Origin of the sequence: Nostoc sp. (assembly GCF_036917235.1) — a bacterium.
Taxonomy (GTDB): Bacteria; Cyanobacteriota; Cyanobacteriia; order Cyanobacteriales; family Nostocaceae; genus Nostoc.
This window is the reverse complement of sequence record NZ_JBALDU010000034.1, coordinates 1-115,343: the sequence shown is the minus strand read 5'-3', so window position 1 is coordinate 115,343 and position 115,343 is coordinate 1. Positions and strand designations below refer to the sequence as shown.

Here is a 115,343-nt window from a genome sequence, read left to right as displayed (position 1 = left end):
GCCAAACGCACAGGTACAAACCACAAATGGTATTTTACCACTTAACCAGCTTGCTTCCACTGCACGACGTTCTGTTGCACCCAATCCCGCATGATAACTAGCTGTAGCGTAACCCATCTCTGCTAACCATTCAGCTAAATCTTCGCTATCTCTCCGAGTGCGAACATAAACTAATCCCGATTGTTGCGGTCTATTTTGAATAAACTTTAATAATTGTTGTTTCCTACCTCGTGGTGTCCAAGCGATGCGAACGCTGGGATGCAAGTTCGGACGATAAGGATTCAAGCGGAAAATCTCTGGTTGTTGTAATTGTAAAACTGTTTGAATAATTTTTTGGGCTGAGGGGTCAGCAGTAGCAGTAAAAGCGGCGATACTAATTTTTGTTCCTGGTGGTTTTGATTTGAGCAATGCCGGACGCACCGCCCCTAATCTGCGATAAGCTGGACGAAAAGTATCACCCCACTGCACCAAACAATGAGCTTCATCTAAAATTAAGCCATTAATTTGCAATTGCGGGTGGCATAATCTTTCCCACACTGGGACACTTAGCAAAGTTTCTGGTGACAAATAAAGTAATCTTAGTTGTTGGCGTTCTAAAGCTTGCAGCGTTGCACGGCGTTGAGATGAAGATAATTCACTATGCAAAAGTGCTGCTTTTTGCTTGCTTTGTAGTAATTCCTGAACTTGGTTTTCCATCAACGCCACCAAGGGCGAAACTACCAAAGTTAATCCTGTTTGCAGGAGTGCGGGAAGTTGAAAGCAAATCGACTTCCCACCACCTGTGGGCATAATAATCAGCGCATCTTTTTGTGCTAGTAAACTGCTGACAATTTCTCCCTGTGGTGGACGGAAATCTTCATAACCCCAGATTGTTTTGAAAGCTGCACGAACTTCTTGCCAAGATTTTGTTGTAGGCTGATTCATAATCAATAACTATATGCACCCATATCCTTGAATGCTGAATATAGCTTCTGTTATCCAGCTAATGGTTCAGTAATTTCATCATCTGACACTACAAACCACTGACCCCAAGAATGAATTATAATTTTTCAACCTATTAAATAAAAGATGTAGCGAGATGAATGAAGAATTAAAACATCGATTTTACATCAACACCGATAAATCTAAATTAGACATTCAAATGATTCATGATTTTTTACAAACTTCCTATTGGGCTGAAAACATCCCGTTAGCCACTGTAGAAAAGTCAATACAAAATTCTTTATGTTTTGGACTTTATGAAGATAATCAACAAGTTGGCTTTGCAAGAGTCATCACTGATTATGCAACTTCTGCGTTGTTAAAAGATGTTTTTATTCTGGAGCCTTATCGAGGACAGGGTTTAGGAAAATGGTTTGTAGAATATATTTTAGAATATCCAGAATTGCAAGATGTTCAAAGGTGGTTGTTAGGCACAAAAGATGCTCATGGACTTTATCGCCGTTATGGTTTTAAAAATTTGACAGAACCAGAGAAAATTATGATGCGTTTAAATCATAATGCTAATCAAGCTTGAGCAAAGCGGGGGTAAACCAGTGCGTAGGCGTAGCCCGCACTTCGGCTGCGCCCTTCTCTACGAGAGGCTGCGCCAACGGCTACGCTCAGGACAGGCTCAGTGACCATCGTAGACATCGCTAACCCGCATTGACAGTTAGATTACAATCTAGGTATAGTTTCTCTGACTGGAGTTGTTCATCGGGTGATTCAATCCGATTCAATGACAAAGCATACCAGACAAGTATTACTTAGTGCGCTCAAGGTGGTTGTCTTATGCCTGACACTGTTCCTACTATATACAAGCAATAGTTGGGCGCAAATCACTACTGACAGCAAAATTGCTCCCCTGATTGAGAAGCTGATAGATAACGATGCCCACATCAGAAGCCTTGCAGCAGATGCATTAGTTAATATCGGTTCCCCAGCAGTGCCGTCTCTGATTGAAGCTTTGAAAAATCAAGATAGTAATCTTCGCTGGCACGCGGCTTCGGTTTTAGGAGATTTGGGTGCAGAAGCAGCACCAGCCGTTTCTGCCTTAAGTACAGCATTGCAGGATGAGGATGGACAAGTCCGCCTGTACGCCACCTTAGCTTTAGGAAATATTGGTACAGCAGCCAAAGCAGCAGTTCCATCGTTGATGGCGGCATTACAAGACAAGGAGCAATTCGTTCGCATTTATGTTCCTTCTGCACTCAGAAAAATTGGTGTAGATGCGAAAGTAGCTGTCCCAGTATTAACTGCTGCCTTAAAAGATAAAAACCCGACTGTACGTTACAATTCTGCCTATGCTCTGGGTGCAATGGGTACAGAAGCAGTATCTTCTGTCCCGAATTTAATTGCCCTGTTGAATGATAACCAGTTTTACGTGCGTTTAGGTGCTATCAAAGGTTTAGGAGGAATAGCGGCAGGCTTTCAGGATAAAGCAAATGCTTTACCTACCTCCAAGTTGCAGAAAGTCATCTCAGACTTTGAGCAAGTATTAGCAACTATACAAAAATACAAAGATAAATTCACAGAGACGGACATTAAGCTGATACGTCGCCCTCTCAATGCCTTGAAAGCAGAAAAAGAAACTCGCCTCTTTGATAGAGTTCTGGAATCGTTATTTAAGCATAAATTACTTTTGGGAATTGCCGCTTATGTTATCTTATTGCCTTCTATTTGGTTAATTCTCTTGCGGATAGTCCCTTTATGGTTGTTGAAAATTAACAACGCCCTCAAACCCTACACAGATTTTTCTCTCCCATTTATCAGCGTTAATGTACCTCTGCGATATGTGCTATTTGTTGGCTGGTTTCATTACCATCCCAGAGTATTAGATGCATGGGTAGCTAAATATATCAAAGCAGCCCGCGAACAATTTCCCAAAAAGGATACAGTTAGCAGTCGCGCCTGTTACATTCCGATTCCCGTTGTTCTGGATGGTACAACAGTTCCCCAACTGATGAATGAGAATTTGCGCTCAACTTTCGAGAAACAACGTAGCTGCCTAGTAGTTGGTGGGGAAGGTGGTGTAGGTAAAACCAGTTTAGCGTGTCGAATCGCTGGATGGGCAATGGCTGAGGATGAAGACCAACAACTCTGCACACATTTGATGTTACCTGTGCTGTTAGAAGAGGAATTTCGGGTAACTGAAGGTAAGTCGCCGCTTTTAGAAGCCATCAGAGGACAGTTGCAAGCTTTAATTGATGAACCAGAGCCAATTTGTCAAGAGTTACTGTTACGTTTGTTAAGAAAGAAACGCATTCTAGTGATTGTAGACCGGTTCTCTGAAATGAATGCCACTACACGAGAAGCAATTGAACCGGAGTCGCCAGAGTTTCCGGTGAATGCGTTGGTTATTACTTCCCGAATTGAGGAAAAGCTGGGGCGGGTTAATAAGACGATAATTAAACCCTTGCGAATTGAGGCGAATAAACTATCGTCCTTTATGGAAGCTTATCTCATGCAGCGAGGTAAACGCGATCGCTTTACTGACCAGGAATTTTTTGACGCTTGCAACCGCCTGTCTCTGATGGTAGGTCAAAATAATATCACTGTTTTGCTGGCGAAACTGTATGCGGAACAGTTAATCACCAGTAGAGAGGTTGCATCGAATATTTCTGCATTGCCAGAGAATATCCCGAATTTGATGCTGGGTTATATCAATGAACTCAATCGTGATGTTACAGACGAGCAATTTGACGATCGCACTGTTCATCAAAATGCCAAAATTATAGCTTGGGAATGCTTGCAACAAAGTTATCAGCCAGGAACCGCCAAGCGTGCAGATGCTATTGTTGCATTAGCAGATTCGGGTATTGACAATCCCGAAGCACACCTAGATTATCTAGAAAAGCGCCTGCACCTGATTCAAACTATCGGTTCTGCTAAAGATAGAATCCGTTTCTGTCTTGATCCTTTAGCTGAGTATCTTGCAGGGTGGTATTTAATCGAATTGTATGGGAATAACGATGGCAAATGGCGATCGCATTTTTTCAAAAAGGCAGATGATTTAGTCAAAACAGGCAGACAAGATGCCATTAAAGGCTTGTTGTTGGCGGTGCGAGATTGCTACTTATCTGAGGTTCAAGGTAGCAAAGAAACGGACTTTGTACCCCAGAAGTTGGGTAAACTGGCTGGGTTTACATCTTTAGTCACATCAGTTAGTACTGTGCAAGTAATACCATGAGCGATCGCATTGATGTAAGCATAGCTAAATTCCTCTTCCTGGGTAGTGATATACATTCAACTGAAATTTATTGTTTATTCTTTATAGCAATAATTATTTGAATGGATACTGAGTAGGGGCATTGTAAATCCCTGTTAAATTACCGCCACCATCGCGCTACATCCACAATAGCGCGGGCAATTTCTGCCGTTGCTGCTTCACTACCTAATGCAAAGATAACTGGAAACAATACCTTGATATCTTGCAACAAATCAGGGCGAGTGCGAAGAGATAGTTTATGAAGTGTATCTTGCCAAAGGGGAAAAAGTTCGGCAGCTGGCATTTGTGAAAAACCAAAAGCTAAGGCACTCAAGGCATAGGCACGATTCGACTCATCCTGAATCGCCGTGGCAGCAGCAAGGGCTTGTGGCAATAACTCTGGTGGCAGTTTGTCAGCTAAGGCACTCAAGGCATCAGCACGTCTCCACTCATCCTGAATCGCCGTGGCAGCAGCAAGGGCTTGTGGCAATATATCTGGTGGCAGTTTGTCAGCTAAGGCACTCAAGGCTTTGGCACGATTCCACTCATCCTGAATTGCCGTGGCAGCAGCAAGGGCTTGTGGCAATATATCTGGTAGTTTGTCAGCTAAGGCACTCAAGGCTTTGGCACGATTCGACTCATCCTGAATCGCCGTGGTAGCAGCAAGGGCTTGTGGCAATAACTCTGGTGGCAGTTTGTCAGCTAAGGCACTCAAGGCTTTGGCACGATTCCACTCATCCTGAATTGCCGTGGCAGCAGCAAGGGCTTGTGGCAATAACTCTGGTGGCAGTTTGTCAGCTAAAGCACTCAAGACATCAGCACGTCTCCACTCATCCTGAATCGCCGTGGCAGCAGCAAGGGCTTGTGGCAATAACTCTGGTGGCAGTTTGTCAGCTAAGGCACTCAAGGCTTTGGCACGATTCCACTCATCCTGAATCGCCGTGGCAGCAGCAAGGGCTTGTGGCAATAACTCTGGTGGCAGTTTGTCAGCTAAGGCACTCAAGGCTTTGGCACGATTCGACTCATCCTGAATCGCCGTGGCAGCAGCAAGGGCTTTTTGCAGTGCTAATTCTTGAAGATTTGGTGGCAAATAGTTGACTAGTTGTGTCAGCGAGTTGATTTTCTCTTGTGGCTTTGGGTTTTGCAGGGCGTAAGCTAGTCCTCGTTCGGGAGTCAACTTGTTGTTTTTGACCAAGGCAAGAAATAAATTTACTGGTATATTAGCTGCCAAACTATTCAGGGATGCACTAATCAAAGCATAGCGACACTGCAAACCTACAACTTGCGGCAAAATTAATTCATTCCAATTTGCTTCTGCTAATTCCCAAGCACGAGAAATATCTGTGATGTAACCCCCAGCTTGTCCTAATTTTTCTCGCGCTTCAAACCAGCCATTGCTTGTTGTCTGTGACTCCTCCCGCAATAAGGAGTGAATTTCTTCTACCCGTTGAGCCTTTTCTAAATGCCAAACTAAATTTTGATGAATGTAACCATCATTAGGCAGGGTATGCCAAAGGTTTTTTTGAGTCTTTTGCCGATATTGTTCTAGCACTCGGCTGTGAGCGTCGAGTAATTAAACTCAACAAATCTGTCACCAGATCCGTTGGTCTTCAGAACCGGACATGAGACTTTCACCTCATCCGGCTCCTCAATGACTTGACTCAAATTATGAGTACCTCTAACTACTACTGACTACCTTCGTCTTCAGCTAAATTACTTAGCCGTGCGTTTCGATTGTCGTTTGCAGTTTTACTATCATGACAGTGACGATGTAATGCTTGGAGGTTGGCGTATGTATCCAAACCATCTTTTGATTTGGGAATAATATGGTCAACTTCGATTAAATCGTCTTCCCTAAAGTACAATTCGCAGTGAGCGCATTTCCCTTGTTGCTTCTTGAGTAACGTTGCTACTCTTGTTGGTACTAGGGGATTTGAACCCTTTCTAGAACTCCAGTATTTCAGGTTTCCATCGAATGGGGATGCTGTGCCCTTAACTTTTACGTGCCTCACAATCTTTTTGTGTGAGTGCCTTGTTAGGGGCATTGTGACCAAACCATCTCTGGTTACTGAGAATACCCAATTGTCGCCACCTACCGGATGCCAGTATTTACTAGCAATCCATGCATGAGATTTTCCTGGGTGGCGACGTTTTGCCCATCTGGAAAGCTTTTGATACACCATATTGTCAAGCGTTGAGAATGTTTCTTTACTTACAGATGTTGAGTAATAATTCACCCATCCCCTAATTACAGGGTTGAGTCTCATTATTAATGCCTCAATAGGTGCTGATTTGTGAGCATCGATAATCTCAGCGATCGCGTCGTAGTGGATCTTTTTTGCTTTCTTACTGGGCTTGATGAGAGTCTTAAATCCTAGCTTTTCTCCGTGGGCGGTTTTACCAGACTTGTTCCATCCAACTTCGTATTGCCTCACATTGAATCCCAGGAAGTCAAATCCTACCTCCGAAGCGAATTTGGTTTCTGGACTTGTGTGGGTTTTTCCAAGGTTTATATCAAAGGAAAAACGCATAGGCATTTCTCTTTTGTACTTTTCGTTAGGTATTTCTAGAGTGTGGCTGATTCTGGTTTTGCTAGGACTTAATTCCAGACCCATGTTTGCTAACCACGATTTTAGCTTTTCTTGCACTTCAATTATTTGAATTGCCTTTGGTGCTAGGATTACAAAGTCATCCGCATATCTTATTAAAGATATGGCACTTTGATTTTTGCTCTTCTCTCCTGGTAATTGCGTTGCATATTCTTTTACTAGTTCTTCCATCCCATGCAGGGCGATGTTAGCTAGTAGTGGGGATAATACGCCGCCTTGGGGAGTACCAGCATTTGTATCAGATAACTGCCTATTATCCATTACACCTGCTTTCAACCATGCTTTGATTACTCTCCGCATTGTTGGGAATGTATTGATTTTGTTCAGCAGTTTTTCGTGGTTAATCTTATCGAAGCATTTTGAAATATCGGCATCTAAAACCCATTTATTGGATTTGTTGATGCTATTAAATATTGCTTCGACTGCATCATGGGCGCTGCGTCCTGGTCGGAAGCCATAGCTATTTGGCTCAAAATGCGCCTCCCATTCTGGTTCAAGAGCCAGTTTGACAAGTGCTTGAGTCGCTCTGTCGTGCATAGTTGGAATTCCTAATGGGCGCTTATCAACTGTTCCAGGCTTGGGAATCCAGACCCTTCTAGTTGCGCTAACTTTTTGGTTTAGCTTTAAGCTCAGTACCAAGGTCAGCCGAGCCTTGGGAGTTAACGATTTTACGCCGTCAACGCCTGCGGTTTTCTTTCCTTGGTTATCCTGGGTTACTTTGCGGACAGATAAAGCTTTTCCTGACCAAGACCTCATCAAGGTCTTTTGGAGTCTGCGAACTACTTTGGTATCACCACGATTAGAGGCAAGAAATATTCTTTTCTGAAGCTTGAATACATTACGTTCCAGCTTTCGCCAGGGTATTGTATTCCATTCCACCATCTGCAAACGCAGTGTTTTAGACATTTGTACTTCCTATTAAGACCATTTCTGACAAATCATCGTGAGTACGTCGGCATATCTTGACCATTACAGTCAAGCCTTCGCTTCTTACTCAATCTCGCCCGTTAGTGCATCCGGTTAGCACCTACTCAGGTATTCGACCACCTGAGAGCAGATAACGGGTTACTTCGTTCCGAATAACAATACTGATATCTTTAGAGTGACACTATTCACCGGGTTTAGTGGGGGTGCTTATTGGTCAGCGAACTATCTGCCAATCCCTATCCTTTACCTTTTGGTGTAGCGTTTCAGCCTGATTGCGCTACTTATGGCTAACGATGATTCAAACGTGTCTTTAAGCAGTCGCTTTACTCATGGATATCTTGCTTGGCGATTACCGAGTTAGGCTCCCAGTATTTCCGCCTTTTATTCCCGCTTTACCGATTGATGGCTAGTCGCTACAGTAGGGAAAATGCTTTCACCTCAGCACTTGAGGGGTAGGTTTTTCACCTACATTGTTATTCAGTTATCTAGGCTTGAACCTAGCGACTAATCCCCTGGAATCCTTATGGATTCTAGTTTCTAGTCAACGAATCGCACAATTCAAACCCATTCCTGTCGGTGGAGATTTAATTAATCTAGCACGAGCTACATCATGCAATAAGTCATGTATCCTGTAGCCTTTCCACTCAACACCCCCAACAAATACAGGCGAATCAGATTGAAGTAAGGCATCATTCCAAAGTAGCTCTAAACATTTATTAGCTTCATCCTGGGATGCCATATTCCATAATGTCACTGCCATTGGTGCGGCGATTGTTACATCCTCTGGCAAAACTCCCAACCAAATAAAATTTTCCCAAGCTTGTTCGTCATAGTCCCACAAAGCTTTCAGGCTTAAATTAAAAGTTGCTTCTAAAGAGTTTTCTTGACGCGCCCCGTCTAAAACTTTTAAGTTTGCAATCTCTTGTTTCAAAGCTGTTTCCAGCTTCACCCATGTAATTCCCCATTTAACTCTTGCTGCTACCAAATTCAGCGCAATGGGTAAATATCCTACAGTCTCGGCTACTCTCAAAGCCTCTTGTTTTTCTACTTCTTCTATTTCTCGTTCTAAAGACTTAGAAAGTAATTCCAGAGATTCTGCCGGCGTCATCAAATTCAATTGTTGCAAATCAGCATCCATACCAGCCACATCAGCACGCCGAGAAGTGATTAATAATCGGGATTGGGAACTTGCTACCCGAAAGGGTTTAACTTTATCTGGTTCCCAAGCATCATCAACTACCAGTAAAACTGTCTTACCACGTAGTAAAGTTTGTAGATGGGCTGAGGTTGCTTCTATATTAATGGCACGAAATTCGTAGTCTCCCAATGCTTGCACCCAGCTACTCAAGAGCGCGAGAATATCTGGTTGCTGTCCCAAAGTTGCCCAAAGCACACCACCAAAGAAACGTTTTTGGATATCTTCATCATGGGCAAGGGCAGTAACTAAAGTTGTCTTGCCAATGCCACCTAAACCGTGAATTGCACTGATGAACAAAGCACCAGCATTAGATGTATTTGTCAGTAGACGAGCTTTAATTTTTACAGTAACTTGTGGGCGATCTACAAAATTGGCAGGTAAACTCGGTGCTTGAAAAGGTCTGTCAATTGGGCGACGATAATTAATAGTGAGGCTGCCTTCTACCCCACCTATATTAATATTGTTGTTGCCTTTGACGTTTTGAAGAACATTTTCGTTGCCTGAAATTGTTTGTTCAACCTGAGACTGAATATGGGGATCTAAACTGGTTACAGAAGCTTCATTATTTTCTGCGTTACCTAAAATTGGTTGTTCAACCTGAGACGGAATATCTCTATTTAAAGGGGTTTGAGCAACTCGATCTTTAAGTAAATGTCGCCTACGTTTTAATCTCCGACGATTCCCTCTTAAAAAGCCAGCTAACTTAGATAAAAAAAGCATTATCTGCTTCCATAACCTTCTCAGGCTTCTTTTCTGCACAGTTTTAACTTCCTATTATTCTGGTTTTCTGACTAATTGATAGTTGCGTCGCCACTTACTCTACCAATCGCCTTATTACCATCACCCGCAATGTTTTGCACTACGTTGTCATCGCCAGATATTGTTTGATTAAAGGTATTAACAACTTTAGAGATTGCTTCGGAATCTTCTTCCATTAAACGGGCAATCTCAGCATATAAATTTTTATCTTCATCCAGAAATTTCTTGAGTTGCTTCTGGAATGTTTCTTTGGCATCTGCATCATTAGGAGAATTAGCCAATTCTTCTGCTGCACCTTTTGCCATTGGCTTTGCATCTACCTTTGGTTGCAGCTTATTCCACAAAGCCTTGGCTTTTTCCCAGGCATTAGCACCAAACCCTTCACCAAATTTCTTACCAGCTTCTTCAGTTGCTTTCTCTCCGACTTTAAGCAAGTACGGTAAAAAAGGAGTCAAAAAAGTAGTTAAAGTTACTATATCCATTTGCTTACTCTAATTCTGTATTAATACTTAATAATAAGGGGTGAAATACATAGTAATCACTTAATGTAATAATTTTTTATGGCGATCGCTTTTTGTAACGAAAAACATAGGATAAAAAACTCCTCCCACACCGCTAGATAACATATAGGACTCATATTTGATTATTGAAATATACGTAGGGTGCGTTAGGCTACGCCATAACACACCCTACATACTACTTGTTCATCTGTGGTTAATGCGGAAGCTAGGCAGATTTCCTACTTTCATCTGATGCTTCTGCTGCAATACCTTTCAAGCGAGTCAACCTGCTTTTGCGTACACGTTCGCTGTCACGAACGCCACCTGCTACTTCATATTCGCTGCTGTCTGTGCCATACTTGAAACCAACTCCCTTCAGCATCTTATCTGAAAGTTTACTCAACTTTTTTTCCATTTGATCGATTTTAGTTTTAGTAGAGTCAACCACAGCTAAAGCGTTGTTATAAGAATCAAGCATAGTGCGAAACTCATCAATTGATTGAGTCAAATTTTCCAAATCGCAACTATTACCAAAATCCATGTTTGAATCAACTGCTTTGAATCCAGACGTTCTCAATTCAGCTTTCTCTAAAACCCGCGATGTCCGCTTTGTACGAGGCATAGATGTACTCCTTGAAAATATTTATAGAACTAGCTTGCCTCAATGAATCTGTATTTTGTATCAGAAAAACTCGCAAATAATTATATTTTTTATCATAATACTTGTAGGCAATTGCAGTGATTTTGCTGAAGTCTACGACTTAATGCTGATTTTGATAGAGATAATATATTTGAACTTCATACACGCTTCAGTTTATTCACGATCGCTTTCATGTTGGTGACTGATGTCGTAATATTAGTGACTAATATTGTTATGTTACTGACTGATATCGTAATGTTTGATGACTAATGTCGTAATATTACTCACTAATATCGTAATGTTGGTGACTAATATCGTAATGTTGGTGACTAATGTCGTAATGTTTGATGACTAATGTCGTAATGTTGGTGACTAATGTCGTAATCTTTTGGCAGTTGCTTAAGTCAGGTTGACAGTAATAGTCATCTGCCTTGGTAATTAACTCCTAATATTGTTTACCATAACAATGGATGGGTGGACGATCGCTGCGATCGTGAGTTAGGCAAATCAGATTGCTACAACGCGCTGTCAACAATTCAAGGTGCGTTATACCGTTTCACTTTAATTATGATACAAATACGTTGGTAGGGGCACAACATATTGTGCCCCTAAGCGAAATCTATATTTATCAGGGTTTTAGTGAAATGGTATTAGCCTACGGCGTAACGCACACTAGATATACTGATTTTAGGAATGGAAGGGACAACCACCACTGGTTAATTTCTGAAGAAAAACATTATTATCAAAATAATGCTCTAAAGACTCAATCTTCAAATCATCAGTGACGCGAGCAATACTAACTCCGACAATTTCTATTGTTTCACCTGTGGGTACATAGTCCTTATAGGAACCATTAAATGTTCCCCAATGTCGCCACTTAAAGGTAACATTAGGCGGCCCCGAAAGGATCTCTGTTAATTCCCAAAGAAAGCCATTAGGAAAGGCTGTATGAAAAACTTGAAATGAAGATTCAAAGGTTTCTGTTTCAGAGTCATATTGCTCAGTTTTACCCAAAAACAGGTTATAAGTACCTTCATCTGCAACATCCTGAGCAGTGAATTGTTGTCCCCCATTGGTACTCATTTTGAACTTATCAGTAACAATCGAAAGCCACTGTTGAGGATTAGATTTATTAGAAGCTTCCATCTCAAAATTTCGGACTAAATTTTGGGCGATCGCTTCTAAAGAACCTTCTGGATGCTGAAATTTACTCTCTTGATGAAGAAATTCATTGGTGTATGAATAATCCGGGCGTGTTCCTTCTCGCCACTGTACTTCTTCATCATGAGCAATGACTATATCTCTATCTTGTACCCAGAGTGGCAATTCTGTTGTCTTTTCGCTACTCATACAAGCTGACTAATTATAAACATCGTTTCTCAGAATAAAGTTTTATGCATATAAGTAAATATAAAAATCTAAAAAAGTAAAAAATATTCATAATTAACTCAATAAACTTGACTTATAGTACAAATCAGAATAATAGTAACTACATACATCTGAACACTTACAGCTATCCTATTTAACGTAAGTTTGACAAATATCTTCTTACATCAATTTAGGTTGATCGGGCATCACTACAAGGCAACAAATTACTGTCTTTAAATCAAATCTAATTGCATTAAATTTCCTTCAGAAAAACCGAGACGGGAATAAACTGGTTTACCTGATGGTGAAGCATTAAGAACCACTCGCGTACAACCGATCGCTTTTAAATATTCAATTGCTCTATTAGTTAGCAATTTAGCTATGCCTTGTCTGCGGTAAGATTGTTCAACATAAACTCCCCAAATATACCCAAATTTGCGGTATTCATCTTTGAAAACATTCGGGTATAAACCTGCAAACAGTTGACAACTTACAGAACCCACAACTGTATTATCAATCTCTGCAATAAAAGCTTTATAAAACAAATCTCGACGTGCTTCTTCTATGAATTTGAGGGTAATATTTTGCCACTCCACAAGTAGATTACTCTCATCAACACCAATATCTAGCCACATTTGATAAAAGTGTTGTGCAATCACTGAATCTTCTTTGGTAGTAGCTTCTCTGATAGTTATATTTTTTTCTGTCAGCATAATTTCCAACGATTTTTGGAACTCACAAATAACTCCTCCCCAAAGTTGGAGAGGAGTTTGTTAGCATCAGCTAAAAACTGGCAGTTTGACAGATTCCGAACTCAGACTTTCTGTGCAGTTACTTCCTCTGGCTTTTGTTGAGTTTGCAAAGATGCATACAACCTATTCAAGGCATTTACATAAGCTTGTGCGGATGCCACGATGATATCTGTGTTCGCTGCATGACCAGAAAACACTTTAGATTCATAACGTAAACGAATCGTTACTTCGCCAATGGCATCAATACCACCTGTTACTGACTGCACAGAAAACTCAATCAACTGGTTGGGCACATTCACCACACGGTTGATAGCTTTGTAAACTGCATCCACTGGCCCAGTACCGATCGCAGCATCGGTTAATTCTTCACCGTCTGGGGTACGCAGGGTAACTGTAGCAGTAGGACGGGCGTTGCTACCGCAGGAAACTTGTACCAACTCTACCCGGAACAAATCCGGTGCTTGTTGGATTTCATCGTTAACGATCGCTTCCAAATCCCAATCAGAAATTTCTTTCTTTTTATCTGCTACTTCTTTGAATCTGACGAATGCTTTGTTTAATTCAGTATCCGATAGTTCAAAGCCCAATTCTTTCAACCGAGTGCGGAAAGCATTTCTACCCGAATGTTTGCCCAAAACTATTTGATTGTCAGTTAAGCCAATCAATTGGGCATCCATAATTTCGTAAGTTAGCTTGTTCTTTAATACACCATCTTGGTGAATTCCAGACTCATGGGCAAAGGCATTCGCCCCCACAATCGCTTTATTTGGTTGTACTAACATTCCCGTCAAATTAGAAACTAAGCGTGAGGTTTTGTAAATTTGTCGGGTGTCGATATTTGTCAGCGATTCTTGAGAATTTTCTGGTCTGCCGAGATAAGGGTTAAAATATTGCCGCCGCACGTGCAACGCCATTACCAATTCTTCTAGGGAGGCATTTCCGGCGCGTTCGCCAATACCATTGATTGTACATTCTAGTTGCCGTGCGCCATTTTTGACGGCCTCTAAGAAGTTAGCAACTGCCAAGCCTAAATCATTATGACCGTGAACGGAAATAATCGCTTGGTTGATGTTGGGGACATTTTCGATAATGCCCTTAATCATTGCCCCAAATTCGCTAGGGGTTGTGTAACCTACAGTATCGGGAATATTAACTGTTGTTGCACCAGCTGCGATCGCTCGTTCTAAAACTTGATACAGAAATTCTGGATCGGTACGGGCCGCATCCATTGGCGAAAATTCAATATCTGTCATGAAGGACTTGGCATAAGCTACCATTTCTTCGGCGATCGCTAACACTTCTGCCCGTGACTTTCGCAACTGATACTCTAAATGAATATCAGAAGTCGAAATGAATGTGTGAATTCTGGCATTAACTGCTGGTTTTAATGCTTCAGCAGCCGCTTCAATATCTGCTTTAATCGCTCTTGCTAAACTACAAATTACCGGGCCATTTTCTGTCCCAACAATTTGAGCAATTTTCTTGACTGCTTCAAAATCTCCCGGACTGGCAAAGGCAAAGCCTGCTTCAATTACATCTACACCCAGACGCGCTAATTGTTTGGCAATAACTAGCTTTTCGTCTATATTCAAAGTCGCTCCCGGACACTGCTCTCCATCTCGCAATGTTGTATCAAAAATGATGATTCGATCTGTTTTGTTTGTCATTTGCCGTTTGTTGTTTAGTGTTTACTTGTGGCTTAATATATCTTCAACCCTAGTTTTTCTTTTACTCTTATTTTTGTAAATAATTGTTAAAGCTACTAACCTTCAGTTTTTTCTATTTGATCTCTGATATCATTTAAATCTATATATCTATCAGTAGCATTGCGTAGTTCTCTAGCAATCATTCCTTCCGTTGATACTACCGTAATATGTGTATTTTTTGAGCGTAATAGTTCGATTGCTCTTTCAAAATCTCCATCACCACTGAATAATACTACTCGGTCATACTGGTCTACTGTATTAAACATATCTACAACAATTTCAATATCTAAATTCGCTTTTTGCGAGTAACGACCTGACGTATCATCATAATATTCTTTAAGAATCTTAGTTCGTACTGTATATCCTAGACTAATTAGAGCATCTCTGAAACCTCGCTGGTCTTGTGGATCTTTTAAGCCAGTGTACCAGAAGGCATTAATTAATGTTGTTTCTGATTGCTCATGTTTGAAGTATTCTAAGACTCGCCGCGGGTCAAAAAACCAGCCATTTTTTTGTTGAGCATAGAACATATTGTTTCCATCTACAAAAATAGACAGACGATTCATTGGAGAACCCATACAAATTTACACCTAATAATATATATGAATTTAGATGGAACAATAGATTATAGCAATTTTCAAATGCCTTGTTTGCTAATATCTATAACGTAGTTCTTTATCTATAGCTTTTATCCTACCTCTTTCAAGACATAAAAACGCCTGCAATATTGAAGTTGAGATCCTGGGTGTTAACCTGATTCACCTCCAGCACTGCAAGAGCCACTTGGCGATCAAAATCTACCCATAAAATTGACCCAGTAACAGCATTCATCGCTGCATAACACTAAAGTTTACTCCTAAAGAGGTATAACATAGGCTTAAGGTAAGATATAAATGAATGCCTATCTTTTGGTAAAGCTGTCAGTATGAGAACACGCTTTCTGGAGATTACCAACATTGCACCAGAGACAGAAGACATCCTTGGGACTGCTTCTGGTATAGCATCCAGTTAGTAACGTAGTTGTTGGTTAGGTAAGGGAAAAATCTTGCCACAACCAAATTCACAGCTAGAGTATATCCGGCTCCGATCTATGAGACAATCACTACTTGTAACTCATTCAACAGAAAAAGAATAAATTAAGTAGTGGTTGAGTAAGAATTTTTTGGGGGCTGGCTCTGCCAATAAAAGTTTGTTGATGAATAGAAGATACTTTACAAATGTATAAGATTATCATTTAAGTCTTATTTCAATGTGCTTACACTAAAATGCGGTCTGAATAAATAAAAGTGTTGGACTAAAATCAATCAGTAACACGATATGGCAGAAGAACCTACGTCTACCTTAACTAAAAACTATGTCTCTACTGCCAATAGACTGTCAAGTAAACCAACAAAAGTGACTTCGACAGCATCTGCTCGCCACTCCCGGTGGATGGTTCGCTTAGGTCATCTACTGGCAGGTACTTGGGCAATTGGGGGCGCACTATTGAGCGCTTCTGGTGGGGAATTGGTTCAATTGATGGAAAATCAGGTGCTTTCTGGCTTTTTTCAACTGCGCGGTCCGATTGTGCCTCCAGAAGACATTGTAATTTTAGCAATAGACGATCAGTCAATATCGGTTCCCGAACAGTACTATAAAACAGATCCAAAACAGTATGCCTACTTAGAAACACTGAAATCTTATCCTTATAAACGTGCTGCATACTCCCAGGCGATCGCAAAATTAATCGAAGCAGGTGCCCGCGCTGTAGCTTTAGATGTAGTCTTTGATACGCCGAGTAGTTATGGGGTTACAGACGATCGCCAATTACAAGCAGCATTGCAAAAATATGGCAATAAAGTTACCTTAGCAGCCGTCTACGAAAATTCCCAGACGCACCAAGGGTCTTTTACGCAACTGACAGACCCACAACAAATGTTTCGTACAGGTTCAGTATCCATTGGCTCAGTTAATTTTCCTTTAGAAGTAGATGGAAAAGTTCATCGATTAGCGAGTGAGTTTCCCAAGTTATTAGGTGAAGATAATTTATTTACCAAAAAGCGACTCTCTTTTGATGAAGCCGCGCTGAAGGCAGCACAAGTAAATTATCCCCGACCAAAGGGCGATCGCATTTATTTTTGGGGGCCTGCGGGTACATTTGAGCAAAAACCTTTTTGGCACGTACTCGACCCGGAAAACTGGAATACCTATTTGCAGCAAGGAAAGGTATTCAAAGACAAGATCGTGCTGATTGGTGCAACAGATCAGTTACATAATGATTATTATCCAGTTGCTAGTAGTAATAGCACTGAACCAATGTCGGGCGTAGAAATTCACGCCAATGCGATCGCAACTTTGATGACAGGGAAAGCGATCGCCCCAGCAATTAAGAGTCCACCATTGCAGGGTTTGTTTGTGCTAATGCTAGTTGGCAGTTCAGCCTTGATGATTAGCAGACGCAAGCGTAGCATCCATAGATTTTTCTATAGCCTTGCCCTGTCTGGCGCTTGGGGAGGAATTAGTTATGGGTTATTTGTCTATGGTCAGTTAATTTTTCCTACTAGTGTACCAATAATCGCGATCGCAATGACTGGAATTTGCTATTTGGCAACCTCAGTCATCAGAGAAAGCATCAGAAAACGCCAATTAGTAGACATTTTTCAGAAGTACAAAACTTCACCCGTTGTCCAAGAGATTATTAGCCAACAAGATGACTTCCAAGACCTAATCCAGCAACGAGATTTAGCCTTATCAGGGAAAGTCTTGGCTAGACGGTACAAAATTGTCAAAGTTCTCGGTTCTGGTGGATTTAGTGAAACCTACATTGCTGAAGATACCCAACGTCCTGGTAATCCGCGATGTGTTGTCAAACAATTAAAAGCAGCCAACACCAAACCAGAAGGATTGCAACTTGCCAGACGTTTATTTCACTCAGAGGCACAAACACTAGAAAAATTGGGAAGGCACGCTCAAATTCCTCAACTTTTGGCCTATTTTGAAGAAGATGAAGAATTTTATTTAGTCCAAGAACAGATAATTGGTCATCCTTTAAATCAAGAACTTCCAGCAGGTAGAGCAATTGAAGAAATTGCCGCGATCAAAATTATCAGGGACTTATTGCAAACATTAACATTTGTCCATGAAAACCACGTGATTCATCGGGATATTAAACCCAGCAATATCATCCGGCGACACTCAGACGGAAAATTAGTGTTAATTGACTTTGGAGCCGTCAAGGAAGTCGGCATCAAACAACTCGAGCGTCAAGAGTCAACCCCTTTCACTATTGGTATTGGTACTCAGGGTTACGCACCAAGCGAACAATGTTTTGGGCGTCCACACTACAGTAGTGATATCTATGCAGTTGGCATGGTTGGGATTAAAGCCTTAACTGGTGTAGCACCCCGTGAGCTAGATAGAAATGCTGATGGGGAAATCAAATGGAGCGATGCTTACGGCGGTAAACTACGCACTCAGGTAAGTCACTCCCTAGCTAAGATTCTCAGTAAAATGGTGCTAGATGACTTCAAAGAGCGATATCAGTCTGCATCAGAAGCTCTTGAGGATCTTGAAGCTCTTAAAGGTGTTGACAATTTGGTAAATTCCCAACACAAAGACTATATTCCACAAGATGACTTATTAATGAATACTTTAGACGATTTAGGCATTCCCACAAAATCTTACTCAGAATCATCCTCAGAAAATCCTTGAGAAGGAATGCAGGGACAATATTTAGATATCAAAGGAATAGCGATCGCGCCCTCAGAATCAAGTTATATTACATTTTGTTGACAAAAAAGTACCTTGTTTACTTGCAAGAGGTGAAGTTTGCGATCGCTTCCAGCCGAGCTTAGGCGATCGCACTTCTACGCAGCAGCGGCACTGAAGAAAAAATTCAGCCGATTAAGCCATTGATGCCAGACATGAATTAGCCTTGCACGATCAAATTCAAAAATCTCTGCTTCTTCACTTGGCAAGGCTACGACAATGAGAGCATGATTAATTTTGCAGTTAAAGAGGCGATCGCTATAATACCGATTTATCGCACCACCATAAGCAGCTAGTTGTAAAGGCTTGTCATAAAGCTTATCAATTCTCAGTTTTGGTTCCTCGGCTGTAGTCCATTCAATTAAATGGGGAACACCTTGATAACGAGCAACTAAATCAACTTTCCCGGCGTAAAGTTCCTGATAGTTAGGCACAACTTGCTCAACCAGTTGAACATCGCTAAGTTGGTTTAGCACAGATTGAACACTATCCCAGTAAGGCTGAATCAGGCTGCTGTCAGGTTTGGACGAGTAACCTTGAAGGTATTCTTTAATCAACTGATGTAAGGCATTTCCTCGACGACGGCTGTTAGCTGCAATTCGATTTGCTTCTGCATTGCCAACTTTATTACGCCAATAGGAAAGGGCGGCTAAAGACTCTGGTGGCTGTGTCGCTTTTAAAACTGTGGTGACAGCAGGAAGAAGAACGCCACCATTGCCTTGATAGTAACATTGTCTGTTGATGTAGGTAGATTTCATAAACTGTTCATGATTAATTACTACATCAACTTTTGCGTTAGCCTAGTACACAAGTAATACACATGCTGTGAGTCTTTGCGAGTATATCGAGTACACAGATGTGTACCGTGGTTGTGATGGGCTGATAGTTATGAATCAACAACATTTCAATGCAGTGTTTAATCGCTTAACCGAAAGGCGGCGAGAGGTACTGCTGAAACTGCTGGCTAATGAAAAAGATGAAGCGATCGCTAAATCTTTGCAAATTGAAAAAGGAACTGTCAGAAAATATCGTGAGAAAATTTGTAAGTTATTTGGTTTAATTAATGAATTTCCAGACGAACGCCGTTCAAAGTTTCCAGAATTAATTGCTCTATTTGCTAAGTACAAGCCTGAGTTATTAAATCAAAATACTTCCGAGTTACCACAAACTGAAAATTTCAGTGAAGATAAAACGATATCTGAAAATCGTGATTTTGTAGGGCGTGAGGATGCGATCGCACATCTCAACAACCTTGTTAACGAAGGCGCAAAAGTTATTCTAATTCACGCAGAGGGTGGCATAGGTAAAACAACCTTGGCTAGAAAATGGTTTGAGCTTCAAGGTTTAGAATATCTTGAACTGCGTGTAGGAAGCACACCCCAGAACCTGAACTCAGTAGAAGATTGGGTAAGAATCAAGCTCATAAATTACTTTAAAGTAAATCCAGAACAAAATTTTATTACTATGCTGGAGCAATTGAAAATCCAGCTAAAAATTAGAAAAATTGGTGTCTTAATTGATAATCTTGAACCTGCTTTAATAAATGGCGAGTTCATAGAACCATATTATAGCTATTATGTAGAACTATTAACCGTACTAGCTGATAAAAGTGTACAGTCGATAACGCTTATCACAAGCCGTGAGCAAATTTATGAGCATACAGTAAAACGTCTTCAAACTTTTACGAATTATAAGTTGGATGGATTGAAGCAGGAGTCATGGCAACAGTATTTTGAAACTTGCAAAATTAGTATAGATGATTCTGCTCTTAGTGAAATGCACCAAGCCTATGGTGGAAATGCTGAGGCTATGTTTATCCTTAGTCCTGAGATTCTCAAAGAAGCTCAAGGGAAATTAAAAGTTTACTGGCAGGATAACCGTGAAGATATATTAAGACATCCAACTCTTAAACAACTTGTTCAATATCAATTAGATAAGCTTAAAAATAATAATTTACAAGCTCATCAACTAGTTTGCCGTTTAGGGATTTACCCTAATCAAGATATTACTGTTCCAAAAGAATGGCTGTTTTGTTTACTTTGGGACGTACCAGAAAATCGGAGGCAAAGAGTGATTGATGCTTTAATAGAACGTTCTCTTGTAAAGGAAAATAATTATGGTTACTACTTGCATCCAGTTATTCGGACAGCAACAATAGAAAATTTAATTTCAATAAATGGATTGCATGATAAAAATTTATTATTAATTAAACATGAAATTGATAAATCGATTGATATATCATATAATTTGCAGTATTTACTTAATTTAATAAACAAAAAGTTTTATAGAGTATCTCGATACTATACGAAAGCTGGCTTCAGAGCTTTTTATTTGGGCTTTTTTATTGTCTATAATCTTGGTGAATGCTCCAACTTCGTGCAATATAGTGATAGATATTACTGCGAACTTGCTTGTATTCTTGAACACGCTTTTGCAGTTTACTGTAAAACACAATTAAAAGATACTGAAAAACTAGGTGAACTCTTAGCAAACTTGATTGAAGAAAAATACACTGACTTTATAATTGATTATTTCAATAAAAATAAAGAAGAGTTACAAAAATCTCTTATTAGAGAATATAAAATAATTGATCGGCAAGTCATATCATTAAAAATCATTGAAATAATAATTGAACACTTTGGCATTGAATTATCAAATTTTTGCGAAATAAATATAAACAGATTAATCCTATATGATATAGATATAATTGCTAATTTGCTTGGCGAAATAATACTTAATTTGGAAACCATAAAACTAGATAAAACTTTACTTACTAAAAATAATCGAGTTAATACACTCAGAGTTATTAGCTCAGGAATTAGTGAAGCTCTTAGTCAAATCGAGGTTTACACTGATACATATAGGTTAAAAAATATTTTCAAGAAAACATCTGAATACTTAATAAACCCAGATCAAATGCCAGAATATGGGCTTTATTTCTGTATAAGAGAAACAGACAGTAATATTTTAAAATTGCAATTAACTGAAGAAGAGAAAACGCGGTTAAAAAATTATTATAATACTAATAAGTTGTTGATTTATTCTTTAAAGCAGAATATTTATGTATCTCCTGAAGTCCGATCGCACATCGAAGACACCCTACTCTTACCCATCGCTGAAATAGAAAAACGACCATTCAAAAATTAAATCGCCTTCTTCTTTGCGTAAGGAAAAAATCAAACAAAGGCGGGTGCGGGGATTGAACCCACTAATCCCCACAATGGTGGAGATGTAACCGATAATCCTAAATTCTTCGGCCCCGAAAGGCAAGTTGCGAATAAGGATAACCCGCCATGAAGTCTGAAGGATAAATTTTTTCATCCTTTATCCTTCAGCAATATCTACAATTCACCTGTAGCTAGCATCTGGATGATACGAGGTGTACCTGGGTCGAACCCTGCCAAATCCCAAGACAGCGAATCTTCAGGATCTACCAAAGTAATTTGGTAAGGTGTCAAGGTGACATACACCGCTTTGACGTTAGGATTTACCTTTTTGCGGTACTCCTTCAGCGCTTGACTTGGATGCTTATATCCAGCCCAGCTTTCCGAGTCAGTCCAAAAGCAGACTACATCTGCTTTGAACTTATTTTTAATCATCCAGTCATAAGCTACAGATGCATCCGTTCCACCGAAGTTTTGGTTGCTAGCTTTGCGAACCGCAGAACTAAAACTATCTTTGGCAGTTATACTTAATTCACGGAATTCGGTAGCAAAACCGCGAATCATGTAGTTTTTCTCTGCTTTTGCTGTTACCAGTGCCATTGTGGTGGCAATTTCACAACAAGTCAGTCCCATATCTGCAACCATGCTACCCATAGAACCGGAAACGTCTACGGCGTGCATGAATACTTTACCTGTGGGTTGCACAACATCAAAAGATAGTTCAACCGCCTTTTCTAAAATGTCTACAATCCGAGGAACTGGATTCCAAGTTTTCTTACTGCGTCCTAATGTTCCACCAGATTGATATGTTTTGAGTGCTTTCAAAACATCTATTGGATGGATGCGACCTTTACGCAGATGTTCCTTATTGTTGAGAACTGCTTCCACTCGCAGCAAGTTGGCGCTTTCATCGGTTCGCAACACACCCAGTTCAGTTAAAGAACCCAAGTTACGCAACATTGCACCTATTGGCATTTCCTGAAATAGTAGCTGCCAAGCAAGCTTATCCATTTTGCCCACTGGTGCAGCCATTTCGTGGGTTAAGCGTCCTTGGGAAATAGCTTCATGGGTTTGGGTGGGATTTTGCTTGAGCCACTCATACCACCAAATCTGCGCCAACGCTTCTGAGGGGATGTCTGCTGGCAATTCTTCCCAGCCTCTAACTACCCACTCAAATAGTTGACGGTGATTTTCTGTAGGCGGTTTGACATGAAACAACCGCAATACATCTCGGTGGGAGAAGCCTTGACGCTGTTGATATTTCAACAGTTGATAAGCTAAACCCTTAACATCTTCCCTTGAGAGCCAAGTTTTACCAGCTTCCCGCACTACTTTGCCAAATCCCCGCAGAGATTTGGTGTAGTTCAACCATTCATAGAAGTGGCTACCAGTGCGGACAACTTGCGGGAAGATTTCACCGAACGCCTGTTTTGCTTCTGGTGTTTCACCCATAGACAGCAGCACTAAAGCTAATATAGGCGCACTGTTATTGATGGCGCGTCCATCGCTAGCATACAAAATTTCTTCCGCTACACGACCGGGATTTTCGGCAACAGCAAGTCTTACAACTGCCACAAAATCCTCAGTTAATTCCTGTTTACCAGCGTAGTAAGTGCTTTTTGCTGTGCCAACCAACAAACAACGGCGCAGCATTTTCCAAATACCAGCATCAAACATAAAGCCGCCGGAACGTCCCTGAACCATTTCGGCTTCTCGTCCGGGGATAGGTTGATTTTGGGGTGTAGTTGTTTTCTTTTTAGTGAAAAAATTGTAATTCATCGTTTCATCTCCCGGCCCTTGCGGGCAAAAATGAAAGGTGGCAGAGCAGGATTTGAACCTGCGACATCCGGCTTAACAGGCGATAACCCTAATTCGTCGGCCTTTTCAGGCAAGGTGTGAACAAGGATGTTTTTCGGCGCTCTACTAACTGAGCTATCTGCCACATGAAAATTTTAGATTTTAGATTTTATTTTGGATTTTAAATTTAATCCAAAATTAATTGGTGTAGCGGAGCGGGATTTGAACCCACGACCTCTCGAACCCTAATCGATAACCCTAATTCGTCGGCCTTTGCAGGCAAGGGGTGAACAAGGATGTTTAGCGCTCTACCAAACTGAGCTACCCGCCACATGAAAATTTTGGATTTTAGATTTTGGATTGAATTTAAAATCTAAAATTAATTGGTGTAGTGGGGCGGGAATCGAACCCGCGAATGCTGCGATAACCCTCAATTCGTCGGCCTTTGCAGGCAAGGGGTGAATAAGGATATTAAGCGCCTTACCACTTGGCTACCCACCACATGACAATTTAAAACTCAGCACTCAATTTGCTGTAGCGAAGTAGAATTTTTAATTATATGCCATAACCCTCGATACGTCGGCCCTTCCGTGGAAGGTAGGCACTCTGCTATTTGAGCTATCCGCTACTGGTGAAAGCTAAATTGTATTATTAATGTAGTATATGTATTATTTGGTGTCAAGGGTCTGGCAAGCAAATTTAGAATTATTGCTCTGTAAAGAAAAGTCTGAGCGGCACAAGCAAGCCGCAGATCGGAATTTTGCGGGGATATTATCTAAGATGTATTACGATCGCTCTCATCAAAACTCTTTTATTTTCTCTGGTAAAAAACTTTTGCGCGATCGCTAATAAGTAGGAGGTCGATAAAGATATAACACCTACTGAGTAAAGATTTTGCCAGCAAATTTGCCGCAACTTTGCCAAAAGATACAAAAAAGTGACACAATTTTTGCCAAGATAGATAATATTATTTACTAAAATTCACTTGGCAAAAATCGGCATGAGTGAGAAACCCATAGAAGGTAACGGTAAGGCTTTTCTCGTTCTACTTTTGCCCATCTCGTTTTTGATTATTTTCCTAGTTGCCACTTGGAGAATTTTACTGGCGGTAATTGTGCTGGTAATTGCCTTCAAGCTTTGGCAGGAATATCAATGGCAACAGTGGACTGTGCGAGTCAACCCAATTTTTCATCAATTGGTTCGTGAAAATCAGGGCAGACTGACGCCAATGGACTTGGCAATCAAGGGAAATTTTCCTGGAACAACGGCAAAACGCTATTTGGATAGTAAAGCCTCGGAATTTGGTGCCAGTATAGTCAACTCTGAAGATGCAGGGCAGTCTTATTACTTTATAACTGCCAGTATTCTCGGCAATATTCTTGATAGTAGTGAGCCTGTTAAAGAGCTTCCGGCTCAACCAGTTACTAAAACTGCGCGATCGCTCTTAGCACCACCAACCCCACAGGAGGAAGAACTAGAAACCGAATCACTCCCACAGCAAACACATGAGGAAGCGAAACGATCGCTGGAAAAACAGTTAATTTTTGGCTCTCTGATTCAATCTGAACTTGCGAAACGGCTCAATGTCTATTCCAGCACAGTTTATAAACGGCGAAACGATCCAGAGTTTCCTGAGTGGAGTCGTAGCAAAGACCCTGATAATATTGCCTGGTCATACTCGGAAAAAACTAAAGAGTTTTTCCCAGTGGAGGAAGAAGAACAAGGCAAAAGGTAAAAGGAAAAAGAAAGAACTTTAAAGCTTTACTTTTTACTTTTTACTTGTAAACCCACAGCTTCGTTGATGGAATTTAATCCGCTTTGTTCTAGCTTGGAAAGTAAACCAGCTAGAATTCGGCGTACCATCATTGGCCCTTCGTAAATCCAGCCTGTATAAACCTGAATCAAGCTAGCACCAGCAGTAATTTTTTCCCAAGCATCTTCACCAGTAAAGATGCCACCAACCCCAATAATTGGCATTTCTCCTTGGGTTTGCTGCCAAATAAAACGAATTACCTCAGTGGAGCGATCGCGCAATGGTTCACCACTAATTCCGCCGGCTTCTTCTTGGGGTGATTTGCCAGTTTGGTCAATCACTTGGGTTTTTAGTCCATCACGGCGGATGGTGGTGTTAGTGGCGATAATTCCCGCCAGTTGGTAGGTTTTAGCAAGATTTATAATGTCAGCGATCGCTTCCCATGATAAATCTGGCGCTATCTTGACAAAAATTGGTTTATGTGCAGTATTTTCTTGTTGTAATAAATCTAAGATGGCACTGAGCATAGAAGCATCTTGGAGCGATCGTAACCCTGGTGTATTGGGAGAAGAGACATTAACAACAAAATAGTCTCCCAAATCCTTGAGTAAACGAAAACTATCGAGATAATCCTGTGCGGCTGTTTCTAGGGGAGTTATCTTAGATTTACCCAAATTTATCCCTATGGGTATTGCTTGGCTTAACTCATACTTTCCTTGTTCCAAACGTGCCGCCATTACTGCTGCACCACTGTTATTAAAGCCCATCCGATTGAGAGCAGCTTTATCCAACGGCAAGCGAAACAAACGAGGACGGGGATTTCCGGGCTGTGCGTGAAAAGTTACAGTTCCTAGTTCTGCAAAGCCAAAACCCAGGTTAGACCAAATGCCCGCAGCGACTCCATCCTTGTCGAAGCCAGCTGCTAACCCTACCGGATTTGGGAAGTTTAGCCCAAACAAATTTTGTTCTAGGCGGGAATCGTACAGACACAGGGATTTTTGTAGGCGGTGGTTTACCCAACTAGCAGGAGGGCTTATATTTCTTTGCGATAGCCAACTAAAACTACGAATCGTCTGCTGGTGTAACCACTCCGGGTCTGTTTTTATCACATTGAACAAAAGCGGACTAATTGCAAATTTATAAATATCCATTAGCTTTTATTTTCGGAGCTATTGCAGATCATTCCGCTTGGGATTGTCTAATTTTCTCGCGGACTAGTTGCTCAAATTGATCCATTGAAGCGATCTCAATTCCAGGTTCATCTTGTAGTCTGTCCATGTATGCTTGGAATGCAATCTGGTCTTGTGGATGTTTTTTCACGTAGTCTCTCAATTGCTCTCTGCTCATTGTGGCAAGATTTATATCGGTCATAAAAACCTCACTTTTCCGTTTGGGTAAATTAGCACTTCTATGTCATCACCAGCCAAGATATAAATTTGGTTGGTTCTCTCATCTAGTCTGACTATATTAATTGGCTGAAGTACATTACTTAATCTGACGCAAACTAAGAAAAATTCAACGGTTTGTTTTGCTGTAGGTACTTGTGGGTACATAACCGCTTATTAAGCTGTTCAGGTTCAATATTAAACACTTGTGGCAATATTACTCAGGGTGCTTTTCTGGGCATCTTATATATTACAAGTTATGTTAACCAATAAATCAGATGGGGCAGCCACAAAAACCTATAGCCGCCGAACAGCAGATCCTCTCTTTGGGGCGCGTCCTCCAAAGCCTCAGAGAAGAAGATGATGTTGACGTTCTGATTGAAACTACTATTTCTTATCTTAAAGAAGAGTTTGACTACAAACTGATTTGGATTGCTCTTTACGATCGCCTGAATCACATATTATTCGGAAAAGGGGGCATCACACCCGATCGCGACATGAGCTTTTTACGCCAAAGGGTTGTTCTTAGTCCTGGGGATTTATTAGAGCAAGTAGTAATTGAACAGCATCCTTTAGGCGTAGCTGATTTGCAAACTGAAATCCGTGCCACCGAATGGCGAAAAGTTGCCGAAAAATTCCACATCCAAGGAACGATTATTTTACCGATTCGCTACAAAGACCGTTGCTTGGGCTTGGTATTACTGGGTTCAGAACGCTGGGGCTACTTACTGACAGGAGAAACAAAAGCACGTTTGATGATGGTTTTAGGTGAACTGGGGGCAGTGCTTTATCAAAATGAAATGCATAAGCACCAAAAGCAAACCAGGCGAACTGACGAACCATTATTAGAATTGCTAGAAAATTTACGCACCCTCAGCAACCTGAATCAAAGACTTGAAGCAGCGGTGCAAGCAACTCATAGATTTGTCTCCCCCAGCCGGACAAATGTTTACTGGTTTGAGCGGGAAGGGCGCTACTTTTGGTGTCGAATGAGCAATCAGCTGGTCAAAATGGATCGCAATTCTAGCAGTCAGCAAGCAGCAGGAATGACTGTACAGGACTTGAGCGATTTTTATTATGCTTTGGCAGTTAACCAAATTGTCTCCATTGGTGATGCCCGCAGTTCTTTAAAAAGCCATTTTACGGCTAAATTGCTGCAACGGCTGAAGGTGCGATCGCTCCTAGCAGCTCCGATTATCTGGCAAAAGAACTTAGTCGGTTTTCTGGCGGTGGAAAGCAATGAACCTCGCATCTGGACAGACACAGACAAAAATTTCGTTCAGGGTGTTGCTGGTTTAATCTCCCTAGTTACACCGACCGAAAGCATGGAAAGCACTATCAAACAGATTCAAGAGGATGCCCAACTCACTAGCCAAGTTGCTCAAGGTATCTATAGCGAACATGACCTTCAGACAACTTTACATAGTTGTGCTAAAAGAGTTTTAGCTCGATTAGGTGCTACCCGCTTTTTGCTGTTGCAGTATGACCCTGAGCAGAAGAATTATCAATTTACTTACCAAAGTCAGCCCCAAAATCGTCGTCCGTTGACATTTACCCTTCAGACCCTCAAAGAATTAGATGGGCAGCTTTTGCAAGGTTCAACTCAAGCGGTAGAAATTGAGAACTTAGATGAAGATTTACGCTTTTTTAACTGGCGACCCTTGTTGTTAGAGAATAATGTGCGATCGCTACTTGTTTGTAAATGCACTCATGAGCATATCCCAGCAGCACTTTTGGTGATTACTCATGACACCCATCGTTCTTGGACAACTATAGAAAAAGAATTGCTGTGGGCCGTTAGTCAACAGATTGGTGTAATTGTTCGTCAGTGGCAATTACATAACCGCACCACCCAGCAGCAAAAAACTTCCCAGGCATTTGAGCAATGCTTACGCATCTTGACACAATCCCAAAACAGCGTTGAGGTCGAAAAAAAGCATTTAGAATCTACAGCCCTCGAACAAATAGCCTCAATTTTGGGTTGTCCCCTAGCGCTAATGCTATCCTGGGCACCTGGTGAAAGTCGGGCAGAAATTATTCCTGGAGTGATTGACAATAGCCAATTTGGGATTTTTTCTGATGCATCTATTTATATCCAGGCTGAAGCCTTAATTCAGTGGGCACTTGTTACAGAGAATTATCTGACTTTGAAGGTGGATAATTTACCTCCAGAAACCAGGAAATGGTTGAATGTTCCAGACAGAAGTCAAATTTTGGTAATGGCATTACGTACAACTGCTGATTATGAAACCACTGGTGTCGTGTTGCTTGTAGACTATCAAGAGCGTCGTTGGTCAGAACAAAACCTCAGTGCAACAGCAACTCTGATTTCTCAATTAGCCTGGTGGCGTCGTGAAAAGCAAATTACCCGACTTTTAGAATCCACAACCGAAGAATTACGACAACTTAACTGGTACAAACATCGTCGTCTAGAGGAAATTCAAAGAATAACGGCGCACTCCCTGAAACAAATACACGATTTGGGCATTCCTGCCAATGAACTGACTCAGATGCGCTACCAGCTATTGCTGCGGCAGTTAGACCATACAGCTACCTCAATGAGTGGAATGCTAAAACTTGAGAACTGGCAGCTACATATTAGTTGGGAAACTATGCCCATAGCCAGTTTACTGAAGCGATCGCTCGAACGGATCGACAATTTACTTAAACAACAAAAGCTGTGGATTGGGGTACATGGATTGGGACAACCAATTGACGAGCAAGAAGCGCCCAAGAATTCTTCATTAGTTAGAGGCGTTCCTCCCTCCAGCGCTCAATCTGCAATGGCGATCGCTGGTGATATTGTCAAAATTGAATTAGTTATCCATGAATTATTGGTTACTGCCTGTAACCGTTCTCAATCTGGTAGCAGAATTGATATTTGGTGTCGCCGTTTAGATGCGTCAAAACCCTTAGATATAAAATATTCTTCATCTACAACTGGAGCGGCTGAACATCAGACATCCCTAGAATTATCGATCACATATAACGGTGCGATCGAACCACAGCTACTCACGGAACTACATGATAATACACCTAAAGATGTGCTTGCTCCTTCCAAGCTCGACCAACCACCAGCTTTACATCTACTGCTCTGCCAAAACCTCATGCAAGAACTAGGAGGAGAGTTGAATTTCTATCAGTTACCAGATAATCGAGTAGTCAGTCGCTTGTTGTTGCCGTTAGCTGTTCATGATTCTTAGTGCAGCTTTGCGTAAAATCGCGACGAATTAAGGGTTGAAATTTAAATGCAGATGAGCTTCATTTTCCCGTAGTGAAGATTGGTACAGATGTACGATGATTAATTACCTCACTTGTACGGGAACTGCCATAACTCACTTGGTGCAGTCTATATATTTATGGCACTCTCAAGAAAATCGAACACTTTTGGAGATTGTCACCGTCTAAGGACTAAGGGCGATCTTTAGACTATGCACCTTAACCGAACCTTATTGCTACCAATTTTGACTTCGACAATTGGTACAGGCGATCGTTGCTTGATTTTACAGTGAATTGCTTGCTCATCAAAGGATGCTCTGGCACCAACATCACTTATGTGAACTCCTCTCTACTGAATTTGTGAACTTCTCCCTACGGAATCCTTACGTAAATTCCAATTAAAAAACGCTCTTTTTTACTCAAGCTTTACAAGAAACTAGTGGATGCACGACTAGTATGAATATGTAACCAATTGACTGCACCCCAGATTTAATAACTAAATTACTTATACGGTTATTACTTATGAAAAGGTGTAGTACTGGTAAATAAAAATTCGTCCTTAAATAGAAGATTTCTTCTACATAAGACAAACATGGCTTGAAAAGTTCCCAAGCTGACCATCCTGCTTGCCTATAATTTGTTCTTACTCATTAGTAAGGCAGTAGACACGCATGACAAATTTGCAATCTTAACATCGTAAAAGAAAAACAAAAAATTGTATGAAAAAATACACTAAGGTTGTAAAGCGTTTTTTCGCATTGGTTACTCCAGCGATCGCTACTTCGATATTGGCAACCTTACCGAGCCAAGCTGCTACCTTTGCATCTTCTGAGTCAAAATTCAACATCAACAACTTTAGTAGCAGCCCTTTAGATGTTAGGACTTTGACTGATAATGTGACTACAGCAATTAGCACAGGTGGTCAAGTAACTGCTGATTCTAACGCAGAGGCTAAGTTTAATATCGATGCAAACAACTCTGCCTCTAATTTTTCTTTCAGCCAAGCTAAAGGTGAGGGTGATGGCTATACAGGGTCGGCGGAAAGCTTCGCTGGAATTATCGGTTATGATTTTATAGTAGACAAAGAGTTTTCTTTTGATTTCAGTGGCTTATTTAACCTTAAAACATCCATTGATGATGCATCCACTGAACGTGCAAATGCTCGTGGAGAGTTCTTATATGAGTTATACGACAGTGACACTGGTAATCTTTTAGACTCTTTCAAGATTTCTGGAAATTTATCAACTATAGGTAACAATGATGCTTTTGTATTTGAACCGAGTAGTAGCATAACTCTTGATTCAAGTCAGACTTCTATTGATAAATCTTTTGGCGGAACACAGGAATATGCTTTGACTAGCTTTAACGGTAAATATTCCCGTACTTTCGATAAGTCAACTCGTTTATTATTAATAGAATCTAAAAGTAATCAGGTGAGTGTCTATACTATCCCAGAACCCTCAACAATTCTAGGTTCGCTGTTTAGTTGCACTATGTTTGGTGCTGTCTCAATACGCAAGCGTAAAAGAGCTTCTTCGGCTGCGTTGTTGGTTAATCAGGATTTAAGGTCTGTTTAGTATGTTTGCACTAAGAGAAGTTCAGGTCTGGGAAATGGCATTTATGGAAACCCCAAGTCGTTAGGTATGCAGATAATTTTGTGATTTTGCACCCTTAAACGCGGAGTACCCCTTTTACAGTTGTCTTGAAGAAGAATCCAGAATTCAGAATTAAGACGCTCTCTACGTTCGCGCAGCGTGTCGCAGACAGACGCTAAAAGCGTAGCTTGCAACTCTTACAGAGTATGCAGACTCTCTTGCCGCCGGCGCTATCCGCCTAGTCATACAGAAAACATCGCTGTTAGCGGATAGCTAAGGTTTAGCCTATTCTGACTCCTGAATTCTGTTCGATAAAACCAGAAATAGAAGACCATGCTTGTTCTCCACTGGTAAGTCTTGCCATTGAGTTAAGTTCATTAGCAAAAGGAAAGTTAGCGGCAAATACAGCACAATCAATTCAATAATTTATGCAAATCTTTTTTAGCTGTATTTTTAAAATTCATCCATAGCCAAATACAGCCTATTTTGAATGAATTTTTACAGTTAGAATTGCATTATCTACTGCTGTTATCTGGGCTGACTTTTTATAAGCTTTGAACTCAAAAACAAGCATAGTCATTGAGCAACGCCGAAGTGTCGCTTTTGCCTACTGTCTTATACTGCTATATGTGGTATAAGATAGAGGTATAAAAATATTCCTAACAAGCTTTTATGGGCTATATCCATAAAAGCTTTCTACAATCTGGTTATGCCAGCTTTAGGAACCTGCTCCTGCTGATGTAACGACAGATGCAAGAGCCGTATCACCATCAGTAATAGCGGCAGCAAGACCGGCACCAATAGCACCTGAAATATTAGCTGAAATGCCGGAGCTGTTTATTGTATAACTGCTATTTTTAGCAGTAGAATAACCACGTGCGTAAGCAGTTGCAACTCCCCCTTGTACTTGACTAAGATCGTAAACTTCATCTTCACAAAAACTGAGATCGGAAATTCTTAATCGTTCCATAAAAAAGCTCTCTTTGAAAAACGAATGTATTGCTGAAAGTTTTTGAGAACTTTCAGCAATTTGTCTATCTAAAATGCACTGTAGTACACTGTAGGACTAAGGCATATTTAGGCGGCAGAAGAACTAGATGTACCGCGACTAGCAGATGCGCTGAATGTGGTGGCGGAGACAGCAGCGGTTCTAGTGACAATGCTGGTGATAGCGATGGTTCTACCAAGAGCAAATGCTCTTGAATCAGCATCTGCAAAAGCTATTCCACCTTGAACATTCTCATTTTCAAGAACGGTTTCTACATGAGAAAGATCGTTGATAATCATGATTTTCTTTCCTAAGAGTTAGTAAGGTAAACGTGTTTGTTCTCGTGCCACTACAACTTGTTGTGTTAGCAGCATACAAACAATAGCACTATTAGAATTATATGAATAGTAGTTTTACGTAAAATTTTATTTTATTGCTTACAACAACAAAAAACCTCATAGTATCAAGCTATTTAGGTGTTTAGTATTTCGAGATTGTTTGAAAATTGTTTCGATATGACTTTAGGCAGTTTTAAATCCCCCTAACCTCCAGGGCTGCCTCATTCGATCTATTAGCGATATTGTCAGCAGAGCTAAGTAGGTGGGCGTAAATATTTGTAGTTGAGATAAGGCACGAGGCAGGAGACAGAAAGCAAGAGTGAAAAGGGTTGTAGTATTGTTTATATTTGTTAACATAGTTTAGTTTTATTCTGCCTATCTACTTACAAATAATGTGGGATAATTGATTTTTTGCAAGTTACTAAAAGAGAAGTATAGATAAGATTCAAAGCCTCTCTCTTTTTAGAAGAGATATTGCAAATAAGTCTAAGGATATATTGACAATATATTTGTTGGTTGAATTTATCCTGCCTTCATAGCAAACTGGTTACAAGTATCTTCCATCTTCCTCAGAAATTAAATTCTCGTCTACGAAAAAATATTGCAAGTAAGTCTAAGGATAGATTGACAATATATTTGTTCGTCGAATTTATCCTGCCTTTGTAGCAAACTGGTTATAATTATCTTCCATCTCCCTCAGAAATTAAATTCTTATCTACACAGTATTTATATGGGACGTGTTCGTTCTAAATCTGACCTACCCACAAAAATCTGTCCGGTATGTCAACGTCCTTTTACATGGCGTAAAAAGTGGCAAGATTGTTGGGACGATGTGAAATATTGCTCAGAACGTTGTCGTCGTCGCCGTTCTGAAGCTCAAAATGAAACCAACCGCAATACAGACGCAAATAGCGCAAGAGATTAATGGAGTTACAGGTGCAACCTAAATTAATTATTCATGGAGGGGCTGGTAGTTCTCTCCACGGTAAAGGCGGATTAGAGGCGGTGCGCCGATCGCTCCATACAGTAATAGAAGAAGTTTATTCTCTATTATTGTCAGGAGCAACTGCCTCAGAGGCAGTGGTGCAGGGTTGCCTAATGCTCGAAGATAACCCCCGCTTTAATGCTGGTACTGGTTCAGTATTGCAATCTGATGGACAAATTCGTATGAGTGCTTCCCTGATGGATGGTGCGTCAGGGCGGTTTAGTGGTGTGATTAATATCTCGCGGGTGAAAAATCCGATTGATTTAGCGCAATTTTTACAAAGCTCGCCAGACCGAGTGCTATCAGATTTCGGTTCAGCTGAGTTGGCGCGGGAAATGCAAATTCCCAGCTATAACGCTTTAACTGATTTGCGGTTACAAGAGTGGATACAAGAGCGCCAGGATAATTTTCAAAGCACAATGGCTGGTGTGGTAGCAGAACCCGAACTGCTAGAAACCAGCAATGCCGGACGCGGTACCATCGGTGTAGTAGCTTTAGATGTATCTGGTAAGTTAGCTGCTGGCACTTCTACTGGTGGTAAGGGCTTTGAGCGGATTGGCAGGGTAAGTGATTCGGCGATGCCAGCAGGTAATTATGCGACTAGTAATGCTGGTGTTAGCTGTACTGGCATTGGTGAAGATATCATCGATGAGTGTTTAGCCGCACGGATTGTAGTGCGTGTCACTGATGGGATGTCACTGAAGGAGGCGATGCAGCGATCCTTTGGGGAAGCCCACGAGAACAAACGCGATTTGGGAGCGATCGCCTTAGATGCTAGTGGAGCGATCGCTTGGGGGAAAACTAGCGAAATCTTACTCGCCGCCTACCACGATGGCGAAAAAGTTGGTGACACCTTGGAATGGACTGGCAACGAACTGATCGGCTATTGTTGAATCAGTTTCAGGGCTTCGGCTAAAGTTTCTTGCTGGTCAACCATTGCGGCCAATTCTTGGGCTTCATAACGCCCCTCAAAAGCTTCTAGCGCCGCTCTTTTCAGTGCCACTTGATATCCTTGTTCCAGAATATCGATTAATTCTGCTTGATTCAAGTAAAAGCCACCGGATTTGCGGCGCTTGTTTATTTTGTTGATTTCACGCACCGTATTTTCTATCGAAACATCCCAAGAGCGAGTAGAACGTTTTTCGGCCTTTTGTTTAATTAAATGGATGAGCAGAATTACACCATAACTATCAATTTTATTGATTTTGTCGCTGAGGCTCATTTCTTCTAACTCATCCACCAACAGTAGCGCCTCATGGATTTTTCCTTGTTCTAGAAATTGCCTAAGTTCTAGCAGTTCTTCCATGTATGTTATGTGTTGAGATTTTGGCTATATTACTAATCTAGCTAGATTAGACATTTGGCAAAAATCGTGGTTGTATAGTCTCAAACCACAGATCAAACGCGATTAACACCGATAAATTATTTATGTTGATCTGTGGTTTTATTTTCAACATTTTTCCTCCGCCAAGCTGGTTTCACCACCTGACGACTACGGGCAATTACCAGAGAATCATCAGGCACATCTTCTGTCACAGTAGAACCAGCTGCAATGTAGACATCATCTCCCAAAGTGAGCGGAGCCACTAAAACGCTATTGGCGCCAGTCTTCGTCCGATCGCCTATTTTAGTGCGATGTTTCTTCACGCCGTCATAGTTGGCAGTAATTGTACCAGCACCAATATTCACCTGATTGCCGACAACAGTATCACCTATATATGACAAATGTGCTGCATTGGTGCGATCGCCTAATTGCGTATTTTTTAATTCCACAAAATTCCCCACACGGCAACCAGCACCCACCTGTACCTGACCGCGCAAATGAGTATAAGGGCCAATTCGGCTTCCGGCCTGCACAGTGCTATTTATGACTACTGAATATTGCACTGTGACATTTTCACTTAACTGACTATTTTCAATTAAACTCCCCGGTCCAATGCGACTTCCTGTTTGGATTACCGTATTTCCCCGCAGGTGAGTTTGGGGTTCAATAATTACATCCGGCTGTAATTCCACTGTTTCATCAATGGTGATACTTGTAGGGTCGATGAGGGTGACACCCGCCAGCATCCATTTTTCCTTGACTCGTTTTTGCAAAATTTCGGATGCTGTTGCCAGTTGCAAGCGATCGTTGATGCCGAGAATTTCTTGGTAATCTTCCACATCCACTGCCATTACTTGTCCCACCTGAGTCACGGCATCGGTAAGATAGTATTCTTTTTGGGCATTGTTTGCCTGGAGGTGGGGAAGCACCTTTGCCAAATCTGGCCAGCGAAAGCAGTAAACTCCAGCGTTAATCCGCTGATTTTGTCTTTGAGCAGCCGTACAATCCTTGTGTTCGACCATTTGCTGCACAATATTTTCATCGTTACAAAAAACGCGCCCGTAGCCTGTAGGGTCAGGTAGGTGCGAGGTGAGAATAGTGGCAGAATTTTGATTTCGGACGTGAGTTTGTAACATCTGCTTAAGAGTTTCGCTGCGTATTAACGGTAAATCGCCGTTAAGTACCAGCAAATCTCCAGTGTAATTTTCCAAGTGAGGAAGTAATTGCTGTATAGCATGACCTGTCCCCAATTGCACAGTCTGTTCGACAAACTCCAAACTGGGAATTGAATGCATGGCGGCTTGCACTTCCTCGGATTGATATCCCACAATCACGATTCGCCGTGAGGGCGAAAGTGGTTCTACACTTTCGAGAACTCTGTCTACTAGCGATCGCCCACCCAAAGAATGTAAAACCTTGGGTAAGCGTGATTTCATCCGTGTGCCGCGTCCCGCCGCTAGAATTGCTACAACTACCATAATTAGCTATCAGCTATCAGTGAAATTGTGATTAATGCTGTTGGTACTTTAAAATCTCGGCTCAAATCATACCAGCTAATTATAGAAGACTGAAAATATCAAAGGAGTCATAATTCAGGAGTCGGTATAATTTCACTCCTAAAAAGCAGAGATTATCATCATACCAATTAGCGTTCTTGACAGCAGCTACAAATCATTACTCCCTATTCCCCACTCCTCCCTTGTTCCTGACAAGAGCGAATAAACTCTGCAAACTGCTGCATTAATTTGGGGTTACGCCAACCAGAATCAGCTTCTTCTTGCATCACTAAAAGTGCTTCTGTTGAAGTAAAAGCTCTTTTGTAAGGTCGTTCGCTGGTTAGGGCATCGTAAATATCAATTAACTGAAATACTTGCGCTAGGTAAGGAATATCATCCCCCTTGAGTCGATCGGGGTAGCCTGAACCATCCCAACGTTCGTGGTGATGACGAATAATCGGAATTACACCGCGCATACTCCGTAGTGGTTGGCAGATTTTTTCTCCAATCAAAACGTGCTGCTGCATAATTTGCCAATCTTCGGGGGTGAGTTTGTCTTTTTTTAGCAGCACAGCATCGGGAATACCTACCTTTCCGATATCGTGGAGATAACCACTCCACATTAAATCTCGAATTTGATAGCGTGAGAGGTTGAGGTATTCACCAAAAACTTGTCCCAGTTTTACTAGACGTTCGCAATGGTTGCCTGTATTGGGATCGCGGCTTTCAATGGACATGGCAATGGAAAACAGTACTTGTTCGGCATGGTCTAAGTCTTCGTTCAGACGCTTCTGCCGCACCAAGGACTTTACGCGCGCCGCTAGTTCCACCCGATCGAAGGGTTTGGTGAGAAAATCATCTGCCCCAACTTCAATTCCCCGGATGCGTGATCGCCTGTCATTTAACGCTGTAATAAAAATTACTGGGATTAACCTAGTCTGCTCATCCTGTTTAAGCAATTGGCATACTTCAAATCCATCCATTCCTGGCATCATGACATCCAGCAAAATCAAATCTGGTTGTTTTTGAGTTACCAATCCCACGACAATAGAACCACTGTCCGCCTCAATCACTTCGTATCCTTCCATCCCCAAGAGGGCAACAGCAGTCATCCGACTGGCGGCATGATCGTCAACAACTAAAACCTTCGGCGGATCTAAATCAAACCCATTCACTTTAGAACCTTTGGCTTGTAGTGTTCTAGAGACCAATGAATCATCATCACAATTAACATCAGATTTTATCCAAGAAGACATTGCTTGCCTATCTTCAAGCATAAGGTCTCCTTGAGATAAGCCTAAAGAATAACCTTCCGCATTTTGCGATTCCACGGCATGATTTGAACCGATACTCTTCACTGTACTAATGGGGTTTGACCCATTAACAATTTTTTCTGTAAAGCCTGTATGGTTGGATTTCCATTGAATCACAAAGGCACTCCAAGTTTTTGCACAAGTTAGTTAACAGCGTTAGATTTTAAAAACAAATTGAAGATTTGACTGTATCTGAGTCAAAATTTCGATATGGATTATGCATGATGTCAAGCTGCCGATGGAATTTTTCGCAGGCAGTATGTATCTTTTATGTTACGAACAAGGTGTATCTTGTTGTCAAATTTTTTGCTTCTAATCCCAGTATGATAAATTCTCACAAATGTTAAATCAGGTTTTTTACGGAGATTTTTATCCTTATGGCGTCAGAAAGCGTTATAATTTGGTGCTTTATATCGAGATATCGGATTTTGAGTTTCAAGTCTTTATATAGGACTCATCTTTGATTTTTGAACAAAACTCAGTACACCTTTATTCCTTCTTCCCAGTCCCTTACCTCTACGAGTGATTCAGAAATCAAATCGGATTGCTATAGTAATCATTTAGATATAAATGTTTTTACTTAGTTATAGGAATACTCCAGTACTCTTAAAGAAGATGTAATATTGAATACTAACATATAGTTAAGCTATTTGGCTTGTAAAAACTCGTTGAATTGGGCTTGCAGCCCATAGGCGTAGCATATTATTATGATATTGCAATCAAACTACAAACTAGTTCCCATAAAATCCCTGCCTTGTGTTCCTAATAGCCACCTTTTTCGCCAATGAGAGGCAGGTTCTAGACAAGAGGCTTGTTGCTCTTGTTGTCGTCGCTTGACTATGACTTCGGTTGGATCGCTCAATTGAGGATCGCGATAGGGAATAGCAGCACGAGTTAGCAAGTGTTCTTTTTCAACTTCTGAGAGGGTAGTGATTAGGAAGTGATCTTTAAACTCAGCATTTTTAGAATGTGTTGCCACGGTACCAGGCGATCGCCTTCCTATTGGTGGGGTAGAAGATATCACCAAGTCAGCAGACAAAAGTGCTGTGCGTACAGCAGCAGCACAAGAATAGGTGGCTAATAAACCATCTGGATGCAAACACAATGACAGTTGTTTAATAAATTCAACAGTCCATAATTGAGGACACTGTGGTGGTGAAAAGGGATCGAGGAAAATTGCATCTGCCCAGAAACCCGACTGACGTACTAGCGCGATCGTAGTTCTAGCATCGCCAATTAGTAGCTTCGCTTTCAGGCAAGGTGTTTGAACTTGATGCTCAAAAGCTAGCTTTTTCAAAATTTCAATATAGTTACAGTTCCAATTGTCGAATAATTTATGAGCGATCGCCGCTTGTGGAACTGTTGGATTCAGTTCTAAACCGATTATTTCAACACAACAACTAGGATTCACTGCCCAAATTGTTTGCAAAGCAGCAGCTGTGTTATATCCTAGACCATAACAAACATCCAATAGTCGCAAGATCGGTTTTTGCGCTGCTGTAGCCAGTTGAGTAGGTTCCGCAAACTTACAAAAACTTTCCTGCTGCGCTCCATAATGGCTGTGAAAAGATTCACCAAACTCTTGAGAGACAAAGGTGAAAGAACCATCTGCTGTTAACTTAGGTGTAAAATTCTCTAAGTCTGACATCTTACAAAAAAACTAAATAATGACTAATGTTCAATACTTCTCTACGAGAGGCTGCGCCAACGGCTTCGCTCAGTACAAATCCCCAATTTGTTGTTTCGCCAGCTTGGCTGTTTGAACATCTAGAAGATCCACAAGTCGTTATTGTGGATTGTCGCTTTTCTTTAGCCGATCCACAACTAGGACAACAACAGTATCAAACAAGTCATATAGAGGGGTCATATTACTTAGATTTGAATCAGGATCTTTCTACTCCAGTGGGTAAGCATGGCGGGAGACATCCTTTACCTAACCCTAATGATATAGCTAACAAATTGGCAGCGATTGGAGTAAATTACCAAAAAAGTTTAGTTGTAGCTTATGATGATTCGCGCTTTGCCTTTGCAGCTCGTTTATGGTGGCTGTTGCGGTATCTAGGACATGAGCAAATAGCAGTACTGGATGGCGGCTTGGCTGGATGGCAAAAAGCTGGATATTCTGTTACAGATGTTATTCCTTCCCCCCGAATGGGTACGTTTGTCCCTCAAGTACAAACAGAAAAGGTGGTAGATATTACAGCTGTGAAAAGCCGGAAAGATAGCCACGAGGTCGTATTGGTAGATTCAAGAGAGAGCGATCGCTACCGAGGCGAACGAGAGCCAATCGATCGAATTGCTGGGCATATTCCCGGTGCAGTCAACTATCCCTGGCAAGAAGTTACAGACTCTTCCGGCTACCTACTCCCTCCAGAAGAACAACGCCGTCGGTGGGAAAAGCTAGAAACACCTGAAGAAATATTCGTATATTGCGGTTCTGGCGTTACTGCTTGTGTGAATTTGCTTTCTTTAGAACTAGCTGGTATTAGCAAGGGTAAACTTTATGTTGGTAGCTGGAGTGATTGGATTTCCTACTTATAGTAATTAGTCATTGGTCATTAGTTTTTAATAAAGGATAAATCACAAAGGACAAATGACTAATGACAAAGGAAAAGTTTCAAAACTTACCTAATTGCAAACCATAATTAATACTGAAGAACCAGCCATCAAAATCAATGTTTTCGGCGGTTGAACTACCTAAACTTACTCCAGCTTGGACATTCATATAAATGGTATCGGATATTCGGTAATTTAAGTGTCCGAATATCCGATAAAATTCGTCTTCTCGATCGCGCTGTGTAAAGTCTGATAAACTCATTTGGTAGTCAATACCAACCTGGAGAGGCTTTTGTAAGTAGTAGTTCAGAGACACCCAAAAGGAATTAATTATCCGATTACGACTTTGGGGATCGGCAAAATTTACACTCAATTCGTAGAAGCTATCTAGGGTTAATCTTGAAGTTAAGGGATCTCGCCGTCCTAAAGACAGTTGTAGGGAATTTTCATTTAAAAAGCGATCGCCAGCTTTGAAGCTATCGGGGCGATCGCTGCTGTTGGCATAAAATAACTGTTGATTGCTCCAACTAATTTCTCCAAACATTCGTTGGGATAGCTGCTGGTAAAGACTGACATTGAATCTCACCTGATTGTAATGATATTGTGACTGATTTATATAACGAATCAGATTGCCATCAATTGAGCCATTTAAAAAAGTCTTAGATCCCAAAGGGAAATATGTAGAGGCTAGTGTCAGTCCAGAAATAATTAAACCATCTTCTATGGGACTATCATTTGAGGAAAAAATGTTACTCGTCTGGAAGTAGCCGACACGTCCTTGTAAATAGCCGATAGGTTTAAACTGAGGTACGGGTTGTTCTGTCGGTGGTGGTAGCTGTTGTTCTAGGGGTCGTAACCGCACCCGCAACCCCAATTCGCGATCGCTATTAGATTCAAATGGTAGTTTTGGCGATCGTAGCAGTTCTATCAACCTCTCTCGCCTTTGAGAATACTCTCTCTCAGGTAAATTTAATAGTTGCTCCTTTGAGTCTGAAGGAGATATGGGCAAATTATTTGGCTGCGATTCTAGCTGTGGCGGGTCATTTTGCTTTTGAGTATCTATAGGTTCTTCGGTTTGATCTGGGATTTGAGTCGTTTCTGATGTTTGCTGTGCCAGATTTAACGGCATCCGAGAGTCTAAAGTATGTGACTCACTCGACAGCTTGCACAAAGAGTTAATTGCTTTTTGCTCCAACTTATGACATAACTGCTCATGAGTTACCTGTATAGTTGCTAAATGATTAGGATGCAAAACATCTGTAATTGCAGATTCTGCTGCATCTACTTTAATGCAACACCAGCTTCCACCACTGGACGTTAACAAAATACAAAAAAACAAATTTTTCCAGTTCTTGAGTCGCATCTGGTTAGATCGCATTGATTGCGTTTGGCAAATGTAGACCCACAAGCTGTATCGGAAGTTCCGACTACAAAGATACAGTTGATTGCATCTATTTTAGCTTTGTAGGTATATACTGAAACTACAAACTAAACTTGCTTCTTTTCGGATTTTTCCCAGATTTTTTGTAAAACTGAGATGCTCCGATAAAATCACTGCTTAAATTTTAGTGAAATACAGCTAGTGGATAATTTCATAACAAATCTTAGCAAGTTATTGTCCCCCATAATTAAGGATTCTCTGCCTGAAGTGATTATAAAGGATTATATGTAAGGTACTTCTCGTTTAATTTTTTATATCAAATACTAACTTTTCAATTTCCCACAAACTTAATTGCATACAATTTCATTTTCTTAAGTAAAACTTAAATCAACTAAATACATATAGTAATCCAATTTGATTCATGAACTGGCTTGCATAAATAAGGTAAATGTAAACATGAAAAAAGTAATAACTGAGTTTGTTAAAAACTAAAATATGAGTCTTTTGTTTTATTTAATGCATTAAATCTAAATTGAAATTTAAACTAATTTATCTAAAAAACTCTTACAAAAATTAGCATTAGCTTAAACTTTAATTTTTATGATATTAGTTGAAGGTCAAAATTTCTCAAACTATGTTTTATAAATCGTTTCCATTATTGGTGATTGGTTTATGGGGACTTATAGTACTGCCTTTGCCAAATCGGGTAAGTGCTATAACTCCTCTAACGCGAGCAGAGATTCAGAACCTCCGCAACATCGTACAACTTATACCCAAAGATAAATTGAAGAAACGTCCTGCACGCAAATTAGATGCAATGACCCCTGGGGACGGGTTGTCAACTGGTCGAGCTTCTCTAGCAGATTTGCGTTTTAATGATGGCTCTTTGGCACGAGTTGGAGAACAGGCGTTATTTCAATTTTTGCCGAAGACTCGTGACTTTAAACTGACAAATGGGACTGTGTTGTTGCTCATCCCACCAGGAAAGGGGCAAACACGTATACAAACACCAAATGCAGCAGCAGCAATTCGTGGTTCAGCATTATTTGTACGCTACGACCAACAAACAGACACCACGATTGTAGGTGCGCTGACAAATAGTGGCATTGAAGTTTCTAACAAGAAAGCTTCTCAAACTCAGGTGTTGGAAGCAGGGCAAATGGTAATTATAGTTAAAGGAGAATTTCAGAGATTATATGATTTTGATCTAAGAAATTTTTATGAAACGAGCCAGATGGTTCGGGAACTTGATTTGAACAGGCAGAATCCTGTGCCTACGCCCGATCCTGCAATCACCAGTGTTCAAGCCGAAACTGCTGCGGCTTTGAAAGCACAGTCACCTATAAAAGGCGAGGGAGTAATTGAAAACCCCTCTTTTGTGCAGCTAACTCCACCAGTTGGCCAAACTGAGAAATCACCCAACACCCCAACTGCAACTGAGAAATTACCCAACACCCCAACAAATCCAACACCTGTAACCTCAACAGATCCAACACCCGTAACCCCAACAAATCCAACACCTGTAACCTCAACAGATCCAACACCCGTAACCTCAAAAGATCCAACACCTGTAACCCCAACAGATCCAACACCCGTAACCTCAAAAGATCCAACACCTGTAACCCCAACAAATCCAACACCCGTAACCCCAACAAATCCAACACCTGTAACGCCAACAAATCCAACACCCGTAACCCCAACAAATCCAACACCCGTAACCCCAACAAATCCAACACCCGTAACCCCAACAAATCCAACACCCGTAACCTCAACACCCGTAACCTCGATAGATCCAACACCCGTAACCTCAACACCTGTAACCTCGATAGATCCAACACCTGTAACGCCAACAGATCCAACACCCGTAACACCAACACCCGTAACACCCGTAACTCCAACGCCCGTAACACCTGTAACTCCAACACCCGTGACACCCGTAACACCTGTAACTCCAACACCTGTCACTCCAACACCTGTAACTCCAACACCTGTAACTCCAACACCCGTAACACCCGTAACGCCCGTAACTCCAACACCTGTCACTCCAACACCTGTGACACCCGTAACGCCCGTAACTCCAACACCTGTCACTCCAACACCCGTGACACCCGTAACGCCCGTAACTCCAACACCTGTAACTCCAACACCCGTGACACCTGTAACGCCCGTAACTCCAACACCTGTCACTCCAACACCCGTAACCCCAACTGACTCTCCAAGTACATAAAAACTGCTAATGAGAGTAAAAAATGCTATCGAAAGCCGAAGACAGTATGTTTTGTCGTAATTTTACGTAAGTCCTGTGGAATTTAGCTGCTCCAATGCGGTAGCACAGACTTATGCTCGACTAGGGGCAACTATACAACTGTTAACTACTGCCTTTACAAGCCGCCAAAGCAAAAAGTGATATTCCCTACGACCAGATAGCATCTGCTAACGCTAGATTAAATCAAGGACAGGACTTACACAGCCTTCACCGGATATCCTTATATAGTTCAATCACGTTCTGTGTGTAAGTTCCCAGGAACTCACTTGTTGCAAAAGAGAACATAAACTTATGACTTTTGATTACGACCTATTTGTAATTGGTGCGGGTTCTGGAGGTTTGGCGGCTTCCAAACGAGCGGCTAGCTACGGCGCAAAAGTGGCGATCGCTGAATATGATTTAGTTGGTGGCACTTGTGTGATTCGCGGTTGCGTTCCCAAAAAACTCATGGTCTATGGCTCTCACTTTCCCGAACTGTTCAGTGACGCTTCAGGCTATGGCTGGAAAGTAGGTAATGCTGAGTTTGAATGGGAATATTTCATTACATCTATAGATAAGGAAGTTCGGCGGCTGTCGCAGCTACACATCAACTTCTTAGAAAAAGCTGGAGTGGCACTAATTTCTGGTCGCGCCACATTGGTAGATCCCCACACTGTAGAAGTTGATGGACGTAAAATTACAGCAGAAAAAATTTTAATTGCTGTTGGTGGGCGTCCTGTCAAGCCAGATTTACCAGGGATGGAACATGGCATTACCTCTAACGAAATCTTTCATCTAAAAGAACAACCAAAACACATCGTCATTATTGGCGCTGGTTATATCGGTACGGAATTTGCTTGTATTATGCGCGGTTTGGGTTCTGAAGTGACACAAATTACTAGAGGTGAAAAGATTTTAAATGGTTTTGATGAAGATGTCCGTATAGAAATTGAAGAGGGTATGACGAACCACGGAATTCGCTTGATTAAGAATAATGTGGTGAAAGCAATTGAACGTATCCCAGAAGGGTTGAAAGTGACTTTATCAGGGGATGACCAAGCACCACTAATTGCCGACGTGTTTTTAGTAGCGACTGGTCGAACCCCCAATGTAGATGGATTAGGTTTAGAAAACGCTGGGATTGATATTGTGGCCAGTTCTATCGAAGGACCTGGATACCCAACCACAAATGCGATCGCAGTCAATGAATATAGTCAAACTAGTCAACCGAATATTTTTGCTGTTGGCGATGTCACCGACCGAATCAATTTAACTCCTGTGGCCATTGGCGAAGGTCGCGCCTTTGCCGATAGCGAATTTGGGAATAATCGCCGCGAATTCAGTCACGAAACTGTGCCCACAGCCATATTTTCTAGCCCAGAAGCCGCAACAGTCGGCTCGACAGAAGCCGAAGCACGGGAAAAACTCGGTGATGCCGTCAAAATTTTTCGCACTCGCTTCCGCCCCATGTACCACAGTTTGACTGGTAAGCAAGAGAAGACAATGATGAAGTTGGTGGTTGATGGCAACACCGACAAAGTTCTAGGCGCTCACATGGTAGGTGAAAGTGCCGCTGAAATTATCCAAGGTGTAGCGATCGCCATTAAGATGGGCGCAACTAAAAAAGACTTTGATGGCACTGTGGGCATCCATCCCTCATCCGCAGAGGAATTTGTCACAATGCCCTAATAAAACTTAGGAGTGAGGAGTTGTGAGTTATGAATTATAAATGAGTCACAACAAATGATAAATCTTTATTTATCAACACTCAATAATTTTTAACTCCTAACTGTTTACAACTTTGGACTACATATATCTTTACGGGTTTGCTTCTAGCCCTAATTCTGCCAAAGCGCGAGGTATAAGCGATCGCTTTACCCAAATTCACACAAAGCTGAAAATTCCCGATCTCAATGCAGGCGATTTTTCGCAGTTGACAATCACTCGTCAGATCGCTCAAGTTGCCGCAGAGTTCAGCAATCATTCTACACCAGTAACACTCATTGGCTCAAGTTTGGGTGGTTTGACCGCTGCCCACTTGGGACAACAAAATTTACAAGTACAACGCTTAGTTTTGCTAGCTCCAGCTTTTGGATTTTTATCCCATTGGTTGCCTAAGCTAGGAGATGAAGAAGTACAGCGTTGGCAGCAAGAAAAATCTATCATGGTCTACCACTACAGGGAACAGCGATCGCTTTCTTTAAGTTACGATTTCGTTACCGATGCTGCCCAATACCAAGAAAAGCTTCTGCAACGCCCTATCTCCACCCTAATTTTGCATGGCAAAAAGGATGAAGTCATTCCAATTGAAGCTAGTCGTGACTTTGCGCGATCGCGTCCTTGGGTGGAGTTAGTCGAACTCGACAGTGACCACGCCTTGGGTAATGTTATGGAAAAAATTTGGCAGGCAATTCACCTCTTTTGCCAATTACCTTAAAGCTGTAAAATATTAAACTCACACATAACGAATATTCTGAGTCATTTGTCCTTTGTTAGTTACTAATAACCAATGACTAATGACCAATGACTAATGACTAAAACTATGCTTCCCTTCATCCGGTCAGATTTAGCCCAATTCACCGCTTATAAACCTCATCCTAGCAGCGATACAGCCGATTCTGTCGCCACACAGTTCGATCGGCTAGATACAAATGAAAGCCCTTACGATTTACCATCTGAGTTAAAAGAGAAGCTGGCGTGGACTTATCAGCAAGTAATTGAAACAAATCGTTATCCTGATGGCGGACATGAAACACTTAAGGATGCGATCGCCGAGTACGTTAATCAGTCAGCCGCCCTCTCATCATCCTTATTTACTGCTGCCAATATTTCTGTTGGTAATGGTTCAGATGAACTAATCCGCTCTTTATTAATCGCCACGTGTCTAGGAGGAGAAGGGTCAATTTTAGTTGCCAATCCCACTTTCTCGATGTACGGGATTTTGGCGCAAACTTTGGGCATTCCTGTAGTGGCGGTGGGGAGAAATGAAACAAATTTTGAAATTGACATCAGCGCCGCACAGTCTGCGATCGAACAAACTCAAAATCCACCCATTCGCGTAGTTTTCGTAGTACATCCAAATTCGCCGACTGCTAACAGTTTAACTGAGGCAGAGTTGGCATGGTTAAGAAGTTTGCCGCAGGATATTTTGGTAGTAATTGATGAAGCTTACTTTGAATTCAGCCAAACTACCTTAGTAGGTGAATTAGCACAACATCCTAATTGGGTGATATTACGCACTTTTTCTAAAGCTTTCCGATTGGCATCTCTCCGTATTGGTTATTGCGTCGCTCATCCCGAAGCGATCGCCATTTTAGAAAAAGTTCGCTTACCCTACAATCTCCCCAGCTTTTCCCTAGCAGCTGCCTTAGTTGGTTTACAAAATCGTACACTTTTGCTGGAATCAATTCCCCAAACCCTGAGTGAACGAGCCAAACTCATCGAAATTTTATCCCAGCAACCAGAACTACAAATTACTCCAAGTGCTGCCAACTTTATTTACCTACGTCTTAAACCAAATGGTTTTAATTCACAAGAAGCTGCTTTAAAAACTTTCCACCAGAAACTTAGAACACTCGGCACTCTTGTACGGCACATTAGTGGAGGATTACGAATTACTGTCGGAACGATAGAAGAAAACGCCCGCACCGTTAATCGAGTAAAAGCTGCTTTGGCAAATTTGTCATCTTAGCAATTTACTCAGTAATTAAACCTGCTATTTACCTCACTGCCCAAACGGCGTACTACTCCAACTGTTTGTGGCAGCACACCCACTAAAAGAGCAAAGGCAACATCCGGCAAAAGAGCCACTACTTCTGGTGGAAAGTATTGTTCAAATTGATCGAGAATCTTCTGGACTCGCTGCCCAGGCAGCGGATTTTCTGTAATTTGTTTGATCAATCGAATCCACTGTCGCCTAATCAAGTAAGCTTTCTGGCGTTCTTCATTAGATTCAGGACTTAATAAAGAAAGATTACCTATGGGCAGCGCCCTTTGGCAATCACAATCGTAATCCCCACCCACAGCAGCCCCAGGCCCAGCAAACTCTGCATGGTAGCGTTTAAAGAGTATTAATCCATTTCGCCTACGACTATTGACGATGAAAACTTCTCCACTGTGCAAACGTGTAAGGATATCCGAGCCTTGCGATTGCTCAGTTACGTCTGACATGACAACAGAGTCAAGGAAAGTAGTTTCAGGGTAATAAGTTGATACCATAGAGGTCTGATAGCGTCGATGCTGTTCGCTATCCATGTTTTTTAAACTTTTAATGAATGTTGTTGTAGTATGCACTTCAAAACGGAACTAGCTGTTATATCAAATCAAGTTTTTGAATTCTTTTATTATCAAGACCTTTTTGGTCAATCCAACTAAAAATAGCAATATATAGACAGTTGTTTCAGTAATTGAGTGATTATATTTTATGAGATATAACTAGATTTGTCTGTAAACTATACGAGTGTTTTCTTAAAGTTTTTATAAAGATGAATATATTAATTACAAAGTTATTATGAGGAAGTAATGATTTCTTTCAACGCGATTTCGCCTATCTTCCGATTATAGTCTATTTTAATCTATATTGAATGCTTTCAAAAATTTGTTAACCATAAATCCCAAAAGCTAAATTTAACATTTTTTAATATTAAAAATATTTACCAAAAAGATAATTTGTTTATAGGGACGAGGAGATTTTTCGTAAAAAGTTAAAATCAAATATTCTTTTGAGAAAAAATTATCAAAAGCTTTTTACTCACTTCCTAAATTAACAAATATGTTTGAGTTTTGATTTATTAAGACCCCTATTTAATTGTGTGAAAAAACTTAGTATAACTCAGAGATCCTTCTTGATCGTTAGCTATTGCCATGCTAAATCAAGTAAGTCCTGGAAATCAAAGCGGATTTATATGGATATTTAGCTAATGTTGGCTAGATTTCTAATTAAACCCCGTCCATTTAAAAACCTGGAGTTCTTAATAAAAGTATATTATCTAGTCTTGGCTTGAGTTTTGAGCTTTCTCTAAGTCAAAATAACTATGGTTCTCAAGGTAGAGGTGGTTTAGCTTAGTTTGTGTTTGATTGCCGCTATGATTTACAGATTTTATCGAATTAATTGGAACAAAATACAAAACTTGACAATTGCCAAAACAAAACTCAGATAATGGAATCAGCACTCAGGTGCTTGTGCAATAACATCTGGCTTGAGCGTCTTAGAAGAAATGTATTCCAATTAGATTCGACTTTATGCACTCGATATCCCAGCTTGAAATAAAGCTGTCGTGCTTGATGGTTATTTTCTAAAACATGGAGATATAAGTCTTGAAATCCCCACTCGCGAGAGACTTTTTCACAGCTAGTAAGTAATTCTGAAGCCACACCATGTCTACGGTATTTTGGGTGAACCGCTAAATTAGATAAGTAAGGAAAACCTACACCAACTTGGCTCCATGAATCACTACTGTAGCGTACACCCATTTCCACACTTCCTACTAACTTATTAGCCTCACCAGTAGTAGCTTCAAGGGCAACTAAGCAAAGATGACGGGGCGCAGGTGATGCCATTCGATGCCTTAAGTCTTCGTAAATACCCAGACGTAGCAACGGGAAAGCCCATCCCCATATACCCTTGTGGGAGTGAAAGCTTTCAGTAATAATTTGGGCAACATCAATCAAATCAGCAGGTGTAGCTGAACGAATTTGTAATTGGCAGGAAGCTGGATCAATTGGCTGTTGGTGGTATGGGTGAAAAAACCGATATTTCAAGGCTAGTTTAGTATTGATTTTATTCAACAAAAATTTTCTCAAATATCCTAAAACAAGATTAAAACTAAATCAGAACTTTATAGAGTTGCCCAGGAGATTTAACTGAATCAATATTGCTAATTCGCTTTTGCTTGTAGATTAAACAAATTTTTACACTTTAGTTTGGAGTTTTATAACCTACATTTTTGAAAGAGTATTAAGAGTTACAACTTCATAAATCTATAACCTTAAATTCAGTATATTCATTGCATACCTTGTTTTAGGTAGCCAGAATATGAAACTGATTGCCACAAAAACATCTGTAAAGCGATCGAGCTTTGAGCGAGTGGGCAAAGGAATAGCATAACTTGTCTGTAAGCAGCATCTCCAAAATTGTTAAGTAAGTACACTATTGGCAAACTCTGGTTTAAAATCACCCTTGGTTACACTACTGAACTTGTTTTTTACAGTTACCGCTACACTGATACTACTTTGCTACTAAGTCATTCAAATAGGCTGTACAGGTACTGGGACAAGAATCTGTAAGGTTCCCTAATCCCTAATCTCTAACTCCTCAAGCACTACCACTTGTCTTAATGATAGTTCTGATTGCTAAATTAGAAAGAGGTATTTGTCTAATAGTATACTTTGGCTTTAAATCTTATTGTTTTAATTTCACTGACTCTACCATGACTACCATAAATAAAATTTACCTGCAAGTGTTATTACAACAGCTGTGGAGGGAAAACTTAATATGCAGCTTTATCTGGATTTTTCAGCTGGCTATGAGCGCTGTATGTATTATCAGACATTGCTCACAGGAGGTGAAAAAAGATTTGGCAAGCAAGCGTCGACTCTGTAACACTAAAACTGACAATGAAAGCAATTACACTGCACCAACGCAAACGGTAATCGGCACAAGCAATTGAGACGAATTTCTGTGAGCAAACGCTCCTACACTCAGCAGTCATGTAGCCAAATAGCCCTATTGGTCGAAATGCTCTGCTCTTACCTGAGGAAGAAAAATCCTTACCTGATCAGATTATTCTTTATCCGACTGCCGTTGCAGCAGGAAAGCGGTGCATGAAATCCCAAGCAAACAGTAAGCCTAAAATTTTGGTTGTCGATGATGAACCAGACAACCTTGACTTGCTTTACCGCACTTTCTATCGTGATTATAAGGTGCTAAGGGCAACCTCTGGCCCTGCGGCCCTCGATCTGCTGGCTCAAGAAGGAGAGATCGCGGTGATCATCTCCGATCAGCGGATGCCGATGATGAGCGGTACAGAATTTTTGAGCCTAACAGCAACTCAATATCCAGATATTATCCGGATTATTTTAACTGGCTACACCGATGTCGAAGACTTGGTGGAAGCAATTAACGCTGGTAAGGTATTTAAATATGTCACTAAACCGTGGGAAGCGGAGGAACTAAAAGCGGTGGTACGCCAAGCTTTGGATACTCACAATGTCCTCAAAGCTAGAACCCGCGAACTTACCCGCACACTCCGTCAAGAATCGCTACTGAATACCGTTACCAATACGATTCGCAGTGCTTTAGACTACAGACAAATTTTGCAAGCAATTGTAGATACAGTGGGTCACATGTTGGAGGTGGATGTTTGTCTGCTACGTCCCTTCCAAGATGAGCAGTTGGCGGATAAAGGGTTTATCTATCAGAAGCCTCTTTCTGAAGAAGCAGAGGTGCAGGAGATCGGAGCGGAAGTAGCAGTAAGTCTTTCCTCTCTGTCCGCTATATCCTCTGCAACTCCTCTGCCTCTTTTGGCTCAGACAGTGTGGGAAACCCGCGAAGTTCAGGTAATTCACGATGCGATCGATGATGAGCGCATTCACGGTAACACTCCCGAACTGCGTGAGCGTGGGCAAGCTTTTGCTGCTGCTAACATTTGTTCTAGTTTGGTTGTGCCATTGATCTGCCAACAAGAACTGATGGCGGTGCTAGCGCTACACCAGTGTTCTGTTCCTCGCTTCTGGGGCGATGATGAGGTGCAGTTAGTTTTGATGGTAGCGGATCAGGCAGCCTTAGCCTTGTCTCAAGCTTATGCTTACGAACAAGTACGTGCTCTTGCCAAGCGGGAGAGCTTGATTAATACGATTACTAGCGCAATTCGCTCTAGCTTAGATCCTCAAGATATTTTTGCGGCAATTACCCAACAATTGGGACAAGCTTTACAAGTTGATGGCTGCGTCTTATCTTTGTGGACTGAGGAAGATGAGTTTGTTGAGTGTGTGGCCTTGTATGACAGTTTTCAACATCTAGAAAATTTAAGAGCGCCAGCCCCAGACAATAATTCAAGTAGCAATCATCACCTACCAAACCAGAGATTACCCTATTCTCAAGCATCGATTCAGGAAAATCCCATCCTCCAACAAATGCTACAGACACATGAACCTGTGGTGATTGGTAATGTGAGCCATTCTCCCTCAGATGTGCGGGGTTTTGATTTGCCTTTAAAAATGCCAGCGCGATCGCTAATGTTTGTCCCATTATTAGCTGATGGTAAATGCATCGGTAGTATTACCTTGCATGAAGGTAAAAAAGTACGTCAGTGGTTGCTATCTGATATCGATTTGGCGAAAGCAGTAGCAGCGCAAGCCGCGATCGCTGTCCAGCAGTCACATTTGTATCAAAAAACTCGCCAACAAGCTGAACGTTTACTGGAATTAGACAAACAAAAAACTGAATTTTTCCAAAATATCTCCCATGAGTTTCGCACACCGATTACCTTGATTCAAGGGCCTTTAGAGTCGGCTGTGGCGGCTGGTGAGGGATTATCTTACTCCCAATGTGCGATCGCCCTGCGTAACTCCCGCCGCCTGCTGCGACTGGTAAATCAACTACTGGATTTACAACGCCTGAATGCGGGGAGAATGCAGCCTAGCTTCCATCCCTGTGATTTAGTCGAATTTGTCAGCCAAATAGTGGAATCTTTTCGTCCCTACTGCGAGAAAAAGAGACTGCATCTCGTCACCCAGCTAGATGAGTGTTCGACGGTGTACTTAGACATGGAAAAATTTGACAAGGTGGTTTATAACCTCTTGTCAAATGCCATGAAATTTACTCCTGAAGGTGGCACGATCGGTGTCAGACTAAAATCTGAGCGCGACCGCTGCATATTACAAGTTCAAGATACTGGAATTGGTATTGTTAAAGAACAAATTCCCCACCTATTTGAGCGCTTTCGCCAAGCTGAAGGTTCAGCAAACCGTTCCTATGAAGGCAGTGGTTTGGGTTTAGCTTTAGTTAAAGAATTAGTAGAATTACATGGTGGTCAAGTTACCGTGGAATCAGTTTATGGTGAAGGTACTACTTTTAGTTTATGGCTAGTGACTGGAAATGCTCATTTACCTGCACAGCAAGTACTAGAAACGCCTACCGAACTGAATACAAGCCGCGCTAGCGTAGAATTAGCTGATTTAGAACTAGTAGAGTCAACAACAGACAATATTGAAGATATTACAATAAACCTCTCCCCCAGTGTTGATACTCAAGACTTAGCACATAAGACTCAGCACTCAATTTTAGTTGTAGATGACAACCCCGATTTGCGAACCTATGTATCTGAAATTTTCCGCCGTAATGGCTATCATGTACAGACGGCTCGTAACGGTCATGAAGGGCACAGTAGAGCTAAGGAAATTCTACCCAGCTTGATTGTGACTGACTTAATGATGCCGTTGGTGAGCGGACTTGAGATGATTCAGATGATTCGCAATGAGCAGACGTTGAAAGGAACACCAATCATTCTGCTGACAGCGAAAGTAGATGAGGAAACCCGCATCGAAGGTACAGAACATGGCGCGGACGCTTATTTAGCAAAACCATTCAACGATCGGGAACTTTTGGCAGAAGTTCGGAATCTTTTAGCGTTGAAAGAAAATGAACGGCGAATTGTGGAGTTAAACACTTATCTAACAGAATCGGTGCTAAAGCGCTTTTTACCTGCTGTGTTGGTGCAAAAAGCCGCAACCGGAGATTTAACGTTAGATTTGCGCCCAGAACCACGCTTAATAACAGTTTTGTTTAGTGACATTGTGGGTTTTACACAGCTTGCAAATACTCTCAGATCCCGACGAGTCGCAGAGTTGCTAAATGAATATTTAGAAGCCATGACCAAAGTTGTTTTTAGCAATGGCGGCACTGTAGATAAATTTATGGGAGATGCTATTTTAGCTTTATATGGAGCGCCGGAAGAACTAACCCCTAATGAACAAGTGCGTCGTGCTATTAATACAGCAAGAGCAATGCACCGGTCACTGGCTGACTTGAACCAGCGCTGGCGAGAGCAAGGTGTATTCGATAGCGACAAACTTACTAGCGTACAGTTCCGGTGCGGTATTCACCAAGGTACTGCTGTTGTGGGGATGTTTGGTAGCGCTGAACGCGCTGATTATACTGCTATTGGCCCAAGTGTGAATATTGCTGCAAGGTTGCAAGCTGCTGCTGTTCCCGGTACAATCCTGGTTTCTGCTGCCGTAGCAGATTATTTGCAGGAAGGAGAAATTACTAAAGGGAGTCCGCTAGAACTTAAAGGCGTAGATGAAACAGTTTTGACTTTCGCTGTTTCACCAGAGGTAATGGTTAATCGCTAAAATTTAGACTGGTATTTTAAAGCATTACCAATGAGTAAAAGTGCATAATCATATCCAGTTTATATAATATGACACCATCGGTTGCAGACAAAACTCCAATTCCAACCAAGGTCTGGAGACGACACACCGATCCACCAGGTTTGTGGATTTTTGTCGTTGTCAGTTCAGTCTCTCTGCACTTGCTGGTGTTCTGGCTGATGCGCTCATCTAATGCATTTAGTCTGTGGTTTCCGCAGCAAAATCAATCTGCTGTTCCGATCGAATTGATAGAAATTGCTCCTAAATCAAAATCAATAATCAAATCAAAATCAAAAGCCAAAATAGTTTCGTCAAAGCCACTATCCTCAGATCAAAAGTCTGTACCAGCACGTTCATCACAAACAGCACGAACTACGCCTATAAATCAAGATTTTGGCGCAATAAATTCTCCTGAGAATCTCCAGAAAAAGAGCCGAATTTACGCCTCTCAACCTAATAGCGAACCTTCTAGACAACAGATAGTTCCCACGCCAACACCGAAGCCTATAGCTAAAGCTACACCGACACCTACACCTAAAGTCATACCGAAGCCTATAGCTAAAGCCACACCGACATCTACACCTAAAGTCACACCCAAGCCTATAGCTAAAGCCACACCAACACCTACAGTTCCAGTCGGTAATTTACCTTGGAACCGTCGTCAAGAAATTAAATTGGGAAAGGGAACGCAACTACCAACAGGTATTCCATCAAATCGACCAGTTTTAGAACCTGAAAACAGAGAAACTCCAGCGACTTCCACTACGGACACTCCAGCAACTTCGGCTAGGGAAACTCCAGCAACTTCGACTAGAGAAACCCCAGCGACTTCGACTAGAGAAACCCCAGCAACTTCAACTAGACAAACTCCTGCAACTTCAACTAGACAAACTCCTGCAACTTCGACTCGAGGAGCATCGGTAGCAATAGTAGCTCCCTTATCTAGAAATGAAGTGATTAGCTTGATCCAATCAAAAGGATTCCGACAAGATGCTTTACCCGATGTTATCGCTTTATACAGGGGAAGCAACACAAAACAATTAGACCCAAGTTTTCTTGTCTCCAATTCGGAACTTGAGCCAGCACAACTCTTGGCAAGCTTGATAATTGACCAAAATGGCAACTTTCAACAGGCTGTAGTTCTAGAAATAGAACCAGCAAAACTGCAAAGTGAAAAAAGTACATACGAGCAAGTCTTGAGGGAAGTTTTTAAAACAGAAAACTTTCTTGCTGCCCACAATAACGATGGCACAAAACCAGAATTGAGCAATTTGTATGTCAGGATCAAAATGCAACCCGCAAATTCCAACTGAATGCTTGAATTTTTACAGAAACCGTGTTAAATTTATAGGGTTGGAAATTTGCGGGCGTAGTTTAGTGGTAAAACTATAGCCTTCCAAGCTATTAATGCGGGTTCGATTCCCGCCGCCCGCTTAGAAAAACTCTCAAACATAAAGATACTTTTGCAAAAACTAAGTCTGAATCTTGGTAAAATAACTAGTTAAACAGTCATTCATAATTTTGCAGTGTGCATAAATAGCTTGACAGTAAGAGTAGCCAAATTCAAGACGGTATGAGGAATCGCGAAGACTTTAGTTCAACGACATCCACATCCTAGGTATTTAGCTACTTTTTGTTTGATAGTTGGCAGGAATCTGGAAAACGCCCAATAAGTTTTGATTTTTTGAATTTAGAATTGCTGCTAATTGAGATTTTCTAGGCGAATGCGTGGATCGGCTGCTTTGAGCATCAAGTCGGCGATTAAATTGCCAACAATCAGCAGTACTGCGCCCATTATCAAGCTTGCCATTAATAAATATAAATCTTGAGCTTGTAAAGCTTGTAAAGCCAATCTCCCTAAGCCAGGCCAGTTGAAGAAAAATTCGGCGATGAAGGCACCATTTAATAAACCAGCTAATTCAAAACCCAATAAGGTAATTAGGGGATTTATAGCGTTGCGGAGTGCATGAACGTAGATGACGCGGTTTTCTGGCAAACCTTTGGCACGAGCCGTTTGGATGTAGTCTTGACGCAGAACATCCAATAATTCGCCGCGAGTGATGCGTTGCAAACCAGCAAAACTAGTAATTGAGAGTGCGATGGTGGGTAAAATCATGTGCCAGCCGATATCTAAGATTCTGCCAAACCACGACAGTTCTGAGTGATTGATGCTAGTCATGCTACCTACTGGGAACAGCGGCGAGGTGATTTGGGCTAAAACCAACAGCGCTAAGGCAGTGATGAAACTAGGAAAGCCTTGTCCAGCGTAACTAATCACTTGTAAAATCCGGTCTGCTGGCTTATTTTGTTTGACAGCGGCAAAGATCCCTAAAGGGATGGCGATCGCCCATGTGACAATTAAAGATGCGATCGCTAATAGCAAAGTAGCTGGGACTCGTTCCCACAACAGCGATGCAACTGAACGTTGATAAATAAAACTCGTGCCAAAATCCCCTTTGGTCAAGATTCGCCATAGCCACAGCCCAAATTGCTCTGGCCAAGACTTATCCAGACCAAACTGCCGTTTGATTTCCTCAATTCTTTCAGGAGATATTTTCGGATTTTGCCGCAGCGTATCTACATAATCACCGGGAGCGAGTTGAATGATGAAAAACGACAACGCTGAGGCTAACAATAAAGTTAGTAGTGCCTGCAATAGCCGCTTTGCCACATAAACAAAAGTTTCGCTCGTGACTAGCCCGATTAGCCAATCCCGACCTGTCTCCAAGGAAATTTTCGTAGATGTCATTTATATTTTGTCCTTTGTCATTTGTCCTACCCTGCGGGTTCGCCTTTGGCGTTCTCGTAGAGTAGCCGCTGGCGCGTCTATGTCCCTCGTCATTTGTCTTTCGTCATTTGCCAGTTGTTTTGCTATTGACCAATGATTAATGACTAATGACCAATGACTAATGACTAATATTCAATTAAAGAGATAATCGGCACGTCCGGCAAATATGTACGCCCTTGTAAATCCCGTAGCTCGATAATAAACCCAAATCCTACTAGTTCGCAGCCAATTTTCTGCACCAATTTAGCTGTGGCACTCGCAGTTCCACCCGTGGCAATCAAATCGTCCACAATCAAAACTCGGCTACCTTGGTGTAAAGCGTCTTGATGCACTTCTAGGCAATCTGTACCATACTCTAGTTGATATTCAATTGAGTGAACGGCTGCTGGTAACTTTCCTTTTTTGCGGATGGGAATAAAACCAGCTCCTAATTTATAAGCCAGAGGTGCACCAAAAATAAATCCCCTCGACTCCATACCAATGACATAATCAGCTGTTATTTCAGCTTCATTGCATTTTTGTGTTAAAAAGTCAATAGTATAGCGCAGTCCCTCTGGATCGCGCAGTAACGTAGTAATATCCCGAAATAAAATTCCGGGTTTTGGGAAATCTGGAATGTCACGAACGAGAGACTTTAAATCCATAAAATGGGGAATAAAGGAGTAGGGAATGGGGAATGAGGTAGAAAAATTAATAAGCAATGCCTAATAGAACTCTTGAAGAGGCTGCGCCAACGGCAACTCTTGGAGACGCACTTGCGTTCGTGGTTCCTGAGCGTAGTCGTTCGCGTAGCGTCCCGCAGGGAAGGGCAGTACAAGTGCCCAATGTCCAATTTCAGATACCTGAAAAATCGTACACTATAATGTCATACGCTGGGGGTCAATTGGAGGTCGAGGCTAAACCTTCGCCTTTCATTGACGATAATTAGAATCTAAATCAAGCTAGAAAAGGTATTTCACTAATAAATGAGGTGAATTTAGTGATGTTTTAAAATTTTGATTTCAATATAGGGAAAACTTTGAGTAGAAAGAGTTAAGTAATGTATATATCAGGTAGTCATGCTACTGCCACAAGTCTAACGCTCAAGTCTTGGCTACCGATCTTAAATTTGTTTTATCTAGTCTGTTGGAACCGCACAAGGTATTTATAGAATGAATGTTTCAGCAAGTTTAACGCCGTTCAACAGTCCAACCCAAGACTCACTGCCGATGATTCTGGACACTTTACCAGATCCTGCGATCGCTTCCAAAACGTGTCCTCGGAGAACCAGGCTGCAAATTGACCTGATTTTACTGGCAATTGAAGCTTTAGAGCTTGGTGGTTCGGAAGCAATCTTGGCTTTTGCTCAAGAGTTGGATCTGAAAGGAATTGTTAAAGACAGGGTGAATTTATGGCGGATGCGTAGCTCTAACCCGCTACGAAGAGCGCACATGCGCCGTCCCTTAACTATTATGGAAGCAAAAGCTTTGGTGGTCATTGCTTGCTACATAGCACGGCGTTTAACTGTTGTCATCCGCCAGTTATTAATGATATGTCAACAAATGGAAGAAAAACAGATTCCATTAGAACAGAATTTACGGCTATCTAATTATTTAGAGCGGTTTAGAGCGCATTTTAAAAGCCGGATGAATGCTCGACGTTCTGGTGTACTAGCATTAACTTCTGATGAAAAATTAGATGCGCTAGCAATAAATTTGTTAGGACAATTACTATTTTGTACTGGTACTGCTGGAATGCAGCGGTTCTGGATTAGTCTTTTTGACGGTGAAGTGGAATGAATATTCAACGTAAGTACAGTCTACCTAATTGTACTCTTCTTTTAGAAGGGTTAAGTGATGTCACTAGGGCTGCACAGTTCCAGGAAATGCGCCCAGAATTATCAATATTGGTAAATGCAGAATGCTATTTATCTGGTTACAATCAACCCTTAACCGGAGGGCGAGAATTTTTTGAAAGTTTGGTGAGGGCTGTTAGTGGTTACGCCCAAGAATTTCTGAGTAGTGTACCCAATCCGCAAGCACACAACCAGGAATCGGAGCTAGTAGAGTTTCAAAAAATTGACGGCAACCACCACAGGTTAATCATACATTCAGAGAATGCTCCAGAGGGATTTGAGTCTCACTCTAATAATTCTAAACGTCTGCCTATTGAAATAGATTTGAATACGGTACAGTTGTTTGATTTAGTAGAAGCAGTGGATCAGTTTTTTGCTGATACCCAGACTTTACCAGAATTATCTCTAGAACTACAACCAGTTACTAGACGCTATGGCGGTGCTAGTCAGGCTGTAATCAGGCAGGCTATTCCTGCTGCTGTGGGAGTATCAAGTTTAGCAGTAGCGGCGATCGCATTTAACTTGATTCCACCTCCCCAAATTCGTCCACCGCAGCCTAAGCCAGATGAGCAAACTAGCTCTACAACAAAGAGCCTTAATCCTCCAGCATCAGCGGCTGCAACACCCATCGAGGCTGCAACACCTACAGCAACACCCACAGCCAATGAAAAGCCAGTAGTCAAAGATTTAGAAGCACTTTTAAATACAGTTCCAGAAATTACCGATCCATCCCAGCTGCGTGCATTGAATCGTCAAGTGTATAACCAAGTTCATCCAGCTTGGACTAAGCGTTCAGGATTGCAACAGGATTTGATCTATCGTTTGGGTGTAGCTGCGGATGGTGCGATCGTTGGTTATAAAGCGGTGAATAAAGAGGCCAATCAAGGAGTCGGGCAAACTCCTCTACCTAACCTACTTTACAATCCTGCTAACCGCGCTCCCATTTCTAATGAACCGATAGCCCAATTCCGAATAGTGTTTACTACAAATGGTGTGCTGCAAGTTAGCCCTTGGCGAGGATATGCTAAGACACCAGAGGTAGTCGGTGCAAAAATTACTGACTCTAATATCACTAAAGGTTTAAATAAAAAGCTTTATAATACAGTTCGTGAAACCTGGAGTGGCACTCCCACCTTTACGCGAGATTTGAAATATCGGGTAGCAGTCAACAAAGATGGTGTAATTGCTGACTATGAACCACTTAATCAAGTCGCCTTTGATTATTTCCGAGAAACACCTCTTCCTAAGATGTTTAACGCCATCTATGGTTCTAATGTAGCTGCTCCCAATGACAAAGAACCTCTAGCCCACTTCCAAGTTATATTCAAGCCTAACGGCAAGCTGGAAGTCACTCCTTGGAAGGGATATCAGTAATTAGGCATGGGGTATGGGGCAAGAGAATTAAGTTGCTATTCCCTGTGCCCTACTCTGAGCAATAACATACCTCGCTTGCCGCCGACGCTATCCACTTTTTCGTTCAGAATTCAATTCTGTTAGCGGATAGCTAAGGTTTAGCCCATTCTGACTCCTGATATCATGTCGGTTTGATTACTTACTAAACATCCAAGAACCCCACCCCGCCAAAGCTATGCTTTGCTTTGTCTCCCCTCCCCGCCGGCGGGGAGGGGTTGGGGGTGGGGTGCAATGACTGTGGCAATCACAACTAATTACCCGAACATGATATGACTTCTGAATTCTGTTTTGATAAAGGTATTAAATATAGATACACAACCTTATTCCTAACGTATTAAATCAGCGCGGGGTTTAAAGGTTTCAATTTGCCGTAACTTTTCGTAAAGCTCCCGTTCTTCTTGACTAATATTTTTCGGTGTAACTATTTGAATTTCTACTAATTGATCGCCACGTTTACCGTCATCGTTAGGATAACCTTTATTACCTAGTCGAAATTTTTGACCAGACCTAACGCCGGGAGGGGTAGTCATTTTCACAGGGCCATCAAGAGTAGGTGCTTCTACCTGTCCTCCTAAAACTGCCTCGCTGGGAGTAACAGGTACTTGGCAGACGATATTTAAACCTTCTAACTTAAATAATCGATGAGGTTCAACGGTAATTTTTAAGTATAGATCGCCACCACCAACGCCTTGGTTCCGCAAACGAATAGTTTGACCTGTTACCATCCCTGGAGGCATATTAACTTCTAGCGATCGCCCATCTTCTAAACGAATCCGTTCATTGCCACCTTGATAAGCTTTTTCTAGTGGAAGCGTTAATCTGGCTTCTATATCTCGGCGGGTTGTGCGAGGTGGTGGAGTATTAACTGTATAGGCAACTTTTGTTCTGGGGGAACGGAACGGATCGCTATTATTGCCATTACTAGAGTTATTTGCCGCACTCTTATTTTTGACACCAATAACTTGATTAATAAAACTTTCAAAGTCGGAGAATTGGCTGGGATCTAAGTCCTGATTGCCGTTGCGATCGCTAGCGCCACTCTGCCAAGTTTTAGCCTTTGGTGCTTGTTTGTTGCCTGCAAAGTCTTTTTGCTTCCAGTAGCGGCTAAACTGGTCGTATTGCGATCGCTTGGCTGGATCGGAAAGAACTTCATAAGCCTCGCCAATATCCTTAAATTTTTCCTCAGATTCTTTGTTACCCGGATTTAGATCGGGGTGATATTGCCTTGCTAACCGCCGATAAACCTTTTTAATTTCCTCACCAGAGGCATCTTTAGATACTCCTAAAATTTCGTAGTAATCGCGAAAGTTCGGCAAATTTTGCATAGTTCAGTTATTTAAATTTTAGATTTTAGATTTTGGATTAATTAAGAGTTAGCAGAGGAAAGTTATGAGTTATGAGTTAGGAGTTAGGAGTTATGAGTTGAAAGATTTAATTTTTAACTCCTCACTTCTAACTCCTAACTTTTCTCACAACCAATCATTGTCTTCTTCATCATCCCAGTTATCTTGGTAGCTGGGGCGGGATTTGCGTGGAGGACGGCTTTCATAAGAGGAAGAACGATTATCGCGGCTATAATCTCTGTCATAGTCTCTACCGTAATCTTTGCCATAGTCTTTACTGTATGAGTCGCGTTCTCGATATGTATCTCTGGGAGATTCGCGTTCTCGTTCTTTATCACCGCCAGTAAAGATGTCACGGATAGTCCCAAACAAGTCGTCATCTTCATCTTCAGCATAAGTCTGGCGGACTTCCCGATTTAGCTCATAGAGAGCATCTTGCAAGTCGGCGTAGGCTTGATCGATACCGCGATCGCTATTTTCCTGAAGACTCTCCTTTAGTTGTCGGCAAATATTATCAATTCTTTGGCGACGACTGCGACCAAACTGCATACCAAATTCCAGCGCGACTTCTCTAAGTTGTCGTTCTGCTTGGAAAATCAACGCCTCAGAACGAGTTCGCTTTTCTATTCTTTCTTTACGTTCGCGATCGACATCAGCATATTTTTGAGCGTCTTGAATCATCCGATTCACTTCCGACTCGTTCAAGGTGGAAGCGCCTTGAATGGTGATACTCTGCTCTCGTCCAGTGGTTCTATCTAGGGCTGTTACTTGTAAAATCCCATTAGCATCAATATCAAATGACACTTGAACTTGGGGAATTCCTCGTGGTGCTGGTGGGATGCCGTAGAGCTTAAACCTTCCTAATGACTTGTTGCTTGCTGCCATTTCCCGTTCGCCCTGAACTACGTGAATTTCCACAGTGTTTTGGTTATTTTCAGACGTGGAAAAAATATCAGAACGACGTACTGGGATGGTAGTGTTGCGGGGGATAAGTTTTTTCATCACACCGCCGATGGTTTCCAATCCCAGAGAAAGCGGTGTGACATCCAAAAGCAGCACATCTTTGAGTTCGCCGGCAAGAATTCCTGCTTGAATTGCTGCGCCTACGCCCACGACTTCATCGGGATTAACGTTCTCGTTTGGTTCTGTGCCAATTAAGTCCCGCACAAGCTGCTTTACCATTGGCATTCGTGTAGAACCGCCAACTAACACAACTTCTTCAATGTCTCTAGGTGAAAGTCCGGCATCTTTGAGGGCGCGTTTGACTGGTGTCCGCAATCTTCCTACCAAATCACCACACAAACCTTCAAATTGAGAACGAGTTAAACGAGTTTCTAGATGTTTCGGGCCATCTTCCGTGGCAGTGATGAAGGGTAAATTAATGTCGGTGACACTGACAGCAGAAAGCTCAATTTTGGCTTTTTCCGCGGCTTCCATCAGACGTTGCAAAGCTTGGCGATCGCGTCTTAAGTCTACCTCTTCTGTTTCCAGAAATTGCTCTGCTAACCAATCTACTATTATTTTGTCAAAGTCGTTCCCACCAAGTTGCGTATCTCCACTGGTAGCCTTGACTTCAAATATCCCATCGCCTACTTCTAAAATAGATACGTCAAAAGTACCACCACCCAAGTCAAATACTAAGATCGTCTCCGTGTCACCTCGATCCAATCCATAAGCCAAAGATGCCGCAGTCGGTTCATTAAGAATCCGCAACACTTCTAAACCAGCAATTCTGCCAGCATCACGGGTTGCCTGCCGTTGAGAATCATTAAAATATGCGGGTACTGTAATCACTGCCCCAGTGACTGGTTCACCCAAATAGCGACTAGCATCGTCTGCCAATTTCTTCAGCACCATTGCCGAAATTTCTTCTGGGGCGAAATCTTTATTCATACGAGGACAGGCAATTTTAATATTACCTACTTCGTCTTTGCGGATGGTGTAGGGCACACGCTTAGAATCTGCATTAAGTTCGCCATACTTCCGCCCAATGAAACGTTTAACTGCAAAAAAGGTATTTTGGGGATTGAGGACGGTTTGTCGCCGTGCCATTTGCCCAACCACCCTTTCACCTTCTTTGCTGAAGCCAACTACGGAGGGGGTTGTTCGCATTCCTTCTGCATTGGCAATCACCACCGGCTTGCCACCCTCCATAACGGCGACTACTGAGTTGGTTGTACCCAAGTCGATGCCGACTACCTTGCCCATGCGTTACTTTTCTCCTAAAGTGTCTTATATATTTATTATGATTGGGCGGAACTACCTCTAGCTTTGTGCTAAAAGATAAAAATACCTCAATGTATAATACTCATCATTAAGGCAGTAAGCTAAGAAGTGCAGCTAGAGGAGATAGTTGCAAGACTAGGATAGCATTGAGACGGTTGGTGTGCCCAAGCAGCCTCAATTGTTGATATCCGCCTATTTCTGTTTAAGTTATCTGCAAATTGGTAAGTTAACCTTAATAACGCTTGCTCTGCTTTTTTGAGTGCCTGAAAATTCTAATATTATTGCTACTACTTAAAAGATTTGAATTTAACAGAGCGATTACAGACTTCCTTGAGTGAGATAGCGCGAGAACGCGATCCTTACATGGCAACGGCTGGGCACTTTTTTGTCCAAGAATACATCCGCCAGGAATTTTCCCAATGGGGGAGTGTGGAAATCCACACCTTTGAAGTCAGAGGTAAAACTTGCAATAACCTGATATTAAATTTACCATCCCAAGCTAGAGGGCAAAAAAAGGATTTACTGCCGATTTTAATTGGCGCTCATTATGATGGGGTTCCAGGAACAGTTGCGGCTGATGATAATGCTACAGGTGTGGCAGTCTTACTGGAATTGGCGAGAAAGTTTGCTGCCCAAGCTGTCAAATATCCCTTAAGGCTGGTTGCTTTCGATATGGAAGAATACGGCTTACTGGGTAGTGCTGATTATGCAGCCCTGTTACATCAACAAAAGCAACAGCTACGCTTAATGATCTCATTAGAGATGCTGGGCTATAAGGATTCTACACCTGGTTCCCAAAGTTACCCTCCTCTTCTGGAACGCTTCTACCCAGATACAGGTGATTTTATCGCTTTAATTGGCAACTTGCGAACATTACCTGACCTAATTGGGATGAGCCGTAATATTCGCAAAGCTGGCGTATCTAGTCAATGGCTACCCGTGCCGAATCGAGGTTTAATAGTTCCCCAAACCAGACTTAGCGATCATGCACCATTTTGGGATTTGGGTTATCCGGCAATGATGGTGACAGATACGGCATTCTTACGAAATCCACATTATCACAAAGCTAGTGATGCGATCGCTACTTTGGATTTAGATTTTCTTACTCGTGTATGTGAAGGGTTGGAAATTGCGATTCGGCGGTTGTGAAAAGATATTTTATCTTATATCTGATGCGTGAATATTGGATTTTTCACCTCACTTACTTGTTGCAAACTTGTGTATATTTTTTATTAATCAATATCTTCTACTTTTTTCAATTGGTTATGCTATCTTGCTGATGCGATCGCGCATTGGGAGTTAAAGTAATTAAATCGTCAATATTATGCTTCATTGTTTCACAAATTGCGTCTAATGGTAAATCATTAGCGTCATAACCAAAGGGGTTTTCTATCTCTAAGCCAATCGCTTCAATGCCAAACAAAGTGAACCCAACCAAAGCAGAAACTAAACCTGTCCACCAACCAAGACTGTCTACTATTTGAAATGGTAGCAAAAAGCAATATAGGATCAGTAATTGCTTCAAATGAATAGCATAAGCAAGCGGCATAGGCGTTTTTAAAATACGTTCGCAAGCACCTAAATTATCCACAAGACTATTCAATAATTCTTGCAGAGATGTTAGCTGGTAGCTATTAAGACAATTCCGATCGTACTGTTGCTGTAAATAATCTCCTATCCAAAAGGCAACTTCTATAGGAGGATTATTCATAATCTTCAGTTTTATGTACTTAGTAGATGGCATTAAGTCTTCTAACTCGCTATTGACACCTTCTCCTCGCAAATGTAGTTTAGTTGTTACAGCAAACGCTACCAATAAGTTTAATGCCGTAATTTTATTGTCTTTATCTTCTGGTAAAATTTCATCAACTGATACCCAAATTTGCCTTGCTAAATTTCGGGTGTTATTTACTATAGAACCCCAGCATTTTCTTCCTTCCCAAAATCGCTCATAAGCAGTATTTGTCCGAAAGACAAGTAACAAACCTAAAACAATACTAGGAATCACATTTGCTAAGATTGGCTGGGATACAGGTTTTTCAAAATGGTGAAGCAGAGAAATTAAAAATCCGAAAGCTCCACACCATAAAATATGTTTTAAAATTGCTTTCATTACTGAACCTTTAGGTTGTAATGCTGTGCGGAACCATTTGATTTTTTCGTTCATCATGTATTCACCCTAATAAAATATTTATTGAACCGATAAAATTAGCATTTCTTAGCTTAAAAATAACCATTATAAAAATAACATAATTAGCAAAGAGATACTTGAAAATTATTTTTCATAAGAAGATAATATACTGCTATCTATGTATTTTCTTCTAGTTTACGTTAGACAATTTAAAGTCAAGTTAAATATTTATTATTAGGACTGAAGCAAACATTATATAAAATTCAAAAACAATGCTAAGGATGGCTACAACTAAGGGACAATTGTAAAGAGATGTAAATATTTTCTAGTGGCAGCATAAATTCCGCATTTTATCCCGATAAATCTATGAAAGAAAAGGTATATTCCTATCGATAATGTTCATACAGCATTAGTCGGTATCATGTACCCCAGTAAATCAAAAAGTTCTAACCTGTAAAAATCCTGCCCTGTAAATTAAATGTCTAGACATAACTTATTTGGTTATGTCTTTTTTATTGTCGTTAGTCTCAAAACGTTGAATTTCAATCAAATAACCATCAGAATCGCGGAAAAAACAATGGTAAATGTTGTACTTTTCATTTAGTGTCGGTGGCTTTTCAAATTCGACGCCACGTTCTTTGAGATATTCAAACCATTCATCCACCTGCTGTGTTACTAGGGTAAAAATGACACTTGATTGCTTATCGGTTGGAGGACTTAATTTTTCGCTTGCTTGACAAAATCCTAAGTATCCAGAACCACTAATAGTATAAATTCGGCAGGTTCCTTGGTCAAGCCATAACTCCAAGCCTAGCTTTTGTTCGTAGAATTCTGTAGATGCATTGAGATTATGGGTAGAAAGGAAGGTAATTTGCTGGTCTATTTGCGGATGAGTAGACATAAAACACATTTGAGTATATACCCTAACGACATCGGGCGATCGCAGATGTAAAAATTGATTGATGTTAGAAACCTGTTACTGCTCCAGACTGCCTTAAGTGCATCTGGAGTTTCTTTTTGGAAAAAGCCATAAAAATTTTCCCAATCATCCTGATATGCCAAAACATGGCTGAATAAGGATGCATACTGAATTATCTATATTTAACACGGGCATCACTTATTGATGTACCCCTCCTGCCAAGCAACTCTCGCAAAACAGCCTCAGCTTATCTGGGGCTGTTTTGCGTTATTTCCCACAGGGAAGGAGTGCAAACGAGAATCCTCAAACACTTTTATCTACATTTGAGTGTATACCCGGATGACGTAGGATTTTCTCAGGGTGAAAATTTGGTATAGGTAAATGCGTATCTTTCCTGACTCCAGATTTGTCACAAACATTTCTGGAGTTTTTTCATGATTTCATTACTGAAGTTTGAAATCAGCAATCTAGTCTAGACTCTAAATTGCACCAGACAGTGCAAATAGTTTAACAAAAACTTCTGCTGTAGATATTTTGCAACTGTGGGGTATGGATATACAAAGATTTATCCGTAAAATTGGAGGATGTTCGAGTGAAATTATGGAGGAAGTTGCTACTGCTATTGCTGCCGTAGTTGAGTATTATTAGTGATTTATATAATTTATTTATTAATGTCCATATTAAAACTATAGGGTGCGTCAACATAATGTGACGCACCTTGAATTACCTTACTATTTTTTGTTTTCTTTCCCGAAGTGATAGGCTCCTAAAGCAGCCCCTATTCCTAATACAGCAGGAGCAGCAACGCCAACAGCAATAGCAGCACCTCCTCCTACAATAAGAGCAGCAGCACCTCCTCCAGCAGCAGCAACTCTATTCACTTGCTCACTTTTATGATTGCCTGTTTTGCAATAATAGGCAAAATGCTCACAGTTGTTAGAAGTGCGCGAGTATTTGTCCTCACCTAATCTGGTTTTTGCCCTTTGGACTACAATTTCATCTGCATCACACTTTCCATACTCCTTGACATGAATTGTCTTCCCTTCGGCAAACGCAGTCTTAGAAACTAGACAAATTCTTTGCCCATCATAATGAATGACAGTTCCCTCTCCACAATCAATTCCATGATGAGTATAAGTATTGCCGTTCTTCCAAATGTAGATATGATCGCCTTTAACCATAATTTACCTCTTCTTTTGGACTACATTCTTTGTAATACTTTAGGTACAGATTATGAGGAAAATAATTTATTTGTCAGTAGTAAAAGCCGTAAAAATTTCCGATAAAGTTAGAGCAAAATATTTAAATATACAGTTAGAAAAACTAGAATTTTATCTAAGTATATTTTGGGTTATATAAAGAGAAAAATATGAAGTCAAGAAGAAGTGCGATCGCACCTATCCTTATTGATTAGACTCAGAAGAAAATAGTTAAGCGATCGCACTCCCAATTTGGACTAAATCAAAGTGCGATCGCACTAAATATAAATGTTTATTTTGTTGTATATGTCACAAAAATATCTTTTTTCATTTCAACTTCTGCTGGAGCATCGGGATTATAAACTGGTGATAATAAAAAGCTAGCAAACGACGGTAAAGGAACTCCAGTTTTAGAACCACATGAGGGATAAAATAATGTGTAAAATGGCTCGGCGACAGAAGGAGTACTAAGTTTAACTTCCATCGCAGTTGCTAAAGCCTGAGCGCGGCTTTGAGCATCTTTCATCGCTGATTGATAAACTGAACTCTGCAAAGCTTGACAGTCGTTTACTGCATAGTCAACACCCACACTCTTGACGGAAAGGTTTTCGAGATCGCTCGTTGCTTTGTTCGCTGTAGCAACAATTTCCTGGACGCGATCGCGCGTTGGTTTTTCCAGTCTTACCAATATCTTGGCGTTATTTTCACTGGCATTAGGATTAATTTGCACTTGAATTTTATCAGCCTTAATGCCTTTAGCAACTAAGCTATCCACTACAGGCTGAAGAGTTGCTTTAGTTAGAGATTTTTTGCTTGGTAAAGGTTCTGCTGCTGTTTTGTAATTATAAAGTAGAGTTGGTGACGATATGCCACGGGTTTCGGGTAGAGATGATCGTTGGATTTGTAACTCATCATTACTACCTCCGCTACTGAATACCAATTCAATATCAGCTGTATCTGCTGGCACTCTCACTACCCCTTGACCAATTACCATTAATGAATGGCGATCGCTTGCTGGCGGGTAAAACAATTGGGCATTAGTGACTTTGGGTGTTAATGCTTCCACTGCGATACTCACGGAAATACTTAGTATTAGAGCAGTTATTTTTCTCATATCCTGGGAATATCCTTTGAACTTGGTAATTGTCAAAGTTTACACCTCAAGAGGAATCTACTTAAAAAAATATTGAGCTAATTCCACGACTAAAAGCTATGGGATTAGCTCAAAAATTAAAAATTCACTGCGGGCGTTATGATATCTCAGCAGAGAGCCAAATCTCGTTAGAACTATTAACCAAACCAGTGAGAGGGTTCACAAGCTGGTTGAACTGTTTCAGAAACACGATGGCTAATCCAATCTGACTTTTCTTGAACGATTAAACAAATACCTTGGTGAATCAAATTTTGTAAATGTAGTTGCTGCTCTAAGGGTTTACGAGGCAATTTGTAATAAGCCAAGCTTCCTTGTTCAGCCTCCGCTGGAATCTGTTCATCAGACATGATGCTGTAAAAGGAGGGAATGCGATTGAGGACGAAAGTAATTAGCTCTTGGCGTAAATCAGGAATCGCAAAGGCTTGTTGATATGGATGGGATGGATATGTATTCAAAACACTTTCAATCTCTCCCACTATTGATTGTTGTGTTAAATTGACTACCGTTTTCATGGTTTTTAAACTCCTTTTTTAATCAATTCAATGCTTCTTGGAGAAAATAACTTTTTTAGATGGCAATGTCGTGATGACAATCAGTTCAAACTAACTCGACTTACAGATGCAATCAACCCCGAAACTAGCCTCTTATCTTGGTACAATCTCAGACATTTGGATTTGCTTATTTTAGTTAAAGTTTATGCTGTCTCACAGCATGACTTATTAAAACAGCGTCCAACAAGCTGGTAAGTTACCGACATTTTATATTTATAATCCTAATTATTTCAAATCTCTGCCTTTTTGGCAGAAATCTACATAAAACGCAGTATAAAAGTTAGGGGATCAAGATTAACAGCAATAAAACAACCTGAATTAGGAACAAGTTTTTCATGAAGTTAAGCTTTTTGGGTAATCAGCATCACTTTTTAGGTTCGCAGCAAAATTTGCTATTTCATCTAAAAAACTTATTTGTTGCACTTTGATTTGGTCGGTCAGAAAAATAGCGACTCACTATAGTGCAGGATCAGTCTAGCGACAGATGAAATGATCGGGCAAAAACGTTTAAAAAGTTCACATTATCGAAAGGGAGATGATGCAACTGATTATTAATTTCATCAGCCGCAGCTAATCCAGAAAGCATCGCACCTTCGACAAGATTGCCGCCACACCAATCACCGCAGCAAACTAAAGGTAAAGGAGTTTTGGCAGACAAAAAAGCTTCGTGCCAAGGACGGCTAGGAAAGGCATAACGCCAACGATGTACTTGCATCCATTCGGGAGTATTGAGCCAAGGAAGAGATAGAGATTCAGCTGCTCGTTGCAACATCACTTGTCCAGCAGATTGTAAATCCTGTGATTCTAGATGACGTTGGGCAAAATCAGCGCTACTTTGCACTACAAAATGTGGTTGTTGAGGGTTGGGACGTTTGCTACTGTCCAAACCAATCCATGCTAAATCAGCATCATCCACAAAAGTTAGGGCTTTCCACTGAGGGAGGGGTTGGGATGTAGAAGGATATCCCGCGATCGCACTAATCGAAGGATAAAATTCTACAGAACGCAAGTTATCAAGAAAGGCTGCATCCAATACACTCTCACCCAAAGGTTCCAACAGCATCACAGCTTGGGGTGCAGGAATAGCGACGACTATAGCTTTTGCAGTTAATTCTTCGTTACTAGATTCGAGAGTCAAACGCCAGCTATTTTCAATGGTTGGGGTAATAGCGATGACACGCTGATTCAGTAATATTTCTAAACCTGGGGCGAGGGATTTAGCGATCGCACTCATTCCCGCAGGTGCAACATAACGCGGACTGCGGTTTTTCGGTTCAGATAAAGGAGCATCTGCTGTGAGTTCGTAAACCTCATCTGTCCAAACTTCCAGGATACGGCGATCGCCCAATATCTCTACAAAACGTCTAAATAATTCACCCTTTGGCTTCAGGTAACAAGCCCCATGATCTGCCAAAGTTCCATGCAAGCGGCGTGTAGCTAGTCTTCCTCCCAAACCACGCGACTTTTCCACCACTACCACCGAATATCCAGCTTGACTTAACTGCTGGGCACAGACTAAACCGGCAATTCCGGCACCAATCACTGCAATATCAGTCATGAGTCAATAGTCCTTTAAGAGAAGGCAGGAGGCAGAGGGCAGAAGGCAGGAGGAAAGAAGTATGATTGATTACTTTAATTCTGAGTCATTACCCAGTTTAAAAAGAAGATACTGTCTACAACCTAAGTCCAATGCAGTTGCGCGTGGGTTACTCCTGCCTTCTATACGTAGGATTATATTAAATGAGATTGAGTTACTTCTGCCCCCTGCCCCCTGCCTCCTGCTATTATCAAAGGACAAAATTACTACTAATGACTGCTGAAAGCTAATAGTAGAATAAGGTACATAAAGCTGCACGGAAGGGAGGAAGGGAAATTGGATGAAATGAGGGCGGCGCTAGAGTTAGCGACCGAAGAAGAATTGCAAGACTTAACGGCAATTCTATTTAGTCGTAAGTTCAATCCCTTAGACTATGTACACACACCCGAACCCATCGAAGTGCAAAGCCAAGACCGCAAAGCTTGGTTAGATGCACTAGAGGGACGCTTTCGTTTTTTGGCGGCAGATGGGATGACAGTATTACGGGGACGTACAGGCCAAGTAACTTACCGACAAGCGTTAGTTCAAGTATGTAAATATCTAAAAATTCCCTATTCTCATCAGCTGGCAACTATTGATTTAGAAGCAGAAGTATTTTTGCATCTGCTAGGACAGGTGTGGAAAAAATTGCCTGAACAAGAAAAGCAAAAATTGACTGTACAGGTGCAGCGTCAGCTGCTCAAATCAGAATTAAAACAACCCCTACCACTTTTATTGCAACGTGACCCCTTGGGGTTACTTTTCAAAGGTGGTAGTGCTCTAGGGGTTACTTCTCTTCTCCAGCCACTTGTGCTTCAGCAAATTGCCCGTCAATTTGCCATCCACTTTGCTACTTATGAAGTAGCCAAACAAGCCGCGATTACAGGCACAGAAGCAGCTGCAACGCAATTTCAAAGTTATGTAACGATGCAAATGGCGCAACGGGGTATGACAGTGAGTGCAGCTCGTTATGGGGCAGCCCGCACGATGTTTGCCGTAATTGGACCGATGATGTGGACTTGGTTTATTGCGGATTTAGGGTGGAGAGCGATCGCTACTAACTATGGTCGAATCATCCCTACTATCTTCGCCTTAGCTCAAATTCGCCTCACTCGTGAGGAATGTTGGGAGCCAGCTTGAACAAGGTTTTTGACTATTTCAAATCTCGTTGGCAATCTTCTTGGAACTACTCTCTATGGGCACTGTTAATCTTCCCATTGAGTCCTTTAGTGGGGGCTGTGACTGTAGGTTTTGTCTCATTAATAACTTGGCTGAAACAATCCCGCAAAATTAATCGCCGCCCCCTCAACTGGGGATTTGCCCTGTTGAGTATTTTACTGATCGTGAGTGCTGGCTTTGCCCAAGACAAAACAGCAGCTTTCCTCGGCTTATTTAATTTATTACCATTCTTTTTACTTTTCGCTGCCCATAGCGCTCTGATTCAAACATTTACCCAATTGCGGCAAATGGCTTGGGCTTTGGTAATTGGTTCCATGCCAGTAGCAATTATGGGCTTGGGACAATTATTTTTAGGCTGGAGTTTCAAGTTCCAGTTTGTGTGGGTTGTGTTTAGTTGGACAATCAGACCAGGCGGAAACCCACCAGGTCGTATCGCTTCACTTTTCTTGCACGCTAACACCTTCGCAGCTTATCTAGTAATAGTTTTCACCCTTAGTCTAGGGTTGTGGATCGAACAATGGCGATTGAACATAAAAGGCAGAGGGGAAAGACTTACTGCGCCCCACTCTCCAGTTCCCTTTCTCTTCCTAAGCGTGGCAGTGATTACGAATTTTATTACCTTGATTTTCACCAACTCGCGTAATGGGTGGGCGATCGCTATTTTTGCCTGTTTAGCTTATGCACTCTACCAAGGTTGGCGCATTCTTGTAGGTAGCGTTGCTGCGATCGTTTCTAGTATTCTTTTAGCGGCTTTTGCTCCCTCACCAGTCGCTCACATTTTTCGCTGGGTAGTTCCCGCCTTCTTTTGGGCAAGGTTAAATGACGATATGTATCCAGATAGACCAGTCGCTTTAATGCGAAAAACTCAGTGGGAGTTTGCCTGGTCTTTAGCTCAACAACATCCTTGGACTGGTTGGGGGTTACGCAGTTTTAGTACCCTTTACAGAGCAAAGATGCAGATTCCCTTGGGTCATCCCCATAACTTGTTTTTAATGTTATCTGCTGAAACTGGTTTTCCCAGTACTTTTTTATTTTGTGGCTTACTAGCTTGGATTTTGATTACAAGTGTCCAACTACTCCAAAAGTCAAAATATATAAATACAGGAGACAAATTGATATTTTTCAGTTATCTTCTATCCTTTGTGGGGTGGATCTTATTGAATACAGTAGATGTAACCCTCTTTGATTTTCGTTTGAATGCGATTTCATGGCTAATTTTGGCTGCTATTTCTGGAGTATTACATCGTTATCACGAAAAAGACAGGCTTGCATCTCATCAAAGTTAGCTATTAGTTTTTTCAGTGTATGCACTGGGGACATTGAGAGTTTTAAGTTAATAATATTGTCATATTCACGTCTGTGAGTGTGACTAATACCTAATTGGTCACTGTTGCTGATTGTTGGGAAGGTGTAGGGACACCCATTTGGGGTTTTCCTGCATGACGGGCATCTCTTGTAGATGCCCTTTTGTATGTTTATTTTTTAGCGATTAAGTTGGAATTGGTGTATTAAATTATTGTCCAAGTTTTTGGATTATTTTTGTTTAATTTTCAGTAAAAAATTAAAATATAAGGTGGCTATTTACACATAAAAATGCCATATTTGGAAAAATATCTGGCATATTAAGTAATAAATATGACTTTTAACCGCCGTCAATTTTTGCAAATGACTGGTTCGACTGTTGCGGGATTAGGGTTAAGTCAATTCTTTACGCAAGCCGATCGCTTTGGTAAAGTTCTCGCAAAAAGTACACCACGTAAACTTGCATTCCTGGTTGGGATTAATAAATATCCCGGAGAAGATGCGTTGCGGGGATGTGTTAATGATATTGAATTGATGCGGCATTTGCCCATTTATCGCTTTGGGTTTCAGCCAACAGATATTTTGACTTTGACAGATGAAAAAGCAACTCGTACTGGTATTCTCCAAGGATTTGAAGAGCATTTAATCAAGCAAGCCAAGCCCGACGATGTGGTAGTGTTCCATTATTCGGGACATGGTTCGCAAGTTTACGATCCAAATCCCATAACTGAGGAATTAGGATTAAACGGTACTTTTGTGCCTGTGGATTCGGGTTTGCCTGTTGGTTATCCCGAAAAAAAAGGTACAGTGCAAGACATCATGGGACACACGTTGTTTTTGTTGATGTCAGCTTGTCAAAGTGAGAACTTTACAGCCGTTTTGGATAGTTGTTTTTCTGGTGGGGCGACGCGGAATTACAAAGTGCGATCGCGCCCTGGTAGTAACTCAGTCGAAATCGCAGCCAAAGAAAAAGATTATCAAAGAAAGTGGCTATCAAAACTCAACCTGTCACGCCAAGAATTTATTCGGCGCTATCGGGCGGGAGTTGACAAAGGCGTGGTACTCGCAGCCACAAATGCCGAATAAACCGCAGCAGATGCCCGATTCAATGGTTTCTATGCAGGAGCGTTTAGTTACCCCTTAACACGCTATCTTTGGCAAAATAGCAGCACACCAGAAAAAGCGATCGCAGAAGTAATCGATCAACTATCCCAAGAAGATTACGAACAAACGCCCATCTTAGAAGTAAAACCTGAAAGCGGGTATGAAAAGCAACCTTTCTTTTTTATGAAATCAGCAAATACCACAGCTAATGCGGTGATTACCGAAATCAATGGTAATCGAGCAACACTTTGGCTGGGTGGTGTTGATATCGGCAACATAGAAGAAGGTTCTAAATTTAGGACAATTGCAGCCAATAAAGCTAATTCCCCACAGGTGGAGTTGATATCGCGCAATGGATTAGTCGGAATTGCCACAGTCAAGGGTATTGCGAAAGCAGGGATGCTGTTGGAGGCGATCGCATAACCAAAAAGGGAAGAATACAAGATACCCAACTTTTCAAAGAAATTGGGTATCTATAGCTTTAAGTATCAATAAATAAGATTTTAGAAATGTATCAAAAAACATACTTTATTTTATTTGCAAGTATAGTCTTACTTTCGCAAACAGTAGTTACCATACTTGGAAATACAGAGGCGAGTTTTGCTCAATCTTCAAACACGCGATCGCAACAGACAAAATCTACCACCGCCGACAAATTAGCCGCACCTGCAACAACTAGCGAAGTAGTACGTTCGGCACGTGATATTGGTGTCGTTCTTGAACGGTTGAAGTATAGCCGCGAAGAAGCTGAAGCAATTAGCAAACTGGTAAACAATACTTCTCAACGTTTATCTTCTCTTGATTTTGAAGCTTCGCGCACCACCGCCACCAATCCTAATCTTTCACAGTACCGAATGGTACACTTTGCCACTCACGGACTGATTAACACTGTTAACCCGGAATTATCAGGAATTGTTTTATCTTTAGTCAACCAAAAAGGCGAAGATACCGATGGCTTTCTGCGCCTCCATGATATTTTCAACCTCAATTTACCCGTTGAACTTGTGACTCTCAGCGCCTGCGAAACCGGACTTGGTAAAGACGTAAAAGGAGAAGGTTTATTAGGCTTGACAAGAGGCTTTATGTATGCAGGAGCAAAAAGAGTTGCTGTCAGCTTGTGGAGTGTCAACGATACAGCAACCGCCAGTTTGATGACTAAATTTTACCAACAGATGCTAGAAAAAGGCTTGACACCAGTGGCGGCGCTGCGTGCTGCACAGTTGGAAATGTGGAAGACTCAGCAATGGAAGGCGCCGTATTACTGGGCGGCGTTTGTGGTGCAAGGTGAGTGGCGATAAACAAGGTTGTTGGAGTCAATTTTTCGTGACTGCGGGTAATGAATAGTAGAAGTGTAAGCTCTCTCTCGGTAAAATGAGTGTGTCGGTAACGCAGAAAAGACGCCTCCATAACCAACCTTATGCTCACAACAGCTAACTTTTTTCAGTACACCCAATGGTCAGGTATAGCTACATTGGTATTTGCTGCCTTGACATTTTTGGCTTTTATTCTCAAATGGGGCATCCGCTTTCGGTTGGTGGGTACGACTGGCTTTATGCTGGTGGTGACTGCTGGTTTATTTGGACTCTCAATAGTCCCTTTGAGTCGGACTGTGATTCCCGGAGCAGCTCGGTACACTCTAGTTTATGACAATGGCTCAACACAAGCGGTGATTGCCACATCACCCAAAATTACACCCACACAAGTAGAAGCAACTTTACGTCAAGCAGCTAGCAATCTCTTTTCTTATGGTCGTTCAGGTACACAAGAAGACGAAAATTTGACAGTTCGCGCCCGTACTATTATCCACCCGGAAACAGGGATTTCTGTACCAGTTTACTTGGGTGAGGTCAAGCGATCGCTCGTTTCTCATCAAAATTCCCCGGTAACAGTCAAAATTTACACAGAGAATTTCGCCAAATTGCCAAAACCTACTGCTTAAGAGACAGAGGGCTACGGGAGCAGCACTTTGGCTCCGGTTCCATTGAGCGACTTGTACTGAGCTTGTCCTGAGCGTAGTCGTTGGCGCAGCCTCTCGTAGAGAAGGGCGTAGTCGAGATGCTTGGCACAAGTCAAGGCAAGTCGCTCTGTAACTAAGGAGAAGTAGCAGTCAGTCTTTCCTCATTGGTGTCAACTTAAGCCGAAAACTATATCGGACAGGCGTTTTGCAAATCCCTCACGCCCTCATCCCCTAACCCCTTCTCCCTTGGAAGAAGGGGAATTGAATGTCTAGCTCCTTTCTCACGGATGGGAGAGGGGCTGGAGGTGAGTGCAAAACGTTGTCACCAAGCGGGTTTAGCGTTAAGTTGACACTTATGGTCTTTCCCCTCTGCCTCTTATGCCCAATCCCCAATCTCAGAAAACAAAGTAATTTACCTGTTATCAGGATAACAAAATTTATTTTGTATTTACTGATACATTAATGGTTATATTTAGATTAAGATATTTACACTTTAGTGGTTATACTGTGGGAAAAGGTTAATCAGCGTGCGGGTAATGGGTACTGACAGTTGTGATTTGTCAGTTGTTGTCCTAATTGCCCCTGTTGCCATTTTTAAAATTCTTTACAGTAAATCAAGGGTTGTAGGGGGCATATCTATACACACCTTTACATATATATCTGTAGCTAAGGATTGCATAAAATAGCACGATCTGCCTACACATTATCAATTATCGATTGCTTTTCTTGAGAATCTGACAATGGTAATGTTAATTAATTATACGGTTATTCAAAACTTTGATAGTTCGGAATTTCAGGTCAATGGGTATTTATAGATTCAAGCAATGTCGTCAAACTACTCAATCAGTCGGCAATAGGACTTGTCTATTGAATTGCTTGGCTCAAATCCAGATGGGCTGGGTGGAAGGTTGGAGCCATCCAAAAACCAGCTTGGCAACAAGTATCCTCGATCGCCAGTCTATTTGATTAAGAAATATCAAGGTTTTGACAAACGAGATTATATGCCCAATAATTTTTCTACTCAACCTTCTTTGTCTACTCAAACCTCTAGTTCATTCTTGACGCTCACAGTCTCTCCCGCAAAAGTAATCCGTGGTTCTGGGGTGTTGCAAACAGCCGCAGCAGAGATTGCCTGTTTGGGAAGTCGTCCCTTAATTGTGGCAGGTAAGTCTACTCTCGGTATCAGCCAACAAAATTTACAACCAGTTTTAGAAGCGCAGCAGTTACATAGTGTCCAAGCTTCTTATGGTGCTGATTGCTGCGAAGGTAGCCTGAAATCTTTACAGAAGAAGGCAAAAGAACATAAAGCTGATGTCATTATCGGTATTGGTGGTGGCAAAGCCCTAGATACAGCGAAATTAGTCGCACAGCAGTTACATCTACCAGTGGTGACAATTCCTACTTCCGGGGCTACTTGTGCAGCTTGGAGTGCCTTATCAAATGTTTATTCGGAAGATGGGGCTTTTCTCTACGATGTGGGGCTATCTCGTTGTCCCGATTTATTGATACTCGATTATGACTTGATTAAAACTGCACCACAACGTACTTTAGTAGCTGGAATTGGTGATGCGATCGCTAAGTGGTACGAAGCCTCAGTTAGCAGTGGACACTTGCAAGATACTTTAATTATTGCTGCGGTGCAACAAGCACGAGTTTTGCGAGATATCTTGTTGCAAAAGTCAGCTGTCGCCCTCGAAGAACCACGTAGTGAGGTTTGGCGAGAAGTGGTAGATGCCACTGTTTTGTTAGCTGGGGTAGTTGGGGGACTTGGAGGGGCGCAGTGTCGCACAGTTGCCGCCCATGCCGTGCATAACGGTTTAACTCATATTTCGGGACATGGCAGTATTCATGGCGAAAAAGTTGCTTTTGGGATTTTAGTGCAACTGCGTTTAGAAGAAATGCTACAAGGCAATCAACTAGCAGCATCGGCACGGCAACAGTTGTTAAAGTTCTACACAGAAATTGGACTACCCCAGAAATTAAGTGATTTGGGATTGGGCAATATTACATTAGGCGAATTGCAAACAGCTGCCGAAATGGCTCTAGTTCCTAATTCTGATATCCATCGGCTACCGTTTAAAGTCGCGCCAGAACAGTTGATGGCGGCAATGGTTTCTACCACTGCACCTATAGATAGTAGAGATACTACAAATCGAGTTTCGCCCAAGGGAATGAGTGACGAGGTTTTATGAGTTTAAATTGGATTGTCCCAGCAGAACGCATACAAAAACTACCACCTTATGTATTTGCCCGTTTAGATGAACTGAAAGCTAAAGCACGGGAACAAGGGTTAGATTTAATTGACTTGGGTATGGGAAACCCCGATGGTGCAACGCCAGCACCAGTTGTCGAAGCGGCGATCGCAGCCTTGAAAGATCCTAGCAATCACGGTTATCCTCCTTTTGAGGGCACAGCTAGTTTCCGCCGCGCCATCACTAACTGGTATCGTCGCCGTTATGATGTGGTTCTCGATCCTGATAGCGAAGCCTTGCCTTTGCTGGGTTCTAAAGAAGGATTAACCCATTTAGCACTCGCCTACGTTAACCCTGGTGATTTAGTTCTGGTTCCTTCCCCAGCTTATCCGGCACATTTTCGCGGCCCGGCGATCGCTGGTGGGAAAATCCATAGTTTGATTCTCAAACCCGAAAATGACTGGTTAATTGATTTAGCTGCCATTCCTGATGAAGTTGCAAGACAAGCGAAAATTCTCTATTTCAACTATCCTAGCAATCCCACCGCCGCCACCGCACCCCGCGAATTTTTTGAAGAAATCGTCGCTTTCGCCCGCAAATATGAAATTTTGCTGGTGCATGATTTGTGTTACGCCGAGTTAGCTTTTGATGGTTATCAACCCACTAGCTTGTTAGAAATTCCCGGTGCGAAAGATATTGGTGTGGAATTTCACACCTTATCTAAAACCTACAATATGGCTGGTTGGCGTGTTGGGTTTGTTGTGGGGAACCGCCATGTAATTCAAGGTTTGCGGACGCTGAAAACTAACTTGGATTACGGCATTTTTGCAGCATTGCAAACAGCAGCCGAAACAGCTTTGCAACTGCCAGATGTGTATTTGCATGAGGTACAACAACGCTACCGTACCCGCCGCGATTTCCTCATTAACGGGTTAGGAGAGTTGGGTTGGGATATCCCCAAAACCAAGGCGACCATGTATCTTTGGGTGAAGTGTCCCGTTGGCGTTGGTTCCACAGATTTTGCCCTGAACGTGTTGCAGCAAACAGGCGTTGTGGTTACTCCCGGTAATGCCTTTGGGGTTGCTGGTGAGGGTTATGTCAGGATCAGTTTGATTGCAGACTGCGATCGCTTGGGTGAAGCTTTAAACCGCTTCAAGCAAGCTGGCATCCGCTATCAACCTGAAACTGTAGTCCCTGCTTCAGAAGCGATCGCTGATCTCGTTAGTTGATTAGAGAGAAGAAAACCAATATTACATGACTAAAATTTCTGCTGACGATCTTTGAGATCGTGTAAAAAATACGATTATACGAAGCGACAGCTATTGCAAGTGAACTCTCTAACGTGGACTTCCAGGTTGAGACAACCCGTAGCTATATTCAATAGACTTCTTGCAGAAGTGGGGGAAGGGATAAAGGTATGGAATTTTCCCTTCCCCTTTAACCTTTCCCCAACCGGAAAGCAAAAATAACTTTGCAATCTGTGTAATATCTGCTGTCAAAAGGTAATGTAGCATTCATTGCCCGCAAACCAGGATATTGAATGAAGATGGAGGGCAGTTCGAGTTTACGGAAGACTGCCTTCTGCTTGCTGTCTTTCTTAATAAATACCTAATCTTAAATCCAATATCTAATTTTTTTGCTATGGTGATCCCAAAGGAATTGTTAAGTGCTTACGAGATGTAAATTAAGTGATTAATTTATTACTTGGTATAATAGAATATATGTATTTTGTAGATAAATTATTTATAAAATACATCTTTATTGTTACTTAGTGGGTTGGGCAATACGCGTTTCAATATCTTCTAATGTTTGTAACAATAAACGATTTGCCTGCAATTTCCAACCCCATTTTTGAACTCTATAAGCTAATACAGTTCCAACTACAGACGCTAACAAGCCTATGGGTTGATTTAAAGAAATTCCTAGTAACAAACCTAATCCAGCAATTCCCCAAAATGGTAAGGCAACTGCTTGTCTTTGTTCTTCCACAACTTGGGTAATTATATTAGATTTCATCGTAGCAAGTAATGCTTCTTTTACTTGCTGCTGTTCTGTTACGGATACTGTTAAACCTATTTTACGGCGTAGTTTTTCTATTTTACGGGCATCAGTGCTGTATTCAGTTAGTTCATCTTCTGCCATTTTCAGGAGTCGTTCTAGCTGCGCCATAATTTATTACATCCGGTATTTTGATCGAGTTATTAAACTGAATAATTGTTAATTTTTATTGCTTATATTTTTGGATTTCATCGCCAAATATCAAACTACGCGACAGAATTAAAAATCTCAAGTTTAATATGGGAAAAATAAATATAGTAGCAGTTATGCACTTACAAATTGAGTATAAACTGAAAAGGTAATATTTATGACTACAGTATCTAAAAGCACTTTGTCTCTATCTGCCCAAGAGCGATCGCTCATCTTGTGGTTTGATGAAATTGGGATTGCTGATATCCCAGTAGTTGGTGGTAAAAATGCCTCACTAGGGGAAATGATTCAACAGCTAACACCCAAAGGCATTAACGTTCCCACAGGATTCGCCACTACTGCTTACGCTTATCGTCATTTCATTCAATCAGCGGGGTTAGAAGCAAAGCTACGCAAACTCTTTGCTGACTTGGATGTTGAAGATGTCAAAAATTTACGAGAACGTGGCAAAAAAGCGCGATCGCTATTAATCCACACACCATTTCCTGTAGAATTGCGCGAGGCGATCGCCACAGCATACCATAGTCTCTGCGAACAATACCATGCAGACACAGATGTGGCAGTCCGTTCCAGTGCCACTGCTGAAGACCTTCCCGATGCTAGTTTTGCTGGACAGCAGGAAACTTACCTCAATGTTGTCGGTGTCGAAGGAGTTTTAGCAGCTTGTCATAAATGCTTTGCGTCTCTATTTACCGATCGCGCTATTTCTTATCGCCACGCCAAGGGATTTGACCACTTTAGCATTGCTCTGGCTGTGGGTGTGCAAAAAATGGTGCGCTCTGACTTAGCAACCTCTGGGGTGATGTTCTCTATTGATACAGAAACAGGCTTTAAGGATGCAGCACTAATTACAGCCGCCTACGGTTTAGGTGAAAACGTTGTCCAAGGATCTGTAAATCCCGATGAATATTATGTTTTTAAACCAACTTTAAAAGCTGGTTTCCGCCCAATTATTGATAAAAAATTGGGCAGCAAAGAACTGAAAATGATTTATGATGACGGCTCAAAATTTACGAAAAATGTTTCGGTTTCACCCAGTGAAAGAGGTAAATTCGCTCTAAGTGATGAAGAGATTTTACAACTAGCAAGTTGGGCGTGTTTAATTGAAGACCATTATTCCCAAGTCCACGGCATTTTCACTCCAATGGATATCGAGTGGGCAAAAGATGGGATTACTAACCAACTTTTTATTGTGCAAGCGCGCCCCGAAACCGTCCAGTCACAGAAGACGGGAAATGTGTTGCGGAGTTATCGTTTGTTATTGGGGAATAGGGAATGGGGAACTTGTACTGAGCGCAGTCGAAGTATAGGGAATGGGGAAAATTCCCACTCCTCACTCCCTGATTCCCAATCCTTAATCCCTCTGGTTACAGGAAGTGCAATTGGGGAAGCAATTAGTCAGGGAAAAGCACGCCTAATTTTAGATGTTCAGAAACTAGAACAGTTCCAAGCTGGGGAAGTTTTAGTGACAGAGAGAACCGATCCCGATTGGGAACCAATTATGAAACGCGCCAGTGCAATTGTCACCAATTCTGGAGGCCGCACGTGTCATGCAGCAATTATTGCGCGAGAATTGGGTGTACCTGCGATCGTGGGATGCGGCAATGCTACGGACATCTTGAAACCTGGTCAAGAGGTAACAATTTCTTGCGCTGAAGGTGAAGAAGGAAAAGTTTATCCAGGCTTATTACCTTTTGAAGTTAAAGAAGTTCCTTTAGAGAACTTACCCCGCACCCGCACTAAAATTTTAATGAATGTGGGTAATCCCCAAGAAGCATTGAGTTTATCGGCAATTCCCAACGATGGTGTAGGTTTAGCGCGGACAGAATTTATCATTGCTAACCAAATTCAAATTCATCCAATGGCCTTGATTCACTATGACTCGTTAAAAGATGAATTTGTCAAAGCTAAAATTGCTGATATTACCGCACTTTACGACGATAAAACCCAATATTTTGTCGATAAATTAGCTCAAGGCATTGGTAGAATTGCCGCAGCATTTTATCCCAAATCAGTAATAGTCCGAACCTCAGATTTCAAAAGTAATGAATATGCCAATTTATTAGGTGGACGACAGTTTGAACCCCATGAAGAAAACCCAATGTTAGGTTGGCGAGGGGCGGCGCGTTACTATGATGAAGGCTACAGAGAAGCTTTTGCCTTAGAATGTCATGCCCTCAAACGGGTACGGGAAGAAATGGGTTTGACGAATGTCATCCCAATGATTCCTTTTTGCCGCACTCCTGACGAGGGGCGTTTGGTTTTAGCAGAGATGGCAAAAAATGGTTTAAAGCAAGGTGTTAACGGCTTGCAGGTTTATGTGATGTGTGAGTTGCCCAGTAATGTGATTCTGGCTGAGGAATTTGCTGAGGTATTTGATGGCTTCTCCATTGGTTCTAATGATTTAACTCAATTGACACTAGGGATAGACAGGGATTCAGCGTTAGTAGCGCGATTATTTGATGAACGCAGTCCAGCTGTTAAGCGAATGGTAAAAATGGTCATAGAAACAGCGAAAAAATGCGATCGCAAAATCGGCATTTGTGGGCAAGCACCCAGCGACTATCCAGAATTTGCCCAGTTTTTGGTGGAACAGGGAATTGACTCGATTAGTCTAAATCCTGATTCGGTTTTAAAGACAATGCTAGAAGTGGCAAAAGTCGAGAGTGCTGAGTCTTGATTGCAGTGGGTTTTGTTGTGTTAAATCGAGCGGTCGCACCCACGCAACAATGGTAATGGATCTTGGGCAATTGTCGAAAAGGAAACTACAACAATTGTGGAAACTATCTTTCTTAAACAATTGCCCGAAAAAGATGGTTTACCCACTCAAGATTATGAGGTAGGCTGGCACTTGTGGCGAGCTTCTCCTGTTCAAAATGTACCTGAAGAGTAGAGGGGGTGAGGGAGACAACGGAGACAAGGGGGCCTAATGACAAATGACTAATGACCAATGACTAATGACTAATGACCAATGACTAATGACTAATGACCAATGACTAATGACTAATGAATAAAAAGTGGTTCCGAATTGGGATGGTGAGTGTATTTATTCTCTCACTTGCCTTACGGTTTTGGGGACTGGAGCGATTCAACACTCTGGTCTTTGATGAAGTTTACTTTGCCAAATTTGGTAATAATTATCTTACGCATACCCCATTTTTTAATGCTCATCCGCCGCTAAGTCAATATATGATTGGCATCGGCATTTGGATTGGCAGCCACATTCCTTTTTGGCACGATACCGTGAATGGGCTGACAGGTTCATTGCGATCGCCTTGGACTTATCGTTGGTTAAATGCCCTCACAGGCTCATTTATTCCTGTAGTTGTGGCTGCGATCGCTTATCAGTTAAGTTATCGTCGTACCTTTGCAATACTTGCAGGATTATTCACAGCTTGTGATGGTATTTTTTTAGTTGAGTCTCGGTATGCTCTAAGTAATATTTATATCGTCATTTTTGGTTTATTAGGGCACTGGTTTTTATTATTGGCATTAGATAACCAAAATCGGCGACGTTCTTTTTGGTTAGTTTTTGCTGGCATTGGTTTTGGTGCCTCAGTCGGTACTAAGTGGAATGGTTTATGGTTCCTATCAGGTGCTTATCTCATTTGGGTAGCAGCTTGGATAATTCATTTGATACATTCTTTTCCTAACTCCAAACTCTTTTTTAGATCCCCCGCATTAGAGGAGGCAGAAGACAGAAGGCAGGAGGCAGGAGTTAGTACTTATTCTCTCTCATCTCTTTCATCTCAGACACCACTACAAAATTTAACTCAGCTAAATATTTTTCAGATGCTGTTTTATCTAGGAATTATCCCAGCTTTTATCTATAGCATCATCTGGATTCCTCACCTTCAACTAGATAAAACTTATGGATTTATTGCAGTACATCAGCAAATTTTAAAGTTTCATTTACATCTAGGTGGTAATAGTCCTAACGTGCATCCTTATTGTGCTGCCTGGTACAAATGGCCGTTGATGACTCGACCAATGGCATATTATTATCAAACTGCTGAAAGTATCACTGAACCGTTACCTGTGATGGGGCCACCTTTACCTGCTGGTGCTGGACAAGTTATCTATGATGTTCATGCAATGGGCAATCCATTTTTGTGGTGGTTTGGTATCGCTGCCATGTTGTTTTTAGTAGGAATGCTGGTATCACAAGCGGTAATTCCTTGGCTGAAAGAAAAGCGTTTTTCTATACCTGCAACTCTTAGTGTTGATACTTGGATTGCTTTGTATTTAGTCATAAATTATGCTGCTAACTTATTACCTTGGGTGAAAGTTACAAGGTGCGCTTTTATCTACCACTATATGTGTGCAGTGGTGTTTGTATTTTTAGCGATCGCTTGGTTTGTCGATCGGTGTCTTTACAGTTATTATCAACAACTCCGGGCGCTAGGTGTCACCATTACTTTTATTATTCTGGCTGCTTTTATTTTCTGGATGCCCATTTATTTGGGTTTACCCCTCTCTCCTGATGGTTACAAGTTGCGAATGTGGTTCAACTCTTGGATTTGATTAAAATTTTCTCAACGTCTTGTGGGGTGGGCATCTTGCCCGCCCTGATTATGCAACTTTAATGCTGATTAGCTTACCAACACATATCTCCTTTGTAATGATTTTGAAGGTGAGGGCATACCAATACTGAATTTGAAACCAATAAAAATAAGCCTGCCATTCGCGGCAAGCCTAAATGTATTTATTTGCTAAATCTAGGTAGATGTTTTCAAGATTAACCACCAGCAACAGCAGGAACAATACTGACTTCATCGCCATCTTTCAAGGCTGTGTTAATACCATCTAAATAACGGATATCTTCACTATCGACGTAAAAATTTACAAATCGACGTAGCTTGCCTTCTTCATCGCACAACCGAGATTTAATACCAGGAAAGCTTTGTTCTAAGGAGTCCAACAATTCAGCAATGGTGCTACCGTTGGATTCTAGACTAGCTTGATTATTAGTCAAATTCTGAAGAGTTGTAGGAACTAAAACTGTTACAGCCATAGAAGTACAAAGTGAAGAGTTAAAAGTGAGGAATACAATTAAGAGTTAGGAGTCATGAATAAAAAACTCATAACTCATAACTCCTAACTAAACGAGGACTTGTTGCCATTCCAAGCGATCCAGAGTACGCGATCGCTCTAGCGCACGTTCAAAACTATCGAGTTTCGCATCAATAGTCAAGGGTTCGCCAACGTAGCCTTGGATTGCTTCTTGGGTTTTCAAACCATTGCCTGTAATGTAAATCACCGTAGTTTCATCTGGATCGATTTTGCCAGCTTCTACCAGTTTTTTCAGCACGGCCACGGTTGTACCACCAGCCGTTTCTGTGAAGATGCCTTCGGTTTCTGCCAGCAACTTGATGCCATCAATAATTTCGGCATCATTGACTGATTCAATGTTACCACCAGTCTTCTGAGCTAGCTCCACAGCATAAATACCGTCTGCTGGATTGCCTATTGCTAGCGATTTCGCAATTGTATTCGGTTTCACTGGCTTAATAAAGTCGCGTCCTTCTTTGAAAGCTTGGGCGATGGGCGAACAACCTTCAGCTTGAGCGCCACTGAAACGGACGCTCTTGTTTTCTACTAAACCAACTTCGATAAATTCTTGGAACCCTTTATAAATTTTTGTAAAGAGCGAACCAGATGCTAAAGGAGCAACAACATGATCGGGTAGTTCCCAGCCTAGTTGTTCTGCGACTTCAAAACCTAGCGTCTTAGAACCTTCAGAGTAATAAGGACGCAGATTAATATTGACAAAACCCCAGCCATGTGTATTAGCAACTTCCGAACAGAGACGATTGACTTGATCGTAGTTGCCTTTGACGGCCATGAGGGTAGGACTGTAAATCAAGCTACCGAGAATTTTACCGGCTTCTAAATCTGCGGGGATGAACACACAGCAGTCTAAACCTGCATGAGCTGCGATCGCTGCTGTTGAATTTGCCAAATTACCAGTGCTAGCGCAAGAAACAGTAGTGAAACCTAACTCCCGCGCTCTGGATAGAGCGACTGACACCACCCGATCCTTAAAGCTCAGGGTGGGCATATTCACGGCATCATTTTTTATATAAAGCTTATTTAGACCCAGGCGACGGGCAAGACGGTGGGAACGAACTAGGGGAGTCATACCAGTTCCCACATCTATTACATTGTCAGTTGCGACAGGCAAAAAGGGGCGGTAGCGCCAAATTGAATTCGGCCCAGCTTGAATTGTTTCACGAGTGACAGTCAGACGTAGGGCGTTGTAGTCATATTTAACTTCTAACGGGCCAAAACATAATTCACAAACATTACTGGCTTTGAGTTCATATTCCGCACCACATTCCTTACACTTCAAGGCTTGAAAGTAGGCAGTGCTGGTTTGGGTTTGGGTTTGGGTTTTGATTGCCTGAGTCATAAACTAGCTTTCCCTGTTTGTCTGTCACTTGTCGCCTGATACTAACACGAGCAAAAATACCAGTCAAACATACCCGACTAAAAATGTCGGGTATGTTTAGTATTGAGAGGAATGATTCTTGTAAAACTTTAATACTAGTAATCTCTGTTTTTAGTATTTACACGTGTATCTTTAATGTTACGAAAAAATAAAATAGCTTCCTTTCTTCAGCATTAACACGGTAAATTGATATGAAAAAATCGCATTTTTTTATGATAAAACTGCATTTTTTGGAATTGCCATCCTATTTAAGCGATCTAGATCGCTTAGTTAACTTTCAATTTTTTTGATCTAAATGACTCTATAGAGCAGTATATATTTCTGACAACAAAGACTCAAAAACATTTGATTATATAAGTTTTAGTGTTTTTAGCGTCTTCTTAAACCACTAAAATTGCTATGTGTGTTGCCAAAATAAAGTTAATTTTCCAGCTTTGATGCACTCATTCACAGCTATAGAAGTTACTTATTTATACGGAAGATTTTTTTTGCTTTAAAAGCTACATTACTATTTACATCTATAACTAAGCAAAATACAGTAATAAATTACACATATTTGCGATTGCCAGCTTTGATTCTCAAGGGTAAGCGTAAAACAACTAGACAAGTTATTTCTGGTTATTGTCTCAATATAATTTCCAAGGAGTGTCAATAATTTAACTCCTTAAATATGCATTCCCAAAACTTCAACGTTTTGGGCAGCCATAAATCGGTAATTCCTTAAAAGGAATTGCCGAACTTTATCCTGTCTCAAAATCTGAGATACAAGTTCAGCAAACAAACTACTTCTATGGTAAATCGAAATCAATCTGTAAATAAGCAGCATAAACTTTACCAATTTCTAGTAGCAACAGCATTATTAACTGGTAGCCTTTTCCAATTTCTCGCACCCGTATTAGCTGACGGAACGACTGCGGGTACATCTATCAGTAACACTGCAACAGCAACCTACGAAGATCCTAACAGTCCAGGGACAACTATAAATGCCACTTCTAACACTGTCGTTGTCACTGTAGCAGAGGTTGCTGGAATTACCGTCACAGCTTCTGGAGTTACAGATAACAATGGCGGTAATGTTGCAGTTGGCGACTTACTAATCTACACCTACACCTTGACCAACGTAGGTAATGACCCCACCAAATTCCATATTCCCAACCAAGCGACAACAACTGGGCCGGGTACAGTTTCTGGTACATTGCCAAATGGTGGTACAGTTAATAGCCTGCAATATAGCACTGATGGTGGTCAAACTTGGATAAACGTCCCTCAAGGTGGCGTAGACACACCTTCTGTTCCGGTTAACGGTAGTGTATTGGTGCGTGTGCCAGTAACTGTACAAGCTGGCGCTCAAACCAATGATGTCATAACCGTTACTCTTGGTAATACTCCTGGTGATGCTCAAAACCAACTGCGGAGTCCTGATGGTGGTGACATATTCACCGTAGATAACCCCGATGGTAGTGCTGGTGAGGTATCTGGCGCGCCAGTTAATGGTACACGGGAAGCTAGCGCCACCGAGCAAATTAAGGTTGGTTTAACGGTGAAGACCTATGCTTTAGCCACCATTCTGAAGATTCGCAGTGGCTATAACAATGCTGGCACAACTACGATTACAGATGATAAATTGACCTACGATTTGAGTTTGCGAGTTGAGTCCAACGATCCCACAGGACAGGGAATTACACCATCAGCTTTGACGGGTACAAGCATCAATGTTAATGGTATTGCTGGCACTTATATCTTGGTTTCTGATGCGATTCCTGCGGGTACAGATTTAGCAGTAGCACCAACTGCACCTCCTGGTTGGCAAACTGTCTATACCACTAATCCAGTTACAACTAATGCTAATACAGCTAGTTGGACTACAACAGCACCAGCCTTGGCCTCAGTCACTCGCGTTGGTTTTATCAATAATCCAGCGACTATTACTTCCATTGCTCCTGGTACAACGGTAAATGGCTTCTCGATTCAGCTAGCTGTTGAATCAACTGCATCTTCACCCTTAACCGTTGCTAATATCGCTCAATTGTTTGGTCAAACACCCAGTAGCAATCTCCCAGTATACGACGACTCCGGCGACCAAAACCCCAGCAACTATGACGGTTCCCCAGGTAGTATGACACCTCCTACGGGTACAGATACCAATGGTGATGGTATTCCCGATACTCTACCGCCTGGCAATGTTGATGATGGTTATATAAGCACTCCAGCATCTCCAGAAACTGGAACTGACACAGGTAATAACAACAGTGGTACTGGTACAGGTGGTGAGGCGAACGTCTTCACGGTGCAAGCGCCTATTGCTTCAGCGTTACTCAACGGGCCGCAAAATGCCCCGGATGCTACTGGGCCATCAGGTTTAACCAATGATGACTTCACTAATAAATCTTCCCTTGTTCCTGCTGGTACAGCACCTGGTAGTACACTCGATCCACAATCAGTTGGCTTCACCAATACAGTTAAGAACAGTGGTACTGACTCAGGTGTCTTGAAGATAGAGCCAACGCCACCAGCAATTCCAGGAGATTTACCGAATGGTACGAAGGTAACTATTACCTACGGTAGTCAGTCTGCTGTCTATACCTATAATAATGGAGCATTTACAACACCTGGTGCAGCAATTACAATCCCCAACGTTGCTCCTGGTGCAAGTATCAACTATGGTGTGGAAGTTGATTTACCTCCAGGCACGCAGTTATCTACTGATATTAACAGAGGTTTTCCAGTACCCATAATTGCTTCTATTGACAACTATACGACGGATACCAACGCTGATGGAATCAAGGATAGTGGGAATGATAATACCTTTGATTCAACCAACATCACCATAGATCGCGTGTATACTGGCTTCCTGAAACTGCTGAAAGTGTCGCGAGTTTTACAAGGAACTGGGCCTGTAGTCCAGGGGAATGATGGCACATTCAGTATCGATCCGAAGAAGCCTGCACCAGGAAACATTATTGAGTACCAAATTCAATACACAAATATTTCCGATCCTCAATCTGGAACCGGGAATGTGATTTTGAATGCTAACAAAGTTGTGATTACTGAAGATGGTACGCAAAGCCCCAATAACTGGGCATTAGATAACGATGCTAGCGGTCAAATTGATACTAGCAACATTGTTGGTTCAGCTAAGGATTCCGGGAGTGCAACCATCCAATTCTTTAGTGGTAATCCAGCTACTAACTCTGGCATCGACCAAACTGGAACTACGGCAAATACTGATGTTGCTAAGTATGTGGATACTGTCACTGGCGCGATCGCACCGGGTATTCAAAGAACATTTACCTTCCAACGCAAGGTGAACTAATTCATTGGGATTGGGGACTTTGTTTTGAAGTTCGCAGACTCGCTGCCGTAGCCTTTGGTAGAAAAGAGTCTGCGAACCATTTGACCTTATCCCCAACCCCAAATAGCAAGCAAATAGGGGAGTGACTTTTTCTTAGCAAAAGCTGGGAAAGATAAGTCAACAATTAACATTCTGGAAGTTTTTTGAGGTTATTTATATGAAGCGTGTTTCTCTTGCAGGTTTAGGAGCATTCGCTCTCATTGCTACAGTTCCATTTGTTGGTCAAATTCCGGGAATCGCAAATGTATGGCATTCAGAAAGTGCTGTTGCTCAGAATATCAAAACTCAAGGGCAAATTCAATTGCGTTTAGAAGCAGAAAAGCAAGTGGTGGCAAAGGATCAACAGGGCAAGCAAAGTCAGAAATGGGAACCTTTAAAAGGTCAAGTTGTGGTGCGACCAGGAGATGTATTGCGATATACCTTGAGTGGCGAAAATCAGAGCGATCGCCCAGTGAAGAATTTGATTTTTAATCAACCTATTCCCAAAGGAATGGTCTACGTGCTGAATTCTACTAATGTCGCCAACAATACCAATGTTGTGTACAGCATTGATGGCGGGCGTAGCTTCGTCGAAAATCCTACGGTTAAAGTTACCCTTCCTGGCGGCAAAGTGGAAACAAAACCAGCCCCAGCTATTGCTTACACTCATATCCGTTTGCAGATTCCATCACTTGCAGCGAAGACAACAGTCAAGGCAACTTATCAAACCCAAGTGCGCTGATTGACACGCCGCCTTGCTGACTCGAAAAAGAGCTGCAATCAAGAATATTTTCAGATTCCACTGGAAACGAGATTTTAAAAGAGTTTTAGCTTAATTGGGTTTCCCCAAATAAATAAGTGCTTTTATTAACAACAAGCTTGACATTTCAGAGGAGATGTGGTAAGTGAACCGTCCTCCAAACCAAAAGCAAATTACTTCTAGCAGTAGCTGGTGGCGACGGTTAACAGCTACTGTTCTTCTGGGAAGTTTTTTGCATACTACTATATCTATGCCAGCGATCGCGCAACAGACTAACAATCTGGTTGCGTCTTTGCCATTAATAAATCAAGCTACTTATACTTATACAGATTCTGTTAGTAATTATCAATATCAAGGAAGTTCTGAGCAAATCAATGTTAGTCCTATCCCCTTACTCGATCCATTAGGACGGATTTTAGGTTGCGCTGGGACAATTTTACCTGACTATACAGGTTTTTCAGTTGGGGTATACGAACCCAACTCTAGCGATCCAACGGGGACAGAGTTGGGCAGTTTGGTTGCTTTGACTCGAACAGAGTTACCAGATATTCCTAATAACAACGTTCCTGGTGGAAAATCGCCAAATATCGAGAATAGTAACCCCTACTTCGTTACGAATAACCCTGCGGGTGTCTACAATTTCCTACTCGATCCGAATAAGGGTCAAACTGCTCCAGGTAGAACCTACATTTTTGTAGTTAATCCACCACCAAATTCTATCTATAAACAGCGGCGGGTCAAGATTGAAATCCTTGCTAACACTGGAACACAAGGTAATGGTGTCGTGCGATATGTGGCCAGTTCTCTAGATGGTCAACCAATCAGTCTTACAGGTGAAACCAGAGTAGAGCAAACAGTTGTTTTAGTTCCCAATGCAGAAACGGTGGGACTGGATTTATTAGCCTTTGAATTCACTACAAATTTGTGTCAAGCCAATCAGTTACAGATTATTAAAACAGGCGATCGCGCTACTGCTGAACCTGGAGATACAGTAATCTATCGCCTGTCGGTAAAAAATCTCGCTGATGCTGGTTTGAGTAATATATTTGTCACCGACAACCTACCTTTAGGATTCCAGTTTTTACCAAAATCTGTGCAGGGAGAGTTGGATGGTCAACCAGTCGCGATCGCTTCAGAACGAAATGGTAACACAGTCACATTCCGCACAGACGTAACAATTTCCCCAGAGAAAGTCTTGAATATTGCCTACGCTGCTCAATTAACAGCCGATGCACTGCGTGGTACTGGTCGTAACACTGCGATCGTTAATGCTCAACGAGCTGATAACCGTTTTAGTACTAAGGATGGCCCTGCAACACACCAATTGAAAATTCGTCCAGGAATCGTTTCTGACTGTGGCACGATTATCGGTCGGGTGTTTGTTGATAAAAACTTTGACGGTGAACAACAACGTGGTGAACCTGGAGTACCCAATGCGGTGATTTTTCTGGAGGACGGAAACCGCATCACTACAGATCCTAATGGTTTGTTCTCTCTAGCTAATGCCTTACCTGGATACCACACAGGTGTACTAGACCTCAGCAGTGTAGGGGGTTACACCCTAGCTCATAACGAAAAATTCCGCGAACGAAATAGCCAATCTCGCTTGGTGCATTTAGAGCCTGGTGGCTTAGTACGCATGAACTTCGCTGTAACCCCAACATTTCAGGAGCCAGTCAAGAAATGAAACCCAGACTGCACTGTATAACTACATTTAACCTGAAATTGATGGGGGCGATGCCAGTAGCTCTCTGCCTTATTTTGTACCCGACAATTGTCAAAGCAGAAATCACTAGTGAAAATCTCCTTTTCCCTGATTCACCTTCGCAAGCAGATAAGGGTATTAAAGATCCTGACTTTTCACCAGTTCTGGAAAACCTTTCTCCTAGAATGGGAGAGGGTTTGAATTCTCCACCTCTCGAATTTGCCTCAACTTCTTCAGCATCGGCTCCTGAAATTCCAGATGTCCAGCCAAGTGAAACAGAAATACAACCATTTCAACCAGAAACTTCTGTAGATTTGCCCAGAGACTTAGGCAAAATAACAGGAATAAAGAACAAGAACGACGAACGGAAAAATACTGAAATACTATTTCATGCTTCTCCAACAGAAATACAACCATTTCAGCCAGCCACTTCTGTCGGTTTGCCTAGAGGATTACGCAAAATTGCAGGAGTAGAGGACGCGGCGACAAAGGGACAAGGGGTGAATGAAAATCTTCCCGTTTCCCCCACTGTCCCTATCTCTACAGCAATTAAAATCCTGACTCCAACGGCTGACAGTGTTGTAGATGTACAAGCTAGCACGGTGATTGTGCAGTTTCCCGCTGGTAGTCAAGTGGAATTGCGAGTAAATGGGGCGTTGGTAGACCCTTCTTTAGTGGGACGGACGGAAACTGATGCTACCACCAACTTGGTAACGCAGACATGGTATGGTGTATCGTTAAAAGAAGGTGCAAACACCATCTCTGCACAAGGTGTTGGAGGAACAGAACCCCCTGTAACAGTGCAAGTTGCAGTACGGGGAGCGCCGCAGCAATTAACTGTAGAAACAGTTGAGTCTCGTATCCCGGCAGATGGGCGTTCTACGGCTACAATCCGGGGTCAACTTATCGATGCAAGTGGCAATCGCTCGAATCGTGATGCTGTTGTCACCCTCATACCCACTGCTGGGGAGTTGGTCGGGAAAGACTTCAAGCCTGATGAACCGGGATTTCAAGTGGAGGCGAAGGCGGGGCAATTTACAGCGACGTTACGATCGCAGCTAAAAGCCGAAACTGTCACAATTCGTGCGATCGCTAATGATTTAGAAGCTTTCACTCAACTACAATTTGAAACAGCATTGCGTCCGAGTTTAGTTACTGGAGTCATAGATTTACGTTTGGGGGCTAGAGGTACAAATTATTACGGCAGTTTTCGTGATTTCCTCCCTCCTGACAAAAACAACGGAACGCAATTAGATTTCCATTCAGCGATATTTGCCACTGGTGCGATCGGAGAATGGTTGTTTACAGGTGCATACAACAGTTCTCGTAGCCTCAATGAAGATTGCAACTGCGATAATCGTTTGTTTAGAACTTACCAATTCAGCGAGCAAAACTATCCTGTCTACGGCGATAGCTCAAAAGTTGATGTGGTTGCTCCTTCCATTGACAGCGTATTTCTGCGTTTTGAGCGTTCAGGTCGTACCCCTGGCTCCGATCCTGATTATGCTATGTGGGGTGACTATAACACAGAAGAATTTGCGCGGCGATCGCAGCAGTTTACTTCTATCACTCGTCAACTCCACGGTTTTAAAGCTAACTACAATTTAGGAAACCTCCAAATTACAGGTTTCTATGGCGACCACTTAGAAGGGTTTCAACGGGATACGATTGCTCCCGATGGTACTAGTGGTTATTACTTCCTCTCTCGCAGACTATTACAAGCAGGTAGTGAAAATGTCTTTATCGAATTAGAAGAACTCAATCGTCCTGGAACTGTATTAGAACGCAAACAGCTTAACCGAGGCCCAGACTACGAAATCGACTACGATCGCGGTACTTTATTATTCCGCGAACCTATTCTTCGCACCGATATCGATCAAACCGGACAAGTGTTGGTACGTCGGATTGTTGTTAGCTATCAATTTGACAGCGAAGACTCTGACGGGAGCATCTATGCTGGTCGTTTGCAATATAGTCTTTCCCGCAAACTTAACCAGGAAAGTTGGATAGGAGCAACTTACGTTCAAGAAAATCACGGGGTGCGCGACTTTCAACTTTACGGTGCAGATGCGCTGATTGCTTTAGGTGACAACGGTAAGTTAATCGCAGAATATGCCCATTCCACGAATGATTCTGATGTTGTGGGAAAGGTCAGAGGTGATGCCTACCGTTTAGAAGTTGAAGGAAAAATTGCTAATGGGATTCAAGGTCGTGCCTATTATCGCTTTGCTGATACGGGTTTTGCCAATAATGCCACTATCAGCTTTGTCCCAGGACAAACCCGTTATGGAGCGCAGGTTACAGCTAAACTCACCTCAACTACCAACGTCAGAGCGCAATACGACCACGAAGACAATTTTGGGATTGCTCCCCAACCCCTAGATACCTTTGAAGAACTGTTTGCACCGCGTTATGAGGCGATACCTGGGAGCAAAGTTGATAATTCACTGACGACGATTTCCGCTGGGATTCAACAACGTTTGGGTAAAGCTACTCTGGATGTGGATTGGATTCATCGTCGTCGGGAAGACAGAATTCTCGACAGTGCTTTGAGTAGTAATTCTAATCAATTGCGATCGCGTTTTTCAGTTCCTCTAGCTAAAAACCTGACTTTCCAAGCCCAAAATGAACTCAGCTTATCTTCCCAAAAAGATACTGTTTACCCAGACCGTACCATTTTGGGGTTGAATTGGGCGGTAATTCCTGGTGTCAATGTCAGTTTAGCCCAACAGTATTACAGTAGCGGTCAATATTCGGGTAATTCCATCACCAGCTTGAGTGTCAACGGCGAACACAAACTCGGTTCGGATACTACCTTGACTGGTCGTTACTCAATTTTGGGTGGTGCTAACGAAATGACTACTCAAGGAGCAATTGGTATAAATAACCGCTGGACTATTGCTTCGGGATTGCGACTGAATGTTGCTTACGAACACGTATTTGGCAACTTCTTCGGACGCACGGCAGCAGGTCAACAATATGCCCAACCTTACGCCTTTGGTCAATCAGCATCTGCAATCGGATTTGATGGTGGCGATAGCTACAGTGTGGGTCTGGAATACAGTGATAATCCGCAGTTTCAAGCTAGCGCCCGTTACGAACATCGTTCTTCTTCTGGAGGTAGTAATACAGTAATTACCGCAGGTGCGGCGGGTAAAATTTCTCCGGCTCTTACCGCTTTAGTACGTTATCAACAAGCAGGTTCTTCCAATCAAAAGCTTTCAGACTTGGGAGATACTGCTAACCTAAAACTGGGTTTAGCCTACCGCGATCCCAATAGTGATAAATTTAATGCTTTATTGCGTTATGAATATCGCAAAAATCCATCAACCATCCCTGACACCATCCTGTTAGGAAGTGGTACGGGTTCTCAAGACCATACCTTTGCTTTAGAGGCGATTTACGCTCCTAACTGGCAATGGGAATTCTACGGGAAGTATGCGTTGCGTAACAGTACATCTTACATAGCTAACGATTTAGCGGGTACTAGCACAGTAAATTTGGCCCAAGTACGCGCTACTTATCGTTTGGGATATAGCTGGGATTTGGTGGGTGAAGCTCGTGTAATTAGTCAGTCTAGCTACAGTGAGACAGGCTTTGTTGTTGAAACAGGTTATTACCTCACGCCTAACCTGCGCGTTTCGGCTGGTTACGTCTTTGGTAAAGTTGATGACCGAGATTTCTCAGGAACACGTTCCGCAGGTGGTGCGTATTTAGGGTTTACGGTTAAGCTCAACGAATTGTTTGACGGCTTTGGACAACAAAAACCTGTAGCGCGCCAGCCACAAGAATCGGCGATGAAAACTTTGGTGGGTAAACTCAAGGCTGCAATGAGGGGGATGCAAAGGCGTGAAATATAAAAGGGTTATTTGATGTAGAGATGTTCATTGCAACCTCTATATACGAATTTAACCTTTCCTCATGGGAATACTATTGTCGTAACGATTTTATTATTCGCTTTGAATCTAGTGGAAAAACTGTTCAATTTTTATTCTGGTCTTTGTATATTTATAAACTCAATATTATTACTTACATATTATGTATTTTTATTGGAACTAAATCATGAAATGTTTATTTAAGAAATTAAGAGCGATCGCCACAGTAAATATTGATGAAAATGATAGATTTTCTCTAGCTGTAGACAACTCAGTAAAAAAAACAATAGAAAAGCCATTAACTAGTAGGCGTCAAAAACTATGGCTGAGTAGCCTGGGCTTTTTTTTATATATTTTAGGGAATAGTATTCAACCTAGCTGGGCTGAAGGCAGCAAAGAGTTAGTTTCTGATGGCGGATACAGACCTTACCTGGAATGGTCAGATTTACTACTGGCAGGTATTGTTCGGAAAACCATACTCAAAGTTTATGTTCAACAAGGAGAAACTGTTAATCTTGGCTCTAGCGTGCATACTAGCTTTTCAGACCCACAAGATATTGTTTACCGCAGTCCCTTTGGTACTCAAAATAGCTCTTGTAATGTTCTAACTTCTGGTTTTGGTTTGATTGACACTGTTGCCAAAGAAACGGCCGGCCCTTTACCTAATGCTGGCGGCTATACCCCTTGTAGTTTCGTCGCTACAGAAACCGGTCTTTACGAAGTTGAATTTCATTCTCCAGATACAAGTGGTGCAAATAATCCACCAGCAAGAACGACAACGGCGGCATTTCCTACAGATGTTACTCAACGTTCGGGGGTGGCTGCTTGGGATATTACAGTTCGAGATAGTAACGGTGTCGCCAAAAAAGGGCGAGTATTTTCTAACTATATTGCTATGAATATGGGGGCAAATGCCAGTGGTGGTACTCCCGTAGCACTCAATTCTAAGCTTTATATTCAAACCAAAGATGGGTATCGTTACGAAACTGATATGAATGGAGTCGATCCCTTTGGCTTCATCTTTTTTGCTAATAACCGGGGATATCTTGATAAAACAAATAACAGCACTGTCTACCATTCTGCTGGCGGCGCTACTAATAATAATTTGATCTTTAGCGGCAATGTGCGAGTCCAAGACCCAAGTGTTGCTGATACATCAACAGATATTACCCACTTAGTTTTCTTCAATCGACCCGACACCGCAACCCTCAATGCTTTGAGTATTCCTATTGCAGCGACGATTCCCACAGTACCGACTTCGTTTAAATTCACTGGGGGTAATGGAGGTAGTGGGAACCAAACGTCTGTGGGTGTGGGAGGCAATTTTAGCTTTAGCGCTATCTCAACTGGTAGCTATCAAATAATTATTGACACCAACAATAATGGCATTTTTGACCCTAGTAGCGATAGAGTACTACAAAATGTGCTATCTGTTGGCTCAAATGTGGTGCTTTGGAATGGAAAGGATGCCAGTGGGACAAATCTCCTACCTCTACCAGGAAATGCACCATACAATGCCATAATCACAACACGTTCGGGTGAATATCACTTTCCCATGTTGGATGCTGAAAATAATCCGCTGGGGTTTAAAATCACAATGGAAAACTCTCCTGCTGCTTTTCCTAACCTTCTAGATGAAAATGGACAGCAGATTGGCTCGACTACCATTTATTACAATGACAGTAACTATACTACCGCTAATGGTACGACGATTAACTTAAATGGTACGGGAGCTACTAGCCCGCGTAATGCTGCTAGAGGGATCAATAGTGCGTTAGGAGAACATGAATTTAGTAGTAATTATGGTGACTTTAAGGGAATAGATACTTGGACATATTTCCCAAGTCAAGCAATCATGACTCCCTTGGTAATTACTACTAACACTCAAGCAAATGTCACAGGAACCAAATCTGTTCGCTTCCTCGCAGACAATGATAGTAGTGGAACAGTGACTGTAGGCGATCGCATCGAATATACCATCACTTATTCCAACCTGAATCCAGGTAATAGCAATGCAATTAACTTTGTCATTAACGACTCATTACCCTCACAGTTAACCTTTGTAAGTGCAGCAATTACTGCTGCAACTTCAGGCAATAATATCACAATCAATCCCAGTTACAACGGCGCTGGTGTTGTTGCTGTGACAAATTCTGGAACTCTCCGTGTAGGTGATACGATTACCATTAAAATTACTGCCACGATTAATAATGCCAATGGCGGTAATCCAATTAGTAATCAAGCAAATGCTACTTTTAACACACCTGATAATCCTACAGGAACTGTTGGCACGGTGTTCACAGATGCAGACTCTGCTGGCGCTACTAATAACCCACCGACTCTCGGTAATTCGTTCTTGCAAATTACTGATAACGGTGTAAATACTGGTAATAATCCTGCCAGTACCGCAGATGATGACCCCACTTTATTTACTGTATTAAATATTATTAGTTCTAACCCTAAATTGCTGTTAATTAAACGCATTACCCGCCTCAACAACCAAGATTTAACTGATATTGTGGATGGTCGCAGTGACGTTGCTACTAATGCTAGCAACTATGTACCAGAACCTTATGCTACTGATGATAGCGATCCTAAATGGCCTGTTGGCTACTTGCGAGGATTAATTAATGCTGGCACTGTCAAACCGGGAGATGAATTGGAATACACGATATATTTCCTTTCCAATGGTCTTGGTAATGCAACTAATGTGAAATTCTGTGACTTAGTTCCGACTAATGTTAGTTTGATTCCTACTGCTTTTAATGGCATGACTCCTAGTGATGGTGGCTTACCAGGAGCAGATCGAGGAATTGCCCTAGCTATTGGTTCTAATACACCTACGCTTTATCTCACTAATGTCGGAGATAGCGATCGCGGGTATTTTTATACAGCTAACGAATCAGGCACACCATCATACTGCGGTACTAACACCAATGGAGCAGTAGTGGTTAATATTACAGTCCCCAGTTTTCCTAATCTACCCGCAGCCACTGGATCTGGCACACCAGCTAATTCTTATGGTTTTGTCCGCTTCCGCGCTAAGGTGAAATAGTTTTAACCACCGCTAACTAGTGGAATTAAGGGCATTAGGAGAGTTCCGGCTGTTGGGTAACGAAGCGATCGCAGTTTTGTAAAAATATCTTTTGAATAATCCGAAAAGCAATAACTTCAGTTTGGAGATTCAGCATATACCTACAAATAAGTCATGGTAAATATGAATTTAAAACTGAGATTTAAACCAGTTTCTCACAGTTGGGTTGCTTTACATCCAAAGCCTAAAGGGGTAATTCAATTTATTGCTGGGGCTTTCTTTGGTACATTTAGTCCTATGTTTTTTTATCGTTATCTGCTTCAATCTCTATTTGAGCAGGGATATACAATTATTATTTTGCCATTTAATTTTACTTTTAACCATTATGTAGAAGCTGGTTTTCTCATGAGAGAACAGTATGAAATTCTGCCAGAGCTTGTGAAAATGGCAAGTGTTGCAGGATATGATTATGAAGCCTATCTAGATGATAAGAACTTTTCTTGGATTGGACATAGCCTTGGTTGTAAATATATCTCGCTGTTAGAAGGATTTACTGCTCTACCTCTAGATGTTCAAGATAGAGAGCAGTTTATTCGGAACCTGCTATCTAATACTTCCGATAAGTCAGAGATAGAAAGTGTGATTGCAGACATTAACATTCTCTTTGATGAACTAACGCGAAAAAGGGATGAAGTTAAAAAATTAATTTACACTTATGTGCATAAGAATATCAACATTAACGGCGTCTTCATTAAAGGACAGGTTTCTATCCTATTAGCACCTGCTGTTGCTGACACAGGGAGTGCAATTCGTCCTCAATTTTTAGCGGATATCATCGATAATCTTGGTTGGGGTGTGAAACCAACTGTTGAAGAAACCCAGCATTTAATCAAGGATAGTGGGCTATTTAATATCATGGGTTTAATCTGTTTCAAATCAGACAATATTGCTAAATCAACCTGTGAATGGTTTACTAATACTCTGCAAAAGCCACCTCAATATTTTCGGAAAACTGTAGCAGGTGGACATTTAAGACCTTTAGGTATTCAGTTGGCTAAGTATGTCGTTAATCTTTTTGATAAACCGTTAATTGAATCAGTTCAAGAGCGAAACAAAGCATTTGAGCATAGTGTAATTCAATTACTTGAGGAACTGAAAGAAAAATCAAGATAATGGTCATTGGGCACATGAGGCACAGAGGAAAAACTTACTGCAACTTCTCCTCTGCTCCCCTGCTCCTCTGCTCCCCTGCTCCTCTGCCCCCCTTCCCATTCCCTAACCCTTTTTCATGACAATCCCAACTCTTCTGGAAAACCGAGCATGATGTTTAGGTTTTGGACTGCGGCTCCTGATGCGCCTTTACCCAGATTGTCAAGACGAGCAACTAGCAATGCTTCTTTAGTGGTGTCATTGGCGAATACAAAAACCTGAACAATATTGGTATTATTCAGTGCGATTGCATCCAGAAATGTTCCGTCTCTCAGCAGTGTAGAATCTTGGAATGGAGCAACCTGCACGAACTTTTCACTTTGGTAATAGTCAGCGATCGCTTCATGAATAATCTTACCTGATGGTGGATTATCCAAAGTTCCCAGTGGTAAAGGTATCTGTACCAACATCCCCTGCTCAAAATCCCCCACGGCTGGTACGAACAGCGGCGGTGATGCTAACCCCGAATACTGATGCATTTCTTTGACGTGCTTATGCTCAAACTGCAAACCGTAGATGCCATAAGGGTAGAGCGACTCTGCCCCGGCTTGCTGTTCGTGGAAGGTATCATACTGTTTTATAAGATTCTTGCCGCCACCAGAGTAACCTGACACTGCATTAACGGTGATGGGAAAGTTACTGTTCAGGAGTCCTTTAACAATCAACGGACGGATACAAGCTAAAAATCCTGTGGGATAACAGCCCGGATTGCTGACAAACTGGGCGCTGGCGATTTTCTCTCGCTGTCCTGGATTTAGTTCAGGGAAGCCATATACCCAGTCTTTAGCGGTGCGATGAGCAGTGCTAGCATCAAGGATCTTAACCCTGGTATTACTGACTAAGCTAACAGCTTCGCGGGCTGCATCATCAGGCAGGCAGAGAATAATAACATCAACAGCATTGATTAGTTTAGTTCGCTCAGTTGCATCTTTACGTTTAGATGCTTCAATGCTAACTAACTCGATGTCATCACGCTGGTTCAGGCGTGAGTAAATTTGTAAGCCTGTGGTTCCCGATTCCCCATCAATGAAAATCTTCGGTTTAGTAGTCATGCGCTTTTTATTATATGAGAGTGATATTTTGACAAAGTAAGAGTTATTTTAACGATCAATCTTTTTAACTCGTTTTTGGATGGGCTACTCCTCCCAAGCTAGAGTACGTTTCACTGCTTTTTGCCAAGTACCAAATTTGGATAAGGGGAAATCACTCTTCGGCTCAAACACACGCTCAATTTGCCGTTGTTCTACCAGTGTTTCATAGCTCTCCCAAAATCCTACAGCTAAACCTGCCGCAAATGCTGCACCCTGAACGGTTGTATCGCGCATTATTGGACGTTCAACTGGAATACCTAAAACATCAGCTTGGAACTGCATCAAAAAATTATTCTCGCAAGCACCACCATCTACGGTTAATCGCCCAACTGGAATACTGCTAGATGCGTTAATTGCTTGCACCACCTCCAGAACTTGATAAGCGATCGCTTCCAACACAGCCCGAACTAGATGCTCTGGTTGTACACTGGCGGTAATGCCGAAAAAAGCTCCCCTGGCGCTCATATCCCAGTAGGGTGCGCCTAATCCACTAAATGCTGGCACAAAGTAGACTCCGCCATTATCTTTTACCTGATTGGCCATCGCTTCAGTTTCAGCAGCAGTTTTAATCAGCTTGAGGCGATCGCGCAACCATTGAATACAAGCACCACTAGTAAACATACTACCTTCTAAGGCATAGCCGACATCTAAAGTATTGCTGGTATTTGCTTGTGTCCATGCCACCGTTGAAATAAGTTGGTGGTGCGACCGCACAATTTCAGAACCTGTGTGAGCAACTAAAAAGCTACCAGTCCCGTAAGTACATTTCATCAAACCGGGGCGATCGCAGCCATGACCAAATAGAGCTGCTTGCTGATCTCCCAAGATGGCAGTAATGGGAATTTCAGCACCCAACAAAGTAGCATCAGTAACTCCAAATACTCCTAAACTCGGCTGAATCTGGGGCAAAATATAAGCCGGAATTTGAAATAGATTCAGTAAAGTCTCATCCCATTCACAGGTTTTGAGATTCATTAGCATTGTACGGCTGGCGTTGCTGTGGTCAGTAGCGTGGACTTTTCCACCTGTAAGATTCCACAGCACCCAGGTATCAATAGTACCTGTTAAGACATTATTCAGGTCAATATCAGTAACATTGTCTAATAGCCATCGGAGTTTGGTCGCAGAAAAGTAAGCATCAATGATTAATCCGGTGCGATCGTAAATTTCATCAGCGTAGCCTTGCTCTTGTAAATGGTGGCAAAGGGGAGCAGTGCGGCGATCTTGCCAGACGATCGCTCTATGGAGTGGTTTACCAGTAGTTTTGTCCCAAATCAAACAGGTTTCACGCTGTACAGTTAGTCCCAAAGCTGCGATCGCTGATGGCGTAATCTGGGCATTTACAATTGCGGTTTGCATCACCCAACAGGTATCCTGCCAGATTTGTAGAGGGTCATGTTCTAACCATCCTGGCTGAGGATAATACTGAGTTAATTCTTTATATGCTTGCCCAACAATCTTGCCGTCTGCGTTAAATACAAAGGCGCGGTTGCCTGTCGTACCTAAATCCAGTGCTAAAATGTAGCTCAATGATGGAGTTTTTTTGCCAAATGTGTGCATAGCCGCTTTTAATGTTGCGTAGGCGTAGCCCAACCTAAACATCGCGATTTTAGCAATACGCCCTCAATCACATATACATTATTTTGGGTACATTTTTAATTCGCTGTTTGGATAGCCTTACGTCTCTGTAAGTTTAAAAACGCTACATTTTTACTTAGCACAATGGGTATTGATGTCCGCCTCAAATCCTAGACCTTCACAACGTTGCTTTTAATTATGTGTAATTATATCAGCACAGTAAATCATTATCAAAATGCTGCGATCGCTAAAATATAGATTTAAGTAAAATGTATAAAATGTTCAGGCACTGCTGGGATTAAGAAAAGAATTAAAAATGTAGATTACAAGCCAATTTAGGCGAATTGTATTCTTAAGCCCAAATGAAGGACTGGTAAGGCTTATAGAAAACTTTTCGGTATACTGAATTTATTCAACACCAACTTCAAGGCGAAGTTTTTACAACACTCGAATCCAGATCGCGATCGCTTGCAACAAGGGAAGTGAAAAAATCACGCCATAACAAATCTGCTCGTTGTCATCTTACAATTTCATTCTTGAAGCCCTATTCTATGCAGCTTCATCTTAAATTGGTATAATACAACTTCATATTCGTTGTTTTTCTTGCTGCTGTTGAATTTGCGATCGCGTAAGTTTTTTAATCTTCATTGGTAGTTCCCTTTTTCTCAAATGGTACTAGTACTATGCAGCACAACAATTTTATTCAATAACAAATAATTAAATATCCCAAAGAAACGAACAAGAATTTGTTCAAGAAGTCAGAAAGCTTACTGGATAAGAGTTAAGACAACTTCATGACAAGTTGTCCATCAGTTCAAATGCTCCAAGTATGCTTGCTTGGACATCAGTATTTACGTTTATACAGATACAGCTAACAAAAGTTTACTGTAAGTATTTCTATCAAAGCAGCCAGCAATTCTTCTGAAGAAAAATTTGCTGGCTGGTTTTTAGATGATTGATGATAACCCTTACTTATCAGTTACTACGTTATTAATGGGGCAATAATTGGTTCTAGCCGAGTTACAACTTTCAGCACATCATCAACCCAACTACCACCCGCAATTTGCAACATCTCTTCATCGGATAGTTCCGAAATTTCTGAAATTTCGGAAAGTTCGTCTATTGATATTCGTTGTTTTTCTTGCTGCTGTTGAATTTGCGATCGCGTAAGTTTTTCAATCTTCATTGGTAGTTCCCTTTTTCTCGAATGGTACTAGTAATATACAGCACAACAATTTTATTCAATAACAAATAATTAAATATCCCAAAGAAACGAACAAGAATTTCTTTAAGAAGTCAGAAAGCTTACTGAACAAGAGTTAAGAAAACTTCATGACAAGTTGTCTATCAGCTCAAATGCTCCAAGTATGCTTGCTTGGACATCGGTATTTACGTTTATATAGATACAGCTAACAAAAGTTTTCTGTAAGTATTTCTATCAAAGCAGCCAGCAATTCTTCTAAAGAAAAATTTGCTGGCTGGTTTTTATTATCCAGTAAATAATGGGATAATAAGCGGTGCGTGGTCTTTTATAAGAGTCTCCAAATCAGCAACCCATCCACCACCCGCAATTTGCAACATTTCTTCATCGGAGAGTTCCGAAAATTCTGAAAGTTCTGAAAGTTCGTCTATTGATATTCGTTGTTTTTCTTGCTGCTGTTGAATTTGCGATCGCGTAAGTTTTTCAATCTTCATTGGTAGTTCCCTTTTTCTCAAACGGTACTAGTAATATACAGCACAACAATTTTATTCAATAACAAATAATTAAATATCCCAAAGAAACGAACAAGAATTTGTTCAAGAAGTCAAAAAGCTTACTGGACAAGAGTTAAGACAACTCCATGACAAGTTGTCCATCAGTTCAAATGCTCCAAGTATGTTTGCTTGGATATCCTTATTTACGTATATACAAATACAGCTAACAAAAGTGTACTGCAAGTATTTCTATCAAAGCAGCCAGCAATTCTTCTAAAGAAAAATTTGCTGGCTGGTTTTTATTATACAACTATTGGTCCTACCACCTTTTCAACATTCAGCACCTTATCAAGCCAAAGCCAACCACCACCCGCAATTTGCAACATTTCTTCATCGGAGAGTTCCGAAATTTCTGGAAGTTCTGAAAGTTCGTCTATTGATATTCGTTGTTTTTCTTGCTCCTGTTGGATTTGCAATCCCGTAACTTTTTCAATCTTCATTGATAGTTCCCTTTTTCTCAAACGCTACTAGTAATATACAGTACAACAGTTTTATTCAATAACAAATAATTAAATATCCCAAAGAAACGAACAAGAATTTCTTTAAGAAGTCAGAAAGCTTACTGGACAAAAGTTAAGACAACTTCATGACAAGTTGTTCATCAGTTCAAATGCTCCAAGTATGCTTGCTTGGACATCGGTATTTAAGTTTATATAGATACAGCTAACAAAAGTTTTCTGTAAGTATTTCTATCAAACCAGCCAGCAAATTTTTCTTTAGAAGAATTGCTGACTGGTTTTTAGATGATTCATGATAACCCTTAATTATCAGTTAATGCTTTGGGAAAAGTTTAAGCAGTAATTAATGGGATAACAAGTGGTTCTAGCTTAGTTACAACTTTCAGCACATCATCAACCCAACTACCACCCGCAATTTGCAACATCTCTTCATCAGATAGTTCCGAAATTTCTGAAACTTCTGAAACTTCGTCTGTTGATATTCGTTGTTTTTCTTGCTCCTGTTGGATTTGCAATCCCGTAACTTCTTCAATCTTCATTGGTAGTTCCCTTTTTCTCAAACAGTACGAGTATACTATACAACAAAAGTTAACAAAGCGAGTCAAAAAAAAGGTAGGTAAGTAATGTGTGGATTTGCAGGTTTCGTAACTAGTGGAGATCAGTTGTACCAGAATGCCCAACGCCTTAATATTTTGACCAAAATGAGCGAGCAATTGTCTCTTCGGGGTCCAGATGACGAGCAGTTGTTTGACAGTGAGCGCTTATCTATAGTATTTAGACGGTTATCAATCATAGACGTTGCAGGAGGAAAGCAGCCAATTTGGAATAAACAGCAAACGATATTCGTAGTCTGTAACGGGGAAATTTATAATTACAAAGAGTTACGCTCACAGTTGGACTCTAAGTATGATTTTTGCAGTCATTCCGATGCAGAAGTGGTTTTACACTTGTATACAGAATGCGGTATAAAAGCACTTCAGCAGTTGAATGGCATGTTTGCACTTGCCATTTGGGATACCCAAAGGCAAGAATTAGTTTTGGCACGCGATCGCCTGGGTATTAAACCGTTGTACTATTGTCAAGTCGGCTCGCAACTCATATTTGGCTCGACATTAACATCGTTGTTAGTACATCCAGATGCTCCTAACAAACCCCAATGGCAGGATAAAACAAATTTAAGTGCATCTACATCCTATGTTAAAGGAATCAAAAGATTACCAGGCGGACATTATTTAACCTGCAACCTTGAACAAGGGACTGTTGATGTAAACTGCTATTGGGAATTGAGTAACTATTTCGTAACACAGAGCGAACAAGACCATCATTCACCCCAAGATTACATTACAGAGTACCGCGAACTGTTTGCTGACAGTGTGAAAAAACAACTGATGAGTGATGTACCTGTGGGAGCTTTTTTGAGCGGTGGTCTTGATTCGAGTGCGATTGTAGCAGCCGCAAGTCAATACAAAAAAGATTTACATTGTTTTACAATGGTTTCTGATTTTTCCTTAGAGGTTGGAGATGTCCAAATAGCGCGTGACCTGTGTGATTATCTCAACTTACCCTTTCATCCTGTTTGGTTTGACCCAGAGAAAATTCTTGAGAACATCAATTTTTCTTTAGAAAAATTTGAATATTTTATTTGGTTAGTAGATGCTCCGGTATTTTATATAGAATTAATGTTAAAGCATGAGCTTCACCGTTATGCCAAAACTTTGATACCTGATTTGAAGGTGATTTTGTTAGGACAGGGTTCTGATGAATTTGCCGGAGGTTATTCAACTCCAGAAGACTTTCCCCAATCAAACTGGAATAGTTTCAGCAGTAATTTGACTCAATCAGAGCAAACCTTAAGTCAAATCAAAAAGCCGACGAGCTTAAAAGATGGGTCATATCTGTTTGACTTCTGGGGAGAGGAGTCAATATCTTTACCATCAGAGTGTACTGCTTTTCAAAGAGAAATGTCACGGCGCATCCTAATGCTACAACAATACAATCTCTGGCACGAAGACAGAAGCTCTTCTGGTCAAGGTATCGAAGCTCGCGTTCCTTTTTTGGATCATCGTCTGGTAGAATACTTGGCAGCAATTCCACCCAGTATGCAACAAACCCTATTTTGGGATAAGAAAATTATCCGAGAAATGGCAAGACAATGGTTACCAGACAACTTAGCATACCGGAAAAAATCTTACGGAATGGAACCGCTTGGCTGGCACAGAATTAAGTATAAAATGTTGGTAGCGATTTTTGATAAGTTTCAGGAAAAATATCAAGCGTTAAGCGGCTTTGATAATTTTCAGCTAATTAAATCTAATTTGCAACCCTGGTTCGCTGAAGCGTCGGTCAATGATAAACAGGGAATTGCTACTACAAATAAATTGTTAGATGCGATGGTAATGATGGTATTTAAAAACCTTTGTTTGAATCGTTGCTCTTCGGTTTCAATTGGTGATTTCAAAGAGCGATCGCCGTTACAGGAACTTCATAGCTTTGACTGTGTATCTTAACTTTCATATGCTCATTGGGGGTGTTTATAGCCGGGGCGATTTGGTCATGGTGCTACTTCAATTATTCCTCAATTTGGCCTGGATACATCAGCCATGTTTTTGCAGATATAGCAATTTTCCTGATTGGCTGGCAACTTATCTTTGCTTAAGAAAAATATAATTAATCTACAGCGAACTAATTAATCAACATCTCTCAAGATAATATGTTTTTTAAAATCGAAACTGATTATACCTTCTTCTTGTAATTTACCCATCAATCGTGTAATTGTTACCCTGGTGGTGCAGCAAGCGCTAGCAAAATCTTCGTGAGTAAAACGAACACTTAGGCGAGTTCCCTCTGGTACAGTTTCACCCACTTCTCGTTTCAAAAGTTGTAATAGGTGGTGCAAGCGTTCTTGTACCCGCCGTCTTCCACAAATGACCAAAAAAGATTCTGTTTGCTGTAATCGCTGATTAATTTTTGGTAAAAGCGTATGGCTTAGTGTTGGAGAAGCTGCTATCTCTGCCACGTAAATTGACACCAACTCAACATCAGCGAGGGCTGTTGCTTGGTAAATGTTTAAAGATGTCAAACTAGAGCCAAAAACCATTCCTGCCGTTGCCAATCCTATCAGCACTTCTTCACCCGTTTCACAGTAGGTACTGAGTTTGACCAAACCCTGAGAAACATACAAAATTACTAATGGATTGAGAGGAATAGTTTCTCCTTTAGAATATTTATCCACGAGACGATTATTGAAGAGGTCGCTGTCATTCTTAACTACTGCTGATTCTACTCGTTTACGTTCAGTTATATTACGTACTACCCAGCGTAGAGACGTTGCTTTCCCCTGCGGATTGCGGGTAACTGCCACTGTCAAAGCTGCATCAAAAAACTCACCATGACGTTGTTGCAAGCGTATCAATAGCTCTCTAGCTCTGTCTGATTGTGATAGCTGAATGAGTTCGCTGCGAAGGTGCTGACGTTCTTCTAGAGGGACGAAGCTAATCATTGGTTTGCCCACTATCAATTGCTTTGAAACATTAAGTAACTTAGCTGCGGTGAAGTTAGCTTCTTGAATGATTCCTTCTGTATTAGTCACTAAATAGCCGTCGGGTGCCAACTCGAATAAATCTTGGTAGTGTTGGCGTTCTGTTTCTAGCCAATTTCGTGTTTTTACTAGTTCCTCGTTTTGCTGATAAAGATCCTCCGCCGCTAACTGTGCTATTTTTGAGGTGTTATAGAGTTCCTTGAAAGCTTGCGGCAGCAGATCCGAGGAAATCCAAGGTAGTACACTAGCAGTTTCGTATAAATCTGCTAAACGCTTGTGCAATACTTCTGTACGTTGGATAAATTTTTCTATGTTCACCTTAAATCCCGGCTACTTGCTTGCAAAGGTTGAGCAAAAAAATCTACTAGGTAAATCCTTAAAAAAATTGCACCATTCCTAATTTTATTGAGTGATAAATTTAACTGGTTGTAAACTGCAATTTTCATGTAATTGAACTTATAAAACTACGTTTATTTGAGGTTTTCGACAATTTCTATCCCACAGTTGCTACAGATGGGCTAGTTTTTAAATGACACGTTTAGCATTCAACCTAGATGCTCAAAGTAAATTGAATCTAGCAAATTATAAAGTGTCCATTGATAACTGTTGCCACCCAGATATTTTTTTACAAAGAATTTTACGGTATTTTGCTAAGTATTACTTCTACCTTTGGTGAGAAAACTCTGTAAACTCAGCTAAGGGACTTCCAACAAATAAATTATCCAATCTTGTGGGGTGGACATCTTGTCCGCCCAAGGCTTGGGGCGGGCGAGACGCCCACCCCACAATAAGTAGTTAAGTATTTTTTTATTTGGAGTTCCCTAAATACGAGCGCCAAATCTCCCGTTCTAAGATTATGCTAATTTTTGACTAAACTGATAAGCCAGTCAAAATAATCGCTAGCTAGCAAAGAAATTAGATAAGATATCACAGTCGGAAAACTCTGCATCTCAACTTTAATTTCTTATTATCATTGTTTAATCCGTTTTGTCATTCCCCCAATGAATGATTTAGTGCTAATGATAATTGTTTCGATTATTACTAAGAATAACTGATAAGACTTTCCCAAACTTCCATCACAAGAATCAAGGCAATACTACTAAAGGCATAAAATATAAGTTAAGTTTGTTTGTGATTCTGAATACGTTGTCTATTAATAAAATTCACAACAAGATTCCCCAAGTTATTTAAGGAGTTGGGAACTAAAGCCTTTCGATTTTCAAATTCATTGTGTGACTATCTGGCACAGGTAACGAATAAAACTAGTGAGAACAAGCAATAGTCGAACTCGTATATTTAGAATTGCCAAGATAAATATTAATAAGTTAAAAATATTTGTATACAAAAACACGTATTAACTTAATAATTATCCGCCTCTTTAGTTAGAGGATAAATGAAGTAGTAAGCTGGTGTAATTTAACAATGCGTAACAGCTAATCAACGCGCAAGTTATGAGGAGTGATGGGTGAGGTGTCAATGCTATAAAATCTCATCACTCCTTTTTACTTACATCAGTTTATGAGCTACTAACGAATGCCATCATTATCAATGGCGCTGTAGCTATTGCTGGGGAAAAGCCCGAACCAAGGGTCAGAACTAGGAGTTAAAAATAGTTGGGCGTATACTTGTTCGTTGAGCGCTTCCACACTCCTTGTTCGCTTACCCTGCATAAACCATTGATGAATTTGGCTGTGCAGCATATATTCATTTCTGACTGTATCTAAAGCCATTGTGGCTTCAAAATTTTTCACTATTATCGGCAAATTATCTTCTTGAGTGTTGGTAGACGGAGACTTTTTAGCTCTGATTAGAGAAATGCTGTTTCCATCTAGCTTGACATCGGCGGCATAGAGTTGAGCGATTTTGTTCCAAACTTTCTCGTTAGTAATTTCAGCTAGGGCGTTTTGATTTCGTTCAGCACCAGACTGGAGAGCAGTTAGCATTGGCGTTTCAACTCTCATTTTAGAAACAGCTAGAGAGCTTGCTATTTCTGCTGTCGGTGGTTGAGTGGGATTGCTGGGAATTTCTACCAACTTAGGGGGAGACTGGATACCCAGGCGGGATAAATCTGCAACCCATTGGGCTTGGATAGAATTTAAGCGATCGCTGTGGTATTTTCTTAAATAAGACTCGCGATCGCTTGGTGTAAGTTTACTGTAATTTTTTACTGCTAATTCAGCCTGCTGTAGCTGTCGCAAAAACGCTTTGGGACTATATAATCCTGGAATAGCATCAATTGGACGACCCGATGCATCCAATACATAATGAATGCTATTGCCTGTAATCGTTCGCTCCAACTTGCGTCCGTCGCCAAAATCAATAGTTACTTTGGGTACAGCGCGCACTGATTGCCAATGCAAAATAAAGTGGTCTTGAAGCAGTTTAGAAATTTCAACATTCGGATACAGCGCTACCCTGAAGAATCTACTATTAGCACAACTCAAATCTTGATCCAGCCTGCCCAATAACCGCAGAGATAGAATGGGTTTACCACTGGTTCTAGCAGCAGCTTTGGCTTGTTCTATATCAGTGTACCAGTACAAACGAGATGCGTAACAGTCCCGTTGTTGACAAAGTTCATCTAAAGCTAGCCTAAGTACAGGGGAAGGTAGAACTGCTCCTGAAGAAGCGGTATTTAACGTATTAGCATGGGATTTAAGAAATACTTCTAACCCTTTTGGGCCCTGTTTCCGAAGTACAGAAACTTCTTGAGATAGCTTGGAGGTTTCAGCTACAGGAGTTTGAGCATCAGCTATCTGCAAAAAACCGAAGCTGACTAGGATGAGTGCGAAAGGATATTTGCAGGTTCTAAATTTCATATATTTTCAGATATTTTCAAGAAAAATAGGGGGTGTGAGTGGGGAGCATCCGGTTTTGGCAACAACAAACAGAAAAAATTTGGTTGATACTCTTAACATTCCACTGTAAGCCAGAAATTTTAATCCTAGCGTTTACAGCAGTTTTGATGTATTTAAACCTTCTCGTTTGGATGCAATACATTTTGACCTCTCTACAAACCTCTCTTTTAAAAGGAGAGAAGCTTTGATGCTCACTCCCCAACGCTAGCTCTTAAGGGGCTGGGGGTTAGGTCTGTATTTCGCGCAATTGAGAACCGTCGCCACTATAAAATGTATATGGATTAAAAGTAGGTTGGGTTAAGGCTTTGCAAAACCCAACAACACGCTCCATGTTGGGTTTCCTTACGTACGTCAACCCAACTTACATTTAATGCACCCATTTAGGCTTGACACCGCACTAGATTTATGGAAAAAGTGGATTATTGCAGCACAGGAGTTGTGCCGTTACCGTTAGTTGACGCATTTGCAATTGCAGCTTGAGCAGGTTGAGTGGGAAGAACCGCTACAACTGGAGCAACTTTTGAACTAGATTTTTTATTTCTTTTTCCATTAGAGCCGCCAGCTTTGGAATACTGTATACTATTTCTGCCGTAGACAGTTGCAACTCCACTTAGCATTCGTTCAGACATTTCGGAGAGGGCTTTATCCATCTGGGTTATTGTTTTACGCGATTCTTCAAGATTGGACACAAGCGTGTTATGAGCTTCTAATGTTGCACGGGTAGTGTTGATCAGGTGGTTGTAGACTTCAATGGTTAATCCATGTCCTAAATCCAGATTTTCATCAACGGATTTAAGCAAGGCGAGACGAAGTTGGGCTTTGTCAACAGCAGCAGAACTACGAGTTCTTAAAGACATGAGATATCCTTTTGTTTAAGAATTCCTTTTTCAACATAGTGGAGTATCCTTTTGCCTGAGATGGGTAGTTTTGTGGATTTATTTCATTAAAACTTCAACAAAATAATTACGAGTTTATCTGTATTTTTACTCATTTTTTATATCTATTTGTTGTTTGAAAATAAGTGCAATCAGCAAATGCGAACGCCAAATCAACAAATGCGATCGCCAAATCAACAAATGCGATCGCCAAATCAACAAATGCGATCGCCAAATCAACAAATGCGATCGCCAAATCAACAAATGCGAACCCCGAATCAACAAATGCGATCGCCATATCAGCAAATGCGAACCCCGAATCAACAAATGCGATCGCCAAATCAACAAATGCGAACTCCAAATCAGCAAATGCGAACGCCAAATCAGCAAATGCGAACGCTAAATCAACAAATGCGATCGCCTAATAGGTTGTTTGAAAAGTAATTAGCTGTGATTTTATGCACTTGTTGATCCCTCCTAACCCCCCTTAAAAAGGGGGGAACCGGAATCAAAGTCCCCCTTTTTAAGGGGGATTTAGGGGGATCTAAAACCTTTTACTACCAACAAGATGACTTTTAAAACATCCTTTGAGGATACAAGTTGCATTTGTAGCCATCGCAATTACATTAAAAATGACAAAATCTCGATTCAGAAAATTGTAGCGACTGGCAACTTTGTGTCTAATTTTTCAGAAATTGAGGATAATACTGTTGAAGCTTCATCAAGATGCGTCTAACTCACACCTGCTCATGAATGAACAGCGCCTACAAGCTTATAATCAGCTAATTCAAACCCTGCTAAGTTGCCCTAGCGGGGAAGAACCAGAGATATTAGCAGCGAATACAGAATTGCTAGATGCTGACTTTGTGCAGGTTGTTGTAGCAGCAGCAGAGCATTTTGCCGAGCAGGGAGAGGAAAATACTGCAAACTGGTTGAGAAATCTAGCAACATATCTCACCTCAGAAACTCCCCCCATCACCGAAGAAGATATAGAGACTTACTTGCAATTTTTACTAGAAATACTGCAAGCAACAGCAGAAAGCAACGGCGATGCTCAAGTAATTTACCCATTACTGGCAGCTAATACCGATAAACTCAATGATATTTTTGCTCAATTATTGCGTCATTGGGCAACAAATACCCTAACAGAAGCGGAACCAGATGCAGCAACATCCATCGCCGCAGTAATTGGTAATTTTAGTAATCTGATTCAGCAGTTCCCTTTGGGTAGCAAAGCCAACAACATGGAAATTGCTATTACTGGCTATGAAATCGCCCTGACTGTATATACCCGCAGCGCCTTTCCTGTTGATTGGGCAATGACGCAAAATAATCTGGGGGCTGCTTACGATGACAGAATATTTGGAGAACGAGCCGAGAATATTGAATTTGCGATCGCTGCTTATTCTGCTGCACTCGAAGTTAGAACCCGCAGCGCCTTTCCGGAA

At 41.4% G+C, this 115,343-nt stretch carries 86 protein-coding genes, 4 tRNA genes and 2 pseudogenes (1 of these 92 running past the window's edge); 41 read left to right on the top strand and 51 right to left on the bottom strand.

Annotated features, from left to right (window positions below):
• A protein-coding gene (locus tag V7K44_RS11920; protein ID WP_334931630.1) for a RecQ family ATP-dependent DNA helicase crosses the window boundary here: on the bottom strand, positions 1–924 show its 5' portion. 522 nt of this gene lie to the left of the window's left edge; the window shows 924 of its 1,446 coding nt (coding positions 1–924); it begins with the start codon at positions 922–924; its stop codon lies beyond the left edge, outside the window.
• A gap of 154 nt (positions 925–1,078) precedes the next feature.
• Here V7K44_RS11920 and V7K44_RS11915 point away from each other — a divergent pair, with 154 nt between their 5' ends.
• Entirely contained in the window at positions 1,079–1,516 is a 438-nt protein-coding gene (locus V7K44_RS11915; protein ID WP_334931628.1) for a GNAT family N-acetyltransferase, read from the top strand.
• On the opposite strand, the gene V7K44_RS11910 is transcribed toward V7K44_RS11915, so the two are convergent.
• Complete coding sequence (locus tag V7K44_RS11910; protein WP_334931626.1) at positions 1,507–1,632, bottom strand: hypothetical protein; 126 nt, start codon at positions 1,630–1,632, stop codon at positions 1,507–1,509. The two genes, V7K44_RS11915 and V7K44_RS11910, sit on opposite strands and share 10 nt — an antisense overlap.
• Positions 1,633–1,699: 67 nt before the next feature.
• On the opposite strand from V7K44_RS11910, the gene V7K44_RS11905 reads away from it, so the two are divergent.
• Positions 1,700–4,168, top strand: coding sequence for a HEAT repeat domain-containing protein (locus V7K44_RS11905; protein WP_334931624.1), 2,469 nt, complete (start codon positions 1,700–1,702; stop codon positions 4,166–4,168).
• 139 nt (positions 4,169–4,307) lie between these two features.
• Here the strand turns inward: V7K44_RS11905 and V7K44_RS11900 are convergent.
• From V7K44_RS11900 to V7K44_RS11855, 10 genes and pseudogenes are all read right to left on the bottom strand, one after another.
• A pseudogene (locus V7K44_RS11900) lies at positions 4,308–5,744 on the bottom strand (hypothetical protein); the annotation flags it as partial.
• Positions 5,745–5,871: 127 nt separating this feature from the next.
• A complete protein-coding gene (gene ltrA / locus V7K44_RS11895; RefSeq protein WP_334931622.1) occupies positions 5,872–7,701 on the bottom strand; it encodes a group II intron reverse transcriptase/maturase in 1,830 nt (609 codons plus the stop codon).
• 562 nt (positions 7,702–8,263) lie between these two features.
• Positions 8,264–9,640: an NB-ARC domain-containing protein gene (locus V7K44_RS11890; RefSeq protein WP_334931619.1), complete on the bottom strand. Its 1,377-nt coding sequence runs from the start codon at positions 9,638–9,640 to the stop codon at positions 8,264–8,266.
• 71 nt (positions 9,641–9,711) lie between these two features.
• Entirely contained in the window at positions 9,712–10,161 is a 450-nt protein-coding gene (locus V7K44_RS11885; protein ID WP_334931617.1) for a hypothetical protein, read from the bottom strand.
• A 244-nt stretch (positions 10,162–10,405) separates the two neighbouring features.
• Positions 10,406–10,801, bottom strand: coding sequence for a hypothetical protein (locus tag V7K44_RS11880; protein ID WP_334931615.1), 396 nt, complete (start codon positions 10,799–10,801; stop codon positions 10,406–10,408).
• A gap of 705 nt (positions 10,802–11,506) precedes the next feature.
• On the bottom strand, positions 11,507–12,169 hold the full coding sequence (locus V7K44_RS11875) for a SnoaL-like polyketide cyclase (protein WP_334931613.1): 663 nt from the start codon (positions 12,167–12,169) through the stop codon (positions 11,507–11,509).
• 251 nt (positions 12,170–12,420) lie between these two features.
• Positions 12,421–12,900, bottom strand: coding sequence for a GNAT family N-acetyltransferase (locus tag V7K44_RS11870; protein ID WP_334931611.1), 480 nt, complete (start codon positions 12,898–12,900; stop codon positions 12,421–12,423).
• A 101-nt stretch (positions 12,901–13,001) separates the two neighbouring features.
• The gene (locus V7K44_RS11865) at positions 13,002–14,606 is read right to left on the bottom strand and encodes a 2-isopropylmalate synthase (protein WP_334931609.1); all 1,605 of its coding nucleotides are present in this window, start codon (positions 14,604–14,606) and stop codon (positions 13,002–13,004) included.
• A gap of 95 nt (positions 14,607–14,701) precedes the next feature.
• A complete protein-coding gene (locus V7K44_RS11860) occupies positions 14,702–15,223 on the bottom strand; it encodes a LabA-like NYN domain-containing protein (RefSeq protein WP_041565194.1) in 522 nt (173 codons plus the stop codon).
• A gap of 124 nt (positions 15,224–15,347) precedes the next feature.
• The gene (locus V7K44_RS11855; RefSeq protein ID WP_289799018.1) at positions 15,348–15,476 is read right to left on the bottom strand and encodes a hypothetical protein; all 129 of its coding nucleotides are present in this window, start codon (positions 15,474–15,476) and stop codon (positions 15,348–15,350) included.
• Positions 15,477–15,962: 486 nt separating this feature from the next.
• Between V7K44_RS11855 and V7K44_RS11850 the strand changes: the two genes are divergently transcribed.
• A complete protein-coding gene (locus V7K44_RS11850; protein WP_334931607.1) occupies positions 15,963–18,335 on the top strand; it encodes a CHASE2 domain-containing serine/threonine-protein kinase in 2,373 nt (790 codons plus the stop codon).
• Positions 18,336–18,490: 155 nt separating this feature from the next.
• On the opposite strand, the gene V7K44_RS11845 is transcribed toward V7K44_RS11850, so the two are convergent.
• The gene (locus tag V7K44_RS11845; RefSeq protein ID WP_334931605.1) at positions 18,491–19,150 is read right to left on the bottom strand and encodes an exonuclease; all 660 of its coding nucleotides are present in this window, start codon (positions 19,148–19,150) and stop codon (positions 18,491–18,493) included.
• Positions 19,151–19,280: 130 nt separating this feature from the next.
• Here V7K44_RS11845 and V7K44_RS11840 point away from each other — a divergent pair, with 130 nt between their 5' ends.
• Complete coding sequence (locus V7K44_RS11840) at positions 19,281–21,539, top strand: NACHT C-terminal helical domain 2-containing protein (protein ID WP_334931603.1); 2,259 nt, start codon at positions 19,281–19,283, stop codon at positions 21,537–21,539.
• Positions 21,540–21,733: 194 nt separating this feature from the next.
• Here V7K44_RS11840 and V7K44_RS11835 read toward each other — a convergent pair whose 3' ends face one another.
• From V7K44_RS11835 to V7K44_RS11820, 4 genes are all read right to left on the bottom strand, one after another.
• Entirely contained in the window at positions 21,734–23,335 is a 1,602-nt protein-coding gene (locus tag V7K44_RS11835) for a TROVE domain-containing protein (RefSeq protein WP_334931601.1), read from the bottom strand.
• A gap of 37 nt (positions 23,336–23,372) precedes the next feature.
• Positions 23,373–23,498 (bottom strand) — tRNA-OTHER (locus V7K44_RS11830).
• 58 nt (positions 23,499–23,556) lie between these two features.
• Positions 23,557–23,685, bottom strand: a tRNA-OTHER gene (locus V7K44_RS11825).
• A gap of 56 nt (positions 23,686–23,741) precedes the next feature.
• Positions 23,742–23,854, bottom strand: a tRNA-OTHER gene (locus V7K44_RS11820).
• A gap of 171 nt (positions 23,855–24,025) precedes the next feature.
• Here V7K44_RS11820 and V7K44_RS11815 point away from each other — a divergent pair.
• Both V7K44_RS11815 and V7K44_RS11810 read left to right on the top strand, forming a co-directional pair.
• Entirely contained in the window at positions 24,026–24,202 is a 177-nt protein-coding gene (locus V7K44_RS11815) for a hypothetical protein (RefSeq protein ID WP_334931599.1), read from the top strand.
• A gap of 151 nt (positions 24,203–24,353) precedes the next feature.
• Complete coding sequence (locus V7K44_RS11810; protein WP_334931597.1) at positions 24,354–25,088, top strand: hypothetical protein; 735 nt, start codon at positions 24,354–24,356, stop codon at positions 25,086–25,088.
• Positions 25,089–25,114: 26 nt separating this feature from the next.
• Here the strand turns inward: V7K44_RS11810 and V7K44_RS11805 are convergent, their stop codons facing one another.
• The 3 genes from V7K44_RS11805 to V7K44_RS33175 are packed head-to-tail and all read right to left on the bottom strand — an operon-like array spanning position 25,115 to position 26,659.
• Positions 25,115–26,257 carry a quinone-dependent dihydroorotate dehydrogenase gene (locus tag V7K44_RS11805; RefSeq protein WP_334931595.1) on the bottom strand — a complete coding sequence of 381 codons (1,143 nt, stop codon included), beginning with the start codon at positions 26,255–26,257 and terminating at the stop codon, positions 25,115–25,117.
• 28 nt (positions 26,258–26,285) lie between these two features.
• Positions 26,286–26,477, bottom strand: coding sequence for a DUF6887 family protein (locus V7K44_RS11800; RefSeq protein ID WP_334931593.1), 192 nt, complete (start codon positions 26,475–26,477; stop codon positions 26,286–26,288).
• Positions 26,474–26,659, bottom strand: a complete 186-nt coding sequence (locus tag V7K44_RS33175; protein WP_409880741.1) for a DUF6888 family protein — start codon at positions 26,657–26,659, stop codon at positions 26,474–26,476. Before V7K44_RS33175 ends, V7K44_RS11800 begins: the two co-directional genes overlap by 4 nt.
• 110 nt (positions 26,660–26,769) lie before the next feature.
• Here V7K44_RS33175 and V7K44_RS11795 point away from each other — a divergent pair, with 110 nt between their 5' ends.
• Both V7K44_RS11795 and V7K44_RS11790 read left to right on the top strand, forming a co-directional pair.
• Positions 26,770–29,694, top strand: coding sequence for a sensor histidine kinase (locus V7K44_RS11795; protein WP_334931591.1), 2,925 nt, complete (start codon positions 26,770–26,772; stop codon positions 29,692–29,694).
• 735 nt (positions 29,695–30,429) lie between these two features.
• Positions 30,430–31,287, top strand: coding sequence for a PEP-CTERM sorting domain-containing protein (locus tag V7K44_RS11790; protein WP_334931588.1), 858 nt, complete (start codon positions 30,430–30,432; stop codon positions 31,285–31,287).
• A gap of 736 nt (positions 31,288–32,023) precedes the next feature.
• Here V7K44_RS11790 and V7K44_RS11785 read toward each other — a convergent pair.
• Both V7K44_RS11785 and V7K44_RS11780 read right to left on the bottom strand, forming a co-directional pair.
• Positions 32,024–32,275, bottom strand: coding sequence for a hypothetical protein (locus tag V7K44_RS11785; RefSeq protein ID WP_334931586.1), 252 nt, complete (start codon positions 32,273–32,275; stop codon positions 32,024–32,026).
• 107 nt (positions 32,276–32,382) lie between these two features.
• Positions 32,383–32,592: a hypothetical protein gene (locus V7K44_RS11780; RefSeq protein ID WP_334931584.1), complete on the bottom strand. Its 210-nt coding sequence runs from the start codon at positions 32,590–32,592 to the stop codon at positions 32,383–32,385.
• A 769-nt stretch (positions 32,593–33,361) separates the two neighbouring features.
• On the opposite strand from V7K44_RS11780, the gene V7K44_RS11775 reads away from it, so the two are divergent.
• Together V7K44_RS11775 and V7K44_RS11770 are read left to right on the top strand one after the other, a co-directional pair.
• Positions 33,362–33,556: a DUF2256 domain-containing protein gene (locus V7K44_RS11775; RefSeq protein ID WP_094350216.1), complete on the top strand. Its 195-nt coding sequence runs from the start codon at positions 33,362–33,364 to the stop codon at positions 33,554–33,556.
• The gene (locus V7K44_RS11770; RefSeq protein WP_334931582.1) at positions 33,556–34,509 is read left to right on the top strand and encodes an isoaspartyl peptidase/L-asparaginase; all 954 of its coding nucleotides are present in this window, start codon (positions 33,556–33,558) and stop codon (positions 34,507–34,509) included. The genes V7K44_RS11775 and V7K44_RS11770 overlap by 1 nt, the downstream gene beginning before the upstream one ends.
• On the opposite strand, the gene V7K44_RS11765 is transcribed toward V7K44_RS11770, so the two are convergent.
• From V7K44_RS11765 to V7K44_RS11750, 4 genes are all read right to left on the bottom strand, one after another.
• The gene (locus V7K44_RS11765; RefSeq protein WP_292738451.1) at positions 34,500–34,922 is read right to left on the bottom strand and encodes a DUF29 family protein; all 423 of its coding nucleotides are present in this window, start codon (positions 34,920–34,922) and stop codon (positions 34,500–34,502) included. The two genes, V7K44_RS11770 and V7K44_RS11765, sit on opposite strands and share 10 nt — an antisense overlap.
• A gap of 116 nt (positions 34,923–35,038) precedes the next feature.
• Positions 35,039–36,418, bottom strand: a complete 1,380-nt coding sequence (gene glmU, locus V7K44_RS11760; protein WP_334931580.1) for a bifunctional UDP-N-acetylglucosamine diphosphorylase/glucosamine-1-phosphate N-acetyltransferase GlmU — start codon at positions 36,416–36,418, stop codon at positions 35,039–35,041.
• Positions 36,419–36,621: 203 nt separating this feature from the next.
• Positions 36,622–37,866: a response regulator gene (locus V7K44_RS11755; RefSeq protein WP_334931578.1), complete on the bottom strand. Its 1,245-nt coding sequence runs from the start codon at positions 37,864–37,866 to the stop codon at positions 36,622–36,624.
• 607 nt (positions 37,867–38,473) lie between these two features.
• The gene (locus V7K44_RS11750; RefSeq protein WP_334931576.1) at positions 38,474–39,397 is read right to left on the bottom strand and encodes a tRNA (5-methylaminomethyl-2-thiouridine)(34)-methyltransferase MnmD; all 924 of its coding nucleotides are present in this window, start codon (positions 39,395–39,397) and stop codon (positions 38,474–38,476) included.
• A 26-nt stretch (positions 39,398–39,423) separates the two neighbouring features.
• Between V7K44_RS11750 and V7K44_RS11745 the strand changes: the two genes are divergently transcribed.
• Entirely contained in the window at positions 39,424–40,290 is an 867-nt protein-coding gene (locus V7K44_RS11745) for a sulfurtransferase (RefSeq protein WP_334931574.1), read from the top strand.
• Positions 40,291–40,366: 76 nt separating this feature from the next.
• Here V7K44_RS11745 and V7K44_RS11740 read toward each other — a convergent pair whose 3' ends face one another.
• A complete protein-coding gene (locus V7K44_RS11740) occupies positions 40,367–41,668 on the bottom strand; it encodes a hypothetical protein (protein WP_334931697.1) in 1,302 nt (433 codons plus the stop codon).
• A 652-nt stretch (positions 41,669–42,320) separates the two neighbouring features.
• Between V7K44_RS11740 and V7K44_RS11735 the strand changes: the two genes are divergently transcribed.
• The 4 genes from V7K44_RS11735 (at position 42,321) to V7K44_RS11720 (ending at position 47,622) form a co-directional block, all read left to right on the top strand.
• Complete coding sequence (locus V7K44_RS11735; protein ID WP_334931572.1) at positions 42,321–43,913, top strand: FecR family protein; 1,593 nt, start codon at positions 42,321–42,323, stop codon at positions 43,911–43,913.
• 330 nt (positions 43,914–44,243) lie between these two features.
• A complete protein-coding gene (gene gor, locus V7K44_RS11730; RefSeq protein WP_334931570.1) occupies positions 44,244–45,620 on the top strand; it encodes a glutathione-disulfide reductase in 1,377 nt (458 codons plus the stop codon).
• A gap of 112 nt (positions 45,621–45,732) precedes the next feature.
• Positions 45,733–46,368 (top strand): YqiA/YcfP family alpha/beta fold hydrolase, encoded by a 636-nt coding sequence (locus tag V7K44_RS11725; protein ID WP_334931568.1) that lies wholly within the window; start codon positions 45,733–45,735, stop codon positions 46,366–46,368.
• 105 nt (positions 46,369–46,473) lie between these two features.
• Complete coding sequence (locus V7K44_RS11720) at positions 46,474–47,622, top strand: histidinol-phosphate transaminase (RefSeq protein WP_334931695.1); 1,149 nt, start codon at positions 46,474–46,476, stop codon at positions 47,620–47,622.
• A gap of 8 nt (positions 47,623–47,630) precedes the next feature.
• Here the strand turns inward: V7K44_RS11720 and V7K44_RS11715 are convergent, their stop codons facing one another.
• Together V7K44_RS11715 and V7K44_RS11710 are read right to left on the bottom strand one after the other, a co-directional pair.
• Positions 47,631–48,185, bottom strand: a complete 555-nt coding sequence (locus V7K44_RS11715; protein WP_334931566.1) for a hypothetical protein — start codon at positions 48,183–48,185, stop codon at positions 47,631–47,633.
• Between the two features lie 897 nt (positions 48,186–49,082).
• Complete coding sequence (locus V7K44_RS11710) at positions 49,083–49,718, bottom strand: GNAT family N-acetyltransferase (RefSeq protein WP_334931693.1); 636 nt, start codon at positions 49,716–49,718, stop codon at positions 49,083–49,085.
• Positions 49,719–50,753: 1,035 nt separating this feature from the next.
• Between V7K44_RS11710 and V7K44_RS11705 the strand changes: the two genes are divergently transcribed.
• The 3 genes from V7K44_RS11705 (at position 50,754) to V7K44_RS11695 (ending at position 55,736) form a co-directional block, all read left to right on the top strand.
• Complete coding sequence (locus V7K44_RS11705; RefSeq protein WP_334931564.1) at positions 50,754–54,284, top strand: response regulator; 3,531 nt, start codon at positions 50,754–50,756, stop codon at positions 54,282–54,284.
• 68 nt (positions 54,285–54,352) lie between these two features.
• Entirely contained in the window at positions 54,353–55,615 is a 1,263-nt protein-coding gene (locus V7K44_RS11700; RefSeq protein ID WP_334931562.1) for a hypothetical protein, read from the top strand.
• 50 nt (positions 55,616–55,665) lie between these two features.
• A tRNA-Gly gene (locus tag V7K44_RS11695) sits at positions 55,666–55,736 on the top strand.
• A 268-nt stretch (positions 55,737–56,004) separates the two neighbouring features.
• On the opposite strand, the gene V7K44_RS11690 is transcribed toward V7K44_RS11695, so the two are convergent.
• On the bottom strand, positions 56,005–57,051 hold the full coding sequence (locus V7K44_RS11690) for an ABC transporter permease (protein ID WP_322667036.1): 1,047 nt from the start codon (positions 57,049–57,051) through the stop codon (positions 56,005–56,007).
• Between the two features lie 164 nt (positions 57,052–57,215).
• Complete coding sequence (locus V7K44_RS11685) at positions 57,216–57,734, bottom strand: adenine phosphoribosyltransferase (RefSeq protein WP_334931559.1); 519 nt, start codon at positions 57,732–57,734, stop codon at positions 57,216–57,218.
• A gap of 56 nt (positions 57,735–57,790) precedes the next feature.
• Between V7K44_RS11685 and V7K44_RS11680 the strand changes: the two genes are divergently transcribed.
• The 3 genes from V7K44_RS11680 (at position 57,791) to V7K44_RS11670 (ending at position 60,298) form a co-directional block, all read left to right on the top strand.
• Positions 57,791–58,018, top strand: a complete 228-nt coding sequence (locus V7K44_RS11680) for a hypothetical protein (protein ID WP_334931557.1) — start codon at positions 57,791–57,793, stop codon at positions 58,016–58,018.
• Positions 58,019–58,241: 223 nt separating this feature from the next.
• The gene (locus tag V7K44_RS11675) at positions 58,242–58,868 is read left to right on the top strand and encodes a DUF3038 domain-containing protein (RefSeq protein WP_094350233.1); all 627 of its coding nucleotides are present in this window, start codon (positions 58,242–58,244) and stop codon (positions 58,866–58,868) included.
• Positions 58,865–60,298 (top strand): DUF4335 domain-containing protein, encoded by a 1,434-nt coding sequence (locus tag V7K44_RS11670; RefSeq protein WP_334931555.1) that lies wholly within the window; start codon positions 58,865–58,867, stop codon positions 60,296–60,298. The genes V7K44_RS11675 and V7K44_RS11670 overlap by 4 nt, the downstream gene beginning before the upstream one ends.
• 365 nt (positions 60,299–60,663) lie before the next feature.
• Here V7K44_RS11670 and V7K44_RS11665 read toward each other — a convergent pair whose 3' ends face one another.
• Complete coding sequence (locus V7K44_RS11665) at positions 60,664–61,662, bottom strand: DnaJ C-terminal domain-containing protein (RefSeq protein WP_334931553.1); 999 nt, start codon at positions 61,660–61,662, stop codon at positions 60,664–60,666.
• A 144-nt stretch (positions 61,663–61,806) separates the two neighbouring features.
• Entirely contained in the window at positions 61,807–63,888 is a 2,082-nt protein-coding gene (gene dnaK / locus V7K44_RS11660) for a molecular chaperone DnaK (protein ID WP_334931551.1), read from the bottom strand.
• Positions 63,889–64,206: 318 nt separating this feature from the next.
• On the opposite strand from dnaK, the gene V7K44_RS11655 reads away from it, so the two are divergent.
• Positions 64,207–65,055: a M28 family peptidase gene (locus V7K44_RS11655; RefSeq protein WP_334931549.1), complete on the top strand. Its 849-nt coding sequence runs from the start codon at positions 64,207–64,209 to the stop codon at positions 65,053–65,055.
• Between the two features lie 106 nt (positions 65,056–65,161).
• Here V7K44_RS11655 and V7K44_RS11650 read toward each other — a convergent pair whose 3' ends face one another.
• From V7K44_RS11650 to V7K44_RS11625, 6 genes are all read right to left on the bottom strand, one after another.
• Positions 65,162–66,076 carry a bestrophin family protein gene (locus tag V7K44_RS11650; RefSeq protein ID WP_334931547.1) on the bottom strand — a complete coding sequence of 305 codons (915 nt, stop codon included), beginning with the start codon at positions 66,074–66,076 and terminating at the stop codon, positions 65,162–65,164.
• Between the two features lie 454 nt (positions 66,077–66,530).
• Positions 66,531–66,938 carry a VOC family protein gene (locus V7K44_RS11645; protein ID WP_334931545.1) on the bottom strand — a complete coding sequence of 136 codons (408 nt, stop codon included), beginning with the start codon at positions 66,936–66,938 and terminating at the stop codon, positions 66,531–66,533.
• A gap of 749 nt (positions 66,939–67,687) precedes the next feature.
• Positions 67,688–68,137: a lecithin retinol acyltransferase family protein gene (locus V7K44_RS11640; protein ID WP_334931543.1), complete on the bottom strand. Its 450-nt coding sequence runs from the start codon at positions 68,135–68,137 to the stop codon at positions 67,688–67,690.
• A 310-nt stretch (positions 68,138–68,447) separates the two neighbouring features.
• The gene (locus tag V7K44_RS11635) at positions 68,448–69,305 is read right to left on the bottom strand and encodes an SIMPL domain-containing protein (RefSeq protein ID WP_334931541.1); all 858 of its coding nucleotides are present in this window, start codon (positions 69,303–69,305) and stop codon (positions 68,448–68,450) included.
• A gap of 140 nt (positions 69,306–69,445) precedes the next feature.
• Positions 69,446–69,820 (bottom strand): hypothetical protein, encoded by a 375-nt coding sequence (locus V7K44_RS11630; RefSeq protein WP_334931539.1) that lies wholly within the window; start codon positions 69,818–69,820, stop codon positions 69,446–69,448.
• A gap of 508 nt (positions 69,821–70,328) precedes the next feature.
• Positions 70,329–71,417 (bottom strand): NAD(P)/FAD-dependent oxidoreductase, encoded by a 1,089-nt coding sequence (locus V7K44_RS11625; protein WP_334931537.1) that lies wholly within the window; start codon positions 71,415–71,417, stop codon positions 70,329–70,331.
• A 315-nt stretch (positions 71,418–71,732) separates the two neighbouring features.
• On the opposite strand from V7K44_RS11625, the gene V7K44_RS11620 reads away from it, so the two are divergent.
• The 8 genes from V7K44_RS11620 (at position 71,733) to V7K44_RS11585 (ending at position 80,398) form a co-directional block, all read left to right on the top strand.
• On the top strand, positions 71,733–72,575 hold the full coding sequence (locus tag V7K44_RS11620) for a YaaW family protein (protein WP_334931535.1): 843 nt from the start codon (positions 71,733–71,735) through the stop codon (positions 72,573–72,575).
• Positions 72,557–73,900, top strand: a complete 1,344-nt coding sequence (locus tag V7K44_RS11615; protein WP_334931533.1) for an O-antigen ligase family protein — start codon at positions 72,557–72,559, stop codon at positions 73,898–73,900. Before V7K44_RS11620 ends, V7K44_RS11615 begins: the two co-directional genes overlap by 19 nt.
• A gap of 349 nt (positions 73,901–74,249) precedes the next feature.
• Positions 74,250–75,002 (top strand): caspase family protein, encoded by a 753-nt coding sequence (locus tag V7K44_RS11610; RefSeq protein WP_334931531.1) that lies wholly within the window; start codon positions 74,250–74,252, stop codon positions 75,000–75,002.
• A gap of 201 nt (positions 75,003–75,203) precedes the next feature.
• The gene (locus tag V7K44_RS11605) at positions 75,204–75,443 is read left to right on the top strand and encodes a hypothetical protein (RefSeq protein ID WP_334931529.1); all 240 of its coding nucleotides are present in this window, start codon (positions 75,204–75,206) and stop codon (positions 75,441–75,443) included.
• Positions 75,444–75,529: 86 nt separating this feature from the next.
• Positions 75,530–76,318, top strand: a complete 789-nt coding sequence (locus V7K44_RS11600; protein ID WP_334931527.1) for a CHAT domain-containing protein — start codon at positions 75,530–75,532, stop codon at positions 76,316–76,318.
• A gap of 119 nt (positions 76,319–76,437) precedes the next feature.
• Entirely contained in the window at positions 76,438–76,959 is a 522-nt protein-coding gene (locus V7K44_RS11595) for a Ycf51 family protein (protein WP_334931525.1), read from the top strand.
• A gap of 1,019 nt (positions 76,960–77,978) precedes the next feature.
• Positions 77,979–79,169, top strand: coding sequence for an iron-containing alcohol dehydrogenase family protein (locus tag V7K44_RS11590; RefSeq protein ID WP_334931691.1), 1,191 nt, complete (start codon positions 77,979–77,981; stop codon positions 79,167–79,169).
• Complete coding sequence (locus V7K44_RS11585) at positions 79,166–80,398, top strand: aspartate aminotransferase (RefSeq protein ID WP_334931523.1); 1,233 nt, start codon at positions 79,166–79,168, stop codon at positions 80,396–80,398. The genes V7K44_RS11590 and V7K44_RS11585 overlap by 4 nt, the downstream gene beginning before the upstream one ends.
• Positions 80,399–80,933: 535 nt before the next feature.
• Here the strand turns inward: V7K44_RS11585 and V7K44_RS11580 are convergent.
• On the bottom strand, positions 80,934–81,338 hold the full coding sequence (locus V7K44_RS11580) for a hypothetical protein (RefSeq protein WP_289798978.1): 405 nt from the start codon (positions 81,336–81,338) through the stop codon (positions 80,934–80,936).
• A gap of 196 nt (positions 81,339–81,534) precedes the next feature.
• Between V7K44_RS11580 and ppsA the strand changes: the two genes are divergently transcribed.
• Together ppsA and V7K44_RS11570 are read left to right on the top strand one after the other, a co-directional pair.
• Positions 81,535–84,057 carry a phosphoenolpyruvate synthase gene (gene ppsA, locus V7K44_RS11575; protein WP_334931521.1) on the top strand — a complete coding sequence of 841 codons (2,523 nt, stop codon included), beginning with the start codon at positions 81,535–81,537 and terminating at the stop codon, positions 84,055–84,057.
• A gap of 326 nt (positions 84,058–84,383) precedes the next feature.
• Complete coding sequence (locus tag V7K44_RS11570) at positions 84,384–85,901, top strand: dolichyl-phosphate-mannose--protein mannosyltransferase (RefSeq protein WP_334931519.1); 1,518 nt, start codon at positions 84,384–84,386, stop codon at positions 85,899–85,901.
• Between the two features lie 214 nt (positions 85,902–86,115).
• Here the strand turns inward: V7K44_RS11570 and V7K44_RS11565 are convergent, their stop codons facing one another.
• Both V7K44_RS11565 and thrC read right to left on the bottom strand, forming a co-directional pair.
• Positions 86,116–86,391, bottom strand: coding sequence for a ubiquitin-like small modifier protein 1 (locus V7K44_RS11565; protein WP_094342283.1), 276 nt, complete (start codon positions 86,389–86,391; stop codon positions 86,116–86,118).
• Between the two features lie 87 nt (positions 86,392–86,478).
• Positions 86,479–87,789, bottom strand: a complete 1,311-nt coding sequence (gene thrC / locus V7K44_RS11560; RefSeq protein WP_094350254.1) for a threonine synthase — start codon at positions 87,787–87,789, stop codon at positions 86,479–86,481.
• A gap of 829 nt (positions 87,790–88,618) precedes the next feature.
• On the opposite strand from thrC, the gene V7K44_RS11555 reads away from it, so the two are divergent.
• The 6 genes from V7K44_RS11555 (at position 88,619) to V7K44_RS11530 (ending at position 101,706) form a co-directional block, all read left to right on the top strand.
• Positions 88,619–91,141, top strand: a complete 2,523-nt coding sequence (locus tag V7K44_RS11555; RefSeq protein ID WP_334931516.1) for a beta strand repeat-containing protein — start codon at positions 88,619–88,621, stop codon at positions 91,139–91,141.
• A 196-nt stretch (positions 91,142–91,337) separates the two neighbouring features.
• Positions 91,338–91,901, top strand: a complete 564-nt coding sequence (locus tag V7K44_RS11550; RefSeq protein WP_334931514.1) for a hypothetical protein — start codon at positions 91,338–91,340, stop codon at positions 91,899–91,901.
• Positions 91,902–92,169: 268 nt separating this feature from the next.
• Positions 92,170–93,606 carry a hypothetical protein gene (locus V7K44_RS11545; RefSeq protein ID WP_334931689.1) on the top strand — a complete coding sequence of 479 codons (1,437 nt, stop codon included), beginning with the start codon at positions 92,170–92,172 and terminating at the stop codon, positions 93,604–93,606.
• Positions 93,603–97,484, top strand: coding sequence for a TonB-dependent receptor (locus V7K44_RS11540; RefSeq protein ID WP_334931512.1), 3,882 nt, complete (start codon positions 93,603–93,605; stop codon positions 97,482–97,484). Before V7K44_RS11545 ends, V7K44_RS11540 begins: the two co-directional genes overlap by 4 nt.
• 202 nt (positions 97,485–97,686) lie before the next feature.
• Positions 97,687–100,554, top strand: coding sequence for a hypothetical protein (locus V7K44_RS11535; RefSeq protein WP_334931510.1), 2,868 nt, complete (start codon positions 97,687–97,689; stop codon positions 100,552–100,554).
• 162 nt (positions 100,555–100,716) lie between these two features.
• Positions 100,717–101,706, top strand: coding sequence for a DUF1350 family protein (locus V7K44_RS11530; protein WP_334931508.1), 990 nt, complete (start codon positions 100,717–100,719; stop codon positions 101,704–101,706).
• 113 nt (positions 101,707–101,819) lie between these two features.
• Here the strand turns inward: V7K44_RS11530 and argC are convergent, their stop codons facing one another.
• The 6 genes from argC to V7K44_RS11500 all read right to left on the bottom strand — a co-directional run bounded on the left by argC (position 101,820) and on the right by V7K44_RS11500 (position 107,163).
• Positions 101,820–102,794 (bottom strand): N-acetyl-gamma-glutamyl-phosphate reductase, encoded by a 975-nt coding sequence (argC, locus tag V7K44_RS11525; RefSeq protein ID WP_334931506.1) that lies wholly within the window; start codon positions 102,792–102,794, stop codon positions 101,820–101,822.
• An 84-nt stretch (positions 102,795–102,878) separates the two neighbouring features.
• Positions 102,879–104,393 carry a glycerol kinase GlpK gene (gene glpK / locus V7K44_RS11520; protein ID WP_334931687.1) on the bottom strand — a complete coding sequence of 505 codons (1,515 nt, stop codon included), beginning with the start codon at positions 104,391–104,393 and terminating at the stop codon, positions 102,879–102,881.
• Positions 104,394–105,393: 1,000 nt separating this feature from the next.
• Entirely contained in the window at positions 105,394–105,597 is a 204-nt protein-coding gene (locus tag V7K44_RS11515; RefSeq protein WP_334931504.1) for a hypothetical protein, read from the bottom strand.
• A gap of 302 nt (positions 105,598–105,899) precedes the next feature.
• A complete protein-coding gene (locus V7K44_RS11510; RefSeq protein WP_334931502.1) occupies positions 105,900–106,106 on the bottom strand; it encodes a hypothetical protein in 207 nt (68 codons plus the stop codon).
• 302 nt (positions 106,107–106,408) lie between these two features.
• Positions 106,409–106,606, bottom strand: coding sequence for a hypothetical protein (locus V7K44_RS11505; protein ID WP_334931500.1), 198 nt, complete (start codon positions 106,604–106,606; stop codon positions 106,409–106,411).
• A gap of 350 nt (positions 106,607–106,956) precedes the next feature.
• Entirely contained in the window at positions 106,957–107,163 is a 207-nt protein-coding gene (locus V7K44_RS11500; protein ID WP_334931498.1) for a hypothetical protein, read from the bottom strand.
• Between the two features lie 84 nt (positions 107,164–107,247).
• On the opposite strand from V7K44_RS11500, the gene asnB reads away from it, so the two are divergent.
• Complete coding sequence (gene asnB / locus V7K44_RS11495) at positions 107,248–109,131, top strand: asparagine synthase (glutamine-hydrolyzing) (RefSeq protein WP_334931496.1); 1,884 nt, start codon at positions 107,248–107,250, stop codon at positions 109,129–109,131.
• A 179-nt stretch (positions 109,132–109,310) separates the two neighbouring features.
• On the opposite strand, the gene V7K44_RS11490 is transcribed toward asnB, so the two are convergent.
• The 3 genes from V7K44_RS11490 to V7K44_RS11480 all read right to left on the bottom strand — a co-directional run bounded on the left by V7K44_RS11490 (position 109,311) and on the right by V7K44_RS11480 (position 113,877).
• Positions 109,311–110,480: a PAS domain S-box protein gene (locus tag V7K44_RS11490; protein WP_334931494.1), complete on the bottom strand. Its 1,170-nt coding sequence runs from the start codon at positions 110,478–110,480 to the stop codon at positions 109,311–109,313.
• Between the two features lie 1,208 nt (positions 110,481–111,688).
• The gene (locus V7K44_RS11485) at positions 111,689–112,981 is read right to left on the bottom strand and encodes a hypothetical protein (RefSeq protein ID WP_334931492.1); all 1,293 of its coding nucleotides are present in this window, start codon (positions 112,979–112,981) and stop codon (positions 111,689–111,691) included.
• A gap of 458 nt (positions 112,982–113,439) precedes the next feature.
• A complete protein-coding gene (locus tag V7K44_RS11480; protein WP_334931490.1) occupies positions 113,440–113,877 on the bottom strand; it encodes a hypothetical protein in 438 nt (145 codons plus the stop codon).
• A 177-nt stretch (positions 113,878–114,054) separates the two neighbouring features.
• On the opposite strand from V7K44_RS11480, the gene V7K44_RS11475 reads away from it, so the two are divergent.
• Positions 114,055–114,339 (top strand): hypothetical protein, encoded by a 285-nt coding sequence (locus tag V7K44_RS11475; RefSeq protein WP_334931487.1) that lies wholly within the window; start codon positions 114,055–114,057, stop codon positions 114,337–114,339.
• A gap of 305 nt (positions 114,340–114,644) precedes the next feature.
• Positions 114,645–115,343 (top strand): annotated as a pseudogene (locus V7K44_RS11470) (CHAT domain-containing protein); the annotation flags it as partial.

What these genes read in the sequence shown, in the direction of transcription:
- V7K44_RS11915 (WP_334931628.1), top strand. Translation starts at nt 1,079, where the DNA reads ATGAATGAAGAATTAAAACATCGATTTTACATCAACACCGATAAATCT.
- V7K44_RS11910 (WP_334931626.1), bottom strand. Translation starts at nt 1,632, where the DNA reads ATGTCTACGATGGTCACTGAGCCTGTCCTGAGCGTAGCCGTTGGCGCA.
- ltrA (WP_334931622.1), bottom strand. Translation starts at nt 7,701, where the DNA reads ATGTCTAAAACACTGCGTTTGCAGATGGTGGAATGGAATACAATACCC.
- V7K44_RS11890 (WP_334931619.1), bottom strand. Translation starts at nt 9,640, where the DNA reads ATGCTTTTTTTATCTAAGTTAGCTGGCTTTTTAAGAGGGAATCGTCGG.
- V7K44_RS11885 (WP_334931617.1), bottom strand. Translation starts at nt 10,161, where the DNA reads ATGGATATAGTAACTTTAACTACTTTTTTGACTCCTTTTTTACCGTAC.
- V7K44_RS11880 (WP_334931615.1), bottom strand. Translation starts at nt 10,801, where the DNA reads ATGCCTCGTACAAAGCGGACATCGCGGGTTTTAGAGAAAGCTGAATTG.
- V7K44_RS11875 (WP_334931613.1), bottom strand. Translation starts at nt 12,169, where the DNA reads ATGAGTAGCGAAAAGACAACAGAATTGCCACTCTGGGTACAAGATAGA.
- V7K44_RS11870 (WP_334931611.1), bottom strand. Translation starts at nt 12,900, where the DNA reads ATGCTGACAGAAAAAAATATAACTATCAGAGAAGCTACTACCAAAGAA.
- V7K44_RS11865 (WP_334931609.1), bottom strand. Translation starts at nt 14,606, where the DNA reads ATGACAAACAAAACAGATCGAATCATCATTTTTGATACAACATTGCGA.
- V7K44_RS11860 (WP_041565194.1), bottom strand. Translation starts at nt 15,223, where the DNA reads ATGGGTTCTCCAATGAATCGTCTGTCTATTTTTGTAGATGGAAACAAT.
- V7K44_RS11855 (WP_289799018.1), bottom strand. Translation starts at nt 15,476, where the DNA reads ATGAATGCTGTTACTGGGTCAATTTTATGGGTAGATTTTGATCGCCAA.
- V7K44_RS11850 (WP_334931607.1), top strand. Translation starts at nt 15,963, where the DNA reads ATGGCAGAAGAACCTACGTCTACCTTAACTAAAAACTATGTCTCTACT.
- V7K44_RS11845 (WP_334931605.1), bottom strand. Translation starts at nt 19,150, where the DNA reads ATGAAATCTACCTACATCAACAGACAATGTTACTATCAAGGCAATGGT.
- V7K44_RS11840 (WP_334931603.1), top strand. Translation starts at nt 19,281, where the DNA reads ATGAATCAACAACATTTCAATGCAGTGTTTAATCGCTTAACCGAAAGG.
- V7K44_RS11835 (WP_334931601.1), bottom strand. Translation starts at nt 23,335, where the DNA reads ATGAATTACAATTTTTTCACTAAAAAGAAAACAACTACACCCCAAAAT.
- V7K44_RS11810 (WP_334931597.1), top strand. Translation starts at nt 24,354, where the DNA reads ATGAGTGAGAAACCCATAGAAGGTAACGGTAAGGCTTTTCTCGTTCTA.
- V7K44_RS11805 (WP_334931595.1), bottom strand. Translation starts at nt 26,257, where the DNA reads ATGGATATTTATAAATTTGCAATTAGTCCGCTTTTGTTCAATGTGATA.
- V7K44_RS11800 (WP_334931593.1), bottom strand. Translation starts at nt 26,477, where the DNA reads ATGACCGATATAAATCTTGCCACAATGAGCAGAGAGCAATTGAGAGAC.
- V7K44_RS33175 (WP_409880741.1), bottom strand. Translation starts at nt 26,659, where the DNA reads ATGTACCCACAAGTACCTACAGCAAAACAAACCGTTGAATTTTTCTTA.
- V7K44_RS11795 (WP_334931591.1), top strand. Translation starts at nt 26,770, where the DNA reads ATGGGGCAGCCACAAAAACCTATAGCCGCCGAACAGCAGATCCTCTCT.
- V7K44_RS11790 (WP_334931588.1), top strand. Translation starts at nt 30,430, where the DNA reads ATGAAAAAATACACTAAGGTTGTAAAGCGTTTTTTCGCATTGGTTACT.
- V7K44_RS11785 (WP_334931586.1), bottom strand. Translation starts at nt 32,275, where the DNA reads ATGGAACGATTAAGAATTTCCGATCTCAGTTTTTGTGAAGATGAAGTT.
- V7K44_RS11780 (WP_334931584.1), bottom strand. Translation starts at nt 32,592, where the DNA reads ATGATTATCAACGATCTTTCTCATGTAGAAACCGTTCTTGAAAATGAG.
- V7K44_RS11775 (WP_094350216.1), top strand. Translation starts at nt 33,362, where the DNA reads ATGGGACGTGTTCGTTCTAAATCTGACCTACCCACAAAAATCTGTCCG.
- V7K44_RS11770 (WP_334931582.1), top strand. Translation starts at nt 33,556, where the DNA reads ATGGAGTTACAGGTGCAACCTAAATTAATTATTCATGGAGGGGCTGGT.
- V7K44_RS11765 (WP_292738451.1), bottom strand. Translation starts at nt 34,922, where the DNA reads ATGGAAGAACTGCTAGAACTTAGGCAATTTCTAGAACAAGGAAAAATC.
- glmU (WP_334931580.1), bottom strand. Translation starts at nt 36,418, where the DNA reads ATGGTAGTTGTAGCAATTCTAGCGGCGGGACGCGGCACACGGATGAAA.
- V7K44_RS11750 (WP_334931576.1), bottom strand. Translation starts at nt 39,397, where the DNA reads ATGTCAGACTTAGAGAATTTTACACCTAAGTTAACAGCAGATGGTTCT.
- V7K44_RS11745 (WP_334931574.1), top strand. Translation starts at nt 39,424, where the DNA reads ATGTTCAATACTTCTCTACGAGAGGCTGCGCCAACGGCTTCGCTCAGT.
- V7K44_RS11740 (WP_334931697.1), bottom strand. Translation starts at nt 41,668, where the DNA reads ATGCGACTCAAGAACTGGAAAAATTTGTTTTTTTGTATTTTGTTAACG.
- V7K44_RS11735 (WP_334931572.1), top strand. Translation starts at nt 42,321, where the DNA reads ATGTTTTATAAATCGTTTCCATTATTGGTGATTGGTTTATGGGGACTT.
- gor (WP_334931570.1), top strand. Translation starts at nt 44,244, where the DNA reads ATGACTTTTGATTACGACCTATTTGTAATTGGTGCGGGTTCTGGAGGT.
- V7K44_RS11720 (WP_334931695.1), top strand. Translation starts at nt 46,474, where the DNA reads ATGCTTCCCTTCATCCGGTCAGATTTAGCCCAATTCACCGCTTATAAA.
- V7K44_RS11715 (WP_334931566.1), bottom strand. Translation starts at nt 48,185, where the DNA reads ATGGATAGCGAACAGCATCGACGCTATCAGACCTCTATGGTATCAACT.
- V7K44_RS11705 (WP_334931564.1), top strand. Translation starts at nt 50,754, where the DNA reads ATGAAATCCCAAGCAAACAGTAAGCCTAAAATTTTGGTTGTCGATGAT.
- V7K44_RS11700 (WP_334931562.1), top strand. Translation starts at nt 54,353, where the DNA reads ATGACACCATCGGTTGCAGACAAAACTCCAATTCCAACCAAGGTCTGG.
- V7K44_RS11690 (WP_322667036.1), bottom strand. Translation starts at nt 57,051, where the DNA reads ATGACATCTACGAAAATTTCCTTGGAGACAGGTCGGGATTGGCTAATC.
- V7K44_RS11685 (WP_334931559.1), bottom strand. Translation starts at nt 57,734, where the DNA reads ATGGATTTAAAGTCTCTCGTTCGTGACATTCCAGATTTCCCAAAACCC.
- V7K44_RS11680 (WP_334931557.1), top strand. Translation starts at nt 57,791, where the DNA reads ATGCCTAATAGAACTCTTGAAGAGGCTGCGCCAACGGCAACTCTTGGA.
- V7K44_RS11675 (WP_094350233.1), top strand. Translation starts at nt 58,242, where the DNA reads ATGAATGTTTCAGCAAGTTTAACGCCGTTCAACAGTCCAACCCAAGAC.
- V7K44_RS11670 (WP_334931555.1), top strand. Translation starts at nt 58,865, where the DNA reads ATGAATATTCAACGTAAGTACAGTCTACCTAATTGTACTCTTCTTTTA.
- V7K44_RS11665 (WP_334931553.1), bottom strand. Translation starts at nt 61,662, where the DNA reads ATGCAAAATTTGCCGAACTTTCGCGATTACTACGAAATTTTAGGAGTA.
- dnaK (WP_334931551.1), bottom strand. Translation starts at nt 63,888, where the DNA reads ATGGGCAAGGTAGTCGGCATCGACTTGGGTACAACCAACTCAGTAGTC.
- V7K44_RS11650 (WP_334931547.1), bottom strand. Translation starts at nt 66,076, where the DNA reads ATGATGAACGAAAAAATCAAATGGTTCCGCACAGCATTACAACCTAAA.
- V7K44_RS11645 (WP_334931545.1), bottom strand. Translation starts at nt 66,938, where the DNA reads ATGTCTACTCATCCGCAAATAGACCAGCAAATTACCTTCCTTTCTACC.
- V7K44_RS11640 (WP_334931543.1), bottom strand. Translation starts at nt 68,137, where the DNA reads ATGGTTAAAGGCGATCATATCTACATTTGGAAGAACGGCAATACTTAT.
- V7K44_RS11630 (WP_334931539.1), bottom strand. Translation starts at nt 69,820, where the DNA reads ATGAAAACGGTAGTCAATTTAACACAACAATCAATAGTGGGAGAGATT.
- V7K44_RS11625 (WP_334931537.1), bottom strand. Translation starts at nt 71,417, where the DNA reads ATGACTGATATTGCAGTGATTGGTGCCGGAATTGCCGGTTTAGTCTGT.
- V7K44_RS11615 (WP_334931533.1), top strand. Translation starts at nt 72,557, where the DNA reads ATGTTGGGAGCCAGCTTGAACAAGGTTTTTGACTATTTCAAATCTCGT.
- V7K44_RS11610 (WP_334931531.1), top strand. Translation starts at nt 74,250, where the DNA reads ATGACTTTTAACCGCCGTCAATTTTTGCAAATGACTGGTTCGACTGTT.
- V7K44_RS11605 (WP_334931529.1), top strand. Translation starts at nt 75,204, where the DNA reads ATGAAATCAGCAAATACCACAGCTAATGCGGTGATTACCGAAATCAAT.
- V7K44_RS11600 (WP_334931527.1), top strand. Translation starts at nt 75,530, where the DNA reads ATGTATCAAAAAACATACTTTATTTTATTTGCAAGTATAGTCTTACTT.
- V7K44_RS11595 (WP_334931525.1), top strand. Translation starts at nt 76,438, where the DNA reads ATGCTCACAACAGCTAACTTTTTTCAGTACACCCAATGGTCAGGTATA.
- V7K44_RS11590 (WP_334931691.1), top strand. Translation starts at nt 77,979, where the DNA reads ATGCCCAATAATTTTTCTACTCAACCTTCTTTGTCTACTCAAACCTCT.
- V7K44_RS11585 (WP_334931523.1), top strand. Translation starts at nt 79,166, where the DNA reads ATGAGTTTAAATTGGATTGTCCCAGCAGAACGCATACAAAAACTACCA.
- V7K44_RS11580 (WP_289798978.1), bottom strand. Translation starts at nt 81,338, where the DNA reads ATGGCGCAGCTAGAACGACTCCTGAAAATGGCAGAAGATGAACTAACT.
- ppsA (WP_334931521.1), top strand. Translation starts at nt 81,535, where the DNA reads ATGACTACAGTATCTAAAAGCACTTTGTCTCTATCTGCCCAAGAGCGA.
- V7K44_RS11570 (WP_334931519.1), top strand. Translation starts at nt 84,384, where the DNA reads ATGAATAAAAAGTGGTTCCGAATTGGGATGGTGAGTGTATTTATTCTC.
- V7K44_RS11565 (WP_094342283.1), bottom strand. Translation starts at nt 86,391, where the DNA reads ATGGCTGTAACAGTTTTAGTTCCTACAACTCTTCAGAATTTGACTAAT.
- thrC (WP_094350254.1), bottom strand. Translation starts at nt 87,789, where the DNA reads ATGACTCAGGCAATCAAAACCCAAACCCAAACCCAAACCAGCACTGCC.
- V7K44_RS11555 (WP_334931516.1), top strand. Translation starts at nt 88,619, where the DNA reads ATGGTAAATCGAAATCAATCTGTAAATAAGCAGCATAAACTTTACCAA.
- V7K44_RS11550 (WP_334931514.1), top strand. Translation starts at nt 91,338, where the DNA reads ATGAAGCGTGTTTCTCTTGCAGGTTTAGGAGCATTCGCTCTCATTGCT.
- V7K44_RS11545 (WP_334931689.1), top strand. Translation starts at nt 92,170, where the DNA reads ATGCCAGCGATCGCGCAACAGACTAACAATCTGGTTGCGTCTTTGCCA.
- V7K44_RS11540 (WP_334931512.1), top strand. Translation starts at nt 93,603, where the DNA reads ATGAAACCCAGACTGCACTGTATAACTACATTTAACCTGAAATTGATG.
- V7K44_RS11535 (WP_334931510.1), top strand. Translation starts at nt 97,687, where the DNA reads ATGAAATGTTTATTTAAGAAATTAAGAGCGATCGCCACAGTAAATATT.
- V7K44_RS11530 (WP_334931508.1), top strand. Translation starts at nt 100,717, where the DNA reads ATGAATTTAAAACTGAGATTTAAACCAGTTTCTCACAGTTGGGTTGCT.
- argC (WP_334931506.1), bottom strand. Translation starts at nt 102,794, where the DNA reads ATGACTACTAAACCGAAGATTTTCATTGATGGGGAATCGGGAACCACA.
- glpK (WP_334931687.1), bottom strand. Translation starts at nt 104,393, where the DNA reads ATGCACACATTTGGCAAAAAAACTCCATCATTGAGCTACATTTTAGCA.
- V7K44_RS11515 (WP_334931504.1), bottom strand. Translation starts at nt 105,597, where the DNA reads ATGAAGATTGAAAAACTTACGCGATCGCAAATTCAACAGCAGCAAGAA.
- V7K44_RS11510 (WP_334931502.1), bottom strand. Translation starts at nt 106,106, where the DNA reads ATGAAGATTGAAAAACTTACGCGATCGCAAATTCAACAGCAGCAAGAA.
- V7K44_RS11505 (WP_334931500.1), bottom strand. Translation starts at nt 106,606, where the DNA reads ATGAAGATTGAAAAAGTTACGGGATTGCAAATCCAACAGGAGCAAGAA.
- V7K44_RS11500 (WP_334931498.1), bottom strand. Translation starts at nt 107,163, where the DNA reads ATGAAGATTGAAGAAGTTACGGGATTGCAAATCCAACAGGAGCAAGAA.
- asnB (WP_334931496.1), top strand. Translation starts at nt 107,248, where the DNA reads ATGTGTGGATTTGCAGGTTTCGTAACTAGTGGAGATCAGTTGTACCAG.
- V7K44_RS11485 (WP_334931492.1), bottom strand. Translation starts at nt 112,981, where the DNA reads ATGAAATTTAGAACCTGCAAATATCCTTTCGCACTCATCCTAGTCAGC.
- V7K44_RS11480 (WP_334931490.1), bottom strand. Translation starts at nt 113,877, where the DNA reads ATGTCTTTAAGAACTCGTAGTTCTGCTGCTGTTGACAAAGCCCAACTT.
- V7K44_RS11475 (WP_334931487.1), top strand. Translation starts at nt 114,055, where the DNA reads ATGCGAACGCCAAATCAACAAATGCGATCGCCAAATCAACAAATGCGA.